The 110,824-nt window shown below is 72.8% G+C and carries 110 protein-coding genes (2 of these 110 running past the window's edge); 38 read left to right on the top strand and 72 right to left on the bottom strand.

Annotated elements, in window-relative coordinates:
- Positions 1–576, bottom strand: partial view of a Ppx/GppA phosphatase family protein gene (locus DEJ46_RS22370; protein WP_150269029.1) — the 5' portion only. Its footprint begins 357 nt before the window's first position; 576 of the gene's 933 nt are visible here — the first part of the coding sequence; it begins with the start codon at positions 574–576; its stop codon lies off the left edge, out of view.
- Positions 577–617: 41 nt separating this feature from the next.
- On the opposite strand from DEJ46_RS22370, the gene DEJ46_RS22365 reads away from it, so the two are divergent.
- On the top strand, positions 618–1,538 hold the full coding sequence (locus tag DEJ46_RS22365; protein WP_150269027.1) for a hypothetical protein: 921 nt from the start codon (positions 618–620) through the stop codon (positions 1,536–1,538).
- A 46-nt stretch (positions 1,539–1,584) separates the two neighbouring features.
- On the opposite strand, the gene DEJ46_RS22360 is transcribed toward DEJ46_RS22365, so the two are convergent.
- Complete coding sequence (locus tag DEJ46_RS22360; RefSeq protein WP_150269025.1) at positions 1,585–3,447, bottom strand: BACON domain-containing protein; 1,863 nt, start codon at positions 3,445–3,447, stop codon at positions 1,585–1,587.
- A 183-nt stretch (positions 3,448–3,630) separates the two neighbouring features.
- Here DEJ46_RS22360 and radA point away from each other — a divergent pair, with 183 nt between their 5' ends.
- Together radA and disA are read left to right on the top strand one after the other, a co-directional pair.
- Positions 3,631–5,034, top strand: coding sequence for a DNA repair protein RadA (radA, locus tag DEJ46_RS22355; RefSeq protein WP_150269023.1), 1,404 nt, complete (start codon positions 3,631–3,633; stop codon positions 5,032–5,034).
- Positions 5,035–5,341: 307 nt separating this feature from the next.
- Entirely contained in the window at positions 5,342–6,466 is a 1,125-nt protein-coding gene (gene disA, locus DEJ46_RS22350) for a DNA integrity scanning diadenylate cyclase DisA (RefSeq protein WP_055642806.1), read from the top strand.
- A 96-nt stretch (positions 6,467–6,562) separates the two neighbouring features.
- Here the strand turns inward: disA and DEJ46_RS22345 are convergent, their stop codons facing one another.
- Complete coding sequence (locus DEJ46_RS22345; protein WP_150269021.1) at positions 6,563–7,441, bottom strand: hypothetical protein; 879 nt, start codon at positions 7,439–7,441, stop codon at positions 6,563–6,565.
- 224 nt (positions 7,442–7,665) lie between these two features.
- On the opposite strand from DEJ46_RS22345, the gene DEJ46_RS22340 reads away from it, so the two are divergent.
- The 6 genes from DEJ46_RS22340 (at position 7,666) to cseC (ending at position 12,999) form a co-directional block, all read left to right on the top strand.
- Positions 7,666–8,367: a phosphatase PAP2 family protein gene (locus tag DEJ46_RS22340; protein ID WP_150269019.1), complete on the top strand. Its 702-nt coding sequence runs from the start codon at positions 7,666–7,668 to the stop codon at positions 8,365–8,367.
- 33 nt (positions 8,368–8,400) lie between these two features.
- Positions 8,401–9,327: an A/G-specific adenine glycosylase gene (locus DEJ46_RS22335; protein WP_223834956.1), complete on the top strand. Its 927-nt coding sequence runs from the start codon at positions 8,401–8,403 to the stop codon at positions 9,325–9,327.
- Between the two features lie 234 nt (positions 9,328–9,561).
- Positions 9,562–10,134 carry a SigE family RNA polymerase sigma factor gene (locus DEJ46_RS22330; RefSeq protein ID WP_055642803.1) on the top strand — a complete coding sequence of 191 codons (573 nt, stop codon included), beginning with the start codon at positions 9,562–9,564 and terminating at the stop codon, positions 10,132–10,134.
- A complete protein-coding gene (locus DEJ46_RS22325; protein WP_223834954.1) occupies positions 10,122–10,859 on the top strand; it encodes a hypothetical protein in 738 nt (245 codons plus the stop codon). Before DEJ46_RS22330 ends, DEJ46_RS22325 begins: the two co-directional genes overlap by 13 nt.
- Before the next feature lie 92 nt (positions 10,860–10,951).
- On the top strand, positions 10,952–11,656 hold the full coding sequence (gene cseB, locus DEJ46_RS22315; RefSeq protein ID WP_150269016.1) for a two-component system response regulator CseB: 705 nt from the start codon (positions 10,952–10,954) through the stop codon (positions 11,654–11,656).
- Positions 11,657–11,682: 26 nt separating this feature from the next.
- Positions 11,683–12,999 (top strand): two-component system sensor histidine kinase CseC, encoded by a 1,317-nt coding sequence (gene cseC, locus DEJ46_RS22310; RefSeq protein WP_150269014.1) that lies wholly within the window; start codon positions 11,683–11,685, stop codon positions 12,997–12,999.
- 66 nt (positions 13,000–13,065) lie between these two features.
- On the opposite strand, the gene DEJ46_RS22305 is transcribed toward cseC, so the two are convergent.
- Positions 13,066–14,649: an MDR family MFS transporter gene (locus DEJ46_RS22305; protein WP_150269012.1), complete on the bottom strand. Its 1,584-nt coding sequence runs from the start codon at positions 14,647–14,649 to the stop codon at positions 13,066–13,068.
- A gap of 97 nt (positions 14,650–14,746) precedes the next feature.
- Here DEJ46_RS22305 and DEJ46_RS22300 point away from each other — a divergent pair, with 97 nt between their 5' ends.
- Positions 14,747–15,304 carry a TetR/AcrR family transcriptional regulator gene (locus tag DEJ46_RS22300; protein WP_150269010.1) on the top strand — a complete coding sequence of 186 codons (558 nt, stop codon included), beginning with the start codon at positions 14,747–14,749 and terminating at the stop codon, positions 15,302–15,304.
- Between the two features lie 16 nt (positions 15,305–15,320).
- On the opposite strand, the gene DEJ46_RS22295 is transcribed toward DEJ46_RS22300, so the two are convergent.
- Complete coding sequence (locus tag DEJ46_RS22295; protein WP_150269006.1) at positions 15,321–16,046, bottom strand: M23 family metallopeptidase; 726 nt, start codon at positions 16,044–16,046, stop codon at positions 15,321–15,323.
- 476 nt (positions 16,047–16,522) lie between these two features.
- Between DEJ46_RS22295 and DEJ46_RS40525 the strand changes: the two genes are divergently transcribed.
- On the top strand, positions 16,523–19,540 hold the full coding sequence (locus tag DEJ46_RS40525; protein WP_150269005.1) for an NACHT domain-containing protein: 3,018 nt from the start codon (positions 16,523–16,525) through the stop codon (positions 19,538–19,540).
- 58 nt (positions 19,541–19,598) lie between these two features.
- Here DEJ46_RS40525 and DEJ46_RS22285 read toward each other — a convergent pair whose 3' ends face one another.
- Positions 19,599–22,121 carry an ATP-dependent Clp protease ATP-binding subunit gene (locus DEJ46_RS22285; protein ID WP_150269004.1) on the bottom strand — a complete coding sequence of 841 codons (2,523 nt, stop codon included), beginning with the start codon at positions 22,119–22,121 and terminating at the stop codon, positions 19,599–19,601.
- 561 nt (positions 22,122–22,682) lie between these two features.
- On the opposite strand from DEJ46_RS22285, the gene DEJ46_RS22275 reads away from it, so the two are divergent.
- Positions 22,683–23,303 carry an SCO3374 family protein gene (locus DEJ46_RS22275; RefSeq protein WP_150269001.1) on the top strand — a complete coding sequence of 207 codons (621 nt, stop codon included), beginning with the start codon at positions 22,683–22,685 and terminating at the stop codon, positions 23,301–23,303.
- Here DEJ46_RS22275 and DEJ46_RS22270 read toward each other — a convergent pair.
- The 10 genes from DEJ46_RS22270 to DEJ46_RS22225 all read right to left on the bottom strand — a co-directional run bounded on the left by DEJ46_RS22270 (position 23,282) and on the right by DEJ46_RS22225 (position 31,361).
- A complete protein-coding gene (locus tag DEJ46_RS22270; RefSeq protein ID WP_017240029.1) occupies positions 23,282–23,614 on the bottom strand; it encodes a histone-like nucleoid-structuring protein Lsr2 in 333 nt (110 codons plus the stop codon). The two genes, DEJ46_RS22275 and DEJ46_RS22270, sit on opposite strands and share 22 nt — an antisense overlap.
- A gap of 156 nt (positions 23,615–23,770) precedes the next feature.
- Positions 23,771–24,316, bottom strand: a complete 546-nt coding sequence (locus DEJ46_RS22265; RefSeq protein WP_150269000.1) for an amino-acid N-acetyltransferase — start codon at positions 24,314–24,316, stop codon at positions 23,771–23,773.
- 9 nt (positions 24,317–24,325) lie between these two features.
- Positions 24,326–24,751: a BlaI/MecI/CopY family transcriptional regulator gene (locus DEJ46_RS22260; RefSeq protein WP_150268998.1), complete on the bottom strand. Its 426-nt coding sequence runs from the start codon at positions 24,749–24,751 to the stop codon at positions 24,326–24,328.
- Between the two features lie 146 nt (positions 24,752–24,897).
- Positions 24,898–25,077, bottom strand: coding sequence for a hypothetical protein (locus DEJ46_RS22255; protein ID WP_150268996.1), 180 nt, complete (start codon positions 25,075–25,077; stop codon positions 24,898–24,900).
- Positions 25,078–25,091: 14 nt separating this feature from the next.
- Positions 25,092–25,691: a hypothetical protein gene (locus DEJ46_RS22250; protein ID WP_190622816.1), complete on the bottom strand. Its 600-nt coding sequence runs from the start codon at positions 25,689–25,691 to the stop codon at positions 25,092–25,094.
- 112 nt (positions 25,692–25,803) lie between these two features.
- Positions 25,804–26,610, bottom strand: coding sequence for a type III pantothenate kinase (locus DEJ46_RS22245; protein WP_150268992.1), 807 nt, complete (start codon positions 26,608–26,610; stop codon positions 25,804–25,806).
- Complete coding sequence (gene nadC / locus DEJ46_RS22240; RefSeq protein ID WP_150268990.1) at positions 26,610–27,644, bottom strand: carboxylating nicotinate-nucleotide diphosphorylase; 1,035 nt, start codon at positions 27,642–27,644, stop codon at positions 26,610–26,612. The genes DEJ46_RS22245 and nadC overlap by 1 nt, the downstream gene beginning before the upstream one ends.
- Positions 27,641–29,338, bottom strand: a complete 1,698-nt coding sequence (locus DEJ46_RS22235) for an L-aspartate oxidase (protein ID WP_150268988.1) — start codon at positions 29,336–29,338, stop codon at positions 27,641–27,643. Before DEJ46_RS22235 ends, nadC begins: the two co-directional genes overlap by 4 nt.
- A complete protein-coding gene (panC, locus tag DEJ46_RS22230) occupies positions 29,335–30,405 on the bottom strand; it encodes a pantoate--beta-alanine ligase (protein WP_150268986.1) in 1,071 nt (356 codons plus the stop codon). Before panC ends, DEJ46_RS22235 begins: the two co-directional genes overlap by 4 nt.
- Complete coding sequence (locus DEJ46_RS22225; RefSeq protein WP_150268984.1) at positions 30,402–31,361, bottom strand: Rossmann-like and DUF2520 domain-containing protein; 960 nt, start codon at positions 31,359–31,361, stop codon at positions 30,402–30,404. Before DEJ46_RS22225 ends, panC begins: the two co-directional genes overlap by 4 nt.
- 195 nt (positions 31,362–31,556) lie before the next feature.
- Here DEJ46_RS22225 and DEJ46_RS22220 point away from each other — a divergent pair, with 195 nt between their 5' ends.
- A complete protein-coding gene (locus DEJ46_RS22220) occupies positions 31,557–32,708 on the top strand; it encodes a threonine aldolase family protein (RefSeq protein WP_223834952.1) in 1,152 nt (383 codons plus the stop codon).
- Positions 32,709–32,742: 34 nt separating this feature from the next.
- On the opposite strand, the gene DEJ46_RS22215 is transcribed toward DEJ46_RS22220, so the two are convergent.
- The gene (locus tag DEJ46_RS22215; RefSeq protein WP_150268981.1) at positions 32,743–32,961 is read right to left on the bottom strand and encodes a hypothetical protein; all 219 of its coding nucleotides are present in this window, start codon (positions 32,959–32,961) and stop codon (positions 32,743–32,745) included.
- Positions 32,962–33,067: 106 nt separating this feature from the next.
- Between DEJ46_RS22215 and DEJ46_RS22210 the strand changes: the two genes are divergently transcribed.
- Positions 33,068–34,150: a DUF5937 family protein gene (locus tag DEJ46_RS22210; protein ID WP_223835488.1), complete on the top strand. Its 1,083-nt coding sequence runs from the start codon at positions 33,068–33,070 to the stop codon at positions 34,148–34,150.
- Positions 34,151–34,154: 4 nt separating this feature from the next.
- Here DEJ46_RS22210 and DEJ46_RS22205 read toward each other — a convergent pair whose 3' ends face one another.
- Both DEJ46_RS22205 and DEJ46_RS22200 read right to left on the bottom strand, forming a co-directional pair.
- Positions 34,155–34,832: a response regulator gene (locus DEJ46_RS22205; protein ID WP_150268977.1), complete on the bottom strand. Its 678-nt coding sequence runs from the start codon at positions 34,830–34,832 to the stop codon at positions 34,155–34,157.
- 17 nt (positions 34,833–34,849) lie between these two features.
- On the bottom strand, positions 34,850–36,052 hold the full coding sequence (locus tag DEJ46_RS22200) for a sensor histidine kinase (protein WP_150268975.1): 1,203 nt from the start codon (positions 36,050–36,052) through the stop codon (positions 34,850–34,852).
- Positions 36,053–36,149: 97 nt separating this feature from the next.
- On the opposite strand from DEJ46_RS22200, the gene DEJ46_RS22195 reads away from it, so the two are divergent.
- Positions 36,150–37,148: an SAM-dependent methyltransferase gene (locus tag DEJ46_RS22195; protein WP_223834950.1), complete on the top strand. Its 999-nt coding sequence runs from the start codon at positions 36,150–36,152 to the stop codon at positions 37,146–37,148.
- A gap of 40 nt (positions 37,149–37,188) precedes the next feature.
- A complete protein-coding gene (locus DEJ46_RS22190; RefSeq protein ID WP_150268973.1) occupies positions 37,189–38,331 on the top strand; it encodes an NADH-quinone oxidoreductase subunit D in 1,143 nt (380 codons plus the stop codon).
- Between the two features lie 12 nt (positions 38,332–38,343).
- Here the strand turns inward: DEJ46_RS22190 and DEJ46_RS22185 are convergent, their stop codons facing one another.
- The 5 genes from DEJ46_RS22185 to DEJ46_RS22165 form a co-directional block, all read right to left on the bottom strand.
- On the bottom strand, positions 38,344–38,847 hold the full coding sequence (locus DEJ46_RS22185) for a GNAT family N-acetyltransferase (protein ID WP_150268971.1): 504 nt from the start codon (positions 38,845–38,847) through the stop codon (positions 38,344–38,346).
- Positions 38,844–40,028: a hypothetical protein gene (locus DEJ46_RS22180; RefSeq protein ID WP_150268969.1), complete on the bottom strand. Its 1,185-nt coding sequence runs from the start codon at positions 40,026–40,028 to the stop codon at positions 38,844–38,846. The genes DEJ46_RS22185 and DEJ46_RS22180 overlap by 4 nt, the downstream gene beginning before the upstream one ends.
- A 130-nt stretch (positions 40,029–40,158) precedes the next feature.
- Positions 40,159–41,157: an ABC transporter substrate-binding protein gene (locus DEJ46_RS22175; RefSeq protein ID WP_190623249.1), complete on the bottom strand. Its 999-nt coding sequence runs from the start codon at positions 41,155–41,157 to the stop codon at positions 40,159–40,161.
- A 34-nt stretch (positions 41,158–41,191) separates the two neighbouring features.
- Complete coding sequence (locus DEJ46_RS22170) at positions 41,192–41,860, bottom strand: ABC transporter permease (protein ID WP_150268967.1); 669 nt, start codon at positions 41,858–41,860, stop codon at positions 41,192–41,194.
- 1 nt (position 41,861) lies between these two features.
- Positions 41,862–42,548: an ABC transporter permease gene (locus DEJ46_RS22165; protein WP_150268965.1), complete on the bottom strand. Its 687-nt coding sequence runs from the start codon at positions 42,546–42,548 to the stop codon at positions 41,862–41,864.
- Positions 42,549–42,693: 145 nt separating this feature from the next.
- Here DEJ46_RS22165 and DEJ46_RS22160 point away from each other — a divergent pair, with 145 nt between their 5' ends.
- Entirely contained in the window at positions 42,694–43,680 is a 987-nt protein-coding gene (locus DEJ46_RS22160) for an ABC transporter ATP-binding protein (RefSeq protein ID WP_150268963.1), read from the top strand.
- Between the two features lie 3 nt (positions 43,681–43,683).
- On the opposite strand, the gene DEJ46_RS22155 is transcribed toward DEJ46_RS22160, so the two are convergent.
- Entirely contained in the window at positions 43,684–44,796 is a 1,113-nt protein-coding gene (locus DEJ46_RS22155; RefSeq protein ID WP_150268961.1) for an alpha/beta hydrolase, read from the bottom strand.
- Between the two features lie 165 nt (positions 44,797–44,961).
- On the opposite strand from DEJ46_RS22155, the gene DEJ46_RS22150 reads away from it, so the two are divergent.
- The 6 genes from DEJ46_RS22150 (at position 44,962) to DEJ46_RS22125 (ending at position 49,819) form a co-directional block, all read left to right on the top strand.
- Entirely contained in the window at positions 44,962–46,830 is a 1,869-nt protein-coding gene (locus tag DEJ46_RS22150) for a phosphatidylglycerol lysyltransferase domain-containing protein (protein WP_190622813.1), read from the top strand.
- A gap of 37 nt (positions 46,831–46,867) precedes the next feature.
- On the top strand, positions 46,868–47,728 hold the full coding sequence (gene folP, locus DEJ46_RS22145) for a dihydropteroate synthase (protein WP_150268957.1): 861 nt from the start codon (positions 46,868–46,870) through the stop codon (positions 47,726–47,728).
- Complete coding sequence (locus DEJ46_RS22140; protein ID WP_150268955.1) at positions 47,725–48,213, top strand: nuclear transport factor 2 family protein; 489 nt, start codon at positions 47,725–47,727, stop codon at positions 48,211–48,213. Before folP ends, DEJ46_RS22140 begins: the two co-directional genes overlap by 4 nt.
- Positions 48,214–48,334: 121 nt before the next feature.
- Complete coding sequence (folB, locus tag DEJ46_RS22135) at positions 48,335–48,694, top strand: dihydroneopterin aldolase (RefSeq protein WP_150268953.1); 360 nt, start codon at positions 48,335–48,337, stop codon at positions 48,692–48,694.
- Positions 48,691–49,290, top strand: a complete 600-nt coding sequence (gene folK, locus DEJ46_RS22130; RefSeq protein ID WP_150268951.1) for a 2-amino-4-hydroxy-6-hydroxymethyldihydropteridine diphosphokinase — start codon at positions 48,691–48,693, stop codon at positions 49,288–49,290. Before folB ends, folK begins: the two co-directional genes overlap by 4 nt.
- A gap of 49 nt (positions 49,291–49,339) precedes the next feature.
- Positions 49,340–49,819, top strand: a complete 480-nt coding sequence (locus tag DEJ46_RS22125; protein WP_150268949.1) for a DUF3180 domain-containing protein — start codon at positions 49,340–49,342, stop codon at positions 49,817–49,819.
- Here DEJ46_RS22125 and DEJ46_RS40030 read toward each other — a convergent pair.
- The 8 genes from DEJ46_RS40030 to dacB form a co-directional block, all read right to left on the bottom strand.
- Complete coding sequence (locus DEJ46_RS40030; protein WP_223834948.1) at positions 49,816–50,361, bottom strand: hypothetical protein; 546 nt, start codon at positions 50,359–50,361, stop codon at positions 49,816–49,818. The two genes, DEJ46_RS22125 and DEJ46_RS40030, sit on opposite strands and share 4 nt — an antisense overlap.
- Positions 50,362–50,405: 44 nt before the next feature.
- Positions 50,406–50,708 (bottom strand): hypothetical protein, encoded by a 303-nt coding sequence (locus tag DEJ46_RS40025; RefSeq protein WP_223834946.1) that lies wholly within the window; start codon positions 50,706–50,708, stop codon positions 50,406–50,408.
- Positions 50,709–50,776: 68 nt separating this feature from the next.
- Positions 50,777–51,385 carry a GTP cyclohydrolase I FolE gene (gene folE / locus DEJ46_RS22115; protein ID WP_150268947.1) on the bottom strand — a complete coding sequence of 203 codons (609 nt, stop codon included), beginning with the start codon at positions 51,383–51,385 and terminating at the stop codon, positions 50,777–50,779.
- A gap of 100 nt (positions 51,386–51,485) precedes the next feature.
- A complete protein-coding gene (ftsH, locus tag DEJ46_RS22110) occupies positions 51,486–53,504 on the bottom strand; it encodes an ATP-dependent zinc metalloprotease FtsH (RefSeq protein ID WP_150268945.1) in 2,019 nt (672 codons plus the stop codon).
- A 182-nt stretch (positions 53,505–53,686) separates the two neighbouring features.
- Positions 53,687–54,226: a hypoxanthine phosphoribosyltransferase gene (gene hpt / locus DEJ46_RS22105; RefSeq protein ID WP_030219931.1), complete on the bottom strand. Its 540-nt coding sequence runs from the start codon at positions 54,224–54,226 to the stop codon at positions 53,687–53,689.
- 41 nt (positions 54,227–54,267) lie between these two features.
- Positions 54,268–55,278 carry a tRNA lysidine(34) synthetase TilS gene (gene tilS, locus DEJ46_RS22100; protein WP_150268943.1) on the bottom strand — a complete coding sequence of 337 codons (1,011 nt, stop codon included), beginning with the start codon at positions 55,276–55,278 and terminating at the stop codon, positions 54,268–54,270.
- 207 nt (positions 55,279–55,485) lie between these two features.
- Positions 55,486–56,625: a zinc-dependent metalloprotease gene (locus DEJ46_RS22095; protein ID WP_150268941.1), complete on the bottom strand. Its 1,140-nt coding sequence runs from the start codon at positions 56,623–56,625 to the stop codon at positions 55,486–55,488.
- Positions 56,626–56,707: 82 nt separating this feature from the next.
- Positions 56,708–58,222 (bottom strand): D-alanyl-D-alanine carboxypeptidase/D-alanyl-D-alanine-endopeptidase, encoded by a 1,515-nt coding sequence (gene dacB / locus DEJ46_RS22090; protein ID WP_150268939.1) that lies wholly within the window; start codon positions 58,220–58,222, stop codon positions 56,708–56,710.
- A 102-nt stretch (positions 58,223–58,324) separates the two neighbouring features.
- Between dacB and DEJ46_RS22085 the strand changes: the two genes are divergently transcribed.
- Both DEJ46_RS22085 and DEJ46_RS22080 read left to right on the top strand, forming a co-directional pair.
- On the top strand, positions 58,325–58,816 hold the full coding sequence (locus DEJ46_RS22085; RefSeq protein WP_024758444.1) for an inorganic diphosphatase: 492 nt from the start codon (positions 58,325–58,327) through the stop codon (positions 58,814–58,816).
- A 156-nt stretch (positions 58,817–58,972) separates the two neighbouring features.
- Positions 58,973–60,631 (top strand): threonine/serine exporter ThrE family protein, encoded by a 1,659-nt coding sequence (locus DEJ46_RS22080; protein WP_150268937.1) that lies wholly within the window; start codon positions 58,973–58,975, stop codon positions 60,629–60,631.
- Positions 60,632–60,640: 9 nt separating this feature from the next.
- Here the strand turns inward: DEJ46_RS22080 and DEJ46_RS22075 are convergent, their stop codons facing one another.
- Entirely contained in the window at positions 60,641–61,387 is a 747-nt protein-coding gene (locus DEJ46_RS22075) for a DedA family protein (protein ID WP_190622811.1), read from the bottom strand.
- 151 nt (positions 61,388–61,538) lie between these two features.
- Between DEJ46_RS22075 and DEJ46_RS22070 the strand changes: the two genes are divergently transcribed.
- The 3 genes from DEJ46_RS22070 to DEJ46_RS22060 all read left to right on the top strand — a co-directional run bounded on the left by DEJ46_RS22070 (position 61,539) and on the right by DEJ46_RS22060 (position 64,762).
- Complete coding sequence (locus tag DEJ46_RS22070) at positions 61,539–61,907, top strand: YbjQ family protein (protein WP_150268935.1); 369 nt, start codon at positions 61,539–61,541, stop codon at positions 61,905–61,907.
- 96 nt (positions 61,908–62,003) lie between these two features.
- On the top strand, positions 62,004–63,296 hold the full coding sequence (locus DEJ46_RS22065) for an ion channel protein (protein WP_150268933.1): 1,293 nt from the start codon (positions 62,004–62,006) through the stop codon (positions 63,294–63,296).
- Positions 63,297–63,343: 47 nt separating this feature from the next.
- The gene (locus tag DEJ46_RS22060) at positions 63,344–64,762 is read left to right on the top strand and encodes a glutamate decarboxylase (protein ID WP_150268931.1); all 1,419 of its coding nucleotides are present in this window, start codon (positions 63,344–63,346) and stop codon (positions 64,760–64,762) included.
- A gap of 21 nt (positions 64,763–64,783) precedes the next feature.
- Here the strand turns inward: DEJ46_RS22060 and DEJ46_RS22055 are convergent, their stop codons facing one another.
- From DEJ46_RS22055 to DEJ46_RS22025, 7 genes are all read right to left on the bottom strand, one after another.
- Positions 64,784–65,890 carry a WD40/YVTN/BNR-like repeat-containing protein gene (locus tag DEJ46_RS22055; protein ID WP_223834944.1) on the bottom strand — a complete coding sequence of 369 codons (1,107 nt, stop codon included), beginning with the start codon at positions 65,888–65,890 and terminating at the stop codon, positions 64,784–64,786.
- A 250-nt stretch (positions 65,891–66,140) separates the two neighbouring features.
- Complete coding sequence (locus DEJ46_RS22050) at positions 66,141–66,905, bottom strand: ABC transporter permease (protein WP_150268927.1); 765 nt, start codon at positions 66,903–66,905, stop codon at positions 66,141–66,143.
- A complete protein-coding gene (locus DEJ46_RS22045) occupies positions 66,902–67,876 on the bottom strand; it encodes an ATP-binding cassette domain-containing protein (RefSeq protein WP_150268926.1) in 975 nt (324 codons plus the stop codon). Before DEJ46_RS22045 ends, DEJ46_RS22050 begins: the two co-directional genes overlap by 4 nt.
- A 92-nt stretch (positions 67,877–67,968) precedes the next feature.
- On the bottom strand, positions 67,969–68,610 hold the full coding sequence (locus DEJ46_RS22040) for a PadR family transcriptional regulator (protein WP_150268924.1): 642 nt from the start codon (positions 68,608–68,610) through the stop codon (positions 67,969–67,971).
- A gap of 57 nt (positions 68,611–68,667) precedes the next feature.
- The gene (locus DEJ46_RS22035) at positions 68,668–69,207 is read right to left on the bottom strand and encodes a DinB family protein (protein ID WP_150268922.1); all 540 of its coding nucleotides are present in this window, start codon (positions 69,205–69,207) and stop codon (positions 68,668–68,670) included.
- Positions 69,208–69,298: 91 nt separating this feature from the next.
- Positions 69,299–70,756 carry an aldehyde dehydrogenase family protein gene (locus tag DEJ46_RS22030; RefSeq protein ID WP_150268920.1) on the bottom strand — a complete coding sequence of 486 codons (1,458 nt, stop codon included), beginning with the start codon at positions 70,754–70,756 and terminating at the stop codon, positions 69,299–69,301.
- A 62-nt stretch (positions 70,757–70,818) separates the two neighbouring features.
- On the bottom strand, positions 70,819–71,691 hold the full coding sequence (locus DEJ46_RS22025; protein ID WP_150268918.1) for a helix-turn-helix domain-containing protein: 873 nt from the start codon (positions 71,689–71,691) through the stop codon (positions 70,819–70,821).
- A gap of 341 nt (positions 71,692–72,032) precedes the next feature.
- On the opposite strand from DEJ46_RS22025, the gene DEJ46_RS22020 reads away from it, so the two are divergent.
- On the top strand, positions 72,033–72,539 hold the full coding sequence (locus DEJ46_RS22020) for an ATP-binding protein (RefSeq protein WP_150268916.1): 507 nt from the start codon (positions 72,033–72,035) through the stop codon (positions 72,537–72,539).
- A gap of 161 nt (positions 72,540–72,700) precedes the next feature.
- Here the strand turns inward: DEJ46_RS22020 and DEJ46_RS22015 are convergent, their stop codons facing one another.
- From DEJ46_RS22015 to rpmG, 4 genes are all read right to left on the bottom strand, one after another.
- Entirely contained in the window at positions 72,701–72,913 is a 213-nt protein-coding gene (locus tag DEJ46_RS22015; protein WP_030219358.1) for a DUF397 domain-containing protein, read from the bottom strand.
- Positions 72,914–73,144: 231 nt separating this feature from the next.
- On the bottom strand, positions 73,145–74,278 hold the full coding sequence (locus DEJ46_RS22010) for a CobW family GTP-binding protein (RefSeq protein ID WP_150268914.1): 1,134 nt from the start codon (positions 74,276–74,278) through the stop codon (positions 73,145–73,147).
- Positions 74,278–74,547, bottom strand: coding sequence for a type B 50S ribosomal protein L31 (locus DEJ46_RS22005; RefSeq protein ID WP_150268912.1), 270 nt, complete (start codon positions 74,545–74,547; stop codon positions 74,278–74,280). The genes DEJ46_RS22010 and DEJ46_RS22005 overlap by 1 nt, the downstream gene beginning before the upstream one ends.
- 8 nt (positions 74,548–74,555) lie before the next feature.
- Complete coding sequence (rpmG, locus tag DEJ46_RS22000) at positions 74,556–74,720, bottom strand: 50S ribosomal protein L33 (RefSeq protein ID WP_141300493.1); 165 nt, start codon at positions 74,718–74,720, stop codon at positions 74,556–74,558.
- Between the two features lie 63 nt (positions 74,721–74,783).
- Between rpmG and rpmB the strand changes: the two genes are divergently transcribed.
- Positions 74,784–75,020 (top strand): 50S ribosomal protein L28, encoded by a 237-nt coding sequence (gene rpmB / locus DEJ46_RS21995; RefSeq protein ID WP_150268910.1) that lies wholly within the window; start codon positions 74,784–74,786, stop codon positions 75,018–75,020.
- Positions 75,020–75,325, top strand: a complete 306-nt coding sequence (rpsN, locus tag DEJ46_RS21990) for a 30S ribosomal protein S14 (protein ID WP_150268908.1) — start codon at positions 75,020–75,022, stop codon at positions 75,323–75,325. Before rpmB ends, rpsN begins: the two co-directional genes overlap by 1 nt.
- Positions 75,326–75,338: 13 nt before the next feature.
- Here the strand turns inward: rpsN and DEJ46_RS21985 are convergent, their stop codons facing one another.
- From DEJ46_RS21985 to DEJ46_RS21960, 6 genes are all read right to left on the bottom strand, one after another.
- Entirely contained in the window at positions 75,339–76,136 is a 798-nt protein-coding gene (locus DEJ46_RS21985; protein ID WP_223834927.1) for a hypothetical protein, read from the bottom strand.
- Complete coding sequence (locus DEJ46_RS21980; RefSeq protein ID WP_411757831.1) at positions 76,133–76,615, bottom strand: SigE family RNA polymerase sigma factor; 483 nt, start codon at positions 76,613–76,615, stop codon at positions 76,133–76,135. The genes DEJ46_RS21985 and DEJ46_RS21980 overlap by 4 nt, the downstream gene beginning before the upstream one ends.
- Before the next feature lie 224 nt (positions 76,616–76,839).
- Entirely contained in the window at positions 76,840–77,421 is a 582-nt protein-coding gene (locus tag DEJ46_RS21975) for a hypothetical protein (RefSeq protein WP_150268904.1), read from the bottom strand.
- A 30-nt stretch (positions 77,422–77,451) separates the two neighbouring features.
- Positions 77,452–79,542 carry an FUSC family protein gene (locus DEJ46_RS21970; protein ID WP_150268902.1) on the bottom strand — a complete coding sequence of 697 codons (2,091 nt, stop codon included), beginning with the start codon at positions 79,540–79,542 and terminating at the stop codon, positions 77,452–77,454.
- A gap of 549 nt (positions 79,543–80,091) precedes the next feature.
- On the bottom strand, positions 80,092–81,234 hold the full coding sequence (locus DEJ46_RS21965; protein WP_150268900.1) for a DUF2786 domain-containing protein: 1,143 nt from the start codon (positions 81,232–81,234) through the stop codon (positions 80,092–80,094).
- Positions 81,213–81,602, bottom strand: coding sequence for a winged helix-turn-helix transcriptional regulator (locus DEJ46_RS21960; protein ID WP_150268898.1), 390 nt, complete (start codon positions 81,600–81,602; stop codon positions 81,213–81,215). Before DEJ46_RS21960 ends, DEJ46_RS21965 begins: the two co-directional genes overlap by 22 nt.
- Before the next feature lie 72 nt (positions 81,603–81,674).
- On the opposite strand from DEJ46_RS21960, the gene DEJ46_RS21955 reads away from it, so the two are divergent.
- From DEJ46_RS21955 to DEJ46_RS21945, 3 genes are all read left to right on the top strand, one after another.
- Positions 81,675–82,511 (top strand): NAD(P)H-binding protein, encoded by an 837-nt coding sequence (locus DEJ46_RS21955; RefSeq protein WP_150268896.1) that lies wholly within the window; start codon positions 81,675–81,677, stop codon positions 82,509–82,511.
- A 70-nt stretch (positions 82,512–82,581) separates the two neighbouring features.
- Positions 82,582–83,352, top strand: coding sequence for an ABC transporter ATP-binding protein (locus DEJ46_RS21950; protein ID WP_150268894.1), 771 nt, complete (start codon positions 82,582–82,584; stop codon positions 83,350–83,352).
- Positions 83,346–85,466 carry an FtsX-like permease family protein gene (locus DEJ46_RS21945; RefSeq protein ID WP_150268892.1) on the top strand — a complete coding sequence of 707 codons (2,121 nt, stop codon included), beginning with the start codon at positions 83,346–83,348 and terminating at the stop codon, positions 85,464–85,466. Before DEJ46_RS21950 ends, DEJ46_RS21945 begins: the two co-directional genes overlap by 7 nt.
- 197 nt (positions 85,467–85,663) lie before the next feature.
- Here the strand turns inward: DEJ46_RS21945 and DEJ46_RS21940 are convergent, their stop codons facing one another.
- Complete coding sequence (locus DEJ46_RS21940) at positions 85,664–86,236, bottom strand: GNAT family N-acetyltransferase (RefSeq protein WP_150268890.1); 573 nt, start codon at positions 86,234–86,236, stop codon at positions 85,664–85,666.
- Between the two features lie 82 nt (positions 86,237–86,318).
- Positions 86,319–87,248, bottom strand: a complete 930-nt coding sequence (locus tag DEJ46_RS21935) for an NADP-dependent oxidoreductase (RefSeq protein ID WP_150268888.1) — start codon at positions 87,246–87,248, stop codon at positions 86,319–86,321.
- Positions 87,249–87,412: 164 nt separating this feature from the next.
- Between DEJ46_RS21935 and DEJ46_RS21930 the strand changes: the two genes are divergently transcribed.
- On the top strand, positions 87,413–88,657 hold the full coding sequence (locus tag DEJ46_RS21930) for a response regulator transcription factor family protein (RefSeq protein WP_150268887.1): 1,245 nt from the start codon (positions 87,413–87,415) through the stop codon (positions 88,655–88,657).
- A gap of 56 nt (positions 88,658–88,713) precedes the next feature.
- Complete coding sequence (locus DEJ46_RS21925) at positions 88,714–90,405, top strand: bifunctional 3'-5' exonuclease/DNA polymerase (protein WP_150268886.1); 1,692 nt, start codon at positions 88,714–88,716, stop codon at positions 90,403–90,405.
- Positions 90,406–90,478: 73 nt separating this feature from the next.
- Here DEJ46_RS21925 and DEJ46_RS21920 read toward each other — a convergent pair whose 3' ends face one another.
- Positions 90,479–91,798, bottom strand: a complete 1,320-nt coding sequence (locus tag DEJ46_RS21920; RefSeq protein WP_150268884.1) for a hypothetical protein — start codon at positions 91,796–91,798, stop codon at positions 90,479–90,481.
- A 67-nt stretch (positions 91,799–91,865) separates the two neighbouring features.
- Positions 91,866–92,375, bottom strand: a complete 510-nt coding sequence (locus tag DEJ46_RS21915) for a SigE family RNA polymerase sigma factor (RefSeq protein ID WP_150268882.1) — start codon at positions 92,373–92,375, stop codon at positions 91,866–91,868.
- A 143-nt stretch (positions 92,376–92,518) separates the two neighbouring features.
- Here DEJ46_RS21915 and DEJ46_RS21910 point away from each other — a divergent pair, with 143 nt between their 5' ends.
- Positions 92,519–92,905 (top strand): DUF6479 family protein, encoded by a 387-nt coding sequence (locus tag DEJ46_RS21910; protein ID WP_150268881.1) that lies wholly within the window; start codon positions 92,519–92,521, stop codon positions 92,903–92,905.
- Positions 92,906–92,935: 30 nt separating this feature from the next.
- On the top strand, positions 92,936–93,781 hold the full coding sequence (locus DEJ46_RS21905; protein WP_223834925.1) for a sigma factor-like helix-turn-helix DNA-binding protein: 846 nt from the start codon (positions 92,936–92,938) through the stop codon (positions 93,779–93,781).
- An 18-nt stretch (positions 93,782–93,799) separates the two neighbouring features.
- Here DEJ46_RS21905 and DEJ46_RS21900 read toward each other — a convergent pair whose 3' ends face one another.
- The 17 genes from DEJ46_RS21900 to DEJ46_RS21820 form a co-directional block, all read right to left on the bottom strand.
- A complete protein-coding gene (locus tag DEJ46_RS21900) occupies positions 93,800–94,516 on the bottom strand; it encodes a pyridoxamine 5'-phosphate oxidase family protein (RefSeq protein WP_150268879.1) in 717 nt (238 codons plus the stop codon).
- A 47-nt stretch (positions 94,517–94,563) separates the two neighbouring features.
- Entirely contained in the window at positions 94,564–95,202 is a 639-nt protein-coding gene (locus DEJ46_RS21895; protein ID WP_150268877.1) for a 4'-phosphopantetheinyl transferase family protein, read from the bottom strand.
- 212 nt (positions 95,203–95,414) lie between these two features.
- Complete coding sequence (locus tag DEJ46_RS21890) at positions 95,415–96,731, bottom strand: MFS transporter (protein ID WP_150268875.1); 1,317 nt, start codon at positions 96,729–96,731, stop codon at positions 95,415–95,417.
- 6 nt (positions 96,732–96,737) lie between these two features.
- Entirely contained in the window at positions 96,738–97,790 is a 1,053-nt protein-coding gene (locus tag DEJ46_RS21885; protein ID WP_150268873.1) for a polysaccharide deacetylase family protein, read from the bottom strand.
- Entirely contained in the window at positions 97,790–99,160 is a 1,371-nt protein-coding gene (locus DEJ46_RS21880; protein ID WP_150268871.1) for a condensation domain-containing protein, read from the bottom strand. The genes DEJ46_RS21885 and DEJ46_RS21880 overlap by 1 nt, the downstream gene beginning before the upstream one ends.
- A 162-nt stretch (positions 99,161–99,322) precedes the next feature.
- Positions 99,323–100,210 carry a hypothetical protein gene (locus DEJ46_RS21875; RefSeq protein WP_223834923.1) on the bottom strand — a complete coding sequence of 296 codons (888 nt, stop codon included), beginning with the start codon at positions 100,208–100,210 and terminating at the stop codon, positions 99,323–99,325.
- Positions 100,207–100,473 (bottom strand): acyl carrier protein, encoded by a 267-nt coding sequence (locus DEJ46_RS21870; RefSeq protein WP_150268869.1) that lies wholly within the window; start codon positions 100,471–100,473, stop codon positions 100,207–100,209. The genes DEJ46_RS21875 and DEJ46_RS21870 overlap by 4 nt, the downstream gene beginning before the upstream one ends.
- The gene (locus DEJ46_RS21865) at positions 100,473–101,453 is read right to left on the bottom strand and encodes a 3-oxoacyl-[acyl-carrier-protein] synthase III C-terminal domain-containing protein (protein ID WP_150268867.1); all 981 of its coding nucleotides are present in this window, start codon (positions 101,451–101,453) and stop codon (positions 100,473–100,475) included. Before DEJ46_RS21865 ends, DEJ46_RS21870 begins: the two co-directional genes overlap by 1 nt.
- On the bottom strand, positions 101,453–102,277 hold the full coding sequence (locus DEJ46_RS21860) for a class I SAM-dependent methyltransferase (RefSeq protein WP_150268865.1): 825 nt from the start codon (positions 102,275–102,277) through the stop codon (positions 101,453–101,455). Before DEJ46_RS21860 ends, DEJ46_RS21865 begins: the two co-directional genes overlap by 1 nt.
- A 21-nt stretch (positions 102,278–102,298) precedes the next feature.
- Positions 102,299–102,532 carry a phosphopantetheine-binding protein gene (locus DEJ46_RS21855; protein ID WP_024755837.1) on the bottom strand — a complete coding sequence of 78 codons (234 nt, stop codon included), beginning with the start codon at positions 102,530–102,532 and terminating at the stop codon, positions 102,299–102,301.
- Positions 102,529–102,981 carry a holo-ACP synthase gene (locus tag DEJ46_RS21850; protein WP_150268863.1) on the bottom strand — a complete coding sequence of 151 codons (453 nt, stop codon included), beginning with the start codon at positions 102,979–102,981 and terminating at the stop codon, positions 102,529–102,531. Before DEJ46_RS21850 ends, DEJ46_RS21855 begins: the two co-directional genes overlap by 4 nt.
- Positions 102,978–103,847 carry a hypothetical protein gene (locus DEJ46_RS21845; RefSeq protein ID WP_150268861.1) on the bottom strand — a complete coding sequence of 290 codons (870 nt, stop codon included), beginning with the start codon at positions 103,845–103,847 and terminating at the stop codon, positions 102,978–102,980. The genes DEJ46_RS21850 and DEJ46_RS21845 overlap by 4 nt, the downstream gene beginning before the upstream one ends.
- Entirely contained in the window at positions 103,844–104,716 is an 873-nt protein-coding gene (locus DEJ46_RS21840) for a diiron oxygenase (protein ID WP_150268859.1), read from the bottom strand. Before DEJ46_RS21840 ends, DEJ46_RS21845 begins: the two co-directional genes overlap by 4 nt.
- Positions 104,717–104,881: 165 nt before the next feature.
- On the bottom strand, positions 104,882–105,547 hold the full coding sequence (locus DEJ46_RS21835) for a pyridoxamine 5'-phosphate oxidase family protein (RefSeq protein ID WP_150268858.1): 666 nt from the start codon (positions 105,545–105,547) through the stop codon (positions 104,882–104,884).
- The gene (locus tag DEJ46_RS21830; RefSeq protein ID WP_150268857.1) at positions 105,544–106,572 is read right to left on the bottom strand and encodes a LuxR C-terminal-related transcriptional regulator; all 1,029 of its coding nucleotides are present in this window, start codon (positions 106,570–106,572) and stop codon (positions 105,544–105,546) included. Before DEJ46_RS21830 ends, DEJ46_RS21835 begins: the two co-directional genes overlap by 4 nt.
- A gap of 397 nt (positions 106,573–106,969) precedes the next feature.
- Positions 106,970–109,828 carry a BTAD domain-containing putative transcriptional regulator gene (locus DEJ46_RS21825; RefSeq protein WP_150268855.1) on the bottom strand — a complete coding sequence of 953 codons (2,859 nt, stop codon included), beginning with the start codon at positions 109,826–109,828 and terminating at the stop codon, positions 106,970–106,972.
- 567 nt (positions 109,829–110,395) lie between these two features.
- Positions 110,396–110,824, bottom strand: the 3' portion of a protein-coding gene (locus tag DEJ46_RS21820; protein ID WP_190622809.1) for a DEAD/DEAH box helicase. Its footprint extends 3,132 nt past the window's final position; only the last 429 of its 3,561 coding nucleotides appear in the window; its start codon lies off the right edge, out of view; the stop codon is at positions 110,396–110,398.

The following is a 110,824-nucleotide window of genomic DNA, read 5'->3' as shown; positions in this document are numbered from 1 at the left end:
ACGGGCGATCTGCGCCCGGACGTGCCGGCGCAGCGCCTTCACGTCGTCGGTGTTCGCCGGGTCGCCGGGCAGCCAGCCCGAGGTGAGGCGGCCTGCGCCGAGCGGCAGGGAGACCGCGGTGTCCGGGTCCTCGTCGATGCCGTACGCGACTTCGAGGGAGCCGCCCCCGATGTCGAGGAGGAGCAGCTTGCCCGCGGACCAGCCGAACCAGCGGCGGGCGGCGAGGAAGGTGAGCCGGGCCTCCTCCTCGCCGGTGAGGACCTGGAGGTCGACCCCCGTCTCGTCCTTGACCCGGGCGAGGACGGCGTCGGCGTTGGTGGCCTCGCGGACGGCCGAGGTCGCGAACGGCAGCACTTCCTCGCAGCCCTTGTCCTCTGCCGCGTGGAGGGCCTCCCGGACGGTCCCGATGAGCCGCTCGACGCCGTCGGGCGCGATGGCGCCCCGCTCGTCGAGGAGCTCGGCGAGCCGCAGCTCCGCCTTGTGGGAGTGGGCGGGCAGCGGACGGGCGCCGGGGTGGGCATCCACCACGAGCAGGTGCACTGTGTTCGAACCGACGTCGAGGACTCCGAGTCTCATGGGCGGAACGCTACTGCGCCGACCCGCATACGCTTGGTGTTGTGCCAAAGACGAAGCAGGCGAAGCCGGACAAGGACAGCAGCGGCGAGGCCGGTGTGAAGGCCGGCAAGGCGAGCAGGGCCGGGAGGACCGGCAAGGCCGCCAAGGCCGATCGAGCGGAGAAGGCCGTGAAGGCCGAGAAGGTCGCCAAGAAGCGGGGCAAGGGCGTGGAGCCGGACGAGAAGACGCTGGACTTCGCGCGGGCGTGGGTCGAGTTTCCCGATCCGGCCGACGCCGAGCAGGTGTTCCGCTGCGACCTGACCTGGCTGACCTCGCGCTGGACGTGCATCTTCGGCAGCGGCTGCCAGGGCATCCAGGCGGGCCGGGCCGACGACGGCTGCTGCACGCTGGGCGCCCACTTCTCTGACGACGACGACGAGAAGCGGGTCGCGTCGCACGTGGCCCGGCTCACGCCGGAGCTGTGGCAGTTCCACGACGTCGGTACGGAGTCGGGCTGGGTGCAGCTCGACGAGGACGGCGACCGGCAGACCCGCCGCTGGGAGGGCTCCTGCATCTTCCAGAACCGTCCCGGTTTCGCGGGCGGCGCGGGCTGCTCGCTGCACATCCTGGCCCTGAAGGAGGGCAAGGAGCCGCTGGAGACCAAGCCGGACGTGTGCTGGCAGCTGCCGGTGCGCCGGACGTACGACTGGATCGAGCGGCCCGACGACACCCGGGTCCTCCAGGTGTCGATCGGCGAGTACGACCGTCGTGGCTGGGGTCCGGGCGGCCACGACCTGCACTGGTGGTGCACCTCGGCCACCTCGGCGCACGGGGCCGGGGAGCCCGTCTACGTCACGTACCGGCCGGAACTGACGGAGATGATGGGCAAGGAGGCGTACGAGGTCCTCGTCGGGCTGTGCGAGGCCCGGCTGGCCTCGCAGCTGCCGCTGGTGGCCCCGCACCCGGCCGACCCGGTCTCCTAGGGCCTGATCCGGCGGACGCTCCTGGAGCCACCGGCCTTCCAGGAGGTCAGGGGCCGGACGGCGGCGGGTCGTCCGTCGTCGGCGGGGGCGTGCCCGGGTCCGTCGTGCCCGGGTCCGTCGTCGGCGGGGGCGTGGTCGGCTCCGTCGTCGGGTCGGTCGTCGGCGGGGGTGTCGTCGGGTCCGTGGTCGGCGGGGGTGTCGTCGGGTCCGTCGTCGGCGGAGGCGTCGTCGGGTCCGTCGTCGGCGGTGTGGTCGGGGGTGTCGTCGGGCCGGTGGTCGGCGGGCTCGTCGGCGGCGATGTCGGCGGGCTCGTCGGGGGGCTCGTCGGCGGTGTGGTCGGGTCGGTCGTCGTCGGCGGCTGCGGCGGGGTACCCGGGCGGGTGACCTGCGGCGGGGCGGTCTGCCCCTGGCCGTTGATCCTGACGACCGCGCCCGAGGGGTTCACGCCGACGCGGGCGCTCCACGCGCCCGCGGGTTCGCGCCCGTGGTCGACCCGTACGACGACCGTGATCGTCTCGCCGGGGCGGAGCGTGCCGGACGCCCGGCTCACGTACAGCCAGGGGGCGTCCGTCCACAGCGACCAGGTGACGGGCGAGCCGCCGTCGGCGGTGAGCGTGAGCATCGTCAGGTCGCCGGAGCAGCGCGCGCCGACCGTGAGGTGGCCGGGGGCGGGATCGCCGGGCCTGGAAGGGCCCGCGGGGCCTGTGGGGCCGCCGGGGCTGAGGATCTCGACCGAGACGTCGGGGGCGCGGCTGCCCCGGGTGAAGCGGGGCTCGGGGGTGGTGCGGGCGTTGCCCGCGTTCTCGTAGTGGTCGTACCCGCTGCCGTCCTGGCCCACCGGTTCGTCCGCCTCGCGTGCGCTGATCCTGGTGCCGCCCGGGACCCCCTCGTCGGCGACCGGGGTCCCGCGGTACGAGGTCCACAGCGCGAGGACCGGGGCGGCCACGACGGCCGCGACGACGGTGGTCGTCACCGCGCGGGCCCGGAGCCGGTCGCGGCGGGCCGAATGGTCCTTGGGGTCCATCGGGAAACCGGTCGGGGCGAAGCGCGGGGCACCGGCACGCGCGCGCGGGACGTGCAGCATCGCCATGTACGCGGCGGCCCTGGGCGCGTCGACGAGCGGCAGCCGGTCCGGCGGGAGGGGGGCGGCTCCGGGCCAGGGGCCGGTGGCGCCCACCCGCTCGGCGGCCCGGCGGCAGCGGGGGCAGTCGTCGACGTGCCGGACGAGCTCGGCGCGCAGGGCGGCGGAGAGCAGCACCCGGTGGTCGCCGGTGAGCCGGGCGACGGTGGAACAGCTGCCGGTCTCGACGACGGCGAGGGCGGCGCGGGTCCGCTCGACCTCGCAGGCGGCGGTGGCGAGGAGCTCGCGGGCGGCGAGCGGGTCGAGGGAGAGCACGGCCGCGACCTGGCGGTGACTCAGGCCGTGCCGGACGGCGAGCTCCAGGGCCTCGCGCTGCTCGGGGGTGGTGCCGGCGGCCTCGGGCCAGGCGAGCTTCGCGAGTTCGGCGCGGCGGCGCTCGGCGGTCTCCTCGGAGACCGGGGGCGGCTCGGGCGCGGTGACGGCGGGGCGGCCGGTGTGGGCGCCCTGGCGCTTGCGGCGCTGCTCGGCGAGGGTGCGCAGGCAGGCCCAGCGGGCGAGCGCGTACAGCCAGGCCGTCCGGCCCTCCTCGTCGGAGGGGCAGCGGCCGAAGTGGCGCTCGGCGACGGCGAGGACGTCGCCGAGGACCGCCGTGGCCGTGTCGTGCTCGCAGAGCACGGAGAGGCAGTACGTGTAGAGGCCGTCGAGGGCGGCCTCGTACCGGGCGGGGGGCCGCTGGCCGAGCGTGCGCGGTCCCTGCTCCGCGGCGCCGCGGTGCGCCCGGTGTGCGCCGGTGGTGCGTGTGGGGGAATCCAGCCTGCTGCTCGTCACGGGGCGACGGTAGGCAGGGAGGGGGGTCCACTTCGTACCGGTCGACCACTTCTCATTCGTACGGGTGAAGGTATCGCTCGAAAGGGGACAGGAACCTCACATTCCGTCACTCGAACGAGGAAGGGCCCCGGCGCGGACAGGCGCCGGCCCTCGCTGTCAGTGGGGGCCGCTACGGTGTGGACCATGGCTGCCCGTACGAAAACCGCCAAGGACCGGCCGTCCTACCGCTGCACCGAGTGCGGCTGGCAGACGGCCAAGTGGCTCGGCCGCTGCCCCGAGTGCCAGGCCTGGGGGACGGTCGAGGAGTACGGCGCGCCCGCCGTCCGGACCACCGCGGCCGGCCGTGTCTCCACCGCCGCCCTCCCCATCGGACAGGTCGACGGCCGGCAGGCGACCGCCCGCTCGACCGGCGTCGACGAGCTGGACCGGGTCCTCGGCGGGGGCCTGGTGCCCGGCGCCGTCGTGCTGCTCGCGGGCGAGCCCGGCGTCGGCAAGTCCACGCTCCTGCTCGACGTGGCGGCCAAGGCGGCGAGCGACGAGCACCGCACGCTGTACGTCACGGGCGAGGAGTCCGCGAGCCAGGTCCGGCTGCGCGCCGACCGGATCGGCGCGCTCAGCGACCATCTGTACCTGGCGGCCGAGACCGATCTGTCGGCCGTCCTCGGCCACCTCGACGCCGTGAAGCCCTCCCTGCTGATCATGGACTCGGTGCAGACCGTCGCCTCCCCCGAGATCGACGGCGCCCCCGGCGGCATGGCGCAGGTCCGCGAGGTCGCGGGAGCCCTCATCCGGGCCTCCAAGGAGCGGGGCATGTCCACGCTCCTCGTCGGCCACGTCACCAAGGACGGCGCCATCGCCGGGCCCCGGCTCCTGGAGCACCTGGTCGACGTCGTCCTGAGCTTCGAGGGCGACCGGCACGCGCGCCTGCGCCTGGTCCGGGGCGTGAAGAACCGGTACGGGGCGACGGACGAGGTCGGCTGCTTCGAGCTGCACGACGAGGGCATCACGGGCCTGGCCGACCCGTCCGGGCTCTTCCTGACCCGGCGTGACGTGGCCGTTCCGGGCACCTGTCTGACGGTGACCCTGGAGGGCCGCCGCCCGCTCGTCGCCGAGGTCCAGTCGCTGACGGTGGACTCCCAGATCCCCTCCCCGCGCCGGACCGTCTCCGGTCTGGAGACCTCCCGGGTCTCGATGATGCTGGCGGTCCTGGAGCAGCGGGGCCGGATCAGCGCGCTGGGCAAGCGCGACATCTACAGCGCGACCGTGGGCGGCGTGAAGCTCTCCGAGCCCGCCGCCGACCTGGCGATCGCGCTCGCCCTCGCCTCCGCCGCGAGCGACACCCCGCTGCCGAAGAACCTGGTCGCGATCGGCGAGGTCGGGCTCGCGGGCGAGGTCCGCCGGGTGACGGGCGTCCAGCGCCGGCTCGCCGAGGCGCACCGGCTGGGCTTCACGCACGCGCTGGTCCCGCCGGACCCGGGCAGGGTGCCGGCCGGCATGAAGGTGACAGAGGTCGCGGACATGGGCGACGCCCTGCGCGTTCTCCCCCGCACCCGCCGCGCGCCGCGCTCGGAGAGCGCGGAGGGGTAGCGAAGGGACGGCGGAGCGCCGCGCCGGGCGGTCCCGGAGGCCGTACGGAGGCTGCGCAGAGGTCGCACAAGGGACGTCGGAGGTCGAACCGAAGCGCGGCGGAGGTCGTACGGACGCGTCGGCGGGGGTGGGCGAAGCGGCTTCGCGGGGGTAGTGAAGCCGCTTCGTGGGGGTAGGCGAGGGGGCACGACCGGGCACCCTCGGGCCCTTCCGCCGCACCCTTGAGCGGCGCGAGGCGGAGGGTGGCGGGGTGGTGTCGCTAGACTTTGCCCTGGTCTCGCCCATCCGTACGAGCCGGAGGAGTGCAGTGGCAGCGAAGGACGGGGCAGCAGCTCCCGGGAAGTCCGGCGCGAGCTCCGGCAACGAAGCGCTGATGCGCGCCGCCCTGAGCGCCGTCGCGCCGGGCACCGCGCTGCGTGACGGCCTGGAGCGGATCCTCCGGGGCAACACGGGCGGTCTCATCGTGCTGGGCCTGGACAAGACGGTCGACGCGATGGCCACCGGCGGCTTCGTGCTGGACGTGGAGTTCGCCGCGACGCGCCTGCGCGAGCTGTGCAAGCTCGACGGCGCGCTCGTCCTCGACAAGGACATCACCAAGATCCACCGCGCCGGTGTGCAGCTGGTCCCGGACGCCTCCATCCCCACCGAGGAGACCGGCACCCGCCACCGCACCGCGGACCGGGTCTCCAAGCAGTGCAACTTCCCGGTCGTCTCCGTCTCGCAGTCGATGCGTCTGATCGCGCTGTACGTGAACGGTGAGCGCCGGGTCCTGGAGGAGTCGGCCGCGATCCTCTCCCGCGCCAACCAGGCGCTCGCGACCCTGGAGCGGTACAAGCTCCGGCTCGACGAGGTGGCCGGCACGCTCTCCGCGCTGGAGATCGAGGACCTGGTCACCGTCCGGGACGTCACGGCCGTCGCCCAGCGCCTGGAGATGGTGCGCCGGATCGCCACCGAGATCGCCGAGTACGTGGTCGAGCTCGGCACCGACGGGCGGCTCCTGTCGCTCCAGCTCGACGAGCTGATCGCGGGCGTGGAGCCGGAGCGCGAGCTGGTCGTCCGGGACTACGTGCCCGAGCCCACCGCCAAGCGCTCGCGGACGGTCGCCGAGGCGCTCACCGAGCTGGACGCGCTCAGCCACACCGAGCTGCTCGAGCTTCCCGTCGTGGCGAGGGCCCTGGGCTACAGCGGTTCGCCCGAGACTCTCGACTCGGCCGTCTCGCCGCGCGGCTACCGGCTCCTCGCGAAGGTGCCGCGGCTGCCGGGCGCGATCATCGAGCGGCTCGTGGAGCACTTCGGCGGGCTGCAGAAGCTCCTCGCGGCGAGTGTCGACGACCTCCAGACCGTCGACGGGGTCGGCGAGGCCCGTGCCCGCAGCGTGCGTGAGGGCCTCTCGCGGCTGGCGGAGTCCTCGATCCTGGAGCGGTACGTCTAGTCCGTCCACGTCCTGTCCGGCGGATCAGGGCCGTACAGGACCGTCACGCCCCGATCCCTCGGTGGCCCGGCCGGTGAAGGCCGGGCCGCTGTCCGCTCAGTCCTTGGCCAGGGTGAAGGAGGCCGGGGCCACCTTCGCGCCCGCCAGCGTCGCCTCCACCAGGTAGGTCCCGGGGCCGGCCTGGCCCGCCGGGGCCGTCGCGCACTTCGGCGCGCTGCGCCCGCGGTCCCACTCCACGGTGTGGGTGACCGTGGTCTGCGCGGGGACGCTCAGCAGGAGCGGATCGCCGGGGTGCGGACAGTCGTCGGAGGCCCAGACCGCGTCGGCCTGCTTGTCGCTGATCGTCAGGACCGCGCTGCGCGGCCCGAAGTCGGCCTTGCAGGCGGTGTCCGAGGTGTTCTTGACGACCAGGTGGAAGCGGGGCTTCTCGCCCGCCTCGTAGGAGACCTTGGCGGTGCGCAGGCTCAACTGCAGCGCTCCGGCCGGGCAGTTCGGGAGCGGAGAATTGGCCGGAACCTGCTGCCCCGCGCCGGTGCCCGCTCCTCCGTCGCCGCCCGCGCCGTCGGTGTCGCCGTTCTTCCCGGTGCCGCCGGCGCCGGAGTCCGTACCGGCGTCGGCGCCCTCGGCGGAGCCCGAGTCCGCGTCCGTACCGGATCCGGCGGAGCCACCGTCGCCTTCGCCGCCGCCGCCCTCGCCCGACGTGTCACCGGAGCCGCCGGAGTCGCCCGACTCGTCGCGGCCGCCGGGCTGTTGGCTGATCGCCGGGCCGGTGCCCGCGGGGCCGGGGGTGATCGAAGGGGGTGTGGGCGACGAGCCGTTGGCGGCGTCGTTCGTCTTCTTCCCGCCGCCGTCACCCGAGGTGAGGGCCCACACGGCGAGCAGGGCGAGAACCGCCACCAGGCACACGGCGACCGCCCTCCGTCGCCAGTAGATGGTGGAGGGAAGCGGCCCGACCGGATTGCGCAAAGATCCCACGACCCGAACCTTACGAGAGATCCGGCCCAACTCCCGCCCCACCCGCCGCCCGAGGCATCAAGTTTTGCCGATGATCACATCCGTCCGCGCGGGGAACTTTTCCCGAACAGGCCCGAAGCGCCCCGGAATCACCGGCCTCCGGCCCGCCCCCCACTTTCGTCGGGGGTCGCTCTGGCCGTTGGCCCGGGGCGCCGAGCTCCGAATTCCGGTTAGCGTCATCCACCATGGACTCCCTCCTCGACCTCTCCGATCGGCTCTACCTCGACGTCGCCGACTTCGCCCACTCCACCCCGCACTGGTTCCAATGGCTCGCGGAGGTGTGGACCGAGGCGGGACTGCTGCTCTTCGGCGTGCTGTTCCTGGCCGGCTGGTGGCGCTCCCGTGACGGGTCGAGCCGGCTGATGGCGCTCGCGCTGCTCGCCCCGCTCGCCACCGCCTTCGGTTACGTGGTGAGCGAGGGGCTGAAGTCGCTGATCGACGAGGAGCGGCCGTGCCGGGCGGTCCTCGGGGCGCCCGCCGCGCTCGTGGAGTGCCCGCCGTACGGCGACTGGTCCTTCCCGAGCAACCACTCGGCCATCGCGGGCGCCGCCGCGATCGCGCTCGCCCTGTCCTGGCGCGGGATGGCCTGGCTGACCGTGCCGATGGCGCTGCTCATGGCCTTCTCCCGGGTCTTCGTCGGCGTGCACTACCCGCACGACGTGACCGCCGGCGTGCTGCTCGGTGCCCTGGTCGCCTTCCTCGTCATGCGGGCGGCGGAGCGGCCGGTGCGGTCGCTGGTGGAGACGGCCAGGTCGAGCCGGAGCTCGGCCGTCGTGTGGTGCGCGGGGCGCGGACCCCGGGCGCACGCCGCCCCGCACGCCTCTTCGCACGCGCACGCCTCCCCGCACGCCGACCGGCCCGAGCGCGCGCGCCACGGCGCGCGCTGATCGCGTCGCGGACGTGCCAGGATCGGAGGTGCCATGACTTCCATCGACACTCCCCCCGGCCCCTCGGCCCCCGTGGCCGCCTCCCTCCCCCCGGAACTGCACGGGCCCGTCCTCGCCTGGTTCGACCGGCACGCCCGTGACCTGCCCTGGCGCCGCCCAGAGGCCGGCGCCTGGGGGGTGATGGTCAGCGAGTTCATGCTCCAGCAGACCCCCGTCGTCCGGGTCCTTCCGGTGTACGAGCAGTGGCTCGCGCGCTGGCCGCGCCCGGCCGACCTGGCCGCCGACGCCCCCGGCGAGGCCGTCCGCGCCTGGGGCAGGCTCGGCTATCCGCGCCGGGCCCTGCGCCTGCACGCGGCGGCCACGGCGATAACGGAACGGCACCGCGGCGACGTGCCCCGCGACCACGGGCAGCTGCTCGCGCTGCCCGGGATCGGCGAGTACACGGCGGCCGCCGTGGCTTCCTTCGCGTACGGGCAGCGGCACGCGGTCCTCGATACCAACGTCCGCCGGGTCTTCGCGCGGGCGGCGACCGGCGTCCAGTACCCGCCGAACGCGACCACGGCCGCCGAGCGCCGGCTCGCCCGGGCCCTGCTCCCGGAGGACGAGGCGACGGCCTCCCGCTGGGCCGCGGCCTCGATGGAGCTGGGCGCGCTGGTCTGCACCGCGCGGAACGAGGACTGCGGGCGCTGCCCGATCGCCGAGCGCTGCGCGTGGCAGCTGGCGGGGAAGCCGGCGCACGACGGCCCGCCGCGGCGCGGCCAGACGTACGCGGGCACGGACCGGCAGGTCCGGGGCCGGCTCCTCGCGGTGCTGCGGGAGTCGACGGACCCGGTGGAGCAGGCGGCCCTGGACGCGGTCTGGGACGAACCGATGCAGCGGACCAGGGCCCTGGACGGCCTGGTCGCGGACGGTCTCGTCGAGCCGCTGGACGACGGGTTCTACCGCCTGCCGCTGTCCTGAGACGGTCCCTCCGGTGAGGTGACCTCCAGTGAGGTGGCCTTACTGACGTGGCCTTCCCGGGCGGCCGCTCTCCCGGGACTGCCGCCGCGAAACCTCCTCCGTCCCCGCTGTTACACAACCGATGGGTAGCCGTGCGTCCACCGACGGCTGCCCCGCACAGCCCCGTGACACAGCCTCCGTAGCGTCGTCCACGACACGAGGAAATGGCTGGTCACGGGGATGGAGGCGGTTCGGATGAGGCACGGAGAGGTGCTCGACTTCGAGGAGTACGTACGCACGCGGCAGGACGCGCTGCTGCGCAGTGCCCGTCGTCTCGTACCCGACCCGGTCGACGCCCAGGACCTCCTCCAGACCGCACTGGCCCGGACGTACGGCCGCTGGGACGGCATCGCCGACAAGTCCCTCGCCGACGCCTACCTGCGCCGGGTCATGATCAACACCCGGACCGAGTGGTGGCGCTCCCGCAAGCTCGAAGAGGTCCCGACCGAGCAGCTGCCCGACGCGAGCGTCGACGACCCGACCGAGCAGCACGCCGACCGGGCCCTCCTCATGGACATCCTGAAGGTGCTCGCGCCGAAGCAGCGCAGCGTCGTCGTCCTGCGCCACTGGGAGCAGATGAGCACCGAGGAGACGGCCGCCGCGCTCGGGATGTCGACGGGTACGGTGAAGTCCACGCTCCACCGCGCGCTGGCCCGGCTCCGCCAGGAGCTGGAGAGCCGCGACCTCGACGCCCGCGCCCTGGGCCGGACGGGGGAGCGGGCGGACGTACGAGGTCACGAAGGGGGGCGGGGGCGGTGCGCGGCCTAGACGCCGAAACCGACGACGGCAGAGAACACGGCGGCGACGACCGGTACGGCACCGGACGGCGCCGCCCTCGGCGTACCGTCAAGGCGGCGAGCGTCACGGCGGTGGCCGGGCTCGTCGCCGTCGGGCTGTCCGTCGCCGCCTGCTCCACCGGCGGTACGGGCTCCCGCGACGAGGGCGCGGCCCGCGTCGACGAGACCGCCGCGGCGGCGCCCAGCCCCTCCTCCCCCGCCGCGACCAGCGGGCCGCAGTCGGCCGAGCGGGTGGATCCGATCGCGCTGCTCAAGGACGACCCGAAGATCGGCGAGCGGCTCAAGGACGATCTGAAGCCCTGCGTCGCGGATGCCTACCCGGTCGACGCCTCCTACGGGAACCTCACGGGCAGCGCCGCACCCGATGTCGTCGTCAACGTGATGACCTGCGGTGATGCCGTCGGCATCGGCACGTACGTCTACCGGAAGCAGAGCGACCGGTACGAGAACGTGTTCATGGCGGAGGACGCGGCGGTCTACGGGACGATCGACCGGGGCGATCTGATCGTCACCAAGCAGGTGTACGCGAAGGGCGACCCGGTCGCGTATCCCTCGGGCGAGGACGTGATCACGTACCGCTGGTCGGGGAACAAGTTCACCCAGCACGACTGGGTGCACAACGACTACAGCCGCGCCGTCGGGGACGGCGCGGCCGCGGTGGAGCCCGCGCCGAGCGAACCCGCCGACGCGAACTGACCGTCCTCCTGGCCGCCGAGCGGCCCGCACCACCCGCACCACCCGCACCACCCGCACCACGCAGCAGCACAGACCCCCGAAGGGCACGCACGATGGCCGAAACCCATGTCCTGTTCGTCGAGGACGACGACGTCATCCGTGAGGCCACCCAGCTCGCCCTGGAGCGGGACGGCTTCCGGGTCACCGCGATGCCCGACGGGCTCTCCGGCCTGGACGCCTTCCGGGCGCAGCGGCCGGACATCGCCCTCCTCGACGTGATGCTGCCGGGCATGGACGGCGTCAGCCTCTGCCGCCGCATCCGCGACGAGTCGACCGTGCCGGTGATCATGCTGTCGGCGCGCGCCGACTCGATCGACGTCGTGCTCGGTCTGGAGGCCGGGGCCGACGACTACGTCACGAAGCCCTTCGACGGCTCCGTCCTCATGGCCCGCATCCGGGCCGTCCTGCGGCGCTTCGGGCACGCGGGCGGCTCCGGACCCGGCGAGCACGGGGACGGGTCGGCGGACGGCGGCGGGCTGCTCGCCTTCGGCGACCTGGAGGTCGACACCGAGGGCATGGAGGTCCGCAAGGACGGGGCGCCGGTGGCGCTGACCCCGACCGAGATGCGGCTGCTCCTGGAGTTCTCGTCCGCTCCGGGCACCGTGCTGTCCCGGGACAAGCTCCTGGAGCGGGTCTGGGACTACGGCTGGGGCGGCGACACCCGGGTCGTGGACGTCCATGTGCAGCGGCTGCGCGCCAAGATCGGCCAGGACCGGATCGAGACGGTCCGGGGCTTCGGCTACAAGCTCAAGGGCTAGAGGGCCAGAGGGTGTCATTCCGACCCGTGAAGCCGCCGGCCCTCCGTACCGGGGTCCGCTGGAAGATCGCCGTCGCCATCGCGGCGGTCGGGGCGCTGATCGCGGTCACGCTGAGCGTGGTCGTGCACAACGCCGCCCGCATCTCGATGCTCGACAACGCGCGCGAGGTGCAGATGGAGCGGCTGCTCTTCGCCCAGCGGATGTACGAGACGTCGAAGCCCAAGGAGCCCCGCTTCGGCACGAAGATCAACGACCCGGCGCTGCCGCCCCAGCTCGACCAGCTGATGCGGGACCGGCGGCGCGGGACGTTCGTGCAGGAGCACCGGAACGGCGGGCCGCCCGACGTGTGGGCCGCGGTGCCGCTCGCCAACGGCGACGTCCTGTCGCTGCACATCCCCTTCGCCGACCGCAGCACGGCGATCATGAACGACCTGGACCGGGCGCTCGTCATCGGCTCGGTCTCGGTGGTGTTCGGCGGCTGCGCCCTCGGCGTGCTCATCGGCGGCCAGCTCTCGCGGCGGCTGCGGAAGGCCGCCGCCGCGGCCGGGCGGGTCGCCCAGGGCAACACGGACGTACGGGTACGGGACGCGATCGGCGGGGTCGTCCGGGACGAGACCGACGAGCTGGCCCGGGCCGTCGATGCCCTGACCGACGCCCTGAACGAGCGGATCGAGGCCGAGCGCCGGGTCACCGCGGACATCGCGCACGAGCTGCGCACCCCCGTGACCGGGCTGCTCACGGCGGCCGAGCTGCTGCCGCCGGGGCGGCCGACCGAGCTCGTACGGGACCGGGCGCAGGCGATGCGGACGCTGGTCGAGGACGTCCTGGAGGTGGCCCGGCTCGACAGCGCGTCGGAGCGGGCCGAGCTCCAGGAACTCGCGCTCGGCGAGTTCGTGGAGCGGCGGGTGCGGACGCTCGACCCGGACGTGGTCGTCCGGGTCGTCCACGAGTCCTGGGTGAACACCGACCCGCGCCGTCTGGAGCGCATCCTGGGCAATCTGCTCGCGAACGCCGCGAAGCACGGCAAGCCGCCGGTGGAGGTCACCGTCGAGGGCCGGGTCGTCCGGGTCCGGGACCACGGTCCGGGCTTCCCCGAGGCGCTCCTCAAGGAGGGCCCGAGCCGCTTCCGTACGGGGACGAGCGACCGCGCGGGCCAGGGCCACGGCCTGGGGCTGACCATCGCGGCCGGCCAGGCGCGGGTGCTCGGGGCCCGGCTGACCTTCCGGAACGTGGCGTCGGCGGCGGCGCCGGAGGGGGTGGGCGGCGCGATCGCGGTGCTCTGGCTGCCGGACCACGCGCCGACGAACACGGGCAGCTTCCCCATGCTGAGGCTGTCGGACTGACCGTGGAGCGGATACGGCGGTGGGGCCGGCCCCGAGAAGGGCCGGCCCCACCGCCGTACAGGAACGTCAGACCGTCTCGGCGACCTTCGGAGCGCCGTCGCCCTCGCCCGCGCCCGCCTCGGGCGCCGCCGGTCCCGCGCCGCGCAGCGCCACCTCCTTGACGAAGAAGGCGAGGGCGAAGCCGAGGACGGAGACCGCCGCGGCGACCAGGAAGGCGGAGTGGGTGCCGACGGAGACCGCGTACTGGTAGGCCTCGCGCAGCGGTTCCGGGAGCTTGGCCAGGCTCGCCGCGTCGAGCTGTGCGGTCCGCTCGGTCAGCCCGGACCCGCCGCGTGCCGCCATCTCGTCCTGGACCCGGCTCGTGAAGAGCGCGCCCATGATCGCGACGCCGAAGGAGGAGCCGAGCGTCCGGAAGAGGGTGGTGGACGAGGAGGCGACGCCCATGTCCTTCATCTCGACGCTGTTCTGCGCGACGAGCATGGTGATCTGCATCAGGAAGCCCATGCCGGCGCCGAGGACCGCCATCCAGACCCCGGAGACCAGCCGCGAGGTGCCGGTGTCCATCGTGGAGAGCAGGAAGAGGCCGGTCACCATCAGGGCGCCGCCGACGATCGGGAAGATCTTGTACTTGCCGGTGCTGGTGGTGAACCGGCCGACGAGCAGCGAGACGACCATCATCGCCATGAGCATCGGCAGGAGCAGGAGGCCGGAGTTGGTCGCCGAGGCGCCCTGGACGGACTGCTGGAAGATCGGCAGGTAGAGGACCGCGCCGAACATCACGAAGCCGGTGATGAAGCCGATCAGGGACATCAGGGTGAAGTTGCGGCTGCGGAAGATGTGCAGCGGCACGATCGGGTCCTCGGCCCTGGTCTCCACCCACAGGAAGGCGGCGAGGGCGGCGGCTCCGCCGACCGCGAGGCCGACGATGGTGGCCGAGCTCCAGGCGTACTCCGTGCCGCCCCAGGTGGTGACGAGGACGATCGCGGTGATGCCGACGGTCAGGAGCGCGGCGCCGAGGAAGTCGATCCGGGTGCCCGTGGCGCGCTGCTTCCTCGGCAGGTGCAGGACGGTGGTGACCATGGCGAGGGCGACGGCGCCGAGGGGGAGGTTGATGTAGAAGGACCAGCGCCAGCCCCAGTGGTCGGTGATGGTGCCGCCGACGAGCGGTCCGCCGATCATGGCGAGGGCCATGACGCCGGCCATCATGCCCTGGTACTTGCCGCGCTCGCGGGGCGGGATCAGATCACCGATGATCGCCATGACGCCGACCATGAGGCCGCCGGCGCCGAGGCCCTGGATCGTACGGAAGCCGATGAGCTGGCCCATGTCCTGGGCCATGCCGCTGAGAGCCGAGCCGATCAGGAAGATCACGATCGAGGTGAGGAAGACGCCCTTGCGGCCGAACATGTCGCCGAGCTTGCCCCAGAGCGGTGTGGAGGCGGCGGTGGCGAGGGTGTAGGCGGTGACGACCCAGGAGAGGTGCTCCAGGCCGCCGAGCTCGCCGACGATCGTCGGCATCGCGGTGCCGATGATCATGTTGTCCAGCATCGCGAGCAGCATCGCGATCATCAGGGCGAGGAGGACGACGCGGACGCTGCGCGCCGGCGGTGCCTTCTCCTCCACTGCTTGCACTGCCCCGTCGTTCGCCATCGCCATCCCCTTACTTGCCGCCCGGCTAGTTACTAGGATGGGGACGGTAGACCCGTAACTTGCCGGTCGTCAAGTAAGTAAAAGTGGGAGAGCAGCCATGGCCCGAGGCAACACCCGCCAGCGCATCCAGGACGTGGCCCTGGAACTCTTCGCCGCGCAGGGGTACGAGAAGACCTCGCTGCGTGAGATCGCCGAGCACCTCGACGTCACCAAGGCCGCGCTGTACTACCACTTCAAGACCAAGGAAGACATCATCATCGGCATCTTCCAGGACCTCACGCGGCCCGTGGACGAGCTGATCGACTGGGCGCGGGAGCAGCCGCGGACTCTGGAGGTGCGCGAGGAGATCCTGCGCCGCTACCAGGCGTCGCTGCTCGGCGCCTACCCGCTGTTCCGCTTCATGCAGGAGAACCAGGCGGCCGTCCGCGAGCTGAGCATCGGGCTGACCTTCAAGGAGCGGATGCTCGAACTGAGCGGGCTGATCCAGGAGGAGGACTTCGCCGTCATCGACCGGGTGCGCTGCGTGAGCGCGATCTTCACCCTGCACGCGGGGATGTTCTTCATGGACAACGTCGAGGGCGACCCCGAGGAGAAGCACGAAGCCGTCCTCGAGGTCGCCCTCGACATGCTCACCCAGGCCCATCGGGCCTCGTGAAGCGCAAGCGTCAGCGTCAGATGGAGACGCCGTGGGACCGCAGGAAGGCGGCCGGGTTCACGGAGGAACCGTAGTTCGGGGTCGTACGGATCTCGAAGTGCAGGTGCGGGCCGGAGGAGTTGCCGGTGTTGCCCGAGAGGGCGATCTGCTGACCGGCGGCGACCTTCTGGCCGACGTTGACCTTGATCTTCGACAGGTGGGCGTACTGCGAGTACTTGCCGTTGGCGTGCTTGACGACGATCGCGTTGCCGTACGCGGGGCCGTCGCCGCCGCCGTTCGGGCCGGCCTTCACGACGGTGCCCGCACCCGCGGCCTTGACCGGGGTGCCGACCGGGACGGCGAAGTCCTGGCCGGAGTGCTTGTGGGCCCACATGGCGCCGCCCTGGTTGTAGCTGGCGGTCAGCGTGTACGAGGCGACCGGCTTGACCCAGGACGGGGCCGCCTTCTTGGCGGCCACGGGGGCGGCCTTCACGGCGACGGACTTCACGGTCGCGGCCTTCTGCGCCGCGACCTTCTGTGCCGCGGCCTTGGCGGCGGCGGCCTTCACCTGGGCGGCGACGTGGGCCTGGGTCTCGGCCTGGGCGGCCACGGCGGCGGACGCGGTCGCGGCGACCGGGGCGACGGCCTTGCCCTCGGCGGCGAAGGCGGACCCTGCTCCGGCCACCAGCGACGCTCCCAGACCCGCGGCGGCGAGGGCGACGGCGGCGGTACGGGTGGCGGGGTTCATGACGCGCTTCGACATACGGGGGAAAACCTCCGGGAAGTACGGGACCCGACGCGGACGGTGCTCTGCGTCGGGCTTGCTCATCCTTGGTAACCCGGACCCCCGCCCATCCCAAAACACCCCAACTACGACATTGCGTCGTAGCGATCTCCGGGGGAGATCGACCCTTGACGGCCTTGGCTTCAACTCCTGAAACCGGACATACCCCCACAAGGGAAACGGTTTATCCGCACGTCACGAGCGGCTGGAACTGCCCGAAAGGCCGCGCACCGCCCGGTTCGGGACCCTGCGGGACCAAAGCCCCGGGGGTTGATCGCTAAACGTCCCGAATCGCCATCAAAGGTCGCCACTATTCCGGTTAGTACCCCTCGAAACGCCTGTGCGCCTTGTCACCCGGCGCCGACCGTGAAAGCGACCTGGGTCACGCAACCGGCCCGCCGGAAAGGCCGTCCCGCACTACGCTGGCGGATTCGGGGATCTTCGGGGGGACAGACATGGAACCGGCACTCATCGGCACCCGGCTCGCCTCGGCGGCGATCAGGCCAATCCTGAAGAAACTGCTGGTCAGCGACGGTCCGGGCGCCGGACTCACGGGGAACGCGCCCAAGGTGCGGCTCTCCGGCCTCGTCTCCTTCCGCGGCGAGAAGCGCACGCTGACCGAGAAGGACGTCCGCAAGCTCGCGACGACCCTGGTCGAGCGGTCCCGGGGCGAGCACGGGGAGACCCCGTTCCCCGCGGACGAGACGGAGGCCGTGGCCCACACCCTGGGGACGACCCTCCTCGCCCTCGGCGACCTCGACATGGACGACGTCCACGCCGTCCGCCTCGGCCACCGGGAGCTCGCGAGGCGGCTGCGGGCGGCGGCCCCGGCCCCGGACGGCCTCGCCGCGGACTCGGTCCTCTACCTGGAGTCGATGACCGAGTGGGCCTGCCTCCACATCCTGGAGTTCTTCACCCAGAGGTCCACGTTCATCGCCCGCAGCATGGTGGAGCAGACGCGGGGGCAGACGGAGCTGATCGCGAAGATCGACGAGCTCGTCCGCCGGACACCGCGGGCGGACGGCCGCGACGCGGAGTTCGAGCGCCGGTACCTCGCCCACCTGGCGAAGAGGCACGGCCGCCTCACCATCTACGGCATCGACCTCCACGACTCCCCGGACCGGTGGCCGCTGGACCTCGCCTACCTGTCCCTCGAAGCGACGGGCGAATCCCCCTTCGCGCTGATCGACGAGGCCGGAGACCTCGTCCCTCAGCAGTGGGAACAGGCCGTCCGCGCCGACCTCGCCCTCGCCCGGCACGACAAGGTCCTCCTGCGAGGCCTCGCCGGCTCCGGCAAGACGACCCTCGTCCAGTGGCTGACGGTCTCGACGGCGAGCGAGGGGCGGGCGGAGGGCATGGCCTACCTCCGGGACCGCATCCCGTTCGTCCTCCCCCTGCGCGCCCTCACCCGCCACGGCGAACGTCTCCCCGCCCCCGACCGTTTCCTCCCGGCCGCCGGCTGCCCGCTCACCCCGCCGGAAGGCTGGGTCGACCGCGTACTGGCCTCCGGCCGGGGAGTCGTCCTCGTCGACGGCATCGACGAGATCCCCGAGGCCGAACGCGGCCGGGCCCGCGACTGGCTCCGCGGCCTCCTCGACACGTACGAGGGAAACCGCTGGCTCGTGACCTCGCGCCCCACGGCCGTACGGGACGACTGGCTGGCTCCCGAGGGCTTCACCGAGCTGACGCTCTCCCCCATGACCGGCGCGGAGGTCACCACCTTCGTACGCCGCTGGCACCGGGCCGCCGGGCCGGAGGCGGAGCCGTACGAGCAGCCGCTCCTCGACGCCCTCCGCACCGCCGAACACGTCGCCCAGCTCGCCACGAACCCCCTGATGTGCGGTCTGATCTGCGCACTCCATCGCGATCGGCGCGGCTTCCTGCCCCGGGGACGCAAGGCGCTCTACGAGGCCGCCCTGTCGATGCTCCTCTCCCGCCGCGACCGCGAGCGGGACATGGGCGCCCCGTCCGGGCTCGTGCTCGACGAGGCCCCGCAGATCCAGCTGATCCAGCGCCTCGCGTACTGGCTGACGCTCAACGGCCGGACGACGCTCGACCGCGCCCACGCGGAGTCGATCGTCGCGGAGGCCGTCCCGGCGGTGCAGGAGGCCTCGGCCCACGCCCCGGACGCGGTCTTCACGCACCTCCTCCACCGCAGCGGCCTCCTGCGCGAGCCGACGGCCGACACGGTCGAGTTCGTCCACCGCACCTTCCAGGACTACCTGGCGGCGAAGGCCCTCGTGGACCGCTGGGACATCGGCGTCCTCGTCCAGCACGCGGCGGACGACCAATGGGAGGACGTCCTCCGCATGGCCGTGGGCCACGCCCGCCCGCGCGAGTGCGCGGAGATCCTCCGCGAGCTGCTCGCAGCGGCGGACACGGCCGAGGACCGCCGGGTCCGACTGCGGCTGGTAATCCTGGCGGCGACGGCCATGGACCACGCGACGGAGGTGCCGCCGGAGATACGGGAACAGGTGCTGGCCCGCGCGGCAGACGTCATCCCGCCCCGCACGTCGGACGAGGCCCGCGAGCTGGGCAAGGCGGGCAGACTGGTCCTCGATCTGCTGCCCGGCCCTGAAGGGCTGAGCGAGGTGGAGGCCAGGTTGGTGGTCACCGCCGGCACCCATGTCGAGGCCGACGCGGCGATCCCGTACCTGGCCCGCTTCGCCGGCCATCCGTCGCTGGAAGTCCGGTCCCAGCTGATCTGGGGGTGGGGGCGCTTCGAGGCCGCGCCCTACGCGGAGGCGATCGTGGCCCGCCTCGACCCCGACGAGCTTCGGTACTCCGTCGTCGACGACGAGCGCGCCCGCGAGCTCCTCCGCCTCCGTGTCCTGCCCGAGGCGCTCGACGTCCACGGCACAGTGTCGGACGCGCAGCTGGCCACCCTGCTCACGCACTGCGACCCTCGTGCGCTGGAACTGCGGCGGGACGACGTCCGGCCGGACCTCACAGCAGTCGCCGCACTCACTAGGCTCGAATTCCTCAATCTGCACCTTCACGACGGGGCGGACTGGCGGGTAGCCGACCTCCCCGAATACGGAGCGCTGCGCCACCTGTCCTTCAACACCTGGCCCGCCGACGGGCTGGCCTCCCTCAGCCGCTTCCCCCGGCTCGCACAGCTCGCTCTGCTGGGCACGAACCTGACCGAGCGGCGCTGGCACCAGGTGGCCGAGCTGAAGGGCCCGCTCACCGTCGTAGTGCGCGCCGCCGATCTTCTCGCCTGCCCCGACGGCATGAGGCTCCCGGGCATCGAGGGCCTCGTCGTCCAGGCCCACATGGTCAAGCGGCCCTCCCTGAGTCGCCTCGCGCGGTTCTTCCCGGCCCTGCGGAGCCTTGTCCTGTACTCCAGCGCGCAGGAGCCCCTGGACGTCTCCCGCCTCGCAGCCTTCCCCCACCTCACCAGGTTCACGGCACCCGGGCTCGCCCTCACCGGCACCGAGCACCTCTCCCCGACCATCCAGATCGGCACCTGACAAAGGGGCGGCCCCGGAACCAGATGGTTCCGGGGCCGCCCCTTTGTTCAGCTACGCCTTACGCGTCCTTCGAGAGGTTCGGGCCGGTGCCGCCCGTGGCCTCGATCGGCGGGGCGTCCGGCAGGGCCGACTTCTCCTCGCCGCGGAAGGTGAAGGTGCGCTCGTCGCCCTCGCCCTCCGTGTCCACGACCACGATGTGACCGGGGCGCAGCTCGCCGAAGAGGATCTTCTCCGACAGCGTGTCCTCGATCTCGCGCTGGATCGTCCGGCGCAGCGGCCGGGCGCCCATCACGGGGTCGTAGCCCTTCTTGGAGAGGAGCTCCTTCGCGGACTGGGAGAGCTCGATGCCCATGTCCCGGTCCTTCAGGCGCTCGTCCACCCGGCTGATCATCAGGTCGACGATCTGCAGGATGTCGTCCTGCGTCAGCTGCGGGAAGACGATGATGTCGTCCACACGGTTGAGGAACTCGGGGCGGAAGTGCTGCTTCAGCTCGTCGCTGACCTTCGCCTTCATCCGCTCGTAGTTGGACTTCGTGTCGCCCTGGGCTGCGAAGCCGAGGTTGAAGCCCTTCGAGATGTCCCTGGTCCCGAGGTTGGTGGTCATGATGATGACCGTGTTCTTGAAGTCCACGACCCGGCCCTGGGAGTCGGTCAGGCGACCGTCCTCCAGGATCTGGAGAAGGGAATTGAAGATATCGGGGTGGGCCTTCTCGACCTCGTCGAAGAGGACGACGGAGAACGGCTTGCGGCGCACCTTCTCGGTGAGCTGGCCGCCCTCTTCGTAGCCGACGTATCCGGGCGGCGAACCGAAGAGACGGGAAACCGTGTGCTTCTCGCTGAACTCCGACATGTCGAGGGAGATCATCGCGTCCTCGTCGCCGAAGAGGAATTCGGCGAGAGCCTTCGAAAGCTCGGTCTTACCGACACCGGACGGACCGGCGAAGATGAACGAGCCACCGGGGCGCTTCGGGTCCTTCAGGCCGGCTCGCGTACGACGGATCGCCCGCGAGAGGCCGATGACGGCGTCCTTCTGGCCGATGACGCGCTTGTGGAGCTCGTCCTCCATGCGGAGCAGACGCGAGGACTCCTCCTCGGTCAGCTTGAAGACCGGGATGCCGGTGGCGGTCGCGAGGACCTCGGCGATGAGCTCGCCGTCGACCTCGGCGACGACGTCCATGTCGCCGGCCTTCCACTCCTTCTCGCGCTTGGCCTTCGCGGCGAGGAGCTGCTTCTCCTTGTCGCGGAGAGAGGCGGCCTTCTCGAAGTCCTGCGAGTCGATCGCGGACTCCTTGTCCCGGCGGACGCCGGCGATCTTCTCGTCGAACTCGCGGAGGTCCGGCGGCGCGGTCATCCGGCGGATGCGCATCCGGGAGCCGGCCTCGTCGATCAGGTCGATCGCCTTGTCCGGGAGGAAGCGGTCCGAGATGTACCGGTCGGCCAGGGTCGCGGCCTGGACGAGGGCCTCGTCGGTGATGGAGACCCGGTGGTGGGCCTCGTACCGGTCGCGCAGACCCTTGAGGATCTCGATGGTGTGCGGCAGCGACGGCTCCGCGACCTGGATGGGCTGGAAGCGTCGCTCGAGGGCCGCGTCCTTCTCCAGGTACTTGCGGTACTCGTCCAGCGTCGTCGCACCGATGGTCTGGAGCTCGCCGCGGGCCAGCATCGGCTTGAGGATGCTGGCGGCGTCGATCGCGCCCTCGGCGGCACCCGCACCCACGAGGGTGTGGAGCTCGTCGATGAACAGGATGATGTCGCCGCGGGTGCGGATCTCCTTGAGGACCTTCTTCAGGCGCTCCTCGAAGTCACCGCGGTAGCGGGAGCCGGCGACCAGCGCGCCGAGGTCCAGGGTGTAGAGGTGCTTGTCCTTGAGGGTCTCGGGCACCTCGCCCTTGACGATGGCCTGCGCCAGGCCCTCGACGACGGCGGTCTTGCCGACGCCGGGCTCGCCGATGAGGACCGGGTTGTTCTTCGTGCGGCGGGACAGCACCTGCATGACCCGCTCGATCTCCTTCTCGCGCCCGATGACCGGGTCGAGCTTGGATTCGCGGGCCGCCTGGGTGAGGTTCCGGCCGAACTGGTCGAGGACCAGGGACGTCGAGGGGGTGCCCTCGGCAGGGCCGCCGGCCGTGGCGGCTTCCTTGCCCTGGTAGCCGGAGAGCAGCTGGATGACCTGCTGCCGCACCCGGTTGAGGTCGGCGCCCAGCTTCACGAGGACCTGGGCGGCGACGCCCTCGCCCTCGCGGATCAGGCCGAGCAGGATGTGCTCGGTGCCGATGTAGTTGTGGCCGAGCTGGAGGGCCTCGCGGAGCGAGAGCTCCAGGACCTTCTTGGCACGAGGAGTGAAGGGGATGTGCCCGGACGGGGCCTGCTGCCCCTGCCCGATGATCTCCTCCACCTGCTGGCGGACCGCCTCGAGCGAAATCCCGAGGCTCTCCAGGGCCTTAGCGGCGACACCCTCACCCTCGTGGATAAGGCCCAGAAGGATGTGCTCGGTGCCGATGTAGTTGTGGTTGAGCATCCGGGCTTCTTCCTGAGCCAGGACGACAACCCGCCGCGCGCGGTCGGTGAACCTCTCGAACATCGTTAATCGCTCCTCAGAGCGGTCAGTCAGTTAGGGGTCGATCCCCTCCCTGTCCTTCCGCAGCTTAGTCCCGCAAGCGGGGACCGCTCATTCCAACTGCCGACATCCGTCCGGATCACCCCTCTTCCGCGGGGAGACCTGCCGCCGAACAACCGACAAATGCTCCAACCCGATGGTGCGAGACGATGTTCCCGCAGGCCAAGTAGTTAGCCGCGCCTTGAGTACGCCGATGGCGAACGTGAGACGCCGAAGCCCGCGAGTCGCCCCTCGCCACTAGGAATGTCTTACCCGTAAGCACTGACACTCCATGCGGCACACCCTGGTTCCCTCCGCTACCAGCGAACAACCTTGCGCTGCCGAATGCGCCCGTACGCCTCATCACGGACACCTTGCGCATCCGGAGAGGGACCGTCTGTCACCGCGGACGGGCCACGGACGAGCCACGGACGAGCAGAGGTCGAGGCGTGGTCGAGGCGTGCCGGGTCCGGGGCGGGCCGGGGGCGCGTACCGCGGGCGTGCCGCGGGCGTAACCAAGAGGGCTTCGCGGGAGTTGCGCCGGGTATGGCCTTCATCGTCCCGTCTCCCCGCTCTCCGCTCGACAGCGACGGCGACAGCGATGGCGACGGCGACGGCGGTCTGGCGCGGTGGTACGAGCACGAGCTCGGCTGGGCCGCGGTGCCGGGCCCCCCGGTGCAGCTGGTCACGGGGCTGCGCTTCGACGTCCTGGAGCTGCCCGCCACGGCCGGTCGAGGCGTCCTGCGCCGGATGGGCGCGGGGACGGGCCCGGTGGCCCTGATGGGACGCCGGATGCGACTGCTCGTGGCCGCGGGGAGCGCCGAGGAGCTCCCGGGGCTGCTCGACTGGCTCGAGTGGGGCGGGATCTCGCTGGACCTCGCGATCCTGGGCACCGACGGCCGGATGACCGCGCCCCTTCCCCCGGGGCGGGGCGGTTCCGGCGCGCCGGGTGCCGCGGTCTGGCTGCGGGCGCCCGTGCCGGGGCGCGAGGTGGAGTCCTCGCTGCCGGCCCTGCGATCCGCACCCTGGGGCGGTGCGGACGGCCCCTGCCTGGTGCGTCTCGTGGCCGCCGCCGCCGCGGAGTGCCACCGGGTGCGGCTGCTGAGCGCCCGGACCGGTGGCCCGGCGCCTCAGCAGCTGTCGCCTCAGCGGTTCGCGTCCTCGTAGGCGGCCTTGACGGTGGCCGGGACGCGGCCGCGGTCGTTCACGTCGTAGCCGTTCTCCTTGGCCCACGCGCGAATCTTGGCCGTGTCGGGGCTGCCGGCCGCGACGCGGCCCTTGCCGCGCCCACCGGTGGTGCGGCCACCGGTACGACGACCACCCGCGGTGTACGGCTCGAGCAGGCCGCGGAGCTTTTCCGCGTTTGCGGTGGTGAGGTCGATCTCGTAGGTCTTGCCGTCCAGCGCGAACGTCACCGTCTCGTCCGCCTCGACGCCGTCGAGGTCGTCGACAAGAAGGACCTGAACCTTCTGTGCCACCGGATTTCCTTTCATCGAAAATGCAGTACGCGGAAAGGAAACCGCTTTTCCCGGAAAAACACAAACCCCTGGGAGAGGTTCAGATCCCCGACGACGCGGGAAACGTGCGCGATTCGGACATAGGGATCCGGTTCGGGTTCGCCGTGGGGTTCCGGGTCACAGGTGCAGAAGCATGCGGCTGTTGCCCAAGGTGTTCGGCTTCACTCGTTCGAGACCGAGGAACTCGGCGACGCCCTCGTCATAGGAACGGAGGAGCTCGCTGTACACATCTCCGTCGACCGGGGTCTCACCGATCTCGACGAAGCCGTGCTTCGCGAAGAAGTCGACTTCGAAGGTCAGGCAGAATACCCGCCGCACCCCGAGCCATCGGGCGGTGTGCAACAACTTGTCCAGCACCTGATGTCCGACGCCGGCGCCCTTGAACTCGGGATCGACGGCGAGAGTGCGGACTTCCGCGAGGTCTTCCCACATGACGTGCAGAGCACCGCAACCGACGACCGTGGCGTCCTCGTCGCGTTCCGCGACCCAGAACTCCTGGATGGCCTCGTAAAGGGTCACGGTCGCCTTGTCGAGAAGGATGCCGCGCTGGACGAAAGGATCGACGAGACGGCGGACCGCGGCGACATCACTGGTGCGGGCCCTGCGTACGGTGACGGCTTTGGCGGAGGCCGCGGAAGCGGCCGGAGAAGCAGACGGCGACATGGAGGGACGCTATCGCTCCCGGGCCTCGGATCCGTCGGCGCCCTTGTCGCCGCCGGCCCCTTCGGGCGGGGCGGGGATCGGGCTGACGATACGGATGGCGTCGTTCAGCGCCTCGCGCTGGTCCGGCGACATCATGCCGAAGAAGGCGACGAGGGCGGCGGCCGGGTTGTCGCTCTGCGCCCAGGCCTCGTTCATCAGGGCGGCCGAGTAAGCGGCCCGGGTGGAGACCGCCGTATATCGATAGGCGCGGCCGTCGACTTCCCGGCGCACCCAGCCCTTCTGATGGAGATTGTCCATGACGGTCATGACGGTGGTGTAGGCGATGGACCGTTCCTGCTGGAGGTCTTCCAGAACTTCCCGGACGGTCACCGGACGGTTCCATTGCCAGACGCGCGTCATGACGGCGTCCTCAAGCTCTCCCAATGGACGGGGCACAGTGCCACCATAGTTCGCAAAGAGTTGCCAAGCGGCTATTTACGTGGAGAAACGCAACAAAAAGGACGCGCGACCTCGGAAGGTCGCACGTCCTGGTGGTGCGGGGTGCCGTCGGCGCGGACGGCGGGCCTGGTGGAGGGCGGGCCTCAGGAGGAGGGCGTGCCGTCCGCCTGGCGGGTGGACTCGGCGCGGGCGAGGGCGGCGTCCACGACCGCGTCCTCCTTGGCCTTGTTCGGGCCGCCCTGGCTCTTGACGATCACGACGACGAGGGCGGTGAAGAACGCGGCCATCACGACGGGGGGCAGGAGCGCGGATACGTAGTCCATGCCGTCCAGAGTAGCTATCCGGCGACCCGCTCCTCGGGCGGGGGCGGGGGTACGGGGCGTCGGCGCGGCGGGAAGACCTCGGAAGGCTTGGGCACGGGGCGGTCACCGGGGGTGGGACCGGACGGCGGGTTCGGCTTCGGCTCGTCGGCCGCGGCGCGTCCGCCGGGGAGGGCGAGCAGCCGCGTCCTGGGCGCGAGCGCCGCACCGGCGGTGACGGGGGCGGTGGAGCCCGTCGCCTGGGAGACCCGGGCGAGCCGGGCGCGTACGGAGCGCTCGGCGAGGATCTGGCAGCGGGCGAGCAGCTCGGCGGCTGCGGGGTTGGCGCGCAGGGCCCGCAGGGCGGCGAGGTCGTCGGCCGCGGGGTCGTACCCGGCGGCCAGGGCGTCGCGGAGGAGGCTCAGATAGCCGGCGAGCGATCCGGGGAGGGCTTCTCGGTAGCGGGCCAGGTCGTCGAGGAGGAAGGCACGCAGCCGGCCGGCCTCGCGTACCGCCTCGTCCACGGATTCGGCCAGGCGCAGGCAGTCCTGGACGTCCTCGTCCTGGAGGGGGGCAGGGTGGAGGGCGATGGCAAGGGCGCCTCGGAGCACACGCAGCTCGTCCGCACTGAATGCCATGCCGCCGCGAGATCCGTATGGCGTGGGCATGGGCCGACGATACGCGCTAATCGGACAATTTTCTCTTAGCGATCATTCCGGCGCGCCGGAATGATCGCCACCGAAAGGGCCCTCACATGCGCGAGACGTTCCGCTCGTACACCAGCCGCAGGCCGATCAGGGTCAGCCAGGGCTCGTGCTCGTCGATCTCCGTCGACTCGCCGAGGACCATCGGGGCGAGACCGCCCGTGGCGATGACGGTGACGTCGGAGGGGTCGCCGTTCGGGCCGACGAGCTCGCGCTTCATGCGGGCGACGACGCCGTCGACCTGGCCCGCGTAGCCGTAGATGATGCCCGACTGCATCGCCTCGACCGTGTTCTTGCCGATCACGTTCCGCGGGCGGGCCAGCTCGATCTTGCGGAGCATGGCGCCCTTCACGCCCAGCGCCTCGACCGAGATCTCGATGCCCGGCGCGATGGCCCCGCCCGCGTACTCGCCGCGCGCGGTGACCGCGTCGTACGTCGTCGCCGTACCGAAGTCGACGACGATCGCCGGACCGCCGTACAGCTCGACCGCCGCGGCCGCGTTGATGACGCGGTCCGCGCCGACCTCCTTGGGGTTGTCGGTGATGACCGGGACGCCCGTCTTGACGCCCGGCTCCACCAGGACCGCCGGCACGTCCCCGTAGTACCGGCGGGTCACCTCGCGCAGCTCGTGCAGCACCGAGGGGACCGTCGCGCAGATGGCGATCCCCTCGATGCCGTCGCTCAGCTCGACGCCGAGCAGCGGGTGCATGCCCATGAGGCCCTGGAGCAGGACCGCCCACTCGTCGGCGGTCCTGCGCGGGTCCGTGGAGATGCGCCAGTGCTCCACGACCTCCTCGCCGTCGAAGAGGCCGAGGACGGTCTGGGTGTTGCCGACGTCGATGGTGAGCAGCATCAGACGGCCGCCTCGCGCAGGTCGAGGCCGATGTCGAGGATCGGGGAGGAGTGGGTGAGGCCGCCGACCGCCAGGTAGTCGACGCCGGTCGCCGCGTACGCCGCCGCGGTCTCCAGCGTCAGCCGGCCCGAGGACTCCAGGACGGCGCGGCCCGCGACGATCGCGACGGCCTCCTCGGTCTCCAGCGGGGTGAAGTTGTCGAGCAGGATCAGGTCGGCGCCCGCGTCCAGGACCTCGCGGACCTGGTGCATCGTGTCGACCTCGACCTCGATCGGCACCTCGGGGAACAGCTCCCGGACGGCCTTGAAGGCCTGCGCCACGCCACCGGCCGCGACCACGTGGTTGTCCTTCACGAGGGCCGCGTCGGAGAGCGACATGCGGTGGTTGACGCCGCCGCCGCAGCGCACCGCGTACTTCTCCAGGGCGCGCAGGCCCGGGGTCGTCTTGCGGGTGTCGCGGACCTTGGCCTTCGTGCCCTCCAGGGCGTCCGCCCACGCGCGCGTGGCCGTGGCGATGCCGGAGAGGCGGCAGAGGATGTTGAGCGCGCTGCGCTCGCCGGTGAGCAGGTCGCGGGTGCGGGCGGTGACGCTGAGGAGCGTCTGACCGGCCTCGACGCGCTCGCCGTCCTCGACGTGCCGCTCGACCTCGAACTCGTCCGCGCACACGATCGACAGGACGGCCTCGGCGACCCGCAGACCGGCGACGACACCGGCTTCGCGGGCGGTGAAGTCGGCGGTGGCGACGGCGTCCTCGGGGACGGTCGCCACGGTCGTGACGTCCACGCCGCCGTCGAGGTCCTCGGCGATCGCGAGGTGGGCGATGTCCTCGACCTGTACGGGGTCGAGGCCGGCGGCCGCGAGCAGTTCGGCGAGCGCGGGGTCGAGCCCGCACTCGAACTCCTCCGCACCGCCGCAGCCGCAGCCGTCGCCACAGCCGCCGGCCTCGGCGTCCGCGGTGGGGGCGGCGCTGATCTGGATCAGAGGGACGTCCACGGGCTCGGGACGGCTCTCCTCGGGCGTGCTCGGCGTGGTCACTTACGGCTCCCTGGGGCGTCGGCGGTCGGGGGGAAGTCAGCGGTGTCGGTGGTGCGGACGTCGAGGGTCCGCTCCGGGGTGAGGCGGACGACGAGGTGCCGCCGCCAGGCCGTGTCGTCCCGGTCGGGGTGGTCCTCGCGCCAGTGGCAGCCGCGGGTCTCCTCGCGGCGGCGGGCGGCGGCGACCAGGACGCGGGCGACGCACAGCAGGTTGGTGGTCTCCCAGGACTCCACGCCGGGTTCGGCCGACTTGGTGTCGTCGCTGCCGCCCGCCAGGGCGTCGCTGTGCAGGTCGTCGAGGGCCACGGCGGCCTCCCGCAGGCTGCTCGCGGAGCGGAGCACGCCCGCGCCGGCCGTCATGACCCGCTGGATACGGGTACGGGCTCCGGCGACCGGCAGGGGCAGGGTCACCGGGGCCGGGTGCGGCACGGCGGCGCCGGGCACGCGCGGTGCGGCGGCCGTGATCTCCTCGACGATCCGCTCGGCGAAGACCAGGCCCTCCAGGAGCGAGTTCGACGCGAGCCGGTTGGCGCCGTGGACGCCCGTGCAGGCGACCTCGCCGCACGCGTACAGGCCCGGGACCGTGGTCCGGCCGCGCAGGTCCGTGCGGATGCCGCCGGAGGCGTAGTGCGCCGCCGGGGCAACCGGGATCGGCTCGGTCACCGGGTCGATGCCGTGGAGGCGGCAGGCGGCCAGGATCGTGGGGAAGCGCTCCGCCCACATCTCGGCGCCGAAGTGGCGGGCGTCGAGGTACATGTGCTCGGTGCCCTGCTCCTGCATCCGCCGCATGATCGCCTTGGCGACGATGTCGCGGGGCGCGAGCTCGGCCAGCTCGTGCTGCCCGAGCATGAAGCGGACCCCGTCGGCGTCGACCAGGTGGGCGCCCTCGCCGCGGACCGCCTCGGAGACCAGCGGCTGCTGGCCCTCGGAGTCGGCGCCCAGGAAGAGCACCGTCGGGTGGAACTGGACGAACTCCAGGTCGGAGACCTCGGCCCCGGCGCGCAGCGCGAGCGCGACGCCGTCGCCGGTGGAGACCGCGGGGTTGGTGGTGGCGGAGAAGACCTGGCCCATGCCGCCGGTGGCCAGGACCACGGCGGGGGCGTGGACGGCGCCGACGCCGTCGTGCTGGCCCTCGCCCATGACGTGCAGGGTCACGCCCGCCGTCCGGCCCTCGGCGTCCGTCAGGAGGTCGAGGACGAGGGCGTGCTCGATGGTGCGGACGCCCCGGTCCCGTATCGCCTCGACGAGGGCGCGGGAGATCTCGGCGCCGGTCGCGTCGCCGCCGGCGTGCGCGATCCGGCGGCGGTGGTGGCCGCCCTCCCGGGTCAGCGCGATCTCGCCGTCGGCGGTCTTGTCGAAGTCGGCGCCGGTCGCGATGAGGCGGCGCACGGCCTCGGGGCCCTCCGTGACGAGCAGGCGTACGGCCTCCTCGTCGCAGAGCCCGGCGCCGGCGACGAGGGTGTCGTCGAGGTGCTGCTCGGGGGTGTCGCCCTCGCCGAGCGCGGCGGCGATGCCGCCCTGGGCCCAGCGGGTGGAGCCGTCGTCGAGCCGTGCCTTGGTGACGACGACGGTACGGAGCCCGGCGGCGGTGCAGCGCAGGGCGGCGGTGAGGCCCGCGACGCCCGAGCCGACCACGACGACATCGGCGTCGATGGCCCAGCCCGGCGCGGGCGCGTGCAGCCGTATTCCGGTCACTTGGTGGCTCCGAAGGTCAGGGGGATGTTGTCGATGAGCCGCGTGGTCCCCACCCGCGCGGCGACCGCGAGGACCGCCTCGCCGTCATGGTCGTCGGCGACCTCGGTGAAGTCGGCCGGGTCGACCAGGGCCAGGTAGTCCAGGGTGAGCGGCGGCTCGGCCTTCGCCGCGCCGTCGAGGACGGCCAGGGCCGCGGCCCGGACGGCTTCGGCGCCGCCGCGCTCGGCCGCCTGCGCGACCGCGTGGGCGTCGGCGGCGGCCCGGGCCTCGCCGAGCCGCGAGAGCGCCTCCGCGCGGGTCTCGCCCCGGCCCTGGGCGCCCGGCAGGGAGGCGGCACGCGCGCGCAGCGCCTCCTGGGCGGCGAGCCGGTCACGGGCGGCGAACAGCGCACCGGACAGCGCGAGGGCCGTACGGCGCTCCTCGGCCGACAGGTAGCGGTTGCGGCTGGAGAGGGCGAGGCCGTCGGTCTCGCGGACGGTCTCCACGCCGACGATCTCGACCGGGAAGTTCAGGTCGCGGGTCATGCGGCGGATCAGGGCCAGCTGCTGGGCGTCCTTCTGGCCGAAGAAGGCCAGGTCGGGCGAGGTGAGGTGGAGGAGCTTGGCGACGACGGTCAGCATGCCGTCGAAGTGGCCGGGCCGGGAGGCGCCTTCGAGGCGCTCGCCCATGGGGCCCGCGGTGATCCGGACCTGCGGCTCGCCGCCCGGGTAGACCTCGTCGGCGGAAGGCGCGAAAACGACGCTCGCCCCGGCGTCGAAGGCCAGCTCCAGGTCGGCGTCGAGGGTGCGGGGGTAGCGGTCGAGGTCCTCGCCGGCGCCGAACTGGAGCGGATTGACGAAGACGGTGACGACGACGAAGCCCTGGGCGCCGACGCGCTCGCGGGCGGCGCGGATCAGGGTGGCGTGGCCCTCGTGGAGGGCGCCCATGGTCATGACGACGGCGTTGCGGCCGGGGGCGCCGTGGTGCGCGCGGGCGTACTCCAGGTCGTCGACCGTGGGGACGAGCTCGGCGGGCTCGTGGCGGGCGGACCGGCCGCCCTCGGCGCTCTTCCGGGCGAACAGGGTCATCGGTCGTCTCCTCGCGGCCCGTCGGCGGCGGTGGTGCTGTCGGCGGCGAGCACGCCCAGCAGGTCCTCGGCGAGCTCGGGCTTGAGCAGGCCGTGCGCGAGCGCCCGGTCGGCGGTCGTGCGGGCCATCGCCAGGTAGCCGGCGACGGTGCCGGGCGCGTGCTTGCGCAGCTCGGCGACGTGGGCCGCGACCGTACCGGCGTCACCGCGCGCGACGGGTCCGGTGAGGGCCGCGTCCCCGGACCGCAGGGCATTGTCCAGGGCGGCGCCGAGGAGGGGGCCGAGCATGCGGTCGGGCGCGGCGACACCCGCCTTGCGGAGCAGCTCCATCGACTGGGCCACCAGGGTGACCAGGTGGTTCGCGCCCAGGGCCAGGGCCGCGTGGTAGAGCGGACGGGCGTCCTCGGCGATCCACTCGGGCTCGCCGCCCATCTCGATGACCAGGGCCTCGGCCGCGAGCCGCAGCTCCTCGGGCGCGGTCACCCCGAAGGAGCAGCCGGCCAGGCGCTGGACGTCGACGGCGGTGCCGGTGAAGGTCATGGCGGGGTGCAGGGCGAGCGGGAGCGCGCCGGCCCGGCGGGCGGGGTCGAGGACCCGTACGCCGTACCGCCCGGAGGTGTGGACGAGCAGCTGTCCCGGCCGTACGGCTCCGGTGTCGGCGAGGCCCTCGACGAGACCCGGCAGGGCGTCGTCGGGGACCGTCAGGAGGACGAGATCGGCGAGCGCGAGGACGCGGGCGGGCTCGACGACCGGGACGTCGGGCAGGAGCTCGGCGGCGCGGCGCCGGGAGCGGTCGGAGACCGCCGATACGGCGACGGGGCGGTGGCCCGCGAGCTGGAGCGAGGCGGCGAGGGCGGGGCCCACACGGCCCGCGCCGACCACTCCGACGGTGAGCCGGGCGGGACGGTCCTCGGGGCGGGGCTCTGGTCGCGGCTCTGGCGCTGCTGGTGCGTTCACGATGGGGACGGCCTTCCGTTCCAGTCCTCGGCGGGTACCGGACGATTTCTGGTCATGCTACGCCAGCGTTTCGCGCTCCTCCCGTGGCTGTCCACAGGCTGTGGGCGGCGGTGTGATGATCACCCCATGGACGTGAACGCAGATGTGAATGCAGACGTGGATGCAGACGTCGACCCCGTGGATTCCGTGGTTTCCGTGGATTCGGCGGACGAGGAAGCGCTCCGGCTGTACCGGGCGAAGCTCTGGGCCGGCGCCGAGCGGAGGCTGTGGCACACCTCCGTCGAAGGGACGGTCGGGCAGCGGCTGCGCGAGCTCGTCGAGTGGGCGGAGCGCGAAGGCCACGCGGACAGCCCCGTCGACATGTACGGCAACGGGCTCGTGGAGGAGGTCGAGCGGCGCGTGGCCGAGGAGCTCGGCATGCCCGCCGCCGTCTTCTTCCCGACCGGCACGATGGCCCAGCAGGTCGTCCTGCGCTGCTGGGCCGGGCGCACCGGCAGCCCCGTCGTCGCCCTCCACCCGCTCGCCCACCCCGAGGTCCACGAGGGCGGGGCGCTCGGGGCCGTCTCCGGGCTCCGCACGGTCCACCTGACCGACGCGCCGCGGCTGCCGACGGCCGAGGAGGTGCGCGACCACCCGGAGCCCTTCGGGACGCTGATGCTGGAGCTGCCGCTGCGCGACGCCGGCTTCGTCGTGCCGTCCTGGGACGAGCTGACGGAGGTGGTCGAGGCGGCCCGGGAGCGGGACGCGGTCGTCCACTTCGACGGGGCGCGCCTGTGGGAGTGCACGACGGTTTTCGGCCGTGGGCTGCCCGAGATCGCGGGGCTCGCCGACAGCGTGTACGTCTCGTTCTACAAGTCCCTCGGCGGCCTGTCCGGGGCCGCGCTCGCGGGTCCCGAGGACGTCATGGAGGAGGCGCGGGTCTGGCGGCACCGGTACGGAGGTCTGGTCGCCCAGCAGTACCCGGCGGCCCTCTCCGCGCTCCGCGGCCTCGCCGCCGAGCTGCCCCTGCTGCCCTCGTACGTGCGGCACGCGCGCGTGGTGGCCGAGGCGGTGCGGGAGGAGTTCGCGGCGGCGGGCGTGGGCTGGTCCCGGGTCCACCCGGAGGTCCCGCACACCCACCAGTTCCAGGTCTGGCTCCCCTACGACCCCGAGGTCCTGACGGCCGCGGCCGCCGCCCAGACCGAGGCCACCGGAACCGCCCTCTTCCGCCGCTGGTTCGGCCCGGGCGCGGGCGGCCCGCCGGGGGTCGCCGTGACGGAGCTGACCGTGACGCGGCCCGGTCTCGAGTGGACGGCGGAGGACGTACGGGCGGCGGTACGGGACTTCCTGTCCCGGATCGCGGCCTGACCGCCCCGGACATCCCCCCGCCCCGTCAGCCCCGTCAGCAGGAGCGGGGGCGCAGCCGGCGGCGCAGGGCCGTGCGAAGGGCCGTGCGAAGGGCCCGGTGCGCCGGGCGGCCCGCGACCACCCGCTCGAAGCGGCGGCGGTCGCGGACCGCCCGGAGGACGGTGACGTCGTGGGTGCCGGGCGCCGGTGGCAGCGGTTCGCCGAGCCGGGTGGCGCGGTAGGTGTCGAAGAGGTACTGGTGCAGCGCGTTCATGCCCTCACCGTGCGCCGCGCCGCGGCGGTCCGGCGCGCCGATTGACGGTCCTCGTCAAACGGCGCGACACCATCCCCGCCGCACCCCGCACCATGGGGGCGTGAGCGTGACGATCGACATCACCGGACTGCCGCAGGAGCTCATCCTCTTCTGCCCCTCGCCCCTGGCCGAGCTGGGTGCCGCCCTGCACGCCCTCTCCGAGCCCGCGCACCACCCGCGGCTCCATGCCTGGACGACCACGACCGCCGCCGCGCTCGAGCCCGAGCTGGCCGACCGGCTCCACGAGGCCGACTTCATGTGGAACTCCACCCGCGCGGACATCCTGCTGCCGGCGCGGCCCCGGGACACCCTCACGGAGGAGCTGGACGACCTCGACCGCCTGGACGACGAGACGTTCGTGGGCGCGGCACTGGAGATCTCCTGCAACAGCAAGTACAAGAACGGCGCGCCCTCTCCGCTCGTCGACGAGCGGATGCGCCGCCGCGCCCTCGACCTGGCCGCCGCGCGCGGGCCCCGGCAGGCGGCCTTCGTGGAGCGGATGCTCGCCGACCCGCCGGGCACGCGCGCGTGGATCCGGCGGCTCCTGGAGGACTGTGACGAGGCGTTCTTCGCCGACACCTGGCGCCGGGTCGGCGTGCAGCTCGCCGCCGACGCCCGCCACAAGACCGAGCTGATGCGCCGCAAGGGCCTCGCCGACGCCGTCTCCGCCGCCTCGTCGGCGATGACGCTGGAGGAGGACGAGCGGGGTTCCCGGATCGTCGTCGACAAGCTGGTCCAGGGGCACACGAGCGCCGAGGGCTCGGGCGTGACGTTCCTGCCGACCGCCTTCGGCTGGCCGCACCTCTTCGCCCCGTACGCACCCGGCTGGCATCCGGTGGTCCAGTACCCCGTGCCCGCCCGCGACCTCGGCGGCGCCGCCGCGACCGAGGAGGTCAAACTGCGCCTGGAGGCCATCGCCCACCCCATGCGCATGCGGCTCTGCCGCAGCCTGGCCCGCAGCTCGAACACGACGAGCGAGCTGGCCGACGCGTACAACATCACCGCCCCGGAGGTCTCCCGGCACCTCGCCGTCATGAAGAAGGCCGGGCTGATCACCACCCAGCGCCGCGGCCGGTACGTCCTCCACCAGCTCGACGTGTCCGTCGTCGCGCGGCTCGGCAGCGACTTCCTGGAGAGCGTGCTGCGCTAGAAGGTCACGCGCCGCCGCCCGCGCGGACCAGGCCCGACTCGTACGCGAGGACCACGACCTGCACCCGGTCGCGCAGGCCCAGCTTGGTGAGGATCCGGCCGACGTGGGTCTTCACCGTCGCCTCCGACAGGACGAGCCGCGCCGCGATCTCACCGTTCGACAGGCCCTGCGCGACCAGCATCATCACCTCGCGCTCCCGGTCCGTGAGCCGCGCGAGCGCACTGTCGACGGCCCGCGTCTCCTTGCCCGTCGACGGCAGCATCGGCGAGAAGCGGTCGAGCAGCCGACGGGTCGTCGAGGGCGCCACCACCGCGTCGCCGCTGTGCACCGACCGGATCGCGCCGAGCAGCTCCGCCGGCGGCACGTCCTTCAGCATGAAGCCGCTCGCGCCCGCCTTCAGCCCCGAGAACGCGTACTCGTCGAGGTCGAAGGTGGTCAGGATCAGCACCTTCGGCGCGCCCGGCTGCGAGCAGATCCGCCGGGTCGTCTCCACCCCGTCCAGCTTCGGCATGCGCACGTCCATCAGGACGACGTCGACCGCCGTGGAGCGGAGCACCTCAAGGGCCTCGACCCCGTCGCCAGCCTCCGCCACGACCTCCATGTCCGGCTGGGCGGCGAGCACCATGCGGAAACCGGTACGCAGCAGCACCTGGTCGTCGACGAGCATCACGCGGATGGACATGTCAGGAAGATCCTCTTCTAGTGAGCGGGCTTGAGGGGAAGCAGGGCGCTGATCCGGAAACCACCACCGGGGCGCGGCCCCGCGTCCAGCGTGCCGCCGACCATGCCGACCCGCTCGCGCATCCCGATCAGACCATGGCCGCGCCCGTCGGCGCCGCCGTCCTCGTACATCTCCTGCGGTGCGCCCCGGCCGTCGTCCTCGACGAGCAGCCCGAGGCCGTCGTCGAAGTAGACGAGCCGGACGCTCGCGCCGACGTCGGGACCGCCGTGCTTGCGCGTGTTGGTGAGCGCCTCCTGCACGATCCGGTACGCGGTGAGCTCGACGCCGCTGGGCAGCGGGCGCGGGCTCCCCTCGATCGCGAAGTCGACGGTGAGGCCGGCGCCCCGGACCTGCTCGACGAGGTCCTCGATCTGCCGTACGTCGGGCTGGGGCACGTACTCGCCGGCCTCCTGGTGCTCGCCGGTGCGCAGGATGCCGAGGAGGCGGCGCATCTCGGCGAGGGCCTGCCGGCCCGTGGTGGAGATCGTCTCCAGGGCCTGCTTGGCGGTCTCGGGGGACGAGTCCATGACATAGGCGGCGCCGTCGGCCTGGACGACCATCACCGACACGTTGTGCGCGACGACGTCGTGCAGCTCGCGGGCGATCCGGGCCCGCTCGGCGGCGACGGCGACCTTGGCCTGGGCCTCGCGCTCCTGCTCCAGGCGGGAGGCCCGCTCCTCCAGCTGCGCGAAGTAGGCGCGGCGGGTGCGGAGCGAGTCGCCGAGGACCCAGGCGAGGGCGAAGGGGACGGTCATGATGACGGTGAAGAAGATCGTGGCCGCGAGGGAGTCGATGCCGTCCATGGGCCATCTCAGCTGCGAGAGCGTGGCCGCGCTCAGTCCGCCGGCGAGCGCGAGGCGGGACGCCCAGCGGGGTCCGTCGTGCGCCGCGACCGTGAAGACGATCACGAGCATGGCGAAGTCGGCGACGAACGGTTCCAGGCCGAAGGCGAGCTGGCCGAGGCCGAGGGCGACCGACAGCAGCAGCATCTTCTCCGGGGCGCGTCGGCGCAGGGCCACGACCAGGGAGAAGAGCACCGCGACCACCCCGAACGCGAGGGGGTTGCCGACCGCAGGGTAGGTCGTCCCCACCCACAGCAGGGAGACCCCGAGGAGGACGACGGCCCAGAAGGTGTCGACGCCCGTCGGGTGTCTGCGGATGAAGTCGTAGAGGCGCTGCACGTCACCCAGAGTAGGGAAGGCCGATAGGTGCAGGGATCAACCGTTGGGCCGATCCTTGACGACCGGACCGTACTCCCCGAGGTGGAGACTGGGGCCCGTGACGGATGAGGTGACGGGTGAGACGTGTCAGTGGCAGGGGTGGCGCGAGGCCACGGAGCGGGCGCTGTACGGCCCGGGGGGCTTCTATCTGCGCCCCGAGGGACCCGCGGGCCATTTCCGTACGTCGGTGCACGCCTCCGCGCTCTTCGCGGGGGCCGTGGCCCGGCTGCTCGGCGAGGTCGCGGAGGAGCTGGGGACGGCCGGGGTCGATCTCGTGGACGTGGGCGCGGGCCGGGGTGAGCTGCTGACGGCGGTGCTGACGGCGACCGCGGGCACGGGTCTCCACGTCCGGGCGTACGCGGTCGAGCGCGCGGCCCGTCCGGCGGGGCTCGACGAGCGGATCGTCTGGACGGACCGGCTGCCGGAGCCGGGGAGCGTGCGCGGGCTCCTCTTCGCGAACGAGTGGCTCGACAACGTGCCGGTGGACGTGGCCGAGGCCGACGCGGCGGGCGTCGCCCGGTACGTGGAGGTCCGCGCCGACGGTACGGAGCGGCTCGCCGCGCCCGTCGCGGGCCCCGACGCGGAGTGGCTGGCCCGCTGGTGGCCGCTGCGGGAGCCCGGCGCGCGGGCCGAGATCGGGCGCCCCCGGGACGCGGCGTGGGCGGCGGCGGTGGGATCGCTCGCGGCGGGCCGCGCGGTGGCCGTCGACTACGGGCACGTACGGGACTCCCGGCCGCCCTTCGGCACCCTGACGGGCTTCCGGGCCGGCCGCGAGGTCCCGCCGGTCCCGGACGGCGGCTGCGACGTGACGGCCCACGTGGCGGTGGACGCGTGCGCGGCGGCGGGGGGCGGGGACGGGGAGCTGCTCACCCAGCGGGAGGCCCTGCACCGGCTCGGGGTGTCCGGGGGGCGCCCGCCGCTCTCCATGGCCTCGGCCGATCCCGCCGGCTACGTCCGCGCGCTCGCCTCCGCCGGCGAGGCCGCCGAGCTGACCGCCCGCGGCGGTCTGGGCGATTTCCACTGGCTGGTCCAGCGGGTCGGGCCCGCCGCCGGGTGACCCGTGGGCCGGGGGCGCGGGGCAGGGGATACTGTCCCGCATGACGGAGACGACGGTCGGAATCGGCGGCGCGGCGGAGAGCACCGACATGGTGCTGAACATCGGCCCGCAGCACCCCTCGACCCATGGCGTGCTCCGGCTCCGGCTCGTCCTCGACGGCGAGGTCGTCCAGCAGGCCGAGCCGGTGATCGGTTACATGCACCGCGGCGCCGAGAAGCTCTTCGAGGCGCGTGACTACCGGCAGATCATCATGCTGGCCAACCGTCACGACTGGCTCTCCGCCTTCTCCAACGAGCTCGGGGTCGTCATGGCCGTCGAGCGGATGCTGGGCATGGAGGTCCCCGAGCGCGCCGTGTGGACCCGTACGCTCCTCGCCGAGCTGAACCGGGTCCTCAACCACCTCATGTTCCTCGGCTCGTACCCCCTCGAACTGGGCGGGATCACCCCGGTCTTCCACGCCTTCCGGGAGCGCGAGGAGCTCCAGGCCGTGATGGAGGAGGTCTCCGGCGGCCGGATGCACTACATGTTCAACCGGGTCGGCGGCCTCAAGGAGGACCTGCCCGCCGGCTGGCTCGGGCGGGCGCGGCAGGCCGTCGCGGACGTCCGTTCGCGGATGGACGTGTACGACCGGCTGGTCCTCGGCAACGAGATCTTCCGGGGCCGTACGCGCGGCGTCGGCGTCCTGTCGCAGGCCGCGGTCCACGCGTACGGGGTGTCCGGGCCGATCGCCCGCGCCTCGGGCGTCGACTTCGACCTGCGCCGCGACGAGCCGTACCTGGCCTACGGGGAGCTCCAGGACACGCTGCGGGTCGCCGTGCGCGAGGAGGGCGACTGCCTGGCCCGCTTCGAGTGCCTGCTCGACCAGACCCACAACGCCCTGGACCTGGCGGACGCCTGCCTGGACCGGATCGCCGAGCTGCCGCAGGGGCCGATCAACCAGCGGCTGCCGAAGGTGCTGAAGGCGCCGGAGGGGCACACGTACGCCTGGACGGAGAACCCGCTCGGCGTCAACGGCTACTACCTGGTCTCCAAGGGCGAGAAGACGCCGTACCGGCTGAAGCTCCGCTCGGCGTCGTTCAACAACATCCAGGCGCTGGTCGAGCTGCTGCCGGGGACGCTCGTCGCCGACATGGTCGCGATCCTCGGCTCGCTGTTCTTCGTCGTCGGCGACATCGACAAGTAGGCAGGCCGGGGCTCAGGCCCGGCGCATCACCACGTAGTCGCGCTGCTCCTTGCCGGGGCGCCGGCGGTCCACGACCTGCCAGCCCCAGCGCGTGTACCGGTCCGTCAGTTCCGGTACGTCGAGGGTCATGAGCAGGGCCGGTCCGGGCGACCCGACCACCAGCAGCCCGTCGTGGAGGGAGCTGCCGATGCCCTGGCCCTGGTGGCCGGGGGCGACGACCAGCTCGGCGAGTTCGAAGGTGGGCTCGCCGCCGGACAGCGCGGTGTCGGTCCATCCGGCCGCGAAGCCGAGCAGGGCGGCGCCGGCATCGTCGGGTTCGTCGGCGGCGTACGCGGCGGCCGCGCAGAAGTCGCCCTTCCGCGCGGCGCTGTCGAGCAGCCGGTCCACGGTGCGTACGGCGCCGAGCGGGGGCTCGTGCCAGGGGGATCCGCCGAAGGCCTGGGCGCACAGGGCGATCAGTTCCTCGCGGCGTCGGGCCGCCTCGGCCGCCGTGAGGAGGGCGAGGCGGTACGTCACGAGTTGACCGCGCCGCGCAGTTCGGCCACGTCGAGCTGCTCGGTCTCGTCGTGCGCGGTCAGGTCGATGACCTCGCCGATCGTCCGGGGCGCCGCCGGCGCCGGCGGCGCGAGGGGAGGGAGCGGGACGAGCAACGGGGTCTCGGCGGCCAGGGCCTCTTCGAGGACCTCCTCGCCCACGACGTCGGCGAGGTCGGTGTTCTGCACGGCCTCGATGGCCGCCGCCACCTTCTGCGTACCGAAGAAGTCGAAACCGCCCTCGGGGCGGGGGACGGGCCTGCGGGCCGCGTAGGGGACGATCGCCGCGGCCCGCTGGACGGCGGGCACGCGGGGGGTCCCGGTGGGTGCGACGGGGGCGGGCTCGGCGCGCTCGGTGGCCTGATCGGCCTGGCCGGCCTCGGAGTTCGGGACCGAGTCCTCCGTCGAGGGCGCGGCGGGCAGTGCCGCCTGCCCGGGGGCGGGCCCGAGGGCGGGGGCGGCCGTACGGCTGTGCTGCTCGGTCCCGGCGGCCGCCGCGTGCTTCCCCTGCGGCTCCTCCGTCTCGCGGGCCCGCTCGGCGAGGTCCCGCGCGCGGGCCGCCTCGGCGGTGCGCCGGGCGTGCTGGGCCACGGCGTTGCGCGGGAGGTCCCGCAGGGCCTGGGCGGCCTTGCGGTACGCCTCCGGGGTGGGCGCGGACCCGGCGGCGGGCAGGGCCTTCGCCCCGGTGCCGGCCCCCTCGGCCGTGGTGGTCGCCTCCAGGGCGAGGACGCGGCGGCCCTCCAGGGCGCTCGCGCGCTCGGTCTCCGCGGTGGCGTACCGGCGGAGGAGGTCGGCGTGCTCGCCGCGCAGCGCGGCGAGCTCGACGCGCTTGGCGCGGAGCTTGGCGTCGAGCCGCGTCCGCAGGCCGCGGGACTCCTCCAGGTCGGACTCCAGCTCGGCGACCCGCTCCTCGGCCTTCCACTGGTCGGCGGTGCGGGCCCGGTTCAGCTCGGCGACGCGGGCGCCGGCGCTCCGGTCCCAACTGCGCATGAGGACGGCGCCGGTGACGGCGGCCGCGGCGGCGGCGACCGCGAGCAGCCGCACGACCAGGAGATCTCCGGGCAGCCAGACGACCGCGGCGCACACGACCGCGGCGCCTGCGACCGCGGAGGGCGGCAGCAGCTTGTGCAGAGGCGGGGAATGGCGGTGGCGTCCACGTGGCATGGCCTGAAATTTACCGTGCGTAGGCGCCATGTGGGGTGTCGGCCCGGCAATCTCTTGGCCACTTCTCGCCAGAAGAAGTGGTGATCAACCCTTCCGGTTCCGTTTCGGGCCGACTCCCCCCACCTTGGACCTACTTGTTGAGCAGCCCCTTCGCCGTCAGATAGTCCTTGGCGACGTCTTCCGGCTTCGCCCGCTCGGCATCCACCTTGCGGTTGAGTTCGGCGAGATCCGCTGTCGTCAGGACCTTGGTGATCTTGTCGAGGGCGGCCGCTATCCCGGGTGCGCCGGCGTCCTTGGCGTTGACCACGGGCAGGACGTTGTCCGCGTTCTGCAGCTTCTTGTCGTCCTCCAGGAAGACGAGCCCGAAGTTCTCGATCGTGGCGTCCGTGGTGGTCGTCAGGACCAGCTGGTCCACCCCGTCCTTGACGGCCTGCTTGGCCTGCGGTGTCCCGACCCCCTTGGGGTCGATGCCGGCCACGTCGATCCCGTACGTCTTCTTCAGACCGGGCGCGCAGAACGGCCGCACCGCGCATTCGTCACCGGCCGCGATCTTCACCTTGATCTTCGCGCGGCCGAGATCGGAAAGGGTCTTCAGCTTGTTCTTCTCGGCGAATTCCTCGGTCACCGCGAAGGCGTTCTGATCGACGGCCCCGCCGACCGCGAGCACCTTCAGACCACGCGGTTCGGCGAGCTTCCGCAGCGCCTCGACCGTCGCGTCCGCGTCACCGGAAGCGACCGGCTTGTCCTCGGGCGCCTTCGGGCCGTTCACCTTCGCGTTGAGGAATTCCGCGATCGTCGCGGCGTATTCCGGTACGACGTCGATCTCGCCGCTCTCCAGGGAGGGCTCGTACAACTCGCGATTCTTCACGGTGGTGACGGATGCGGAGTATCCGGCGTCCCGCAGCGACTGGGCGTACAGCTCGGCCAGCACCTTCGACTCGGTGAAGGCCGCCGCGCCCACGACCAGCGAGCCCTTCTCCGCCCCCGCGGAGGCGCCGCCGGTGCCGCCGGAGCTCTTCCTGCCCCCCTCCAGGCTGTCACCACCGCACGCGGCGAGCGCGACGGCCAGCGCCGTCGTCCCCAGCACCGCACCCGCGACACGCGAGACCCTGTTCACAAGACCACCCATCTCCGTCATCAACTTCAGCAGGTCGTTCGGTCGTTCATTCGCTTGTTCGCCTGTTCGTCAGGAGCCGGTCCGCTCCCGCGAGGACCGCCTCCACCAGGAGGGCGAGCAGGGCCACCAGCACCGCGCCCGCGACCACCTGTGCCGTGTCGTAGAGGGCGAAGCCGGCCGTGATGATCCGGCCGAGGCCGCCCTGGCCGACCATCGCGGCGACCGTCGCCGTGGCGACGACCTGCACCGCCGCCGAACGCACCCCGGTCATCACCACCGGCCCCGCCAGCGGCAGTTCGACGCGCCGGAACACCTGACCGCCCGTCATCCCCATGCCCCGCGCGGCCCGCACCGCGGCCCGGTCCACCTCCCGCACCCCCACGTACGCGTTGGTGAGGAGCGGCGGTATCGCGAAGAGGACGAGGGCGACGACGGTCGGCACATAGCCGGCGTTCCGCAGGGGCGAGACCATGAACAGCGCGAGGACCGCGAAGACGGGGACCGCCCGGCCCACGTTGGCCACGTTCACCGCGAGCGCCCCGCCCCGGCCGAGATGGCCGAGCCACAGCCCGAGCGGCAGCGCGACCGCCGAGGCGATCAGCAGGGCCGCCCCGCTGACGTACACGTGCTCCGCGAGCCGCTGCCCGATGCCCTCCTCGCCGGTCCAGTGCGCGCCGGTGGTGAGCCAGGCCCAGGCGCCCGTCACGATCTCCACCTCACGCACCCCCCGGCGCGGTCCGTATCCGGGTCCACGGGGTGAGGAGCCGCTGGAGCCCCAGGAGCAGCAGGTCGGCGGTGACGGCGAGCAGCACGCACAGCACGGAGGCGGCGAGCACCTGCGCCTTGAAGAAGGTCGGCAGGGCGTCCTCGATGAGATTGCCGAGCCCGCCGCGGCCGACGACCGAGCCGACCGTCGTCAGCGCGATCGTGGAGACCGTCGCCATCCGTATGCCGGCCATCAACACCGGCAGCGCCAGTGGGAGTTCGACCTGCCACAGCAGGCGCCATGAGCCGTACCCCATGCCCCGGGCGGCCTCGCGCGTCTCGGCCGGCACGGCGTCGAGCCCGGCCAGCGTGTTCCGCACGAGGATCGTCAGCGCGTACAGCACGAGGCCGGTCACGACGAGCGCCGCCGAGAGCCCGAAGACGGGCAGGAGCAGCGAGAACATCGCAAGCGACGGCACCGTGTAGAGCAGGGTCGTCAGCCCGAGGACCGGGCCCGCGAACCGCGGCCTCGCCCGCACCAGCAGCGCCAGCGGCACCGCGACGAGGAGCGCGAGGAGCACGGACACGACCGTGATTCCCACATGCTGGAGGGTCGCCTCCGTCAGGTCTTCGCTGCGCGTGCGCAGATACTCCCCGCATATCCAGTCGTTGGTGACCAGACAGTTCGGCGTGCTCATCCGCCCCTCCCCCCGGGTCGTCCGCTCGCTCCGAACGTATGTATGACGACCCTAACCCTCGCCACCGACAATCACCGGGATCCGCCACAATGCGGCAACACGCCCTTCACACACCCCCGGCGACCAGGGGCCAGAATGGGGAACCATGATCCGGTTCGAGCACGTGACCAAGCGGTACGCGGACGGCACCACGGCTGTCGACGACCTCTCCTTCGAGGTCGCCGAGGGCGAACTCGTCACCCTGGTCGGGCCGTCCGGCTGCGGCAAGACGACCACGATGATGATGGTCAACCGGCTCGTCGAACCGACCTCCGGGCGCGTCCTCGTCGACGGCCGCGACATCGCCGGCGTCGACCCGGTCGCCCTGCGCCGCAAGATCGGCTACGTCATCCAGCAGGTCGGGCTCTTCCCCCACCGCACGGTCCTCGACAACACCGCGACCGTCCCCGCCCTCCTCGGCTGGAAGAAGGCCGCCGCACGCGCGCGTGCCGCCGAACTCCTCGACCTCGTCGGCCTCGACCCGGCCGTCTACGGCTCCCGCTACCCCGCCCAGCTCTCCGGCGGACAGCGCCAGCGCGTCGGCGTCGCCCGCGCGCTCGCCGCCGACCCGCCCGTCCTCCTCATGGACGAGCCCTTCGGCGCCGTCGACCCCGTCGTCCGCGAGCGCCTCCAGAACGAGTTCCTCGCGCTCCAGGCCACCGTCCGCAAGACCGTCCTCCTCGTCACCCACGACATCGAGGAGGCCGTCCGCATGGGCGACCGCATGGCCGTCTACGGGCAGGGCCGCATCGAGCAGTTCGACACCCCCGCCACCGTGCTCGGCTCCCCCGCCACCCCGTACGTCGCGGACTTCGTCGGCAACGACCGCGGGCTCAAGCGGCTCGCCGTCACGCCCGTCACCGAGGCCGACCTCGACATCTGGAAGGGAAGCCGCGAAGGGGACGCCGGAGGGCCCGAGGAATACGAAGACGGTACCCATGTACCCCTCGGGACCTCCCTCAAGGACGCGCTCGCCGTACTCCTCCAGCACGACACCGGCCGGCTCACCGTGACCGGCGCCGACGGCCGCTCGGTCGGCGTCCTCACCCCGGAGGGGGTCCACCGCGCCCTGCGCAGGGCCACCGCCGACTGAGCGTCAGGCCGCGCTGAGCCGCCCCGCCATCCAGACCAGACCCGGCGGGATCTCGCGGTTCCACGTGTTGAAGTTGTGGCCGCCGCTCTCCAGCGTGATCGACGAGACCCGCGCCGGGCTCTTCACCTTCTTGATGAAGTCGAGCGTCCCCTTCAGATTGCCCTCGCCCTGCTTCGACGTCGTCACCAGGAACGACGACTTCCCCTGCGGCAGGTGGTCCAGGCTCCACAGCAGGTTCCCCCGCTTCCGCAGCCGGTCGTCGCCGTGGAAGAGGTCGCCCGTCGTCACGTCCTCCGCCGCCTTGTAGTACGCCGAGAAGCCCGCCCCCGCCGCGTACCGGTCCGGGTGGTGCAGCGCGATCTTCAGCGCGCAGTACCCACCGGTCGAGTTCCCCATGAAGCCCCAGTTCCGGGGCTTCGTCCCCACGCGGTACGTCTCCGAGACCGCCTTCGGCAGATCCTCGGCGAAGAAGGTCTCCGTCTGCGGGCCGCCCGGAATGTCCACGCACTCGGTGTCCCGCGGCGGCGCCACCGTCGGACGCAGCATCACCAGGATCATCGGCTGCATCTTCCCGGCCTTCGCCTGGGTGTACGCCGTCCTCGGGTACTTCAGGCCCTTGAGCAGGTTCTCCGCCGTGCCCGGGTAGCCGGTGAGCACCACCGACGCCGGGAACGTGTTCTTCGCGTACCGCTCCTGGAAGTACTCCGGCGGCAGGTAGACGTAGGCCGGCGAGGTGATCCCCGACCGCTCCCCCTTGACGACGACCTTCTGTATCTGGCCGCCGACCTCCGGCCGGGACCCGCCCGGCACCTTCAGCCCCTGCTTCTCCACCACCTGCACGTCCTTCGCGGCGGCCGAGTGGTCGACGACCACCCCCATGTCCTGCTCCTGCCCGAACAGGTCGGCCCAGGAGCCGTAGAAGAGGAAGGAACGGTTCGCCGCGAGACCGACCGCCGCGAACAGCGCCACCTGGGTCACGAGCAGCAACCCCACCCGCCCCACGACCGCACGCCAGCCGCGCCGCGCGAGCCGCGGCCAGAGCCAGACGGTGACGAGGAACAGCGCCACGGCCAGCACCACGGCCAGCACGAGGACTTTGTTGCTGATGAGCCCCATGAGACGCCCGAGCCTTCTTTCCAAGAATTTCCTGTGAACCGATGAACCCGGCTCCGCGCCACTCCGTCCTAGAGAGCGCACCAGCCGGTACGGCCCGCCGAACGCGCCGCAGGGCCCGGCCGGAGTCAGAGACCCCTCGCAGGACCACGGGAAGTACGGGAAGCCATGTCTGTCACGGTAGATGGGGACAAATCGCGATTGGTTCCGGTTCAGGTACGCCGGATTCTGCGCGGCCCCCGCCCCGAGAAGGTCCCCGCCCTCGTCGGCACGGCCTGCACCCTCATCGGCCTCATCGACATCGCCGCCGGAGTCTTCCCCCGCTTCCGCGCCAGCCGCATGCACGCGATCGCCGAAGTCCTCCCCGGCACCCTCGGCCCCCTCTCCGCCGCCCTCTCCCTCAGCGCCGGCGTCCTCCTCCTGCTCCTCGCCCACGGCCTCAAGCGCCACAAGCGCCGGGCCTGGCGCGCCGCCGTCGTCCTCCTCCCCATCGGCGCCGCCGCCCAGTTCGTCTGGCGCCACTCCGTCATCGGCGCCCTCTTCTCCCTCGCGCTCCTCGCCCTCCTGCTGCGCCACCGCGACGAGTTCGCCGCCCTCCCCGACCCGCGCAGCCGCTGGCGGGCACTCGCCAACTTCGTCGTCATGGGCGCCGGATCCATCGCCCTCGGCCTCGTCATCGTCAGCGCCCACCCCCGCCGCGTCGTCGGCGACCCCAGCCTCACCGACCGCCTCGAACACGTCCTGTACGGACTCTTCGGCGTCGAAGGCCCCGTCGCCTACACCCGCGGCGTCGACTGGACCGTCGGCTACTCCCTCGGCGCCCTCGGCATGCTCACCGCCCTCACCACCATCTACCTCGCCTTCCGCCCCGAGCACCCGGCCGCCCTCCTCACCGACGACGACGAGACCCGACTGCGCGCCCTCCTCGACCAGCACGGCGGCCGCGACTCCCTCGGCCACTTCGCCCTCCGCCACGACAAGGGCGTCGTCTTCTCCCCCAGCGGCAAGGCCGCCGTCTGCTACCGCGTCGTCTCCGGCGTGATGCTCGCCAGCGGCGACCCCATCGGCGACGTCGAGGCCTGGCCCGGCGCCATCGAACGCTTCATGGACGAGGCCAAGGCCCACTCCTGGACCCCCGCCGTCATGGGCTGCTCCGAGACCGGCGGCCAGGTCTGGACCCGCGAGACCGGCCTCGACGCCCTCGAACTGGGTGACGAGGCGATCGTCGACGTCGCCGACTTCTCCCTCTCGGGCCGCGCCATGCGCAACGTCCGCCAGATGGTCAAGCGCATCGAACGCAACGGCTACACCACCCAGGTCCGCCGCGTCCGCGACCTCGACGACGCAGAGCTGGAACGAGTCCGCCGCGCCGCCGCCGACTGGCGCGGCACCGACACCGAGCGCGGCTTCTCCATGGCCCTCGGCCGCATCGGCGCCGCCGGCGACGGAGACGCCGTCATAGCCACCGCCCACAAGGACGATCCCGACGACCCGGCCCACCCCGCCTCCCCCTACGGAGACCTGAAGGCGATCATCCACTTCGTGCCCTGGGGCCCGGACGGCATGTCGCTCGAACTCATGCGCCGCGACCGCTCCGCCGACCCCGGCATGAACGAACTCCTCATCGTCGCCGCCCTCCAGGCCTCCCCCGCCCTCGGCATCGAGCGCGTCTCCCTCAACTTCGCGATGTTCCGCGCCGCCCTCGCACGCGGCGAGAAGATCGGCGCGGGACCCGTCCTGCGCGTCTGGCGCGGACTCCTCGTCTTCCTCTCCCGCTGGTTCCAGATCGAGTCGCTCTACAAGTTCAACGCCAAGTTCCGGCCACGCTGGGAACCCCGCTTCGTCGTCTACCGCAAGAGCCGCGACCTGCCCCGCATCGGCCTCGCCGCCATGCGCGCCGAAGGATTCGTCACCGTCTCCCTCCCCCGCCTGTTCCCGCACCGCCGCCCGCCCCGCACCCCGCGCCCCTGCGCCCACATCGTCCCCACGCTCACCACGGCACCCGCCCCCGCCGAGCGCGAGGTCCAAGCCGCCTGATCCCACCCCGGCAGGCCCTGGGCCCTAGGCTGGAGACATGAGTAAGACGATCGACCGCGGCACAGCCCAGGGCCTGCCGGAGTGGGACCGCTGCGCGGTCATGGGCGTGGTCAACGTGACCCCCGACTCCTTCTCCGACGGCGGCCGCTGGTTCGACACCACGGCCGCCGTCAAACACGGCCTCGACCTCGTCGCCCAGGGCGCCGACCTCGTCGACGTCGGCGGCGAGTCCACCCGCCCCGGCGCCAGCCGCGTCGACGAGGAGGAAGAGCTCCGCCGCGTCGTCCCCGTCGTCCGCGGCCTCGCCGCCGAAGGCGTCACCGTCTCCGTCGACACCATGCGCGCCAGCGTCGCCGCCCGCGCCGTCGAAGCCGGAGCCGTACTCGTCAACGACGTCAGCGGCGGACTCGCCGACCCCGGCATGGTCCCCGCCGTCGCCGCCGCCGAGGTCCCCTTCGTCGTCATGCACTGGCGCGGCTTCAGCCAGAACATGAACGACCTCGCCGTGTACGACGACGTCGTCGCCGAGGTCGTCACCGAACTCCGCACCCGCCTGGACGCCGTCGTCGCCGGCGGCGTCGCCCCCGAGCGCATCGTCGTCGACCCCGGCCTCGGCTTCGCCAAGCTCGCCCCCCACGACCTGGCCCTCGTCGCCCACCTCCCCGAGCTCCGCGCCCTCGGCCGGCCCCTCCTCGTCGCCGCCTCCCGCAAGCGCTTCCTCGGCCACGTCCTCACCCGCGACGGCGCCACCCCGCCCCCCGCCCGCGAGCGCGACGCCGCCACCGCCGCCGTCTCCGCCATCGCCGCCCACGAAGGCGCCTGGGCCGTCCGCGTCCACGAGGTCAGGGCCACCGCAGACGCCGTACGCGTCGCACGCGCCGTCGAGGGAGCCAGGTGACCGGCAGCCATCGCCAGGACGACCGGGCGGCCGTGGAAGCCGTCAACACCGCCTTCTACGAGGCGATGGAGTCCGGCGACTTCGAAGCGGTCTCCGCCCTCTGGCTCGACGACGGGGCCACCCCCATCAGCTGCGTCCACCCCGGCTGGCCCGTCCTCACCGGCCGCGGCGAGGTGCTCCGCTCGTACGCCCTGATCATGGCCAACACCGAATACATCCAGTTCTTCCTCACCGACCTCAGGATCTCCCTGTCCGGCGGCACCGCCGTCGTCACGTGCACCGAGAACATCCTGAGCGGCGGACCGGCCGAGGACGGGGCCGAGCTCGGCCCCCTCGTCGGCCAGCTCGTCGTCGCGACCAACGTGTTCCGCGACACACCGGACGGCTGGAAGATCTGGTCCCACCACGCCTCCCCCGTCCTGACGGAGACCGAGGACACGGACACCGGGGGCCCCGGCGTGGACGGCACGGAACCCCCGGCCTGACCCACCCCTGGCCCCCCGAGGGCAAGCGCTGTCGGTCGCCGCAGGTAGATTCGAAGTGGACACCCGGCCGTCCGCACCCGGCTGCGTGGCCACCCGAACTACGACAGCAGGAGTGATTCGCGTGGATCGTGTCGCGCTGCGCGGCCTCAAGGCCCGAGGCCACCACGGCGTCTTCCCCAAGGAGCGCGAGGAGGGCCAGACCTTCATCGTGGACCTGGTCCTCGGCCTGGACACGCGCCCGGCGGCCGCCGACGACGACCTGGCGAAGACCGTGCACTACGGCGTCGTCGCCGAGGAAGTCGTCGACGTCGTCCAGGGCGAGCCCGTCGACCTCATCGAGACCCTCGCCGAGCGCATCGCTCAGCAGTGCCTCAGCCATCCCGGGGTACAAGAGGTGGAAGTCGTCGTCCACAAGCCGGACGCCCCCATCACCGTGCCCTTCGACGACGTGACCATCACGATCACCCGGAGCCGACGATGAAGCCGACACAGAGCGACCCCACCGTCCAGCCCGTACCGGCCTCCGTCGTCGCCACCGTCGACGCGGCCGACACGACCCTGTCCAACCCCCGCTGGGCCGTCCTCGCCCTCGGCGCGAACCTCGGCAACCGCCTGGAGACCCTCCAGGGCGCCGTCGACGCCCTCGGCGACACCCCCGGCCTCCGGGTCAAAGCCGTCTCCCCCGTCTACGAGACGGCCCCCTGGGGCGTCGAGCCCGGCACCCAGCCCTCCTACCTCAACGCCGTCGCCCTCGTGAAGACGACGCTGCCGCCCTCCTCACTCCTGGAGCGGGCCCACGCCGTCGAGGAGGCCTTCCACCGCGTCCGCGAGGAACGCTGGGGCGCCCGCACCATCGACGTCGACATCATCACGTACGCCGACGTGGTCTCCGAGGACCCCGTCCTCACCCTCCCGCACCCCCGCGCCCACGAGCGCGCCTTCGTCCTCGCCCCCTGGCACGACGTGGACCCCGCCGCCCAGCTCCCCGGCCGCGGCGCCGTCGCCGATCTGCTCTCCGCACTCGGCGGCGAGGGCGTCACTCCCCGTGTCGACCTGGAACTCCGTCTGCCCGAGTAGTCGTTAGGCTCGTGGCAGACCGCCCCCGCGACCACGTGAAGGACACCCGGTGAAACAACTGCGGCTGAAGGTGCTCACCGGACTGTTCCTCGTGGCGGGCATCCTCTCCTGGGGCGGCGCCCGCCTGTGGGACTCCGTCGGCACCCTCCCCAGCGTGCCGATCGCCGCACCGATCGTCCTCGCCGTGATCGCGGTCGTCCTCACGGCGACCGCCCTCTCGATCCGCATCCGCCTCAAGGCCCAGCGCGAGCGCCGCCCCGGCGCCAAGGGCGTCGAGCCCCTGATGGCGGCCCGCGCGGTGGTCTTCGGCCAGGCGAGCGCACTGGTGGCCGCCCTCGTCGCCGGCATGTACGGCGGCACGGGCGTCTTCCTCCTCGGCTCCCTCGACGTCCCGGCCCGCCGCGACCAGGCCCTCTACGCGGCCCTCGCGGTGGTCGCGGGCATCGGCGTCATCGCGGCGGCCCTCTTCCTGGAGCGCGTCTGCAAACTCCCGGAGGACGACGACGAGAACCGGTCGCCGGCAACCTAGCCCTGCGACCGGAGGGCCGGCCAGGTCTCGCGCACGAGGTGCCCATTCACCAGGAAGGTCGGGTACGGGGCGAGCCGGTAGCTGTAGAAGGTGAAGGGCTTCGCGCCGAGGGCGGGGCGGGGGCGGACTTCCTGGACCTTGATCCACGATGATTCGGGCGGGTCGAGGGGGTGCTCTTCGGGCGCGAAAATGCCCCGGCGGGCCCAGCCGTCCGTCAGGGAGAGCTGTGAACGCATTCCCCGCTTCGACGGTGTGAACCGAGCTCCGATGATCTGCGCCAGCTCCGCCAGAAACGGAACGTTCGCGCTGACGACATGGCGGCCTCCGCGGTCCTTGGCACGGCAACCGTCCTTCTCGATGTACCCGTCGAGGAAGCCGTCGAAGGTATCGATGTCCCGCAGGACCACACGCGGAAAGGCCTGCCGCATGTGGTGAGCGTCCCCACCCGCGTAGTACCGCAGCGCGTCGGAGAGATACGAGGAGACCACCCGTACACGGAAACCGGGCAGGTCCCGCTTCAGATAGCCGGACGGCCGGGTCACCGCCTCAAGGACGAAATAGCCGAACTCGTACCCGGGCCTGATCGTCAGCCGCTCGCGGCACAGCTTCCGTGCATGCGTCCAGGCGACCGTCTTCCCCCGCAGGTCGCCGCGCGCGTCCAGCCGTCCGGCGTAAGCAGCAGCAGGTCAGGGCCGGTGGTGAAGGTCATGTGGTCCGTGACCACATCGATGGCCTCCCGCCCCTTCACCGCCACCACATCCACGACCGTGGTCTGCACCGTCCGGTCGCCGTCCAGCGTCCACATCGCGCGCCCAGGAGCCACGTCCTTCGCCTGGACGCAGCCGTCCACCAGGTTCACCAGCATCTTGCTGGTCAGCCCGTACCCCATACCGATCCCCCTTGATCAGCGATCAACTCCACTGATCGGGGACGGTATGGAGCAACGCGGACAGCCCGCTACGAACGGGCCAGTATCAGGGACATTGCCTCGGATCGTGTAGTAGCGTCACGAAGTTGCCCACGCACCGCCGAGGTCGTCGTCTTCGCACCCGGCTTACGGACACCACGCAGAGCCATACACATGTGCTCCGCCTCGATGACGACGATCGCACCACGAGCGTCGAGGATCCGCATCAGCGAGTCGGCGATCTGCGTCGTCAGGCGCTCCTGGACCTGCGGACGGCGGGCGAAGACGTCGACGAGGCGAGCCAGCTTGGACAGACCGGTGATCTTGCCCGATTCAGCCGGGATGTAACCGATGTGAGCTACGCCATGAAATGGCAGCAAATGGTGCTCACATTGAGATACCAGTTCGATGTCCTTCACCAGGACCATCTCGTCGTGCCCAAGGTCGAATGTCGTCGTCAGGACATCCTCGGGCTTCTGCCACAGCCCCGCGAAAAGCTCCCTGTACGCGCGCGCCACCCGCGCCGGCGTCTCGCGCAGGCCCTCGCGGTCCGGGTCCTCGCCGACCGCGATGAGGAGCTCTCGTACGGCGTTCTCGGCGCGCTTCTCGTCGAACTCGCCGATCGTGCCCTCGCCGTCCAGCGTCACCGGGTCGGTCATCTCTGTGCCTCGTTCCGTCTGACAGGTGTGCGCGAAAAGCCGCGCCCCCACAGGCTAAAACCTGTGGGGGCGCGGCATCCATTCCGGGGTCTCCGGGTGGTCACTCCTCGGGGGTGTCCACCGGGGCGATCTCGATGCCCTTCGTGGTGTCGACCGCCGGGGTCGCCGTGCCGTTCGCGCTGTTCGTCAGTGCCAGCTCCTTGGGGGAGAGCACCGGCGGGCGCGTGGAGGGCGTGCGGCGGGAGGAGCCGGTCCAGGCCGGGCGGGCCGGGCGCTTGACGATGGGGGCGAAGATCTCGGCGATCTCCTCCTTGCCCAGCGTCTCCTTCTCGAGCAGCGCGAGGACCAGGTTGTCGAGAAGGTCACGGTTCTCGACGAGGATCTCCCAGGCCTCGTTGTGCGCGGTCTCGATGAGCTTCTTGACCTCTTCGTCGACCAGCGCCGCAACCTCTTCCGAGTAGTCGCGCTGGTGCGCCATCTCGCGGCCGAGGAACGGCTCGGTGTTGTCGCCGCCGAACTTGATGGCGCCGAGACGCTCGGTCATGCCGTACTGCGTGACCATCGCGCGGGCCGTGGCGGTGGCCTTCTCGATGTCGTTCGCCGCGCCCGTGGTCGGGTCGTGGAAGACGAGTTCCTCGGCCGCGCGCCCGCCCAGCATGTAGGCCAGCTGGTCGAGCATCTCGTTGCGCGTGGTCGAGTACTTGTCCTCTTCCGGGAGCACCATCGTGTAGCCCAGGGCACGGCCGCGGGACAGGATGGTGATCTTGTGGACCGGGTCGGAGTTCGGCGAGGCCGCCGCGACCAGGGCGTGACCGCCCTCGTGGTACGCGGTGATCTTCTTCTCCTTGTCCGACATGATCCGGGTCCGCTTCTGCGGGCCCGCGACCACTCGGTCGATCGCCTCGTCCAGTGCCTTGTTGTCGATCAGCTTCTGGTCGCTGCGGGCGGTGAGGAGCGCCGCCTCGTTGAGGACGTTGGAGAGGTCCGCGCCGGTGAAGCCGGGGGTGCGGCGGGCGACGGCGCCGAGGTCGACGTCCGGTGCGACCGGCTTGCCCTTCTGGTGGACCTTGAGGATCTCCAGTCGGCCCTGCATGTCCGGACGGTCGACGGCGATCTGCCGGTCGAAGCGGCCGGGGCGCAGGAGGGCGGGGTCGAGGATGTCGGGACGGTTCGTGGCGGCGATCAGGATGACGCCGCCCTTGACGTCGAAGCCGTCCATCTCGACGAGCAGCTGGTTGAGGGTCTGTTCGCGCTCGTCGTGACCGCCGCCGAGGCCGGCGCCGCGGTGGCGTCCGACGGCGTCGATCTCGTCGACGAAGACGATGGCGGGCGCGTTGGCCTTGGCCTGCTCGAAGAGGTCGCGGACGCGGGAGGCGCCGACGCCGACGAACATCTCGACGAAGTCGGAGCCGGAGATCGAGTAGAACGGCACGCCGGCCTCGCCGGCGACGGCGCGCGCGAGGAGCGTCTTGCCGGTTCCGGGCGGGCCGTAGAGCAGGACGCCCTTCGGGATCTTGGCGCCTACGGCCTGGAACTTCGCGGGCTCCTGGAGGAATTCCTTGATCTCGTGGAGTTCCTCGACGGCCTCGTCCGAGCCTGCGACGTCGGCGAAGGTGGTCTTGGGCGTGTCCTTGGTGATGAGCTTGGCCTTGGACTTGCCGAACTGCATGACGCGGGAGCCGCCGCCCTGCATCTGGTTCATCAGGAAGAGGAAGACGACCACGATGAGGACGAAGGGGAGGAGGGAGAGCAGGATCGAGACGAAGGGCGACTGCTTCGTCGGGGAGACGGTGTAGCCCTTCTCGATCTGCCCGGCCTCGAACTTCTCCTGCAGCTTGTCCGCGACGTCGACGCCCTGGGAGCCGATGTAGCTGGCCTGGACCTTGCTGCTGTTGTCGATCTTCTGACCGTCGACGAGCTCGATCTTGATGATCTGCTCGTCACCGGTGGTGACCTTTGCCTGCTTGACCTGGTTCTTGTCGATCGCCTGGACGACCTTGCCGGTGTCCACCGTCTTGTAGCCCTCGGACGAGCCGACGACCTGCATCAGCACGACCACGGCGAGGACGGCCAGCACGATCCACATGACCGGCCCACGGAAGTATCGCTTCACGTCCATCCATACGGAGCGAGAACGCCCCGTCCCTCCTGCCCGTAGGAAAATGCTGCTGTGAGAGCTGCATGAGTGCTGCTATGTGAAAAAGCTGTTCTTCGGACGGTACCTCAGCATCGTCGCCCGCGACCGCCTTCCCGTGGTTCAACGGAGGGAAGGCGGTGCGGGTTCCCCGTCCGGGCGGTTGTTCAGCCGCCGTAGACGTGCGGGGCGAGCGTGCCGACGAACGGAAGGTTCCGGTACTTCTCCGCGTAGTCGAGGCCGTAGCCGACGACGAACTCGTTCGGAATGTCGAAGCCGATCCACTTGACGTCGATGGCGACCTTGGCGGCCTCGGGCTTCCGCAGGAGGGTGCAGACCTCCAGGGAGGCGGGCTCTCGGGAGCCGAGGTTCGACAGCAGCCAGGACAGGGTCAGGCCGGAGTCGATGATGTCCTCGACGATGAGGACGTGCTTGCCCTTGATGTCGGTGTCGAGGTCCTTGAGGATCCTGACGACGCCGGAGGACTGGGTGCCGGCGCCGTAGGAGGAGACGGCCATCCAGTCCATGGTGACGGGGGTGGACAGGGCGCGAGCCAGGTCCGCCATCACCATCACCGCGCCCTTGAGGACACCGACGATGAGCAGGTCCTTGCCCGCGTATTCCGCGTCGATCTTCGCGGCCAGCTCTGCCAGCTTGGCGTCGATCTCTTCCTTGGTGATGAGCACCGACTGGAGGTCGGTGCCCATGTCCTTCTCGTTCACCCGGGTCACTTTCGTTGCAGCGTGCGTCAGCCTTGCCGGATGACAAGTCTGCCACCCTGGCGGCGGGCTTCGACGCGACCGGGCAGGTTGATGGCGCCTTGGCCGCGCCAGCCGGTGATGAGCCGGTCGACTTCCTCGATGTGGCGGGCGAAGAGGGAGCCGGCGGGGGCTCCCTCGGCGATGACGGCGCGGCGCAGGACGCGGCGGCGTACGGCGGGGGGCAGGCCGAAGAGCTTGGCGCACTCGAGGGCGCCCGCCTCGTCGCGTACGGCGGTCTCGGCGTCGGCGGCCCAGGTGTCGAGGGCGTCGGCGTCGTCCCGGGAGAGCTGGGCCGTCCGGGCGAGGGCTTCGACGACGCCCTTGCCGAGGGCCTTCTCGAGGGCGGGGAGGCCTTCGTGGCGGAGTCGGGAGCGGGTGTACGCGGGGTCGCTGTTGTGGGGGTCGTCCCAGACGGCGAGTTCCTGTGCGATGCAGGCCTTGCGGACGGTCTGGCGGTCGAGCTGGAGGAACGGGCGCCGGTAGCGGCCGGCGGCACCGGAGACGGCGGCCATGCCGGAGAGCGAGCGGATGCCGGAGCCGCGGGCGAGGCCGAGGAGGACGGTCTCGGCCTGGTCGTCGCGGGTGTGGCCGAGGAGGATCGCGGCGGCGCCGTGGCGCTCGGCGGCGGCGTCGAGGGCGGCGTAGCGCGCGTCGCGGGCGGCGGCCTCGGGCCCGCCTTCGCGGCCCACGGTGACGGTGATCGCCTCGACGGGGGTGAGGCCGAGGGCGGTCATGCGTCCGGCGACCTCGGCGGCCCGGGTGTCGGAGCCGTCCTGGAGGCCGTGGTCGACGGTGATGCCGCCTGCGCGTACGGGGAGCTTGCGGGTCTCGAAGGCGAGCGCGGAGGCGAGCGCCATCGAGTCGGCGCCTCCGGAGCAGGCGACGAGGACGAGCGGCTCGTCCGTGCCGGCGGGGTCGGTGGTGTGGTCGGTGAGGACGTCGTGGAGTACGCGGCGGACCGCCAGGCGTATCGCCGCGACCGCAGGATGGGGACCCATGTCCGGTGCCCTTCGTGATGGGGTGGGGTGCCTCGGTCGGAGTCTTAACGGTCGGAAAGGGGGTTTCGGTCACTCAGAGTGCGTCGATGGTGACAGAAACCCGGCCGTTACCCGAGCATTGCACGCCTCACCCCATGCCCAGGGTCCCTCGGATGGGTGATTGGCGGGTTGTTCTCCCGTGTCACTGCGCCGTCCGGCGCACCTGTCTCACGAGTCTGCCTTACGGTGCACCCTCGCGATCCAGTCGGCGGGGGCGGCGATCTCGGACTTGGTGGGGAGTGTGTTGGGTGAGGTCCACACGCGGTTGAAGCCGTCCATGCCGACCTGGTCGACGACGGCGCGAACGAATCGCTCGCCGTCGCGGTACTGGCGCAGTTTGGCGTCGAGGCCGAGGAGCTTGCGCAGGGCGAGGTCGAGGCGGGACGCGCCGCGGGCGCGGCGCTGCTGGAACTTCTCGCGGATCTCCGCGACGGAGGGGACGACCTCGGGGCCGACGCCGTCCATGACGTAGTCGGCGTGGCCTTCGAGCAGGGACATGACGGCGGTGAGGCGGCCGAGGATCTCGCGCTGCTCGGGGGTCTGGACGATCTCGACGAGGGAGGGGGCGGGTTCGCCGGCCTCGCCCTCGGGGCGGCCGCCGGCGAGGGCCTGGGCGGCTTCGCGGAGGCGTTCGACGAAGGTGCCGGGGTCGACCTCGGTGGCGGCGAGGAAGGACTGGATCTCGCCTTGGAGGTGGTCGCGGAGCCAGGGGACGGCGGTGAACTGGGTGCGGTGGGTCTCCTCGTGGAGGCAGACCCAGAGCCGGAAGTCGTGGGGCGAGACTTCGAGTTCGCGTTCGACGTGGACGATGTTGGGCGCGACGAGGAGGAGTCGTCCGCCGCCGTTGGAACCGGCGGGGAGTTCGCGGGTGGCGGGGGCGAAGGTCTCGTACTGGCCGAGGATGCGGGAGGCGAGGAAGGACAGGAGCATGCCGAGTTCGACGCCGGTGACCTTGCCGCCGACGGCGCCGAGGACGGCGTTTCCGGGGGTGTTCGAGCGGCGGTCCTGCATCTTGCCGAGGAGCGGGGTGAGGAGTTCGCGGAAGCCGGCGACGTTGGCCTTGATCCAGCCGGCGCGGTCGACGACGAGGACGGGGGTGTCGTGGACGTCGGTGCCCTCGGGGAGCATCCGGGTGTAGGCGCGGACGTGGCGCTCGGAGGCTTTGGCGTGCTTGCGGAGTTCGGCGACGACCTCGCGGGCCTCGTCGCGGCTGACTTCGGGTCCGGGCCGCACGAGGCGGGTCGCGGTCGCGACCGCGAGGTTCCAGTCGACCATCCCGGATGTACCTGCGCCACCGATGCTCGTCATGCGTCAACCGTACGGTCTCGGCGGCCGATCGGTGCGGGTTCGGGGCGGGTCGGGCGTCGGTGGGGTGCGGGTCGGCGGTCGGTCAGCGCTGGTCGGCGAGGGCGGCGGAGAGTCGGTCGAGGGCGGGCTGTGCCTCGTAGGGGGAGAGGGTGCGGCCGGCGAGGAACGCGAAGGCGAGGAGCCGTCCGTCGGGGGTGACGACCGTGCCGGCGAGGGTGTTGACGCCCGTGAGGGTGCCGGTCTTGGCGCGGACGAGTCCGGCGCCTGCGGTGGCGGGGGCGGTGTCGAAGCGGCCGGCGAGGGTGCCGGTGAAGCCGCCGACGGGCAGGCCGGTGAGGACGGGGCGGAGGGTGGGGTGTGCCGGGTCGGCCGCGCGGGTGAGGAGGGCGGTGAGGAGGGCGGCGGAGACGCGGTCGCGGCGGTCGAGTCCGCTGCCGTCGGCGAAGCGGGCGCCGGTGAGGGGGACGTCGAGGTCGGCGAGTTCGTTCCGTACGGCCTTGCCGGCGCCTTCGAAGCTCGCGGGCAGGTCGTGGGCGAGTGCGGTCTGCCGGGCGAGGGCCTCGGCGAGGTCGTTGTCGCTGAGGGTGAGGGTGCGTTCGGCGAGGTCGGTGAGGGGGGCGGAGTACGTACGGGCGAGGGGGGCGGCCTCCGGGGCGGGGGTGGTCGGCTTCGCCTTGGCCTTGGCTCCGGTCTTGGCTTCGTCCTCGGCTTCGGCCTTGGCTGTGGCTGTGGCGTCGGCTTCTGCGGGTTGTCCGGTGGCCTCGGTCGGTGTTCCGGTGACTTCGACGCCGGCCTTGGCGAGGAGGGCGGCGAAGGCGGTGGCGGTGTCGCCGGCCGGGTCGGCGGTGCGGGGCGCGGGGCCGCCGGCGCTCGCGTCGAGGCGTCCTTCGCGGGTCATGAGGGCGGTGACGGGGGCGAGGTTCTCGTTGGGTCCGATGGGGTGGATCTCGGGGCCCTCGTAGAGGCTCGTGTCGTAGGTGAGCCGTACGGGGGTGTGGCCGCGGGCCTTGAGGGCGCGGGCCGTGTCGGCGGCGAGGCGCTCCAGGCGGGCCGTGTCGAGGGTGGGGTCGCCGCCGCCCGTGAGGGTGACGGTGCGGCCGTCGGCGGAGGCGGTGACGGTGGTGGGGATGCGGTGGTCGGGGCCGAGGGCGGAGAGCGCGGCGGCGACGGTGGCGATCTTGACGGTGGAGGCGGGCGTCATGGGGGTGCCGGCGCCTTCGCCGTACAGCTGGGTCCCGGTGGCGGTGTCGACGACGGATGCCGTGCGGAGCGGGCCGAGGCCGGGGTCGGCGAGGAGCGGTACGAGGGTGGCGGCGAGGTCCGCGGGGCGGGTCGCGGGGCGGCCGGCGGCGGCCGGGGCGTGGAGTGCGGGGAGGACGCCGGGGGCGCTGGGGGCGGGCGCCGGGCGGTGGGGTGCGAGGGTCGGCGCGGGCGGGGCGTGATGTGCGCCACCCGCCATGGGGGCGGCGGCGCGGGCCCGCTCGGCCGTACGCTGGCCCGAGTCCCACGGGCCTGCTGCGGTCACCGCCACGGCGGCCAGGGCCAGTCCGAGGGCGGCGGAGCCCGCCGTGAGCTGCCACAGCCTCGGTTCGGGCATTGCTGACCAGCCCCTTTCGCGATCACGGTCGTCCGTGAGGGACACTTAATCACCGCGCGTCGTCGCGAGCATTCAGTTGTGTTGATTCAGGAGGAGCCACCCGTGGAGTTCGACGTTCTCATCGAGATCCCCAAGGGATCGAGGAACAAGTACGAGGTCGACCACGAGACCGGTCGCATCCGTCTGGACCGTCGCCTCTTCACGTCGACGGCCTACCCGACCGACTACGGCTACGTCGAGAACACCCTCGGTGAGGACGGCGACCCGCTGGACGCGCTCGTCATCCTCGACGAGCCCACGTTCCCGGGCTGCCTGATCAAGTGCCGCGCCATCGGCATGTTCCGCATGACGGACGAGGCGGGCGGCGACGACAAGCTGCTGTGCGTCCCGGCCACCGACCCGCGCATGGAGCACCTGCGGGACATCCACCACGTGGCGGAGTTCGACCGCCTGGAGATCCAGCACTTCTTCGAGGTCTACAAGGACCTGGAGCCGGGCAAGTCGGTCGAGGGCGCCGACTGGGTCGGCCGCGCCGAGGCCGAGGAAGAGATCGAGAAGTCCTACGCGCGTGCCAAGGAGCAGGGCGGCCACTGAGCCCCGCGTCCTGACGGCCCCCACGGGCTGATCTTCTGATCGTGCGAAAGGCGGTGCACCCTTCGGGGTGTACCGCCTTTCGCACGTCTGTCGCACCTTCGGACCTTCGGACCTTCATACTGGAATCCACGATTCCCTGGGGATGAGGCGGAAAGAGTGGTGGCGGAGCCGGAGGGCCCCGAAGAGGCTCCGGAGGACCGGAAGCCTCAGTCGGACGAGGCGCGGAGCGCGTTCGTCCCACCGGCCGGGGTGGAGCAGCCGGCGCCGCCCGAGGAGGAGCATCCGACCTCCGAGTTCTCCCTGCCGCCGGGGCTGACCCCGGAGCCGCCGCCCGAGCAGGAGGGTTCGGCGTTCGCGACGCCCGCCACCTACTCGGCGAAGACCTCGCCGCCGGTGTTCACCCCGGCGTACGGGGTGCCCCTGGTGCGGCTTTCGCAGGACGCGCCGTGGCAGGACCGGATGCGGACCATGCTGCGGCTGCCGGTGCACGAGCGGCCGGTGCCGGAGGCGGCCGGCAAGGGGGACGAGTCCGGCCCTTCGGTGCCGCGCGTCCTCGACCTGACCCTGCGTATCGGCGAGCTGCTGCTCGCGGGCGGGGAGGGCGCGGAGGACGTCGAGGCGGCGATGTTCGCGATCTGCCGCTCGTACGGTCTCGACCGGGTCGAGCCGACGGTCACCTTCACCCTGCTGTCCGTCACGTACCAGCCGTCGCTGGTGGACGACCCGGTCACGGCGAACCGGACGGTACGGCGGCGGGGCACGGACTACACGCGGCTCGCGGCGGTGTACACGCTGCTCGCGGACATCAACGCGCAGGCGCACGAGGTGACGCCCGAGGAGGCGTACCGCAGGCTGGCGGAGATCCGGCGGAACCGGCATCCGTATCCGGGGTGGGTCCTCACGGCGGCGGCGGGGGTGCTCGCGGGTGCGGCCTCGGTGCTGCTCGGCGGCGGGCCGACGGTCTTCTTCGTGGCGGCGCTCGGCGCGGTGCTCGGCGACCGGCTGGCCTGGCTGTGCGCGGGGCGCGGGCTGCCGGAGTTCTACCAGTTCCTGGTGGCGGCGATGCCGCCGGCGGCGATGGGTGTGCTCCTGACGCTCCTCCACGCGGACCTGCGGCCCTCGGCGGTGATCACCGGCGGTCTGTTCGCGCTGATTCCGGGGCGGGCGCTGGTGGCGGCCGTGCAGGACGGTCTGACGGGCTTCTACATCACGGCCTCGGCCCGGCTCCTGGAGGTCGCGTACTTCTTCGTCGCGATCGTGGTGGGCGTGCTGTCCGTGCTGTACGTCGCCGTGCAGTTCGACGCGCAGCTGAACCCCGAGGGGGCGCTGCGGGCGGTGGAGCGGCCGGTGACGCAGATCCTGGCGTCGATGGTGCTGTGCGCGACCTTCGCGATCCTTTTGCAGCAGTCGCGGTCGACGGTGCTCTTCGCGACGCTGAACGGCGGGGTGGCGTGGGTGATCTACGCGTCGATCGCGGTGACGGCGGAGGGGTCGACGGTGATGGCGACGGCCGTGGCGGCGGGGCTCGTGGGGCTCTTCGGGCAGTTGATCGCCCGGTACCACCACACGTCGTCGCTGCCGTACGTGACGGCGGCGATCGGTCCGCTGCTGCCCGGTTCGGCGACGTACTTCGGGGTGCTCGCGATCGCCCAGAACAACCTGGACCAGGGCTTCGCCTCGCTGGCGAAGGCGGCGGCCCTGGCCCTGGCGATCGCGATCGGGGTGAACCTGGGTAGCGAGCTGGCGCGCCTCTTCATGCAGGCCCCCGGTGCGGCGGCGGCCCGCAGGGCCGCGAAGCGCACCAGGGGCTTCTAGGGGGTGCTGCTACCGCTTGGCGTGGCGGCCGCGGGAGGCCGGGGGGTTCGGGGTGCCGGGGGCGTCGTGCCCGCCGTGGGTCCCGTGGCCGCTCTGGCCGCTCCGGTCGCCGTGCTCGTCGGCGGCCTTGGCCCTCTTGGACTGGGAGCGGGCCCGGAGGTACTCGATCACGATCGGGACGACCGAGATCAGGACGATCCCGATGAGGATCATCTCGATGTGCTTGTGCACGAAGTCGATCTTGCCGAGGGAGGCGCCGAGCAGGGTCACGCCCGCGCCCCACAGCACGCCGCCGATGATGTTGAACGTGATGAACGAGCGGTAGTTCATCCGGCTGACGCCGGCGATGATCGGCGTGAACGTCCGCACGATGGGGACGAAGCGGGCCAGGATCAGCGACTTCGGGCCGTGCTTCTCGAAGAACTCGTGCGCCTTCGCGACGTTCTCCTGCTTGAAGAGCTTGGAGTCGGGGCGCTTGAAGAGGGCCGGGCCCACCTTCCGGCCGAAGAGGTAGCCGACCTGGTCACCGATGATCGCGGCGGCCACGATCAAGGTGCACACCAGCCACAGCGGCTTGTCGAGCTTCTCGGTGGTGACGAGCAGCCCGGTGGTGAAGAGCAGCGAGTCGCCGGGCAGGAAGAACCCGATGAGGAGTCCGGACTCGGCGAAGACGATGACGAGGACACCGATCAGACCGAACTCTCCGATCAGAAAGTCCGGGTCCAGCCAGCTCGGTCCGAGGGCAAGCGTGTTCACGGGTTCCGGGCTCCTGCGGTCAGTGGGGGCATGGGGGGACGGCTCGCCCCAAGCTATCAACGTGGACGGGACGCGACCGGTTCCACCCGGCTCCCACGGGATGCGGAGCGGGGCTCCGGGCCCGAGGGTGGGGGCCAGGAGGTGTATGCCGATGGGCATCGAGGAGTACGGAGGCGGCCAGGATCCGCACCCGGACGTGCTGGTCGTGACGACGAACGACGTGCCTGGCTTTGAGGTCAGGCAGGTCATCGGTGAGGTCTTCGGGCTCACCGTGCGCTCGCGCCATCTGGGCAGCCAGATCGGGGCGGGGCTGAAGTCGATGATCGGCGGCGAGCTGAAGGGTCTGACGAAGACTCTGGTGCAGACCCGGAACCAGGCGATGGAACGGCTGGTCGAACAGGCCCAGGCGCGTGGTGCGAACGCCGTGCTGATGTTCCGCTTCGACGTGACGGAGGCGGCGGACGTGGGCACGGAGGTGTGCGCGTACGGCACGGCCGTGGTGATCGCCCCGCGCGCCTAGGCCGCGTGTGCCGACTGGGGGGCAGCACGTTCGTGCGGATCCGTTCCGCCCGGATTTCGGGATGTTGTGCGGCATTTGCTCACTTATGGTGGGGCGGTGGCCACTGATCATGCTCAGCCCGCGCCGTCGCCCTCCCCCGCGGAGACGCCCCTTCAGACGCTGTTGCCCCAGGTCCTGCCCGCGCTCGTCATCGGCGTGGCGGCGAGTCTGATGTTCCTGGGGATCAGCTTCCTCTCCGAGGAGTTCCAGGTCGTGCTCTGGGACGACCTGCCGGACGCGCTCGGCATCGGGCAGTACTCCTCCCTCTGGATGATCACCATGCTCACGGCGACCGGCATCGCCGTGGGCCTCGTCGTGTGGAAGATGCCGGGACACGCCGGACCCGACCCGGCCTCCGAGGGCCTCGGCGGCGCGCCGCTCGCCCCGCGACTGGTGCCCAGCCTGCTGCTCGCGAGCGCGCTCGGGCTGGCCGGCGGTGTCAGCCTCGGCCCCGAGAACCCGATCATCGCCGCCAACATCGCCCTCACCTACTGGATCGGCCACAGGCTCCAGCCCTCGCTGCCGGGGGCCGCCTGGGTCGCCCTGGCCTCCGCCGCCACCATCGGCGCCCTCTTCGGTACGCCGGTGGCCGCCGCCCTCGTCCTCTCCGAGGCCCTGGCGTCGCAGCAGCCGGGCCGCGGCTCCCTCTGGGACCGGATCTTCGCCCCGCTCGTCGCCGCCGGAGCCGGCGCAATGACCACCCAGCTGCTCGCCGATCCCAGCTTCGACATCGGGCTGCCACCGCTGACCGACCCCGGCTGGACCGACCTCCTCGCCGCCCTCGTCATCGCCCCCGCCGCCGCCGTCTTCGGGCTCGCCGCCTGCTACCTCTTCCCCTACGTCCACACGGCCTTCCAGAGGCTGCGGCACCCGATGCTGATGCTTCCCCTGGGCGGGCTCGCCCTCGGCCTCCTCGGGGCCCTGGGCGGGCAGCTGACCCTCTTCAAGGGCCTGGCGGAGACCAAGGAGCTCGCCGCCTCCGTCGGCAGCTGGTCCTCCGCCGAGCTCGCCAAGCTGGCCGTCGTCAAACTCCTCGCCCTCCTCGTCGCCGCCTCCTGCGGCTTCCGGGGCGGCCGCATCTTCCCCGCCGTCTTCATCGGCGCCGCCTTCGGGCTGCTCGCCCAGGCGCTGGTCCCCGAGGTCCAACCCGCCGTCGCCGTCTCCTCCGCCGTCCTCGGCGTCCTGCTCGCCACCACCCGGCAGGGCTGGATCAGCCTCTTCACCGGCGCCGCCCTCGCCGCCTCCACACCGGTCATCGCCCTCCTCTGCGTCGCCTCACTCCCGGCCTGGCTGATCGTCACCGGCCGCCCCCAGCTCGAACTCGACCACGAGGGCAAGTCCCTGCACTGACCCCGCCCCACACACCCCACGCACCACCCGGACAGAAGGAGTCCTCCATGCCGCTGCACCAGGGTCCCGACGCCTCCCCGCCCGCGCACGAGCGCCGGCTCGCGCTCAACCCCTTCTACGGGGAGGCCGACCCGATCGGCGGAATGACCGAGGCCCCACCGCGCCACGAGCTCCCCGACGGGCCGCTGCCCCCGATGAGCGCCTATCAGCTCGTCCACGACGAGCTGATGCTCGACGGCAACTCCCGGCTCAACCTCGCCACCTTCGTCACCACCTGGATGGAGCCCCAGGCCGGTGTCCTGATGAGCGAGTGCCGCGACAAGAACATGATCGACAAGGACGAGTACCCGCGCACCGCCGAACTGGAGCGCCGCTGCGTCGCCATGCTCGCCCGCCTGTGGAACGCCCCGGACCCGGCCGCGGCCGTCGGCTGCTCCACCACCGGCTCCAGCGAGGCCTGCATGCTCGCCGGCCTGGCCCTCAAGCGCCGCTGGTCCAAGCGGAACGCCGACCGCTACCCGGCGACCGCCCGCCCCAACCTGGTGATGGGCGTCAACGTCCAGGTCTGCTGGGAGAAGTTCTGCGAGTTCTGGGAGGTCGAGCCCCGGCTCGTCCCCATGGAGGGCGACCGCTTCCACCTCGACGCCGAATCCGCCGCCGCGCTCTGCGACGAGAACACCATCGGCGTCGTCGCCGTCCTCGGCTCCACCTTCGACGGCTCCTACGAACCGGTCGCCGAGATCTGCGCCGCCCTGGACGCCCTCCAGGAACGCACCGGCCTCGACATCCCCGTCCATGTCGACGGAGCCTCCGGCGCCATGGTCGCCCCCTTCCTCGACGAGGACCTGGTCTGGGACTTCCGCCTCCCCCGCGTCTCCTCGATCAACACCTCCGGTCACAAGTACGGTCTGGTCTACCCGGGCGTCGGCTGGGCCTTGTGGCGCTCGTCCGTCGAACTCCCCGAGGAGCTCGTCTTCCGGGTCAACTACCTGGGCGGCGACATGCCCACCTTCGCCCTCAACTTCTCCCGGCCGGGCGCCCAGGTCGTCGCGCAGTACTACACCTTCCTGAGGCTCGGCCGGGAGGGCTACCGGGCGGTGCAGCAGACCTCCCGGGACGTCGCCCGGGGCCTCGCCGAACGCGTCGAGGCCATGGGCGACTTCCGGCTCCTCACCTACGGCAACCAGCTGCCCGTCTTCGCCTTCACCACCGCGCCCGACGTCACCGCCTTCGACGTCTTCGACGTCTCCCGGCGGCTGCGCGAGCAGGGCTGGCTGGTCCCCGCCTACACCTTCCCCGCCAACCGCGAGGACCTGTCCGTCCTGCGCGTGGTCTGCCGCAACGGCTTCTCCGCCGACCTCGCCGGACTGCTCGTCGAGGACCTGACCCGGCTGCTGCCCGAACTGCGGCGCCAGTCGGGACCGTTCACCCACGACAAGGCCGCGGCGACCTCCTTCCACCACTGAGCGGCCCACCGGCCCTTGCCCTCAGGACTCCCCGCCCTCGCAGGCCAGCCGGAACTCCGACCACCGCACCCCGTCCGCCGTCAGCGCGTACTGACAGGGGGCCGACTCCCGCAGCAGTCCCAGCGGGGTGCGGCGGGTGAAGTGCGAGCCGCCGTCGAGCCGGACGAACGTACGCCCGCCGTCCCCGCTCCCGTACCCCGACATCTCCCCGCCGATCTCCACCCGGCCACCGGGGCCCGGGACCGGCAGCCCCAGCAGCGTCCGGGGCTCCCGCTCCGGCCCCGTCGTCCACATCCGCTGCCACGTCCGGCCGCCGTCCGCGGAACGGTGCAGCGCCCGCATCGGGTTCTTGACGGGCTCACCGCCCGTCAGCTCCCCCATCTCCGCCGCGTACACCGCGTCCTGACCGACCGCCACCGCCGTGAACCACCCCGGACCCGTGGCAGGGCTCGGCAGCCGGCTCACCGTCCAGCTCCGGCCCGCGTCCCGGGAGACGGCGACCGCCGCACGCCCCGAGAGCGGATCCGTCCCCGAGACCCACCAGGAACCGTCGGGCTCCGGCTGCTCCGCCGGTCGCGGGTGCGCGCCGAGCAGCGGCACCCGGGCCAGTGCCCTGCGCCGCCCGTCCTGCGGCGAGACCACGACGACACGCGTCCGCGCGCAGTCGTCCACCGAGGCCCCGGCCGGCGGCGGGCAGTCGGTGGTGAGCACCGCTCCCGCCGGTATCTCCGGGGTCGTGCCGACCGTGCGCCGGTCGCCCCCCCGCCAGCTCCGGCCCCCGTCCCTCGTGAACCAGGTCCGGGCGCCCGGCCCGGCGCCGCCGTCCTCGACGAGCGCCCGGCCCGGCCCGAGGACCAGCAGATTCGCCGATACCCCCGCCGACAGCGGTATCTCGGGCAGCGGCGACCGCCGCAGCACCCACTGCTTCGCCCCCGCGTCCAGCACGGCCACGTGCTGCCGGCAGAAGCCGCTCTCCGGCGCCTCCCGCTCGCCCACGCACTCGGCGAGCAGGGCGAACCCGCTGCCGTCGCGCGCGAGACCCAGACTGTGCGGCCGGCCGGGCAGCCCCGGCGACGAGGCCGGCCGGGGCGCCGCCCCGAGCACCCCCGTCGGGCGCGGGGAGGACACCCCTGAGCCCCCGGGTCCCTCGGATCGCCCGGGTCCTCCGGATCCCCCTGGCGCCCCGGCCCGGGGCGAGTCGTCGCTCCCGCCCTGGGCCGTACACCCCGTCAGTACCACCAACACCAGTGCCACGACGGTGCCGGCCGCTCCCACGAGCCTGCGCATCGCACGATCCCCCTTGCCCCTCGGGCGGTTCGCGGTGAACCGCTGCTTTCAATACACCGCTCACCGCCTCCGGGTTCCCCCTTCCGCGCGGCTACTTCCCGAGCCGCCCGAACCTCCGTACCGCCAGCGGGAAGAAGACCGCGAGCAGCACCAGCGGCCACACCACCGCAGCCATGACGTGCCCCGGTTCGCCGCCCGGATTGCCGAAGAGCTCACGCACCGCCGTCGCGGTCGCCGACATCGGGTTCCACTCCACGACCGTGCCGAGCCAGCCCGGCATCGAGTCCGGCGAGGCGAAGGCGTTGGAGAGGAAGCCGACGGGCCAGACCAGGATCTGGACCGCCTGCACCAGCTCCGCCCGGCCCGCGACCAGGGCGAGGAAGATCCCGATCCACAGCATCGCGAATCGCAGCAGGAGCAGCAGCCCCAGCGCCCCCAGGAAGCTCCCGGCTCCGCCGCCCGCCCGCCAGCCGATCGCGTACCCCACGCCCACCATCACGAGCAGCCCGGCCGCCGACTGGAGCATGTCGGCGGCGGCCCGCCCGACCAGGACGGCCCCGTCGGTCATCGGCATCGCCCGGAAGCGGTCGATCACGCCCTTGTTCAGGTCCTGCGTCACCGCCGTCATGGTGCCTTCGAGCCCGAAGACCATGGTCAGCGTGAGCATCCCGGGTACCAGGAAGTCGACGTAGTCGCCGTCGACGGCCCGTCCGCCGCCCACGAGGTAGCCGAACATCAGCAGCATCATCACCGGGAACACGAGCCCGACGAGGACCTGCACGGGCTGCCGCGCCCAGTGGGCCAGCTCGCGGCGGGTCATCGTCCAGCAGTCGCTCACCACGTACGCGACGCTCATGCCGCGACCTCCTTCTCCCGCCCGGGCCCGCGCCCGGGCTCTCGCTCCGTCAGCCGCAGGAAGGCCTCGTCCAGCGTCGGCCTCCGCAGCGCGATGTCCTCCGCCTCGATCCCCGCCTCCCCGAGCACCCGGACGGTCTCCGTGAGCGAGGCCATCCGGTCCGCCACCGGCGCGCTGAGGAGCCGCCGGTCGGCGTCCACGCTCACCTCCGCCCGCGCCGCCGGCAGCAGCCCGGCCGCCTCGTCGAGCCGCGCCGCGTCCCGTACGACGACGTCGATGCGGTCGGCCCCGACCCTCGCCTTGAGCTCGTCCGCCGTTCCGTCGGCGACGACCCGACCGCGGTCCACGACCGAGATCCGGTCGGCGAGCCGGTCGGCCTCCTCCAGGTACTGCGTCGTCAGCAGGACCGTCGTGCCCCCGCCGACCAGGGAGCGCACCGACTCCCACACCTCGCCGCGGCCGCGCGGGTCGAGCCCGGTCGTCGGCTCGTCGAGGAAGAGCACCTCGGGTTCGGTGATCAGCGAGGCGGCCAGGTCGAGCCGCCGCCGCATGCCGCCGCTGTACTGCTTGACGGGCTTGCGGCCGGTGTCCGTGAGGCCGAAGCGCTCCAGGAGTTCGTCGGCACGCGCCCCGGCGCCCCGCGCGCCCAGGTGGTGGAGCCTGCCGAACATCTCCAGGTTCTGCCGGCCGCCCAGCTCCTCGTCGAGGGCGGCGTGCTGCCCGAGCAGCCCGATCCGCCGGCGCACCTCCCGCGCCTCGGTCCGCACGTCGTGCCCCGCGACCCGCACCAGGCCCTCGTCGTGGCGCAGGAGCGTGGCCAGGATCCGTACGGTCGTCGTCTTCCCCGCGCCGTTGGGGCCCAGCAGGCCGTGGACGGTGCCGCGGCCGACGGTCAGGTCGAGCCCGGCGAGGGCGTCCTTCTCCCCGTACCGCTTCCGTGCGCCCTCGACGAGGATCGCTTCCCTGTCCATTCCGATTCCTCCCGAAAAACCCTTAGTCAAATTTGACCACTTGCCACCGACCGAGGAAGGTACGCCCCCGCAGGGCACCTAGTCAACCTTGATTAGTCGGTGGATCCCGAGGGGGCGCGGCCCGTCGCGAACGGGTTCTCCTCGCCCTCGGCGAGCACACCCACGAAGGGGTCGCCCTCCCCCGCGAACACGTACGCCCCGCCCTCGATCCGCTCGATCAGGCCGAGCGTCCACTCCTTGCCGGCGTCCGCCGAGTGGACCCACATGTGCATGATCTCGCCGATGTGCCCGAGCTGCCCCGGGCCGCCCTCCGGCGTGTAGTACTCGGTGACCTCGTCCCGCCACTCGTCGAGCGCCCGCACCCGCCGCCGCAGCAGCTCCGCCGCCTCCTCCCTGGGGAGGTCCACGATGAAGCCGATGCCGGCCGACAGGACGTCCATCTTCTGGTCGTACGTGGTCAGGGCCTCGCGGAGCAGAGCGAAGTACTCCTCCGTGCCCTGCTCCGTCAGCTCGTACTCGACGCGCGGCGGCCCGCCGACCGTGCTCGGCGCGATCTCGTAGGCGTGCAGCAGTCCCTGCTTCGCCATCTGCTTGAGCGCGTGATAGATCGAGCCGGGCTTGGCGTTGGACCATTCGTGCGCGCCCCAGAACTCCAGGTCGTTGCGCACCTGGTAGCCGTGGGCGCGGCCGTGCATCCTCACCGCGCCCAGGACGAGCAGCCGGATCGCCGACATCGCCGTACCTCCTGGTCATGCCCCCTGGTCAATTTTGACCAGGGTACGCGCGCGGGGTCACCGCCCCTGCTCCTGCGCGATCAGTTCGAAGGAGCCCTTGCCGTCCAGGGACTCGCGGATGACGTCCGCGTGCCCGGCGTGCCGCCCCGCCTCCTGGACGAGGTGGAGCAGCATCCAGCGGACCGACACCCGGCCGTCCTTCGGGAACCAGGGCGCCTCCGGCAGCGGGAAGGTGTCGTCCAGGCTCGGCACCGAGCGGGCGAAGTCCTCGGTCTCCTTCGCCACGCCCGCCCAGAACTCCATGATCTCCGGGACCGTCTCGTCCCCGACGAGCCGGAAGCCCTCGCCCCAGGTCTCCTGGGTGCGCTGCCTCTCGTTCGGCTTCTGCTGCGCGAGGCGGAGCCAGTTCAGCTCCACCTCCGCGACGTGCTTGAGCAGGCCGGAAAGGCTCAGCTCGCTGACGCTGGGACGGCTCGCCGCCTGCTCCTCGGTGAGTCCGAGGAGGGAGCGGCGGATCGCGGCGCGCTGGGCCTCGATGAAGTTGAGGAGCGCGCCGCGCTCGTCGCCGTGGGCCTCGGTGGGAACGAGAGCAACCATGCTGTCCGCCTTCCGTAGTGAGTGTTTCCGACATCTCTCAAGCTACGGACCCTTGCGGACAGCTTCTGTCCTAGAGGGGCATCGGAAGGCTTCAGAAGGGGAACCGGCTCCGGCCGTGCTGGATGGAGATCCACTTCTGGGTGGTGAAGGCGTCCACCATCGCGTCGCCGTTGAGCCGCCCGATGCCGGAGTGCTTCTCGCCGCCGAAGGGCACGATCGGCTCGTCGTGGACGGTGCCGTCGTTGATGTGGATCATGCCGGTGTGGATGCGCTGGGCGACCCGTACGCCCCGCTCGACGTCCCCGGTGTGGACGGCGCCGCTCAGCCCGTACGGGGAGTCGTTGGCGATCCGTACGGCCTCCTCCTCGCCGTCGAAGGGGACGATGAGCGCGACCGGGCCGAAGATCTCCTGGCTCAGCACGGGCGAGTCGGCCGGGATGCCGGCCAGGACGGACGGGGAGACGACGTTCCCGTCGGCCGAGCCGTGCAGCAGTGCCGTCGCGCCGGCCGCGACCGTCTGGTCGACCAGCGAGGAGACGGCCTCCGCCTGCTGGGAGTTGATCAGCGGGCCGATGTGGGTGGCGGGGTCGGCGGGGTCGCCGACGCGCAGCGTCTTCACCTTCGCCACGAACTTCTCGGTGAACTCCTCCTCCACCGTCCGGTCCACCAGGATGCGGTTGGCGGCCATGCAGACCTGGCCCTGGTGCACGAAGCGGCTGAAGACGGCCGCGTCCACGGCGTAGTCGACGTCGGCGTCGTCGAGGACGATCAGCGCGCTGTTGCCGCCGAGTTCGAGGACGGCGTGCTTGAAGTTCTGCGCGCAGACCGTGGCGACGTGCCGGCCGACCTTGTCGGAGCCGGTGAAGGAGATCACCTTGGGGACGGGGTGGGTGAGCAGCGCGTCGCCGATCTCGGCGATGTCGGTGACGACGACGTTCAGCAGACCGGCCGGGAGGCCGGCCTCCTCCAGGACCTTGGCGACGAGGGTGCCGCCGCAGATCGGGGTGTTCTGGTGGGGCTTGAGGACGACCGCGTTGCCGAGGGCGAGGGCGGGGGCCACCGACTTGATCGAGAGGAGGAAGGGGAAGTTGAACGGGGAGATGACGCCGACGACACCGACCGGGAGGCGGTAGACGCGGTTCTCCTTGCCGTCGACCGGGGACGGCAGGATGCGGCCCTCGGGGCGCAGCGCCAGCTGCACGGCCTCGCGCAGGAACTCCTTGGCGAGGTGCAGCTCGAAGGCCGCCTTGAGGCGGGTGCCGCCGAGCTCGGCGACGATCGTCTCGGCGATCTCCGCCTCGCGGTCCTCGACGATCCGCAGCGCACGCTCGAAGACGAGCCGGCGCGCGTACGGGTTGGTCGCGGCCCACTCGACCTGCGCGCGCTCGGCCGCCCGGTAGGCGTGGTCGACCTCGTCGGCGGTCGCGACGGTGATCGACGCGAGCTTCTCCCCGGTGTACGGATTGAAGTCGATGATGTCCCACGAGCCGCTGCCCGGCTTCCACTCGCCGTCGATGTACTGGTGGGCCAGGTCGGTGAAGTGCGACATGGTGGAGACCCCTCTAACCGCTACCCGTGATCAGACTGATGTGGCGTCATCGTACTGATGTGTCACGAGAGTTGAAGAAGTCCGCGGAGAAGGTCCCGGCTTTCGGCCGGATCCGGACTGTCCTTCTGGAGGCGCTCCATCACGCGCTGGTACTGGGCGACCTCCTCGCGCTTGTCGACGTAGAGGGCGCTGGTCAGCTGCTCCAGGTAGACGATGTCGGAGAGGTCGGACTCGGGGAAGCTCAGCATCGTGAAGGCGCCGCTCTCGCCGGCGTGGCCGCCGAAGCTGAAGGGCATGACCTGGAGGGTGACCCCGGGGTGCTCGGAGATCTCGATCAGATGCTTCAACTGCCCCCGCATGACGGCACGGTCGCCGTAGGGGCGGCGCAGCGCGGCCTCGTCGAGGACGGCGTGGAAGTGCGGGGCCCGCTCGGAGACGAGGACCTTCTGGCGCTCCAGGCGCAGGGCGACCCGGCGGTCGATCTCGGCACTCGGTGCCTCGGGCATGCCGCGGGTGACGACCGCCTGGGCGTAGGCCTCGGTCTGCAACAGGCCGTGCACGAACTGGACTTCGTAGACGCGGATGAGGGAGGCCGCGCCCTCCAGGCCGATGTAGGTGGGGAACCACCCGGGCAGGACGTCGCCGAAGCTGTGCCACCAGCCGGTGACGTTGGCCTCGCGGGCGAGACCGAGGAGCGCGCCGCGCTCCGTCTCGTCGCCGACCCCGTAGAGCGTCAGCAGATCCTCGATGTCCCTGGCCTTGAAGCTCACCCGTCCCAACTCCATGCGGCTGATCTTGGATTCGGACGCGCGGATCGAGTAGCCGGCCGCCTCGCGGGTGATACCGCGCGACTCGCGCAACCTCCTCAGTTGGGAGCCCAGCAGGATGCGCCGGACCACACTCCCGCTCGCGCCACCGGATTCGCCTGCGGTCACGGCTCTCAGCCTCCCCTTTACGGTGTCGAGCCCCCGTCGAGCCCCGGATTCTGCCACCAAACGCTTCAGCGCGTACACATTCGATTACGGAAAGAGGGCGACTTCCGGGCATCTGCTCGACGAACGGGGGCGCACGAGGGGGCGTATGCACGCCGATTCCTCTGTCAACCCGTAGAAGATATGCACAGATTCGCCACAGGGACGGACAGGTCCGGCGCGTGCACGTGCATCTGCCCTTGCATCCAGTCGGCGCATTCGGAACCATGGACCCCGCGCAGCCGCGTACTCGTTCGTGTTGTCGTGTTGTCGCACCACAGTCGCGATTCCCGGGAGTGCCTCGCATGGGGACCAATGGATCGACCGTGCTCGAGCCGTTACGGCAGGGCCTTCCGCCGATCGATCCCGGCGCCGTCTCCACCTCCGCCTCCTGCGCCCTGCCCGCCCGGTACGAAGCCGTGCGCGGGGCCCGGAAGTTCACCAGCGCGACGCTCGACCGCTGGGACATGGCGGACCGCTTCGACGACGTGGCCCTGGTCGTCTCCGAGCTCGTCACCAACGCGCTGCGGCACGCGGTGCCGGCCGACGCGCCCCAGGAAGACGGCCAGAACCCGCCCGTGAGGCTGCACCTCATGCGCTGGGCCTCGCGCCTCGTGTGCGCCGTGCGCGACCCGAGCGGGGAGAGCCCGGAGGCACGCCGCGGCGAGGAGGACTTCGCCGCCGAGTCGGGGCGCGGGCTGTTCCTGGTCGAGGCGTTCAGCGACAGCTGGGGCTGGCACCCGCTCGCCGGGACGCTCCGGGGCAAGGTCGTGTGGGCGCTGTTCCGGGTCGGTCCGGAGCAGCAGCAGTAGCGGGGCAGGCCCCCGTACGGACGGAGGAAGGGCCTCGGCGGTCACCGCCGGGGCCCTTCCTCATTTCCTCACGCGGTTCTCGCGCCGCTCTCGCGTCGTCGTCGTGCCGCTCTCGCGCCGCCCTGACGGAACGTCCTGACACCACGGTCCGCACCCGCGGCTCACACCAGGTGGTCGAATTCCCCGTCCTTGACGCCGAGCAGGAGCGCCTCTATCTCCGCCGGCGTGTAGACGAGCGCGGGCCCGTCGGGGTGGCGCGAATTGCGTACGGCAACGTTTCCCCCCGGAAGCTTGGCGAACTCCACGCAGGATCCCTGGGAGTTGCTGTGCCTGCTCTTCTGCCACACGACGCCTCGCAGCTCCGTGGCCGCCATGCCGTTGTACGCGCGATGCGCATGATGCACTGGTAGCTCCCCGAGTTGCTTGGTGCAGGTGTCAACTTCCTCGGATCATAGCTGTGTTCATATGCCGATGCATGAGCAGATGCACGTGCACGGGCGGTGGCGTAGCGGCTACGCGACTCAGCGTGCTACCGGCCGGTACGGCGGACGCGCCCTCCGGCCCACCCTACGGCTCCCGATCTTCCTCCGGCCGGACACGGGCCGTCAGACCTCCGGAAACGCGCCGGACGCCGAGCCGATCCGCTTCCAGGACTCGCGCCCCGCGGCGTACTCGGCGTCCGTGAGCACACACGAGCCGAGGAGCTCGGCCAGGCCCTCGCGGTCCAGGCCCGGCGAGGTGAAGACCAGGTGCTGGCAGCGGTCGCCGTGCTCCGGATGCCAGTCGAGGGCCGCGGCGGCCCGCCGCACGGGCGGGACCAGCTCCCAGGCCGCGTCGGGCAGCGAGGCAAGCCAGGGACCGGCGCTCTCCACGCTGAGCGCGCCGCCCGCCGCTTCCCACGCGAGCAGGGTGTCGGGCCGGTCGGCCAGATAGAAACGGCCGCGGCTGCGGGTGGCCGCGCAGGTCAGGCCCTCCAGGGCCGCGTAGAGCCGCTCGGGGTGGAAGGGCCGGTGGTGGCGCCAGACATAGGTGGCGACCCCGTGCTCGTCCGCCTCCTGCGGCAGCAGCGCGCAGGCCGGGTGCTGGGCCGCGGCCGCGGCCTCCACGTCGAATCCCGCGAAGACGGCCGTCGCGAGCCCGCCCCCTTCGACGGGGATCCGCCGGGCGGTGGGGTGGAGTTGGTCGAGGAGGGCACGGTCCGCGGGGTCGGCCCCGGCCTCGGGGCTTTCGACGACGGCGAGGACGGGCGCGTACTCCAGTTGGCGCGCCCAGGTGTCGGCGACGGTCCGCCGGTCGGTGGCCGCCGCGGCGAGCCCGACGTCGGCGAGGTCGTCGCCGTCGGCGAGGTACGGCAGGAGGAGCGCCGGGTCGACGGCGGTGACGACGGCGCCGATGCGGAAGCCGGCGGCGGCGACGACCTCGGCCATCGCCTTGGGCGCGACGGAGTCCCAGAGCTCGACGACCGCCAGCCGGGTGAGGCCGGAGTCGCGCAGCCGCTCCAGCTCGGGGACGAGGTCCTCGCGCAGGGCGCAGCAGGCGCAGTCGTTCACCAGTGGCGTCTCACCGGCGGACAGGACGCCCGTGGCGTCCCGGACGGTACGGGCGACGGTCCCGGTGTCCGGGGCCGCCGCGAGGTCGTGGTGGAGCGCCACGCTGCCGGGGACGTCGGCCAGGAGCCGGTCCACGGCAGCGCGGCGGGCGTCGGAGTGCAGGCCTCCGACGAGGGCGACGGTGAACATCAGCGGGCTGCCCCGGGGGCGTCGGCACGCCTTCCGTACCGCTTCTCGAAGCGCTCCACGCGGCCTGCGGTGTCCAGGACACGCGCGGTGCCGGTGTAGAAGGGGTGGCTCGCCGAGGAGATCTCGACGTCGACGACGGGGTAGGTGCGCCCGTCCTCCCATTCGACGCTCTTGTCGCTGGTGAGCGTGGAACGGGTGAGGAAGGCGAAGCCGCCCGCCTTGTCACGGAAGACGACGGGCTCGTACGGGGGGTGGATTCCGGGCTTCATGGGGTGGTTCAGCGCTCCTCTCGGAAGTCGACGTGCCGGCGGGCGACCGGGTCGAACTTGCGCAGGGTGAGGCGGTCGGGGTCGTTGCGGCGGTTCTTGCGGGTGACGTAGGTGAATCCGGTGCCGGCGGTGGACCGGAGCTTGACGACGGGGCGGAGTTCGTTGCGGGCCATGGTGTGTAGAGTAAATGAAAATGGTTCCCATTTCCAATGTCTCTCCGGAGAGGTAGGTCACCCTTGTCCGCCCACTGCCAGCTGACCGGCGCACGGCCCGGATTCGGCAACCGGATCTCGCACTCCCACCGGCGCACCTCACGCCGCTTCGACCCCAACATCCAGCGCAAGCGGTACTGGCTCGCGGGCGAGGGCCGGTACGTCCGGCTCACCCTCAGCGCCCGCGCGATCAAGACCGTCGACGTGATCGGCGTCGAGGCCGCCGTGGCCCGCATCCGGGCCCGCGGGGAGAAGGTCTGATGGCCAAGCGCAGCAAGATCGCACGCAACGAGCGGCGGAAGGCGGTCGTCGCGCGGTACGCCGAGCGGCGGGCCGAGCTGAAGGAGATCGTCCGGCGCCCCTCCACCCCGGCCGCCGGCCGCGAGGCGGCGGTACGGGAGCTGGGCCGCCAGCCCCGGGACGCGAGCGCGACCCGGGTGCGGAACCGGGACGCGGTGGACGGCAGGCCCCGGGGGCACCTGCGGAGGTTCGGGCTGTCCCGGGTGCGGATGCGGGCGCAGGCCCACGCGGGCTTCCTGCCGGGGGTGCGGAAGGCGTCGTGGTGACGGCGCCGGGCGGTCAGCCCGGGAGGGCGGAGAGGAGCTTGCCCGCGCGGTCGTACATCGATACGGCGAGATCCCCGCTGGTCGGCCCGGTGTGCGCGTACCAGACGCCCCAGCCGGGGCGGCCCGGCAGTTCGAGCAGGGTCGCGACGGTCCTTTCGCCCCCGGGGCCCGTGAGCTCGACGCCGCCCACCGCACGGGTCCCGTAGTACAGGCCCGAATGGAAGGTGCCCGCCGGGGATCCCGAGCTCTGATGGCTCACGCCGGGCACGGCCGTGTCGATGTTGCCGTCGGTGACGCTGCGGGAGTTCTCGAACCCGTCCGGACCCGCCCAGTGCTTGCCCCCGGCCGTCAGCCAGACCTTCCAGCCCTTCCCCGCGTCGACGCGCTCGCCCGAGGCCACGACCCGGACCTGCGTCGGCGTCCGCGGCGGGGTGGAGGTGGGTTCGGGCGAGGACGTGGGCGACGGGACCCGGGGGGTGACGGTGGCCGGCGGCGCGGCCACCGGGGCGGGGGCCGACGGGGACGAGCCCGTGTACGCCACGCCGGCCACCACCGCCGCCGCGACCGTCGCGGCGCCCAGGACCGACAGCGCCGACAAGGCCGCCGTACGACGGCGCCGGAACGACCGGCCCGCGCGGCGGACCGCCGCCAGCGGCACCGGACTCGGGGTGACGCCGGAGGCCTCTCGCGCGAACGCCTCACGGATCCGGTCGACTTCGGCGCGGATCGCGGAGTCGTCGGGACCGGGGGTGGCCGCGGGGGCGGATCCGGGTCCCGCGTCGGGATCAGGGGTGGTTCCGGGGGTGGTCATCGGCGGGCTCCGGACGGGGCGGGGGCGTACGGGACGGGGGCGGCGGCGAGCCGGGGATGGGTGCGCAGCGCCGTCAGGCCGCGTCTGGCGTGCGTCTTGACCGTGCCGATCGAGCAGTTGAGCACGCTCGCTATCTCCTGCTCGGTCAGGTCCTCCCAGTAACGGAGCACCATCACCGCGCGCTGGCGGCCGGTGAGGTCGGCTAAGGCCTCCTGGAGCGCGGTGCGCTGTTCGACGGCCTCCGCGTGTCCCGCGTACGTGTGCCGGAGCGACTCGGGGAGTACGGGTGTGAGGAGCAGCGCGACCCGCTTGCGGCGGAGGCGGCTGAGGTTGTTGTTGACGAGGGCCCGGCGCACGTAGAGCTCGATCTCGCTCCGGGGGACGCGCCGCCAGCGCCCGTACACCTTGGCGAGCGTCGTCTGGACCAGGTCCTCCGCCTCGTGGAAGTCGCCGGTCAGGAGCTGGGCCGTGCGTACCAGCCGGGGCCAGGCGGCGACGGCGAAGGCGGCGAAGCCGTCGTCGCCGTCGGAGGCGTCGGACTCGGCGGAGGCGTCGGACTCGGCGGCCGGCTTCGCGGCGGGCTCGGCAGCCGGCTCGGCGGCGGGCTCGTGCGGCACGGTGGCGGACCTCGCGATCGTTCGGTGGTGGAGAGGGGCGGGGCCAGCCCCGTGCCGGGCCCCGCCACATTCGTGGGTGCGGCCGGTCAGAAGTCCCAGGCCGGCAGGTCTGCCAGGAGCTTGCCGGAGCGGTCGTACAGCGCGACGGCCGGGCTGCCGCCCTGGGGCGGTGCCGTGTGGACGTACCAGACGCCCCAGTCGGGGCGGCCGGGCAGCGCGACGAGGGTGGCGAGGGTCTTGCGGCCGTCCGCGTCGGTCAGTTCGACGCGGCCCGCGGCGCGGGTGCCGTAGTAGAGGCCGGAGTGGAAGACGCCGTTCTCGCCGCCGTGGCTCTGGTGGCTCACCCCCGGCTGGGACCGGTCGATGTTGCCGTCGACCACGCTGCGGAAGTTCTCGTAACCGTCCGGCCCCGACCAGTACTTGCCCTGCTTCGTCAGCCAGACCGTCCAGCCCTGCCCGGCGTCGACGCGCTCACCGGGGCGGACGGTGCGGACGGGGGTGTTCTGCGCGGGGGCCTTGGAGGGGGTGGTCTTCGTCTCCGGGACCGTGGCGGTCGTGGCCGTCACCGTCCCGGCCGTCACCGGCTCAGCGGTCGCCGACGCCGGGGCGGCGAGGGTCGCGGCGGCCATCACGGCGACCACGGCCGACAGGTACTTCTTCTTCATCATGCGGCTGCTCCTTCGAGGTCTTCACTCCTCTCAACTCCCTTCGGGCCTCCGCTGGATGACACGGTCCCGGAAATCGGGCGCCAGAGCCTCCGCGAGCTCGTCCAGGGCTTCGAGGAGCAGCCGGCCGCCCTTGTCGAGGAGGAAGTGGCCCGGCGGGTCCGCCGACCAGCCGGCGACGGTCTCCCGGAGGTCGTCCCAGTGCGGCTCCCTGCGCTCGCGTACGTCCTTCGCGCCCCGTTCCGTCGAGCGGCGCAGGGCTTCCGCGAGGGCCGCGGCGGCGGGCAGCGGCGCGGCGCCGCGGTCCGGCAGGTGCGCCTCAAGGAGCATCGCCGCCCGGCCGAACTCCGCGACGGCGTACCCGGCCTCCTCCGCCGTCGCGTGCGAGAGCCCCCGGTGGCGTACCGGCTCGTGGGTCGCCCGGTCCACCGCCTCCTGCCAGGCCACGCGGGCGGCCCGGGCGGCGAGGAGTGCCTCCCGGACGTCGGGGCAGGAGTGGCCGGCCGGGTCGGCGTACCGGGCGGCGACGGCGGCGGCGTACCGGCCGGACGCCACCAGCCAGTCCGCGAGGCGGCCGCGCAGCCGGGGCGTCTCCCAGGCCGGGTAGACGGCGTAGCCCAGCATGGCGAGCACTCCGCCGAGGAGGGTCAGCAGGACGCGCTCGCGGACCGTCTGGGTGAGGCCGGCGCCGTCCATGCCGAGGAGGAAGACGACGTACGCGGCGACGCAGACCTGGCTGACGGCGTACCCCGTGCGCATCAGCAGGTACATGCCGAAGGCGCACAGCACGGCGAGGGCGGCGGACAGGTACATGCCCGGGTGGGCCGTCCGGACGACTGCCGTCGCGAGCGCCACGCCGACGAGCGTGCCGCCGAAGCGGGCCACGGAGCGGGCGTACGTCTGCGTGAAGTCCGGCCGCATCACCATGACGGAGGCCATCGGCGCCCAGTAGCCGTGGCCGAAGGGGAGCGCCGTGCCGAGGAGGTAGCCGGCGGCCGTGACCACCGAGACGCGGACGGCGTGGCGCAGGATCGGGGAGTCCGGGCGCAGCTCGGCGCGCATCTTCGTGAGGACGATCGGCCCGAGCCGGACCATCGTGGGGCGGGTGCGGGCCTCGCCCGAGCTCGTCTCGGTACGGGGCTCCGCCGTCTCGACGACATCGCCGAGCAGGGCGGCGAGGCGGAGGGCGGCGCGGCGGGGCGGGCCGGAGAGGATCGCGCCGGTGTCCGGGGTGCGCAGGACGGCGACGGCGGGTGGCGGGAGCGTGACCGGCTCGCCGTGCCGGATCGCGTGCGCGGCGGCGTCGAGGACGGCGCCCGCGGCGGCGAGCAGCTCGCGCACGCGGTCCCGCTGCGGCCCCTCCTCCGGCACGCCGACGGCCGGGTCCGCGAGCGAGGCGAGGACCGGGCGGATCCGCTCGGCGAGGCCGCGCGCGCCGTGCAGCTCCGCCGGGCGGCGGCGGGCCTGGCGGGGGGTGACGGCAGCGGCGCTGCGGGCCGTCATGAGCGGGACGGGGTCGAAGGGGGCGACCGGGTCGTGACGGAGGCGGCGGGCGTAGTCCGCCTCGGCGGCGAGCGCGTCGGCGAGGGCGTCGCGCTGGGCGCCCCAGCGGCGGACGGGGAGGAGGACGACGAGGGCGGCCTGGACGACGCCGCCGGCGAAGATCATGGCGGCGTGGCCGGCGGCGGTGGCGACGGAGGTGGGGAGGGTGACCGTCACCAGCATCATCGCCACGTTGGAGGAGGCGATGATGCCGGCGGTGGGGCCGGCGGCCCAGGCGAGGCCCGAGAGGAACGTCCAGAGGAGCAGCAGGGCGAGGAAGAGGACCGGGTGGGAGCCGGCGCCGGTGACGTAGCCGAGGAAGGTCGACACGGCGAGGCTGGCGCCGGAGGCGAGGGCGAGGGTGGGGCGGGGGCGCCAGGAGCGCTGGAAGGTGGCGATGGCCGCCTGGAAGGCGCCGAAGGCGGAGGAGGCGGCGACGGCGGGGCCGAAGAGGGCGAGGGAGAGGCCGACGACGAGGGCGAGACCGAGGGCGCCTCGGGCGGCGACGGCGGGTTCGAGCTGCCGACGCTCGACGGTGAGCCCCGAGCGGGCGGTCTCCTTCAGGGCCCGGAGCCAACTCATGGACCTGAGCGTATCCGCGAACGCGAACGAAACGGGCATTTCTCCCCCACCCCGCCCCTTCCCGAAACCCTGCCGGGGGCGGGTGGTGGGTTGCTGCTCCGGGGGACTGCGTCCCCCGGACCCCCACCGGGAGACACGGCGGCTGCGCGCCGTGGGCCCGGGGCCCGGGGCCCGGGGCCGGGGACCGGGGTCGGGGCCAGGGCCCGGGGCCTGGGTCGGGCCGGGGCCCGGGGTCGGGGCCGGGGCCCGGGGTCGGGGCCGGGGCCAGGGTCGGGGCCGGGGCCAGGGTCGGGGCCGGGGCCAGGGTCGGGGCCCGGGGCGGGGCCGGGGCCCGACCCTGGCCCGGGGCGGGGCCTGGGGCGGGGCCGGGGCCCGACCCTGGCCCGGGGGCGGGGCCTGGGGCCTGGGGTCGGGGCCCGGGGGGCCCAGGGGCCGGTGGGGGGACTGGTCCGGGGCTGTCGTGGGGAGTCGGGCCTGGTGGGGGGGCTGTCGCGGGGAGTCGGGCCTGGTGGGGGGGCTGTCGCGGGGAGTCGGGCGGGCCCCTTGGGGTTACGGCAGGTGGGGGCGATTGGGGTGGAGGGTGGAGTTGTCGGCGGCTGTGGTGCCGCGGGTCCAGCCTTCCTCGTCCCAGGCCGCTCTCACCCTCGTCGACCGGGTCTCCGGGAAGAGTTCGTCCGTGCGGGTCGTGACCGCCGCCTCGCGGCTCGCCAGGGCCGGGAGGCGCGTCGGGGCCTCCGCGGCGACCCGGCGGGACGTCGCCGACAGGCGGGCGCCCAGGCGGTTGGCGTAGGCGAGGAGGAAGGACTGGCGGAACGACTTCGTGCGCTTCCGGCCGCCCGCCCGCTGCTCCGCCTCCGCCCGTGTCATCGCCGCCGTGCCCTGGACCAGGAGCGAGGTGTACAGCAGCTCCACCGGATCCAGGTCCGCCTCGAAGCCGACCACCGTCGAGAAGCCGTACGCCTCGTTCCACACCGCCCGGCAGTGGTTCGCCGTCGCCACCGCGTCCAGCAGGATCGCCTTCGCCTGTTCGTACGGCGGCTCCACCCCGATCCGGATCGCGCCCGGCGTCTCCGGCGACGGCGCGCCCGCCGCGAGCGTCGCCTCGTCCAGGCTGTGCCGCGCCATCAGCTCCTGGGCCTTCGCCGTGAGGGCCTCCGCCTCCTCCGGGTAGCCCGTCGCCTCCGCCTTCGCGAGGAGTGCGCGGATCCGGGTGAGCATGCGGGGCTCCCCGACCGCCGCCGATGGCAGCTTCTCGCCCGGCACCGGGCCGACCGCGTCGAGCCTCGGCAGCCGTACCAGGATCCGGTACAGCTCCAGGACGGTCGTCGCGTACGAGAAGCGGTCCGTCGGGCGTGAGGTGCCCGCGTCCAGGTCGTCGAGCTGTGCCTGCCAGCGGTGCGGCAGGCGCTCGTAGCCCGCCGTCTCCGCCCTGATCAGGGCGGAGAGGAGGCGGACGTGTTCGTCGGAGAGCTCGCGGCGGACCGTGCGGGCCAGGTCCGCCGGCTGCCAGCCGCGTGCCCACAGGGTGCGGACGAACTCCTCGCCGCGCCGGGCCAGTTCCGCGTCGGCGGCCCGGTCCGCGGCGGCGAGGAGCGAGGCCGCCGTGTCCAGCGACACGTCGTCGCTCGCGTACAGCGCCTCGAAGGCCTTGTCGATGATGCCGGTGCCGCTCACGCCGTCCTCGCGTCCCATTCCTCGCGCGACCGGGCGATCACCGCACGGTGGTCGAGCGACCAGTCGATCAGCCGGCCGATGAGGTCGGTCATGCTCCGGCCCGTCTCGGTCAGCGCGTACTCCACCTGCGGCGGGGTCGTCGGGTACACCGTCCGCGAGACCAGTCCGTCGCGTTCGAGGCGGCGCAGGGTGAGCGTCAGCATCCGCTGCGAGATGCCGGTGGCCAGCCGCTGGAGCTCACGGAACCGCCGTGGCCCCGGCGCGAGTTCGACGACGACGCGCACCGTCCACTTGTCCCCGAGACGGTCCTGCACGTCCCGTATCCCGCACTCGTCGGCGCAGCTCACCGGCGCGCCGGTGGTTACCTCCGTGTGCCCTTCCGACATCGAAGTGCCTCCTTCCGCGATCTTCCCCGTCCCCCCACGATGGTCTCAGCCGTCACACCCCAGGGGGAATCCATGCTGCTCGTCACCGGCGTCTCCGGCGCCCTCGGCTCTCTCGTCGCCGCCCGTCTCGCCGGCCGCGCCGACGTCGTTCTCGGCACCCGGGCCGGACTCCCCGGCACCGGCACCGGCCCCGACACCCGCCGCGTCGACTTCGACGCGCCCGAGACGCTCCCGGAGGCCTTCGCCGGGGTGGACACCCTGCTCCTCGTCTCCGCCGGGTACGGCGAGGACGACACGGTCGTCGCCCGCCACGAGGCCGCGATCTCCGCCGCCGAGCGGGCCGGCGTCCGGCACCTCGTCTACACGAGCCTCTCCGGCGACGGCGACCACCTCGCGTACTCCCTCGCCCACCGCTGGACCGAGCGCCGGCTCCGGCGGTCGGCCACGCTCGACTGGACGATCCTCCGCAACGGCCTCTACGCCGAGCTCCTCGCCCGGATCGCCGCCCCCGACGCCGAGAACCGCATCACCGGGCCCCTCGGCGAGGGCCGGCTCGCCGCCGTCGCCCGCGAGGACCTCGCCGACGTCGCCGTCGCCGTCGCCACGGCCCCCGCCGCCCACCGCGGCCGCGTCTACGAGCTCGTCGGCGAGCGCCCCCTCGGCGGCGCCGACCTCGCGGCGGCGCTCGGTGCCACCTACGCCCCGGGCACGCTCGCGGACGCCCGCGCCGCCGTCGCCGCCTCCGGAGCCGTCCCCTTCCAGGTGCCGATGATGGCGAGCACGTACTCGGCGATCGCGCACGGCTTCCTCGACGGGACGGGCGTCGAGAGCGACCTCCGCGCACTGCTCGGCGGGCGCGAACCCCTCGACGCGCTGGACGTGTTCGTGAAGGCCGTACGCGAGGGGTAGGGCCAGGCATACCCCCCGGACGCCCGGCAGTGGTCGTGATCGGCGGCGGCGGAAACGGTTCGCTTGAGCCATGACGAAGACCACCACGACCACCGCCGTACGGCTCCGGGGACTCACCCGCCACCACCGCGACGTCCGCGCCCTCGACGGCGTCGACCTCGACTTCGCCGCCGGGACCTTCACCGCCGTCATGGGCCCCTCGGGCTCCGGCAAGTCCACGCTGCTCCAGTGCGCGGCCGGGCTCGACCGGCCCACCGCCGGGAGCGTGGAGGTCGGCGGGACGGCCCTGGAGGGGCTGAGCGAGCGGCGCCTGACTCTGCTGCGGCGGGACCGGATCGGCTTCGTCTTCCAGTCGTTCAACCTGCTGCCCAGCCTGACGGCCGCGCAGAACGTCGCCCTGCCGCTCCGTCTCGCCGGCCGCCGGCCCTCCCGTACGGAGGTGCGGGAGGCCCTCGCCCGCGTCGGCCTCGCCGGGCGGGAGCGGCACCGGCCCGGGGAGCTCTCCGGCGGGCAGCAGCAACGGGTCGCGATCGCCCGGGCGTTGATCACCGGGCCCGCCGTCCTCTTCGGGGACGAGCCGACGGGCGCGCTCGACTCGACGACGAGCCGCGAGGTCCTGGCCATGCTGCGGCGGCTCGTCGACGAGGACGGCCGGACGATCGTCATGGTCACCCACGACCCGGTGGCGGCGGCCCGCGCGGACCGGGTGGTGTTCCTGGTCGACGGGCGCCTGGCGGGTGAACTGGCGGCGCCCACGGTGGAGTCGGTCGCCGCCCGGACGGCGGGGCTCGAAACCCTCCAGGCCCGTTCCGGCAACCCGGCGGGGAGCCTGGCATGCTGAGCGTCGTCCTCTCCGGTCTCCGTGCCCGCTGGGCCTCCTTCCTCGGCGGATTCCTCGCCCTCGCCCTCGGCGTCGGGCTGCTCGCCATGATGGGTCTCGGCCTCTCCGCCACTTTCCACGCGCCCGAGCGTTCTCCCCAGCGGTTCGCCTCCTCGCCCGTCGTCGTCCAGGGCCAGGACCGGCTGACGCTCGACGTGCGGCGCGGTCCTGACACCGTCCCCGTGCCGCAGCGGCTCGACCGTCCACAGCCTGTGGACAAGGAACTCCTGCGCGAGCTCCGCACCCGCTGGCCCCTCACCACCTCCGGCGGCCCCGACGCCGTCGGTCTCGACGCCCCCGCGGCCGAGGTCCTGGCCCTGGTCGGCGACCGCGCCCAGGTCCTCACCGGCGACGCGCGGCGGAACGCCGACCCCGACCCCGAGCGGGACGCCCGGGCCCTCGTCGGACTCAACGCCCTCCTCGGCACCACCGGCGGCGTCACCGCCTTCGTCTCCGTCTTCGTCGTCGCCTCCACCTTCGCCTTCGCCGTCGCCCTGCGCCGGCGCGAGTTCGGCCTGCTCCGCACCGCCGGAGCCACCCCCGGCCAGGTCCGCCGGATGCTCCTCGCCGAGGCCACGGCGCTCGGCGTGCTCGCCTCGGCCACCGGCTGCGCGCTCGGCGCCGCCGGCGCTCCCCTGCTGGCCCGGGCGCTGGTCGACGGCGGGCTCGCACCCGCGTGGTTCGCGGTCGGCGGCGCCGTCTGGCCCTTCCACCTCGCCTTCTGGACCGGCCTGACCGTCGCCCTCGCCGGGGCCGTCGCCGCGTCCCGCCGGGCCGGGAAGGTCGGCCCGACGGCCGCGCTGCGCGAGGCGGACGTCGACACCGACGTCCTGCCGCTCGGCCGGGCCCTCCTCGGCGCGGGGCTGCTCCTCACAGGGCTCGGACTGCTCGTGTGGACGTACGTCACCGAACCTTCGGAACTGCTCAAGCGGAAGACGTACACGACCCTTCCGATGCTCCTCGTCGGCGGCGTCGCCCTCCTCTCCCCACTCCTGGTGCGGCCCGTCGCGCGGCTGCTGCGGCTGCCCGGGGCCGTGGGGACGCTCGTACGGGAGAACAGCGCCGCCTCCGTGCGCCGTACCGCCGCCGTCGCCGCGCCCGTCCTCGTCACCGTCGCGCTCGCCGGGACGCTCTTCGGCTCGGCGGCGAGTGTCACCCGGACGCGGGGCGTCGAGGCACGGGAGCAGACGGCCGCTCAGTACGTGGTGAGCGGCGAGGAGTTGAAGGCGGTCGCGACGGCCGCCCTCCCGGACGGGGCCGTCGTCTCCCCCACCGCGTCGACCTCCCTCTTCGTACGGGACGGGGCCGAGGCCGTCGTCAAGTACGGGGCGCGTGCGGTGGCCGACCCGACGGCGTTCGCGGAGCTGGCCGGGCTGCCCGTCGTCGCGGGGGACCTGCGGGACCTCGACGACCGGTCGATCGTCGTCAACGAGGAGTTCGAGCGGCACCGGGTCGGCGAGACCGTCGAGATCTGGCGCGCCGACGGGAGCGGTCCCGTACGGCTCCGGGTCGCGGCCGTCCTCGCGCTCGGGACCGGTGACAACGGCCCGTACGTCACCCGGGCGAACGCGCCGGGCGCGCCTCTCGACCGGATCGAGGCGAGCGGCGGCGGCGCGGCCACGGCGCGGGCCCTGGAGGCGAGCGGCGGGACCGTCAGGACCGCCGACGCGTGGGCCGCGGCGGGCCATCCGGAGAGCAGCCCGGAGGCCCGGCTCGGCATGATCCTGGTCCTCGGCATCGCCCTCGTCTACACGGTGATCGGGCTCGCCAACACGCTCCTCATGGCGACGTCCGTACGCGGCGGGGAGCTGGCCTCCCTCCGGCTGGCCGGCGCCACCCGGGTCCAGATCCTGCGGGTGGTCACGGGCGAGGCGGTGCTCGCCACCGTGATCGGGGCGCTGCTCGGTCTCGCGGTGACGGCGGCCGTCCTCGGCACCCTGGGCGCGGGCCTCGCCTCGCTCTCGGCCCCGGTCGTCCTGGTCCTCCCGTGGGCCGCGGTCGGCGCCGCCGCGGCGGTCTGCGCGGCGGTCGCGGTCGCTGCGTCGGCCCTCCCCGCGTGGCGCCTCACACGCTGAGAGGCGATGGTGGGACAACGGGGCGGTGACAAGGGTCGGAGCCGGGTCACCGCCCCTCCACGCACGCGCGTGGCGGGTCGACAGCTCTCCACGCACGCGCGTGGCGGGGAGAAGGCCCTCCACGCGCGCGTGACCGGACCAGGGCCTGACCCCCGAGCAGGCCCTGGTCCGCTCCACGCGCGCGTGGAGCTACGGCGTCACTCCGGCTCCGTCTGCTTCTTCGCCTCCCGCCACTCCCGCGCGAGGACCGACCAGACCTCCTCGTCGTGCAGCTCGCCCCGGTAGGCGTAGCTCTCCCGCAGGACGCCGTCCCGGGTCATGCCGAGGCGCCGGGCCACGGCGATGCTCGGCCCGTTGCCGGAGGCGACCACCCACTCCATCCGGCGGATGCCCCGCACCTCGATCGCCCAGTCGATCAGCGCCCGCGCGGCCCGGGTCACCAGGCCCTTGCCGGCCGCCGCGGGCTCCAGCCAGCAGCCCGCCTCGGCCCTGCCGGACTTCGTGTCGAGCGTCCGGAGGATCACGGCGCCGACGAGCGTGCCGTCGGCCAGCCAGATGCCGTGGATGCGGCCCGTGTCGGCCGCCGCCTTCTCCGCGTACAGGCGGAGGAAGGCCCGGCTCGACTCCAGGTCGGTCACGACGTCGGGGAGGCCGTTGCGGGCTCCGATGAACTCCCGTCCCCGGTCCATGTGCGCCAGGAACTCGTCGGCCTGCCACGGTTCGAGCGGCCGCAGCTCCGCGCCGTCGTCGCCCAGGGACATCGCGTACATCGTCGTCGCCTTCCACTTCCGCGGTCGCCGTATCCGGCCTCACTGGGGAGGGATCCTCTCACCCTCCCCCCGGCCGCGGGACCTACGGGAGCAGGACCAACTTCCCCCGGACATGGCCCGATTCGCTCAGCTCCTGCGCGCGGGCCGCCTCCTTCAGGGGGAGCGTGTCGGCGATCCGGACCGCGAGGGTGCCCTCCACCGCCTGCCGGGCCTGGGCCGTGAGCGCGGCGCGTACGGCGTCGGGGTCGCCCACGACGCCCGAGAAGGCGATCCCGTGCTCGGCCGCGTCCGTGGCCGCGATCGTCGCGATCCGCCGCTTGTCCGCGGTCCCCTCCCCGCCCAGGAGCTCGATCGCGACCGGCAGCACGCCGTGGCCGGCCGCGTCGAAGACCGCGTGGACGCCGTCCGGTGCGGCAGCCCTGACCCGCTCGGCCAGACCGTCCCCGTACGCCACCGGGATCGCGCCGAGCTCCCGCAGGTAGGCGTGGTTGGACTTGGAGGCGCTGCCGACGACCGTGATCCCGGCAGCGACGGCGAGCTGGACGGCCACCGAGCCGACGACGCCCGCCGCTCCGTGCAGGAAGAGCGTCTCGCCCTCCCGCACGCCGATCAGGTCCAGGACCCGCCGGGCGGTCTCCCCGGCCACCGGCAGGCTCGCGGCGGCCTCCCAGGAGAGCCCGGCCGGCTTGGGCGCGATGATGCCGGCGATGGCGTACTCGGCGTAGGCGCCGGTCTTCGTCCAGCCGAGGACCTCGTCGCCGACGGCGAGACCGGTGACGTCCTCGCCGAGCGCGTCGACGGTGCCGGCGAACTCCAGCCCCGGGACGGCGGGGAAGGTCGTCGGGTAGAACTCCTCGACCCAGCCGTAACGCCGCTTCCAGTCCACCGGGTTGACGCCCACGGCCGCCACCCTGACCCGGACCTCGCCGGGGCCGGGCTCCGGTACGGCGACGCCCGTCGTGTGGCGCAGCACCTCGGGACCGCCGAACTCCTCGTACACGATCGCTTCCATCTCAGCCTCCAGCGCTGCCCGTTCACACCCTGCGGTGCTCGATGCGTTCCTCGATGTGCTCCAGCCTGCGCCCCGCCCCCTCCTCTCCCCGCCCTCCCAACGGCCAGTCCCACCTGTCCGAAAGACCGGCCGGACCTGTCCCCTCCCGCCGTACGCTGAACCGCATGGACGCGCTCACCCTGACCACCGCGTACGAGATCCTCCGGCAGCCCCTCGGCGGGATCCTCCCCAAGGTCTCGGCCGCCCTCGCCCCCCTGATCCCGCACGTGGACGCCGCCGAACTCTCCACGCACTGCGCCCACTCCCCCTTCAAGGCCCTGGGCGGCACGGAGCTGCTGACCTCCGCCGAACTGACGCCGCTGCTCCTGGCGGGCGTCCCCGGGGAGCCCTGGCAGGGCGTCGCGACGATCGGCGGCCGGGCGCGGGAGGTCGTCGCCGTGAAGAGCGACGCGACCCGGCGCGGAGCGGTCCTCGTGCTCGTACGGGAGGACGGCGCCGCCCCGGCCGGAGCGGCCGAGCTGGCCGTGGCGCAGGCCTTGTGGAACCTGGTGACCAGCCACTTCGACCGGTTCGCCACGGAGGCGATGCCGGGGGCCCTGGCCCGTTCGCGCGCGGCCGCCGACACCCGGGCCCGGGTCATCGCCGAGCTGTCGACCGCACACGCGGCCGCGCTCTCCGGGGTCCTCGGGGTGCTGCGCAGCCGCGCCCTCGACGACACGACGGCCCGGGCGACCGCGACCGACCTGGCCGCCACGGCGCTGATCGAGATGCGGGCCGAACAGCGGCGGGACCGGGCGCTCGCGGAGGAGCCCGCGGGGGACGCCTTCGAGCGGCTCGCCGGCGAGCTGCGCCCGATGCTGCGGCACACCGCGGTCCGGCTCGACCTGGGCGCGCCGGACTCGGACCGCTCGCTCGCCGCGGACGTGGCGCACAGCGCGCGGGCCATCGTCCGCGCCCTGCTCCTGATCGTCCTGGAGCAGGACTCCGTGCGCCGGGTCCACGTCGGCTGGCAGCTGACCGAGCACGAGCTGAGGGCCTCGGTGCGGGACGACGGGGCGGGCGCCCTGGCCCCCTGCGACCTGGGGGCGGGCAGCATCCGGGACCGGCTCGACGTGCTCGGCGGGCGGCTCGACATGGAGGCGGTGCCGGGCTGGGGCACGACGATCACGGCGGTGGTCCCGCTCGCGACCCCGGAGACGCCCGTCGAGGCGGCGCACCCGCTGACCGGGCTCGGCGAGCGGGAGGTGGAGGTGCTGCGGCACCTGGCGCTCGGCCACCGGAACCGGCGGATCGCGGAGGAGCTCCACATCAGCGAGTCGACGGTGAAGTTCCACGTGGCGAACATCCTGAACAAACTGGGCGTCGACTCGCGCGGCGAGGCCGCCGCGCTCTTCCACGCGGCGGCGTAGCGATCGGTCGATGTCGTGACCCGGCACTGTCAGTGGCGGGTGCCAGACTCGCACCCATGAGCGAGAGGTGGGCGCTGGCGGCCGAGGCCGAGGGGGACGGGGCGCTGCTCGTGCCCCTCGGCCAGGACGGGCTGCCCGCCGGGGAGGTGCGGCGCGAGCCGGACCTGGCGGCCGCCGTGCGCGCCCGCCCCGAGGTGGCCCGCTGGGTCTGGCGGTCGACCGCCGAGGTGTATCCCCGGCTGCTCGCCGCCGGGGTGCGGGTCGAGCGGTGCTACGACGTGGAGGACGCCGAGCTGCTCCTCCTCGGGCACGAGGGGCGACTCGGCGAGCCCCGTTCCGCGGCGGCGGCCTGGGCGCGCCTGCGGAACGCTCCGGTGCCGCCCGACCCGCCGCAGCGCAGCGCCGAGCCCGGCTCGCAGGACTCGCTCTTCGAGCCGCGGCCCGTCGTCTCCGTGCCCTTCGAGGGCCTCCTCGCGGTCTACGCGGAGCAGCTGCGCCGCCACGACCGGGCCGAGCACCCGGGCAGGATGCGGCTGCTCACGGCCGCCGAGTCGGCGGGAATGCTGGTCGCCGCCGAGATGCACCGGGCCGGACTGCCGTGGCGGGCGGACGTGCACCGGGACCTGCTGCACGAGCTGCTCGGCGAGCGGTACGCGGGCGGGGGCGAGCCGCGCCGCCTCGCCGAGCTCGCGGACGAGGTGTCCGCGGCCTTCGGGCGCCGGGTCCGGCCGGACCTGCCCGCCGACGTGGTGAAGGCCTTCCAGCAGGCCGGCATCCGGCTGAAGTCGACCCGCCGCTGGGAGCTGGAGGAGGTCGACCACCCGGCGGTGGAGCCCCTGATCGCGTACAAGAAGCTGTACCGGATCTGGACGGCGCACGGCTGGTCGTGGCTGGCCGACTGGGTGCGGGACGGCCGCTTCCGGCCGGAGTACCTGCCGGGCGGCACGGTCAGCGGACGCTGGACGACCAACGGTGGCGGGGCGCTGCAGATCCCGAAGGTGATCCGGCGGGCCGTCGTCGCCGACGAGGGCTGGCGGCTCGTCGTCGCGGACGCCGACCAGATGGAGCCGCGCGTCCTCGCCGCGATCTCCCGGGACCCGGGCCTGATGGAGGTCGCGGGGCACCCCGACGACCTGTACACGCGCCTGTCGGACCGGGCCTTCTCCGGCGACCGCGACCACGCCAAGCTCGCGCTGCTCGGCGCGATCTACGGGCAGACGAGCGGCGACGGCCTGAAGAACCTGGCGGCGCTGCGGCGCCGCTTCCCGCGCGCGGTGGCCTATGTGGACGACGCGGCGAAGGCGGGCGAGGAGGGGCGTCTCGTCCGGACGTGGCTCGGCAGGACCAGCCCGAAGGCGGTCGGCGCGGGCGACGACGAGGAGGCCGGGCTGCCGCAGGAGGGCGGCGAACCGGCGGCGCCGGAGGGCGAGTTCGTCCCGGGGTACGCCTCCGGTAACGCCCGGGCGCGGGGCCGGTTCACCCGTAACTTCGTCGTGCAGGGAAGCGCCGCCGACTGGGCGCTGCTGATGCTGGCGGCGCTGCGGCGCGCCCTCGGGGGGATGCGGGCGGAGCTGGTCTTCTTCCAGCACGACGAGGTGATCGTGCACTGCCCCGCGGAAGAGGCGGAGGCGGTCACGGCCGCGATCAGGGCGGCCGGGGACGAGGCGGGGCGGATCGCGTTCGGGGAGACGCCGGTGCGGTTCCCGTTCACGACGGCGACGGTGGAGCGGTACGCGGACGCGAAGTAGACGTGAGGGAGGGGTGGCGGGCCGCCGCCCACCACCCCTCCCTCCCCCGTTCACTCCCCCGCTCGTCCAGGTGTTACTTGGCGGACGTCTTCTGCCACTTCGGGCTCAGCGCGATCGTCTTCAGCTGCTCCACCGTCAGCGCGGGCTCGGGGCGCGTGGCGTCCTGACGGTGCCCACCCGCGTTCATGCTGGAGACGACGACCCGGAAGCCCTCGGGGGTCATGGTGTCGACGCCCCACGAGACGACACCGGAGCCGCCCTTCTCCGCGGTCCCCTGGGTGACCTTCACCTTGCGGCCGTCGGGCAGGGTGGTGACCTCGCCGCTGCCGAAGAGGTCGCCGGCCGCGCCCCCCATGTTCGGCTGGACGTTGATCTCGAAGAGGCTCTTGCCCTTGCCGTCGTCGACGACAAGGAAGCCGTAGCCGTAATCCCCGCCCTTGTCCGTCACACGAAGGCCCTTGGGCAGCAGCGAGCGCACGGTGGACTGGATCTCGGGGCCACTGGCCTCCCCGGGCATCCCCGACCCCGTGTCGACGTCCGTCTTCGGGAGCTCGGGCAGCTGGTCGAGCACCGGGCGCCAGTCGTCCGCCGTGACGAGGGCCTTCATCTGGGCGGCGGTGAAGGGCGGGTTCTCGCGGCTGACCGCGGCGCCCTTCTGGGCGGGGGCGTTCCACTCGCTCGCGTCGACCAGGAAGCCGTCCTTGGTGAGCAGGACCGCGCGCCAGTTCTTGGTGTCCTCGCGCCGGTCGGGGTACTCGTACCCCTGGATGACCATCAGCCGGTCGCCGCCCGGCAGCCGGTCGGTCGTGCACTTGTCGAAGTCGACGTGGACCTTGCTCGGGCACTCGACCTGACCCGCGCCGGCCTCGCCGGCGCCGCCGCCCGCGCGGTAGAGGCCGACGGAGACGGCGGCCTTGCCGCCACCGTCGTCGTAGACGCCGAGGGCCGACTGGCCCTTGCCGTCGAGGTTCTCGAACTGCCACTGGCCGGCGGGGGTGTTGGCCTGGATGGCGGCCGCGATGTCCTTGACCGGGATCTGCGCCTGCTCCATCGCCTGGCGTCGCTTGTCCGCCAGGCTCGGCTCCGTGGCCTCGGCGGTGGTCGGCTTGGGAGCCGCGCCCACGCCGGCGGCCTTCGACGGCCCGCCGGTGCCGAGCAGCGAGCCGCCGTACACGCCGCCGATGCCGACGGCGGCGAGCGCGAGGGCGCCGCCGGTCACCGCGAGGCGGCGGCGCACCAGGCGGCGCCGCCCGCGGGTGAGTCCGCCCGCGACGAGCTCGCTCCGGCCCTCGGTGGAGAAGCCTTCGCCCGTGCTGCGCAGGACCGCGCCGAGCTCTTCCTCGAAGCCCTCGTGCGGGGCGTCGTCGTGCTGGGAACCTTCGTTCAGAGGCATGCCGAGATCACCGTCTCCGGTCCGTGGGTGAAAAGAAGTCTGGTGGATGGGGCCTGCGGGGTGCAGGTCAGCGGGCGGCGAACTCGGCGATGCTGCCGCCGAGCCGTTGCCGCAGCTTGGCCAGTGCCCGTACGGAGCGGGTGCGGACGGCCGCCGAGCTGACGTGCAGGGCGTCGGCGGTCTCCTCGATGCTGCGGTCCTCCCAGTACCGCAGCACCACGACCGCCCGGTCCTTGGGCGCGAGTCCGGCCAGCGCGTCGAGCAGCGCGATCCGGAGTGCCGGGTCCTCGCCGTTCTCGGGTGCGCGGTCGGGGAGCTCGCCGAGGGGGCGCTCGGTGGCGGAGCGGCGCCTCTGGTGGCTGAGGAACGTGCGGACGAGCACGGTCTGGGCGTACGCGGCGGGGTTGCCGATCCGTGCCATGCGGCCCCACATCGCGTACATCCGGCCGAGCGTCTCCTGTGTGAGGTCCTCGGCGAGGTGGGTGTCGCCGCTGGTCAGCAGGCATGCGGACCGGAACAGGTGCCCCGTGCGTGCGGAGGCGAACTCCAGGAACTCGTCCGCGCGGGACTTTCTCATGCCCCTCCTTTCCCTTCGCGGTCACGTGGCGTGGTCGCCGTACACCTCATTGACGCGACGGGGGCGCGGGAATGTTTCAGAAATCTTCGAAGGGGTTCCCCGCCCGACGGGTCCGAAGAAGCGGAATCGGGTAATCCTGGAGTATGAACACTCTCAGCGCAGCAGAGGTCCTGGCCGCTGGGGTTTGGCAGTCAGGCCTCGGACAGGTCATCGGCGGGCTCGTTCTCGTCGCCGTACTCATCGGCGCCTTCTGGCTCGGTTACCGGATACGCGACCGCGAGTCCGACACACCCAAGCCGGAGGAGCAGCCGCACAGGCCGGAGACCGACGCACTGCCCGGCGAGATGTCCGAGTACCGCAGGCCCGAGGAGATGCCGCAGACCGACGGTGAGCACCGCCTCATGCCATACCAGCTCAAGAAGTCCGGCGGCACCGAGACGTCACCGGACCCGCCGAGCGAGGAGAAGCGCAAGTGGGGCGGCATCTCCAGCGGAGGCTTCGGCAGCGGAGGCACCGGCCACGGCGACTGAGGCCGCCCGCCCTCACGGAGGTCACGACCCGTGGATGACGACGACGTCCTCGCCGGCCGCTCCCGCCTGGAGGCCGTGGCGTACCGGATGCTCGGCACGCCCGACGAGGCCGGGGAGGCGGTGGAAGAGGCGCTACGGGAGGCGGCGCGCCGCCCCACAGCCGGCGAACGGCCGCTCGACACGCTGGCCCGGATCTGCCTGGCGCGGCTCCGGGCCCGCGAGACGCACCGGACGGCCCGCTGGGATCCCTGGGACCCGTGGGACACCCCGGCGGTCCGGCCCGGTCCTGGCGCCGGTCCGGCCGGCCCGCCGGACCCCGCCCTCCTGACGGCCCTGGACACGCTCACCCCGCCCGAGCGGATCGCCTTCGTCCTCCACGACCTGTTCGACGTGCCGCACGAGGAGGTCGCCCCGGTCCTGGACCGCACCCCGGCCGCCGCCCGGCAGCTGGCCGCCCGGGCCCGGCACCGGGTGCGGGGCACGGAGGAGATGCCGGAACCCGACCCGGCGCGCCAGCGGGAGACCGTCGCCGCGTTCCTCGCGGCCTCGCGGGGCGGGGACTCCGAGGCGCTGCTCGCGCTCCTCGACCCGGACGTGGCGCTGCGGGCCGACCCCACCGCCGTACGGGCCGGGATGCGGACCGCGCACGGGGCGGGGGCGGTGGCCCTGGCCCTCGCCGGCCGGTTCCGGGAGGCCCGTCAGGCGCTGGTGGACGGGGCGGCGGGCCTGGTCCTGACCCGCGACGGGCGGCCGGACACCGTCTTCGCCTTCACCGTGCTGGACGGCCGGATCACCTCGGTGGACGTCCTCGCGGACGAAGGCCACCTCGGCCGCCTCACGGTGCGGCCCCTGACGGAGAACACGGCCGGCCCCTGAGCCCGGCCGGGCCCCCGTTCACTCCCCCGGAATCTCCCCGAGCACCTGCCCCGCGCGCGAGGCGACATGCGCCGGCGGGGCGAGGTCCGTGGGCAGGACCGGGTCGGTGACCGGCTCGCCGAAAGTGGTCACGACGGGCAGGACACCCGCCCACAGGCCGAGCGCCGCGTCCTCGGAGTCGCCGTCGTCCGGCGGGCCGCTGCGGGTCTTCACCGAGGCCTCGGTGAGGTCGAGCGCGAGGACGGAGGTCGCGGCGAGCTCCTTGCGGCTGGGCTGCCGCACGTACTCCCACTGACCCGGCGAGCTCTGCTCGGTGAGCGCCCGCAGCCCGCGCAGCTTCTCCTCCGGGTCCGTCACGATCCGCGGTATGCCATAGACCATCGCGCAGCGGTAGTTGACGCCGTGCTCGAAGACGGAGCGGGCGAGGACGAGACCGTCGACATGGGTGACCGTGACGCAGACGGTGGTGTCGGGGGCCTGGACCAGACTGCGGCTGGCGACCGAGCCGTGGAGGTAGAGGTGGTCGCCGTCCACGCCGTACGCGGTGGGCACGACCATCGTCGTCCCGTCGACGGGGACCCCGAGGTGGCACAGGAAGCCCGCCGCGAGCACCGCGTCCAGATCGGCCCGCAGGTGACTCCCCTTCTCCCGCATGCGCCGCAGCCGGGTCCGCTCGGTGACGGCCAGGTCGCCGCCGCCCGTCGGGCCGGCGATGGCTTCTGTGGTGGCGCTCATGATGCCCTCTCGTTCCGCGTACCGGTTGCTGCTGGTGTTCTACGGGCTCACAGCCCGTCACCGCCAGCGGCGCCCACCTGTCGGAACGCCCCGCCCGGTCCGCGCCGTTCGGTCCAGGCGCAGCAGGCCGGCACCGGTTGCGCTGCGCGCGGGGCGTGCCAACTGACCTGTCCCCAGGTGCCCGTTCGCTGCCCGAGCGTCACCGGGACGGTCCAGGGGCGGCCCGCGAAGCCCCTGCCCGTCGCCTTCACGCAGGCCTCCTGGACGGTGAAGATCCAGGCGAACTCCCTTCTGCGACCGGCCTCGGGCAGGGCGGAGAGCGCCTCGGCGTCGCCGGGCGCGCAGCACAGCCGCAGGAGGCGGTCGCCGACGGCGCGCGGGGACTGGACGTCGACGCCGACGTCACGGTCCCTGGCGACGGCCGCGGCGACCCAGCCCGAGGAGTGCGAGAGGCTCACGCCCAGGTCGGGGCGGCCGGGGAGGTACGGCCGGCCGCCCGGGCGGGCGGCGACCGGGCCGCCCCCGAGGTCCTCGCCGATCTCCCGCAGCAGCGCCCTCAGCAGGGTGCGCGAGGCGGTGTGCTCCAGGGCGCGCCACGGCGGGAGCCCCGCCGCGGTCGCCCGGTCCGGCGCGGCGACAGGCAGCTCGTCGAGGACCTCCTCGCCGCGGCGGACCAGGTAGTGCACGCCCTCCGCGGGAGTGCACGGGCTCCGCGGGCACGCGCGGCGACCGGACGTCCCGTGAGGACCGCGCGGATCGCACGGATCGCACGGACCGTGCGGTGACGTCCGACGCGGATCGCACGGACCGCGCGGACCGTGCGGTGACGTCCGACGCGGATCGCGCGGACCGTATGGTGACGTCCCGTACGGATCGTCCGGTGCGCCGCCGGGGCCGCTCAGACGCGGTCCGGGACGCGTTCGAGGGTCCGTATCGGACGGGCGGCCAGGAGGGCGGCGGCGGTGAGGAAGGAGACCACCACGCCCACCAGGAGCACGGTGTCCGTGCCGAACGCGCCGACGGCCGGCCCGGCCAGCGCGCTGCCGATCGGGTACATGCCGACGGAGCCCGCGACCTCGTAGGCGTGGACGCGGTTCAGCACCTCGCCCGGCACCTGGGTCTGCACGCTGGTGGCCCACATGACGCCCCAGACGCCGATCCCGGCGCCGACGAGGACCTGGGCGACGGCGAGGAGCCAGACCGGCCAGCCGAGGACGATGCCGAGCGGGTAGATCGGGTACGCCATCATCGCCACGGCCCCTGCGGCGAGCGGCCGTTGGGGCTTGTAGCGGATCGCGAGGAGACCGCCGGCGACGGTGCCGGCGCCCAGCGCGGCGTTGATGAGACCGAAGGCGGACGCGCCGTGCTCGGGCACGATGACGCCGGCGGCCACCGACAGCTGCGGCCCCCAGGAGAGCACCGCGTAGAACATCCAGATCAGGATGACTCCCCACAGCCAGCTGCGGGAGGTGAACTCCTGCCAGCCGACGGCCAGGTTGCGCCACAGGCTCTGCCCGGCCGGCGGCGCGGGCACCACGCCGAGCCGGAGCACGAACAGGCAGATCGCGCTGGTCCCGTAGGCGACGGCGGAGATCACCATCACCCAGCCGGTGGACCCGAAGCCGACCAGCGCACCGGCCAGGGCCGGACCGCCGAGACCGGTGATCGCCTCGGAGGTGCGCAGCACGCCGTTGGCGCCCTGCACGTCCCGTGAGACCAGCGGGACGGTCGAGGAGGCGCCCGGCTGGAACAGCGCGTTGGCCGTACCGGCCACCACAAGAAGTCCGTACAGCTGCCAGAGATGGTCGATGCCGTGGATGAAGAGGAGGGCCAGCAGGACGTGGGCGGTGAGGTTGGCCAGATCCGCGATGATCATCATCCGGCGGGCCGTGAACCGGTCGGCGAGGACCCCGCCGAACAGCACCAGACCGGCGAACGGAGCGACCAGGAAGGCCATCGAGTACCCGGCGGTGTCCAGGCCGTACCCGCCGCTGAGCAGACCGGCCGAGACCGCGACCGGCAGCATGGCCCAGCTGAGCAGGCCGGCGCTGCGGGCCGTGAAGTAGTACCGGAAGTTACGGGACCAGATCGCCGGCTCTCCGGAGGACGGCGAGCCGGACGGCGGCCCCGGCGGCGCTGCCCCGTCGGGCCCGGGCCCGTCCTTCGTCGGCGGGGGCGCATCCGCCGCGGTGTGCTCGGCGAGACGTTCTTCCATGACTGTTCAACCCTTCGGTCGGTGATCGTCGTCTTCGAGTTCCGCCACGGTGACCAGTTCCAGGCCGCGTTCGAGCAGGCCCTCGACGATCGACGGGAGGGCCGCCACGGTCTGGGAGCGGTCGCCGGCGCCCTCGTGCATCAGCACCACCGAGCCCGGCCCCGCGGACTCCAGGACGGTCGCGGCGATCCGCTCCGGCCCAGGCCTCGCCCAGTCGCGGGTGTCCACGTCCCACATCGTCAGCCGGGTCGGACATCCCTCCAGGGCGGCCAGCACCTCGGGGCTCAGCGCCCCGTACGGCGGCCGGAACCGGGTCGGGGCCTCCTCGCCCGTCACCTTGGCCACGGTCTCCGCCGTCCGGTCGAGCTGCTCGCGCAGCTGCTCCGGGGTGAGGTCGGGCAGGTAGGGGTGCGACCAGGAGTGGTTGCCCAGTTCGTGGCCGGCGGCGGCGGTCCGGCGCACGAGATCGGGCAGCGCGGCGACGTGGTGCCCGACGCAGAAGAACGTCGCCCGGGCTCCGTAGCGGTCCAGGATGTCCAGGACCTGACGGGTGAAGACCGGGTCGGGCCCGTCGTCGAAGGTGAGCGCGACCCTGGGGTCGTCCCGGCGGCCGTGCGCGAAGCAGCGTCCTCTCGCCGTCAGTTCCGCCACGATCGGCTCGCCGCGCTTCACCCCGGCGAAGTACTCCTCGGCGCGGCCGGTCAGTGTGCCGCCCTCGGCGGTGACCCGGGCCAGCTCGCCGGGAGCGGTCCTGGCCCGCTCCGCCAGCAGCCCGGCCGGGACGGAGCCGAAGTCCGGCCGCGGCGGCAGCAGCCAGGGATCCGCGCGGTAGACCTCGAGGCCGGCCGCCGTCATCGGGCCGTCGAGCAGGCCGTTGGTGCTCTCCAGCACCACGGCCGGAGCCCGCCCGCCGTCGAAGTCCCGGAGCCAGGCGATGAGTTCGGCGGCCTGGGCGCCGCTCCAGCGGCCCGGCTCCACGACCCTGCGCCCGGCACCGTCCAGGACCTCGACCTGGTAGCCCTCGTCCGTCCAGGCGATTCCCGCGTACGTCTCCGTCATCAGTCCCCCAGCGCTATCGCCTCGGCGACGATCAGCCGCTCGACCCCGCGCAGGAACCGCTCCATGCCGGCGCGGTCGAGGACGGCCGGGTCGGCGGTCATGGCGAGGTCCAGGGCGCCCGGGGCGGTCAGCACGTCCACGGCCATCGAGACGTTCTTGCGGGGCAGGAACTCCGTCGGCCAGCCGAGCTCGGTCCGGCCGATCAGCTCGCTCAGCGGGGTCTTCGGTCGCTCGCCGCCGTCGAAGGGCCCGACGCCCGGGTCGCGGGTGTCGTTCCACCAGTACGAGTGGTCGGCGGCCTCGCCCTTCTCGACCAGCGGCGCCACCTCCCTGTCCAGCGCCCACTTGTCGTACGCGGCGTGGCGGAAGGCGCTGAAGGCGACGGACCGCGTCCGCCGCACCGCGTCCTCGAAGTCCCGGTCCGCGTCCGTGAGACGGAAGAGGGCCTCCTGCGCGACCGTGCTGACCGCCGCGGCGGCGGCCGGCTGGAAGCGGTTGCCCACGACCACCTGGAACAGCACGTCGCTGCTCCCCGACATCCTGGCGAGCTGGTGGGCGGCCGCGCCGAGCAGCACCGCGGCGTCGCTCACCTCCAGCTCCGCCGCCACCCGCCCGACGGCGACCGCCAGCGCGGGCGAGCGCAGCAGCGCGTTCGGGAACATCCGGTGCGGATCGTCCGCGAGCTCCGGTGCCGCGGGCTCCCGGAAGATCTGCCGGGGTCCCGCGGTCAGCTGCTCGCACCAGTAGCGGCGGGCCGCCTCGTCCCGGCGGCGGCCGAGCGGCGAGGCCTGGACCTCCGCGGCGTCCAGCGGCTGGAGCGCCGGGCGCGCCCTGCGCAGCGAGGCGGCGGTCTCCCCCGATTGGACCGACTCCAGGTCGCGGAGCAGCCGGCCGAGGCCCCAGTAGTCCATCCCGGTGTGCGCGCCGACCAGCACCAGCCGGTGGACCAGGCCCTCGCACTCCACCAGGCCGACCCGCAGGGGCCATTCCCGCGTGTGGTCGAAGGAGCGTCCGGCGAGCTCCGCCCGCAGGGCGGCGCCGGTCCCGGCGGCCCGGTCGGCGGAGCACGTACGGATCTCGACCGGGAGCTCGCCGCTGCCGTCCACGACCTGCCGCAGGCCGTCCTCGCCGTCCGGCAGGAAACGGGTGTGCAGGCTGTCGTGGAGCAGGAGCAGCTCCGTCACGTCCGCGAGGACGCGGGAGGCGGGGCGGGGCGGGGTGACGGGGAGGTCGACCGGCACGTTGTAGCGGGGCGCGTCGTCGCCGAGCCGGGTGACGACACCCCAGATCGCCCGCTGCCCCCAGGTCGCCGGGCCGGTGCCGGCCCTCGCGGAGTCCAGCCTGATGGTCCGCGTCTCAGCCGTGGTCATCGTGTGTCCGACCTTCCCTTCGGTTCGGTTCGGTTGCCTTGTCCGATGTCTGTCGAAGCCGTGCCGTACGTGCCCCGCCGCCCGTACGGGGGCGACCGGGGCGAGCCCGTCCACCACGGCGGGGGCGTGGTGGACGGGCTCGTCCCCGGGGCCGCGCGGGAGCTATCCCTCGCCGCGGGCGAAGAGCGCCACGTGGCTGCGGCCGGTGCGGGGGTCCGTGTCGCACAGGACGATCCGCCGGTGGTTCTCCCGCCACTCCTGCCAGTGGTCGGCCAGCTCCAGCCAGAGGCTGGTGCAGTAGCTGCCCGGTGCCACCCGGTGCGTGGCGGAGCGCTCCGGGAGGTCCTCGGTGACCCAGGGCCCGAGGACGAGGAGGGTGCCGTCCTCCCCGAGGTCCCGGCCCAGGGCGTCCGGGCCGAGCGCCTCCGCCGCCGAGGCGGCCGAGTACGCCCGTACGAACCGCAGACCGTCCTCGGCCCCGGCACCGTCACCGGCTCCCTCTCCACCCCCGGCCCCGGCCCCGGCCCCGAGGACCAGCGCCGCCGCCGAGTCGATCAGCGGGGTCTGCTGGACCAGCGGGAAGGGCGTCGGCAGCGTGGTCTGTTCGAGCACCGCGATCACCACCTCCGCGGCCCGCCCCGAACGGTGGTACGCCGAGGCGATCCGCAGCGCGGTGAAGGGCGCGGCCAGGCCCTGCTGGCCGATCGCGAAGTTGGCCGCCCGGCCGCCGAGGCGGTCGGTCATGTGCGGCGCGACGGCGGTGAAGGGCACCACGTCCGGCAGGGCGTGGGTGACGACCAGCAGCTCGGGCCGGCTCCGGCCGACGCCCTCGTCGGCGACGAGCAGGTCCGCGAGGTCCCGGTGGTGGACGTGCGCGCCACGGCTCAGCAGCTCCTCGTCCGGCTTCTCCCCGAAGGGAGTGAGCAGGTCGCGGAAGTAGTCGAGCGCGGCCGGGCGGTCCTCCGGCGCCCGGCCCTCCGGCGAGCGCACCGCCGCGGCGGCCCGGAGGGCGAGTCCGGGCACGGCCCCGCCCTTGGCGTCCCCGCTCATGACGTCCCCTCTGCTTCGCGGAGTGCGGCCTCGACGTAGTCGGCGAAGGACCGCATGGTCCGCAGGTGGTCGATGTCGAGCTCGTCCGGGTCGACCGCGATGCCGGTCGCCTCCTCGACGGTCATGAGGAGACCCAGCACGGCGATGGATTCGAGCTGCAGCTCGTCGAAGAGCGCGGTCTCCTCGGTGAGCCCGTCGACCGGACGCTCCAGGACCTCGCTGAGCGCCTTCTCGATGACGAGCAGAATTTCCTGACGCTCCATCACTCCTCGCCCCCCGCACGGTGGGTGATCACCATCGCGCCGAAGGTGGCGCCCAGGCCGACGGAGACCAGCAGGTAGTGCGCGCCGTCCACGAGGCGGCCCGCGTCCCGCAGGGTCGTGTAGTTGACGAAGACGTCCGAGGCGAAGGTGTGGCTGTAGCGCGGGACGTTGTCCAGGAAGACCTTCTCCGGCGCCACCTCCAGCTCCTTGATGGTCTGCCGCCAGGCCAGCTTGTTGACGTTGTGCGGGATCACCAGGTCGACGTCGTCGAGCGTCAGCCCCGCCTCCGCCACGGCCTGGTGGATGACCTCGGCGATCCTGCTGCCGTACTGCTCCCCGAACTGCGTGTTCTGCTCGGCGGTCAGCTCCAGCCACTGGGCGTACTCGCCCAGGGTCCGGGTGGCGAAGGAGCGGACGACATCGCCCTCGCCGCCCAGCGTGATCAGGCAGGAGGCGGCGGCGTCGGCCATGATCGAGGTGTTGGGGACGTGCTGGACGATCGGCGAGTACGCCTGCTCGCCGGTGACCATCAGGGCGTACGCGCCCTCGGCGCTCTCGGCCCGCAGCAGTTCGCCGAGGACCTCGATGGCGCCCAGGCTGCTGACACAGGCCTGGTGGCTGAGGCCGAAGGCCTCGGTACCGGTGGCGGTGAGCCCGAGGTCCTTGCCGACCTCCTGGGCGATGTCCACGTCGGCCGGGGCCACGGCCTGGGTGACGTGGGCGTACGCCAGGTAGTCCACCCGGCCGCCCGCGGGGAGGGCGGCCAGGGCGCCGCGCGCGGCGGGCCGCAGCAGGTCGAGCAGCGGCAGCTCGGGGTCGAAGCGGAGCGTGTCCAGGCCGTAGAACTTCCGGAACACCCCGAGTTCCGCCCGGCGCAGACCGAGCCGCTCGCCCAGCTCCTCGATCCGTACGCTGCGCTCCGGCAGGTACGACTCGATCCGCTCCAGGGTGATCCGGCGGTCCGTGGTCGGCTGGCCCATCAGCCCGTCGCTATCTCGGCGCGGATCAGCCACAGCCGGTTGGCGCCCCGGCGGTCCCTCGGCTGGACCTCGTACGGCCAGCGGCCCTCGCCGGCGCCGGGCTGGCCCGGCTCGCGCAGGTCGGTGGTCTTCCAGCCGTTCGCCGTCAGGAACTCCTCGGGCTCGTCCGTGCCGAAGATCCACGGCGTGCCGTCGGCGGCGAGGGTGTCCAGCCAGCGCTTCGAGAACGGGCTGCGCAGCAGGGCGCGGCCGAGGATGTCGAAGGCCAGGTGGCTGCCGGGCGCCGAGGCGGAGGCGAGCAGCTGGAGCAGTCCGGCGGCCTGCTCCTCGGTGAGGAAGAAGGTCAGCGCCTCCGCGACCCACAGGGTCGGGCGGGTGCGGTCGAAGCCGGCGGCCTCCAGGTCGGGCATCCACTCCTGGGTGAGGTCGGCGGAGACCTCGCGCCGGTCGACGCGCGGCTCGGCCCCGAGGGCGTCGAGGCGGCGGCGCTTCTCGGCGATCAGGAGGGCGTGGTCGACCTCGAAGACCCGGGTGCCCTCCGGCCAGTCGAGGCGGAACGCCCGGGTGTCCATGCCCGCCGCGATCAGCACGACCTGCTGGATCCCGCCCTCGGCGAGGACGTCCTTGATGGCGTCGTCCAGGAACCGGGTCCGGATGGAGATGAAGGGCAGCAGGCCTCCGCCGGCGTAGCGCTCGATCAGCTCGAAGCCCCTGGGCGCGGCGAGGTCCTTGGCGAGCGGGTCGACGAAGAGCGCGTCCTCCCGCTCGGACTCCTGCGAGCGGGCCGCGGCCATCCACTGTGCGGTGTACGAGACAGCATCCATGGTGAAGATCCCTCCTCGGGATCAGGCGAAGAACGCCTTCTCGATGGTCGCGAGGGTCTGGAAGTCCTCGATGTCGATGTTGTCGAAGTCGATCTCGACGCCCGCGGCGTCCTCGATCGTGTAGACGAGCTCGACGAAGGCGAGCGAGTCGACGAGACGGCTCTCGATGAGGTCGACGTCGGCGGCGAGCTCGGTGCGCTCGGGGTGACGGCCGAGGATCCAGTCCCGGACCTTGTCGATACCTGCGGAACTCATGGCATTCCCTTCGGAGTCGCTGACTTCTGAGCGTGGGAGGTGGAGGGGGAGGGAGGTTGATCAGGGGAGACGGAGGAGGCCGCGACGGCGATCGCGAAGCCGGCGTCGTGGCTGATGCTGACGTCGATCGGGCCGAGCCGGGCGTCGCGGGCCAGCTCGGCGGCCCTGCCGGAGAGCCGGATCCCGGGCCGCCCGCCGGGGCCGCGCAGGACCTCGATGCCCTGCCAGGGGACGGGCCTTCCGACGGCGCCGAGGAGCTTGAAGACGGCCTCCTTGGCGGCCAGCCGGCCGGCGATCCTGGCCTGGTCGGGTGCGCCGTCCGGGGTCCGGGAGACGGTCAGTTCCTCGACGGAGAGGTACTTCCTGAGCAGCGGCCCGATGCCGGGATCGAGGAGTTCGTCGACCCGGGAGAGCGGCACGAGGTCGACGCCGATCAGGGGCCGGCTCACGACGGGGCGGCTGCGGGAGTGGCTCCACCAGGGGCTGCTTCTGCGGCAGCGCGTACGGCGGTCAGCGCGGCGTCGAGGTCCTCGCGGAAGTGCTCGGTCAGGACGGCGATCCAGCGTTCGAGCCCGAAGGCCACGCAGGAGGTGTAGGCGTGCTCGCCGGACTCCAGCCGGATGCCGCAGCGCTCGCCGAAGAAGTTGCGGTGGGTGTTGACGGAGGCGATGGCCAGGTCGCCGTACTGGAACTCGTACTTGACCGGGCTCAGCTTCTGGAGCAGCGCGCGGCCGTTGTCGTTCCTGAAGAACGGGTCGCCGGCCGGCACCTTGCCCAGGTCGATCCCGAGCGCGCCGGCGAAGGACCGGATCCGCTCGGTGAAGCGGGCCAGCACCTGCTGGGTGTGCTCGAAGCTGCCGATGGCGACGATCTCGCGCATCTGGAAACTGGCGAGGCGGCGCAGCCCGCCGTAGTGGTCCTCGTTGCGGAAGCAGCGGTTGACCAGGGTCACCAGGGTGTCGTCGGCGACCTGGTTCCCCTCGTGGAAGAGGTAGGCGCCGTAGCAGGTGGCGTGCGGCAGCCCGTACCGCGCCTCGGTCACCGCGCCGGGCCCGAACCGCCCGTCCACCGGCTTGAACTGATCGCCGGTCAGGTCGAGAGAGCCCGCCACCCAGGCGAGCTGGGGGAAGTTGGTGTAGACGTCGAACTTCTCCAGGTCGGTCACCGGGAAGAGCGGCGGGGCGCTGATCTCCTGGGCGCCGTCCTCGGTGCCCCAGCCGGTGAAGACCCGGTCCAGCTCCTTGACGAGCCGGGTGGCCGGCGGCCCGAGGATGGCGAGTGCGGGCGCACCGTCGCTCCCGGTCAGGCGGTTCATCGGATGAGTCCCGTCTTCTCGAGGTACTTGGCGGTCTTGCGGAAGGTGCGCAGCTCGGCCTCGGCCCGAGCCGGGGACTCCATGAGGGACCGGCGCAGCTCGTGCGGGTTCTCCAGGCCGGCGTCGCGGTAGACCTGCGGGTGGTAGAGCGAGTCGAAGCTGTGCTTCAGGTAGCGGCGAAGGTAGGCGGAGATCTCGTCCAGTTCCTGCTCGGTGGCCGTCTCCTTGAGGTCCTGGTGGAGCAGGCCGACCAGTTCGCGGCCGAAGGCGATGTGCCGGGACTCGTCCTGGTGGTGGATCCGGTTGATGCCGCGGATGGTCTCGTGCAGCCGCTCGTCCTCGGCCATCAGCGAGTTGAAGTGGTCGACCAGCTCCTCGAAGATCAGGATGCGGGTGAACACCAGCAGGCTCTGGACCTTGGCCGAGGAGCCGGCCACCTCGGCGCCGCCGGCCGGCTGCTTGTAGATCTTCTTGCCGTAGCGCAGGCAGAATTCGGCGAAGAACCACATGTGCTCGTTCTCCTCACCGATGAAATGGTGGAAGAACTCCGAGGGCGTTTCAAAACCGGCGGTGTGAATCCGGGCGACCACCTCGATGAGCAGTTCCCGGATACCGTGCACATTGAGGCTGTAGAAATTGATGCTCTCGTGCTTGGAAAGCGTGTGGAGCTGCTGCGGAGTGAGCTTCTCGGCCCATTCCGTCCCGTACGTGGTGGTAAGCTCGGGGCTCATCCACCACATGTCCTCGGGCAGTCGGTCCGGCCACTCGAACAGCCGGTACGGGTTGTAGTAGTCGTCGATCGACTTCGTGGCGAGCCGGTCCAGGATTCCCCGGAACCGGTCGTTTCGGTCGATCACTTCGCTGACCATCGCGCGATGTCTCCGTTCGCTTCGAGGGCTCTTCGCTGAATCCAGAATGGATTCCGACTCGAGGTTCCCTCAAGGACCGGAACCGGCTGCCGAATTCGGTCAGTGGGTGGGTGGTCGGTCGACGGGTGGGTGGTCGGCGGGTGGGTCGGCCGGCGGGTGGGTCGGTCAGCCGGCGGGGCGGTCGCCGGGCCGGGCGGACAGTTCCGCGCGCAGGTCGGCGTTCTCCTGCTCGAGGCGGGCGAGGCGGTCCAGGGCCGGCGCCATGGCGTCGGAGACCTCGCCCCGGGTGAAACGGGGGGTGATGTGGTTGGGGCAGTTCCAGGCGAAGGCCTCGACCCGGATGGTGACGAGCTGCTCGACCGTGCCCTCGGTACGGTGCGCGTCCAGGCGCTCGACGAGCTCGGCGGCCGCGCCGGCCTGTCCGGCCGCCTCCTCGACCGACACGGCGGTGGCGTGGCCGAAGATCTTGAGGCGGGTCCGGCGGGCGTGGTCGATGAAGAAGAGCGCGACCCGGTCGTTGCCGCGGACGTTGCCGGTGGTGATGTACTGCCGGTTTCCCCGGACGTCCAGATAGCCGAGGGTGCGCTCGTCCAGGACGTGGACGAAGCCCGGCGGGCCGCCCCGGAACTGGATGTACGGCCATCCGGTCTCGCCCACGCTCGCGAACAGGAAGCCGTCCAGACCCTGGACGAAGGACGCCTCCGTGGCGGTGAGCGGCTCGGCCTCCTCGACCGGCTCCCGCAGCCGGCGGTCGGTCGCCGTGGCGCTGCCCATCTCCTCCTGGACCCTGCGCACGGACGAGGTGTACGCGAGGCGGTCGTAGCGGCTCATGCGGCACCGCTCAGGGCCGTGTCGACCAGACCGGTCCGGGCGGCGAGCACACCGGCCTGGAAGCGGCTGGAGGCCGACAGGTCCTGCATGATCGTGGCCACATGGCGGCGGAGGGTCCGCTCGGACATGCCCACGCGGCGCGCGATCACCTCGTCCTTGGCGCCGGAGGCCAGCAGGTCGAGCAGGGTCGCCTTCAGGTCCCCCATCGTGCCCGCGTAGCCGGCCGCGCCGGAGTCGAAGTCGAACGCGGACTCCCAGACCCGGGCGTGCAGTCCGGCCAGGAAGGCCGCGACCGCGCCGTCGTAGACGACGGCGATCGCGTCGCCCTCGCCGGCCGGGATGAAGGCCGTCTTCCGGTCGAAGACCAGGAAGCGGTCGCGTACCTCGTTGGTGGTGCGCACCTGCCCGCCCGCGGGGAGGAGCTCGCCGAGATGCGCGCGGGTGTCGGAGTCGCCGCGGGCGGTGTGGGGGTAGAGGATCCGGCCCTGCGCACCGCGCCGTACCGCTTCCAGGACGAGCGGGCGGGCCAGCCGCAGTTCGCTGGTCTCACGGGCCACGCAGGGCTGCATCACGAGGACCTCGCCCGTGCAGCCCTGGGCCGCCTCCAGGAGGCGCAGCTCGATCTCCTCGCGGTCCTCGGTGATCACCACCGTCTCGGCGCGGGTTCTGGACTGCTTCTCGAAGGCCGTCACGAAGGAGCTCAACTGCCCCTTGAATCCTTCGAGTCGGTGCCGGCTGTCGAGGATCTCCCGCTCCAGGGGGACCAGCAGCTCCATCTGGGCGGCCTCGGGGCTGACCGCGACGAAGCGGTCCGCGCCGCCCTCCGCCGGCTTGACCAGACGCAGCTCACGCAGCAGGCCGACCGCCTGCTCGGCGCGCTGCCGGGGGACGCCCAGCTCCTCGGCGATCCCGGACGGGCTGAAGTCGGCACGTGCGAGGGTGCGTTCGTAGAACGCGACCACGAACTCGTTCACCTCGGCTGCGCGCCGGGCTTCCTGACGTGAGGTCTGTGCCGGGGATTCCATCGTCACCTTTCTGATCGCGCGACGGTGCGGGTCTGTGGGCATGACCGAAGGGGCGGGTCCCGGAACGCGCTCGGCACGGGGTGGCCGCGAAGGCCAACGTGAGCTGCGGCAACGTGTCACCTCATGTATCGGCACGGGGAACGGCCTTCCGGTGCGGCCACCGTACGATTCCGGCCTGGGCGGGCACCTACAGCGGGGCCAGAGGACCGGAAGCCCCCGGAACGCCGCCCGCACCGCCCCTGACCTACGGTTCTGCCGGTCGCCGCAGAACGGCCCGCGGGGACCGGCAGAACCGGGGCAACTGCCGGAGTAATGGTCCTGCCGCCGGTGGCACTGCCGGACGGACGAAGCGGCCCGGGCGAACGGCCTCCCGGGCCTCAAGGGGTGGCAGCACCCCTCAGCAGGTCAGCCCCACGTTGCGCACGCCACTCACGCCATTCATATCGCTCACACCACTCACGTCGCTCACACCACTGAGGTCGGTGACGTCGCCGGCGGCCTCCGCCCCGCTCCCGCGCCGGGTGAGCCCCCGCGCCTGGGAGAGGTGGTCGCAGGCCGGCCGCATGCCGCCGTCCTCCTGGTGCGCGGCGCGGATGCGGCGCAGCGCCAGGGCCTGGCCCTCGCCCCAGTCGGCCAGCCGCGCGAGCTCCAGGGCGCTGCCGAAGAGCTCCAGGGCCTGCGCGGTGTTGGCCAGGACCCAGTGGCATTCGGCGCGCCGCAGCTGTGCGGCGGCCTGGGCGCGCAGCTCTCCGTCGGCGACGGCGGCGAACAGGCTGGCGGTCGCGACCTTGAGGCAGTCGCCGGTGTACATCCCCACCGAGAGGTAGTCGTGCAGGCTCTCCGCCAGCCGCCAGGCGAGGGCGGTGAAGCCGGCGCCGGACGCCTGCAGGACGGCGCCGGCCAGGTTCTCCCGCTCGCTGTCCAGCCACTCCGAGGCCTCGCGCCGCCCGGCGAAGACCGGCGAGGAAGCGGGGGCGGACGCGCGGGCGGACCAGGGAGCGGACGAGGGAGCCGCCCCGCCGGCCGGGTCGGCCCCTGCCGCCGGATAGAGCAGCCGGGCGGCCGCGTCGGTGTGGCGGAGGTACCAGTCGAAGAGCCGCTGCCGGGCGGCGTGCGCCTCCTCGCGGCTGACGAGCTCGCGGCCGTACGAGCGGAGCAGGTCGTGCATGCCGAAGCGGCCGGCGGCCCGTTCGCGTACGAGATGGGCGTTCGTCAGGCTCACGAGGAGGCAGGCCGCTTGGGCCGGGCCGGAGTCCGCCAGTGCCGCGGCGCCGGCGACGGTGACGTCGGGGCCGGGGATGAGGCTGAGGAGCCGGAACATGCGCTGGGCCGCGGCCGGGAGCGCGCGGTAGGAGAGGTCGAAGGCGGCGCGCACGGTGGAGCGCCGGTCCCCTTCGATGCGCAGCCGGCTGAGCATGTCGTCGCCGGCCAACTCGGCGCAGTAGTCGGCGATGCCGGCGTCGCGGGCGAGGAGATTGGCACCGGCGATCCGGATGGCGAGCGGCAGGCCTCCGCAGACCCGCACGAGTCTGCGGGCCGCCTCCTCCTCGGCCGCGACCCGTCTCTCGCCGATGGTGCTGCCGAGGAGCTGGCGGGCCTCGTCCGGATCGAGCACGTCCAGGACGAGCTGGCGGGCGCCGTCGCTCGCGACGAGCCCCGCGAGCCGGCTGCGGCTGGTGATCACCACGGCGCAGCCCTGGGCGCCGGGGATGAGGGGCCTGACCTGTTCGGCGTCGCGGGCGTTGTCCAGGACGATCAGCATCTGCTTGTCGGCGAGCAGCGTGCGGTACAGCGCGGCGGCCTCGTCCTCGTCCGCGGGCAGCTGGTCGGGCGGGGCGCCGAGGGCGCGGAGGAACTGCGCGAGGACGTCGGCGGGGCGGAGGGTCGGGAGCGGGGAGTGGCCGCGCAGGTCGACGAAGAGCTGCCCGTCCGCGAAGTGCTCGCGCCGGGCGTGGGCCCAGTGCTTGGCGAGGGCGGTCTTGCCGACGCCGGGGGCGCCGACCACGGCGACGAGGTGCGAGCGCCGCGCGGGGTCGGGCGAGACGAGGGCGTCGAGCTCCCCCATCTGCCGTCGCCGTCCGACGTACGAGCCTGCGCTGGCGGGCAGTTGGGCGGGGAGCGGTCCGCTGGACGCCGCACGGCCTGCGGGCCCGGCGGGCACCGCGCGCTCGGGGGAGGCGGGCGGCTCGGCCCGGCGCTGCGCGAGGGGGAGTTGCTGGCGCAGCACCCGCAGATGGGCGTCGCGGACCTCCGCGCTGGGTGCGATGCCGAGCTCCTCGTCGAGGCGGTCGCGGAGCCGGTTGTAGACGTTGAGCGCGGCGGCCTGTTCCCCGCAGCTGCCGAGGGCGAGGACCAGCCGGGCGTGCAGGCCCTCGTGGAGCGGCTCGGTGTTCACCATGTCCCACAGCACGGGGACGGCCTCCTCGGACCGGCCGAGCAGCAGCGCCGTGTCGGCGTGCAACAGCACGGCCTTGACCCGCCGTTCGTTGGCGACCACGGCGGCCGGATGCTGGCGCAGCACCGGGTCGCCGTCCGCGAGCACGGGGCCCCGCCACCACTGGAGGGCCCGCGTCAGGGCCTCGTACGCGGCGCGCGGGTCCGGCGCGCGGTGCAGGCGCTCCGCCTCGGCGAGGAGGTCGTCGAAGTGCCCGAGGTCGATCTGGTTGCGGGGGGCCTCCAGCAGGTAGCCGGTGGGCGTCCGGACGACGGTCGGGGGCGGGACGGTCCGCAGGGCGCCCTGTTCGAGGAGCCGGCGGACCTGGCTGACGTAGGTGTGGACGAGGCTCTGGTGGGAGCTGGGCGGTCCGGACGGCCAGAGGGTGTCGGTGATCTCCTGCTGCGTGGCGGGCTCGGGGTGCTTGAGCGCGAGAAGTCCGAGCAGCCGGCGCAGCATCGGGCTGGTGACGGGGACGGGCGTCCGGCCGCTCTGGAGGGAGAGCGGGCCGAGGATCAGCAGGCGCGGCCGGCCGGCGTCGCGCGGGGGCGGGGTGCCGGCGGTGGCCAGCAGGTCGGCCAGCTCGCCGTTGGTCAGCCCCAGCGCCTGGGCGAGCCGCTGGAGGGTGCGCGACTGGGGCCGCCGGACCCGGCCGCGCTCGATGTCCCGCAGTGCCCTGGTACTGATCCCGGCCCGGGCCGCCGCCACCTCCTGGCTCAGCCCTGCCCGCCCGCGTAACTCCTGGAGCCGTGGACCGAACGACCCGGCCTCGCCCGCCGGGCCTCCCCGGGGAAGCCCCGTGTCCGCCGTCCTCTCTGACATGGCATCCCCCTCATCCGATGACCGCGACGTGTCGATCAAGACCGGCGGTGGCATTGCGGGCTGTGCATGGCCGACTCCGCGGAGGCTTCGTCAATCGATCAGTTTGGACTAGACCAATGAGCCAAGCAAGGGGCCCCGACACCGCTCCGGGGGCCGCAGCCGCACCCGGGCATGAAAAAACCCCAGGTCACGGCGAGTGAGTCCTGGGGTAATTCCGAGCCGCCTTCGGGATTCGAACCCGAGACCTACGCATTACGAGGGCCCGCAAGATCATCCCGGGTGGTGCTGGGCGGTGCCGCTCAATCCCGTTTCCCCAGATCAGAGGCGTCTGACCTTGATCACCATGACGCCGTGTCCACCCTAGTGCCACCCAGTCCGCTCACGCAGCGCTCACGCTTCGGTATCAGGGCACGATCTCCCCCCAGCCCACTGTCTACCGAACCGTCGCGAGCAGCCTGCCTTCCTTATGTCGGCGTCTACCCAACAGAGGTCCCGCGAGCTGGGGTCGACTGGCCAGGCGATCAGCGCGCGCCCACCGCCCACAGCAATGCCCTGCCACGCCTTCCCTTACAACCCAAGGAATGTGGCCCGCATCAAGGTCATCAACCCACCCAGCTCAAGCCCGAGCTTGCGACGCAGTTCGTCCCAAGCCTCTGTCGAGATCGGTTCCCTCTGACTGCCTAGACGGGCGGGAATCAGTCGGGCAAGCGGCACGTTCAACTTGGCACGCATCGCTTCCGCGTAACCCCACATCGACGTTCTGTCCGTGTTCAGGGCATGCCAGACGGTCAGCGGGTCAACACTGGCACCACTCTCGTATCGCGCTGCCGCACAACCAGCTGCCAGCGCCTCGTGAACAAGGACGATGAACTTCGCGCGGATGCCTTCCAACGCCTGTTGCCGACGAGTGTCGGTGAGGGCATTTTCGTACGACTGTTGCCTTCCAATGGCTTCGAGCCGAATGGTGTTAGCTGTCTCTTCAGCCTCACCACGTGC

It is taken from the genome of Streptomyces venezuelae, from assembly GCF_008642375.1.
Classification (GTDB): domain Bacteria; phylum Actinomycetota; class Actinomycetes; order Streptomycetales; family Streptomycetaceae; genus Streptomyces; species Streptomyces venezuelae_G.
This window is presented reverse-complemented; position numbering and strand designations above follow the sequence as displayed.

What these genes read in the sequence shown, in the direction of transcription:
- radA (WP_150269023.1), top strand. Translation starts at nt 3,631, where the DNA reads ATGGCTGCCCGTACGAAAACCGCCAAGGACCGGCCGTCCTACCGCTGC.
- DEJ46_RS22340 (WP_150269019.1), top strand. Translation starts at nt 7,666, where the DNA reads ATGGACTCCCTCCTCGACCTCTCCGATCGGCTCTACCTCGACGTCGCC.
- DEJ46_RS22335 (WP_223834956.1), top strand. Translation starts at nt 8,401, where the DNA reads ATGACTTCCATCGACACTCCCCCCGGCCCCTCGGCCCCCGTGGCCGCC.
- DEJ46_RS22330 (WP_055642803.1), top strand. Translation starts at nt 9,562, where the DNA reads ATGAGGCACGGAGAGGTGCTCGACTTCGAGGAGTACGTACGCACGCGG.
- cseB (WP_150269016.1), top strand. Translation starts at nt 10,952, where the DNA reads ATGGCCGAAACCCATGTCCTGTTCGTCGAGGACGACGACGTCATCCGT.
- DEJ46_RS22305 (WP_150269012.1), bottom strand. Translation starts at nt 14,649, where the DNA reads ATGGCGAACGACGGGGCAGTGCAAGCAGTGGAGGAGAAGGCACCGCCG.
- DEJ46_RS22300 (WP_150269010.1), top strand. Translation starts at nt 14,747, where the DNA reads ATGGCCCGAGGCAACACCCGCCAGCGCATCCAGGACGTGGCCCTGGAA.
- DEJ46_RS22295 (WP_150269006.1), bottom strand. Translation starts at nt 16,046, where the DNA reads ATGTCGAAGCGCGTCATGAACCCCGCCACCCGTACCGCCGCCGTCGCC.
- DEJ46_RS40525 (WP_150269005.1), top strand. Translation starts at nt 16,523, where the DNA reads ATGGAACCGGCACTCATCGGCACCCGGCTCGCCTCGGCGGCGATCAGG.
- DEJ46_RS22285 (WP_150269004.1), bottom strand. Translation starts at nt 22,121, where the DNA reads ATGTTCGAGAGGTTCACCGACCGCGCGCGGCGGGTTGTCGTCCTGGCT.
- DEJ46_RS22275 (WP_150269001.1), top strand. Translation starts at nt 22,683, where the DNA reads ATGGCCTTCATCGTCCCGTCTCCCCGCTCTCCGCTCGACAGCGACGGC.
- DEJ46_RS22265 (WP_150269000.1), bottom strand. Translation starts at nt 24,316, where the DNA reads ATGTCGCCGTCTGCTTCTCCGGCCGCTTCCGCGGCCTCCGCCAAAGCC.
- DEJ46_RS22255 (WP_150268996.1), bottom strand. Translation starts at nt 25,077, where the DNA reads ATGGACTACGTATCCGCGCTCCTGCCCCCCGTCGTGATGGCCGCGTTC.
- DEJ46_RS22250 (WP_190622816.1), bottom strand. Translation starts at nt 25,691, where the DNA reads ATGGCATTCAGTGCGGACGAGCTGCGTGTGCTCCGAGGCGCCCTTGCC.
- DEJ46_RS22245 (WP_150268992.1), bottom strand. Translation starts at nt 26,610, where the DNA reads ATGCTGCTCACCATCGACGTCGGCAACACCCAGACCGTCCTCGGCCTC.
- panC (WP_150268986.1), bottom strand. Translation starts at nt 30,405, where the DNA reads ATGACCCTGTTCGCCCGGAAGAGCGCCGAGGGCGGCCGGTCCGCCCGC.
- DEJ46_RS22215 (WP_150268981.1), bottom strand. Translation starts at nt 32,961, where the DNA reads ATGAACGCGCTGCACCAGTACCTCTTCGACACCTACCGCGCCACCCGG.
- DEJ46_RS22205 (WP_150268977.1), bottom strand. Translation starts at nt 34,832, where the DNA reads ATGTCCATCCGCGTGATGCTCGTCGACGACCAGGTGCTGCTGCGTACC.
- DEJ46_RS22190 (WP_150268973.1), top strand. Translation starts at nt 37,189, where the DNA reads ATGACGGAGACGACGGTCGGAATCGGCGGCGCGGCGGAGAGCACCGAC.
- DEJ46_RS22180 (WP_150268969.1), bottom strand. Translation starts at nt 40,028, where the DNA reads ATGCCACGTGGACGCCACCGCCATTCCCCGCCTCTGCACAAGCTGCTG.
- DEJ46_RS22175 (WP_190623249.1), bottom strand. Translation starts at nt 41,157, where the DNA reads ATGGGTGGTCTTGTGAACAGGGTCTCGCGTGTCGCGGGTGCGGTGCTG.
- DEJ46_RS22165 (WP_150268965.1), bottom strand. Translation starts at nt 42,548, where the DNA reads ATGAGCACGCCGAACTGTCTGGTCACCAACGACTGGATATGCGGGGAG.
- DEJ46_RS22160 (WP_150268963.1), top strand. Translation starts at nt 42,694, where the DNA reads ATGATCCGGTTCGAGCACGTGACCAAGCGGTACGCGGACGGCACCACG.
- DEJ46_RS22155 (WP_150268961.1), bottom strand. Translation starts at nt 44,796, where the DNA reads ATGGGGCTCATCAGCAACAAAGTCCTCGTGCTGGCCGTGGTGCTGGCC.
- DEJ46_RS22150 (WP_190622813.1), top strand. Translation starts at nt 44,962, where the DNA reads ATGTCTGTCACGGTAGATGGGGACAAATCGCGATTGGTTCCGGTTCAG.
- folP (WP_150268957.1), top strand. Translation starts at nt 46,868, where the DNA reads ATGAGTAAGACGATCGACCGCGGCACAGCCCAGGGCCTGCCGGAGTGG.
- folK (WP_150268951.1), top strand. Translation starts at nt 48,691, where the DNA reads ATGAAGCCGACACAGAGCGACCCCACCGTCCAGCCCGTACCGGCCTCC.
- DEJ46_RS40025 (WP_223834946.1), bottom strand. Translation starts at nt 50,708, where the DNA reads ATGGGGTACGGGCTGACCAGCAAGATGCTGGTGAACCTGGTGGACGGC.
- folE (WP_150268947.1), bottom strand. Translation starts at nt 51,385, where the DNA reads ATGACCGACCCGGTGACGCTGGACGGCGAGGGCACGATCGGCGAGTTC.
- ftsH (WP_150268945.1), bottom strand. Translation starts at nt 53,504, where the DNA reads ATGGACGTGAAGCGATACTTCCGTGGGCCGGTCATGTGGATCGTGCTG.
- hpt (WP_030219931.1), bottom strand. Translation starts at nt 54,226, where the DNA reads ATGGGCACCGACCTCCAGTCGGTGCTCATCACCAAGGAAGAGATCGAC.
- tilS (WP_150268943.1), bottom strand. Translation starts at nt 55,278, where the DNA reads ATGGGTCCCCATCCTGCGGTCGCGGCGATACGCCTGGCGGTCCGCCGC.
- DEJ46_RS22095 (WP_150268941.1), bottom strand. Translation starts at nt 56,625, where the DNA reads ATGACGAGCATCGGTGGCGCAGGTACATCCGGGATGGTCGACTGGAAC.
- dacB (WP_150268939.1), bottom strand. Translation starts at nt 58,222, where the DNA reads ATGCCCGAACCGAGGCTGTGGCAGCTCACGGCGGGCTCCGCCGCCCTC.
- DEJ46_RS22070 (WP_150268935.1), top strand. Translation starts at nt 61,539, where the DNA reads ATGGGCATCGAGGAGTACGGAGGCGGCCAGGATCCGCACCCGGACGTG.
- DEJ46_RS22060 (WP_150268931.1), top strand. Translation starts at nt 63,344, where the DNA reads ATGCCGCTGCACCAGGGTCCCGACGCCTCCCCGCCCGCGCACGAGCGC.
- DEJ46_RS22050 (WP_150268927.1), bottom strand. Translation starts at nt 66,905, where the DNA reads ATGAGCGTCGCGTACGTGGTGAGCGACTGCTGGACGATGACCCGCCGC.
- DEJ46_RS22045 (WP_150268926.1), bottom strand. Translation starts at nt 67,876, where the DNA reads ATGGACAGGGAAGCGATCCTCGTCGAGGGCGCACGGAAGCGGTACGGG.
- DEJ46_RS22040 (WP_150268924.1), bottom strand. Translation starts at nt 68,610, where the DNA reads ATGTCGGCGATCCGGCTGCTCGTCCTGGGCGCGGTGAGGATGCACGGC.
- DEJ46_RS22035 (WP_150268922.1), bottom strand. Translation starts at nt 69,207, where the DNA reads ATGGTTGCTCTCGTTCCCACCGAGGCCCACGGCGACGAGCGCGGCGCG.
- DEJ46_RS22030 (WP_150268920.1), bottom strand. Translation starts at nt 70,756, where the DNA reads ATGTCGCACTTCACCGACCTGGCCCACCAGTACATCGACGGCGAGTGG.
- DEJ46_RS22020 (WP_150268916.1), top strand. Translation starts at nt 72,033, where the DNA reads ATGGGGACCAATGGATCGACCGTGCTCGAGCCGTTACGGCAGGGCCTT.
- DEJ46_RS22015 (WP_030219358.1), bottom strand. Translation starts at nt 72,913, where the DNA reads ATGGCGGCCACGGAGCTGCGAGGCGTCGTGTGGCAGAAGAGCAGGCAC.
- DEJ46_RS22010 (WP_150268914.1), bottom strand. Translation starts at nt 74,278, where the DNA reads ATGTTCACCGTCGCCCTCGTCGGAGGCCTGCACTCCGACGCCCGCCGC.
- DEJ46_RS22005 (WP_150268912.1), bottom strand. Translation starts at nt 74,547, where the DNA reads ATGAAGCCCGGAATCCACCCCCCGTACGAGCCCGTCGTCTTCCGTGAC.
- rpmG (WP_141300493.1), bottom strand. Translation starts at nt 74,720, where the DNA reads ATGGCCCGCAACGAACTCCGCCCCGTCGTCAAGCTCCGGTCCACCGCC.
- rpsN (WP_150268908.1), top strand. Translation starts at nt 75,020, where the DNA reads ATGGCCAAGCGCAGCAAGATCGCACGCAACGAGCGGCGGAAGGCGGTC.
- DEJ46_RS21985 (WP_223834927.1), bottom strand. Translation starts at nt 76,136, where the DNA reads ATGACCACCCCCGGAACCACCCCTGATCCCGACGCGGGACCCGGATCC.
- DEJ46_RS21975 (WP_150268904.1), bottom strand. Translation starts at nt 77,421, where the DNA reads ATGATGAAGAAGAAGTACCTGTCGGCCGTGGTCGCCGTGATGGCCGCC.
- DEJ46_RS21970 (WP_150268902.1), bottom strand. Translation starts at nt 79,542, where the DNA reads ATGAGTTGGCTCCGGGCCCTGAAGGAGACCGCCCGCTCGGGGCTCACC.
- DEJ46_RS21965 (WP_150268900.1), bottom strand. Translation starts at nt 81,234, where the DNA reads ATGGGACGCGAGGACGGCGTGAGCGGCACCGGCATCATCGACAAGGCC.
- DEJ46_RS21960 (WP_150268898.1), bottom strand. Translation starts at nt 81,602, where the DNA reads ATGTCGGAAGGGCACACGGAGGTAACCACCGGCGCGCCGGTGAGCTGC.
- DEJ46_RS21955 (WP_150268896.1), top strand. Translation starts at nt 81,675, where the DNA reads ATGCTGCTCGTCACCGGCGTCTCCGGCGCCCTCGGCTCTCTCGTCGCC.
- DEJ46_RS21950 (WP_150268894.1), top strand. Translation starts at nt 82,582, where the DNA reads ATGACGAAGACCACCACGACCACCGCCGTACGGCTCCGGGGACTCACC.
- DEJ46_RS21945 (WP_150268892.1), top strand. Translation starts at nt 83,346, where the DNA reads ATGCTGAGCGTCGTCCTCTCCGGTCTCCGTGCCCGCTGGGCCTCCTTC.
- DEJ46_RS21940 (WP_150268890.1), bottom strand. Translation starts at nt 86,236, where the DNA reads ATGTACGCGATGTCCCTGGGCGACGACGGCGCGGAGCTGCGGCCGCTC.
- DEJ46_RS21935 (WP_150268888.1), bottom strand. Translation starts at nt 87,248, where the DNA reads ATGGAAGCGATCGTGTACGAGGAGTTCGGCGGTCCCGAGGTGCTGCGC.
- DEJ46_RS21930 (WP_150268887.1), top strand. Translation starts at nt 87,413, where the DNA reads ATGGACGCGCTCACCCTGACCACCGCGTACGAGATCCTCCGGCAGCCC.
- DEJ46_RS21925 (WP_150268886.1), top strand. Translation starts at nt 88,714, where the DNA reads ATGAGCGAGAGGTGGGCGCTGGCGGCCGAGGCCGAGGGGGACGGGGCG.
- DEJ46_RS21920 (WP_150268884.1), bottom strand. Translation starts at nt 91,798, where the DNA reads ATGCCTCTGAACGAAGGTTCCCAGCACGACGACGCCCCGCACGAGGGC.
- DEJ46_RS21915 (WP_150268882.1), bottom strand. Translation starts at nt 92,375, where the DNA reads ATGAGAAAGTCCCGCGCGGACGAGTTCCTGGAGTTCGCCTCCGCACGC.
- DEJ46_RS21910 (WP_150268881.1), top strand. Translation starts at nt 92,519, where the DNA reads ATGAACACTCTCAGCGCAGCAGAGGTCCTGGCCGCTGGGGTTTGGCAG.
- DEJ46_RS21900 (WP_150268879.1), bottom strand. Translation starts at nt 94,516, where the DNA reads ATGAGCGCCACCACAGAAGCCATCGCCGGCCCGACGGGCGGCGGCGAC.
- DEJ46_RS21890 (WP_150268875.1), bottom strand. Translation starts at nt 96,731, where the DNA reads ATGGAAGAACGTCTCGCCGAGCACACCGCGGCGGATGCGCCCCCGCCG.
- DEJ46_RS21885 (WP_150268873.1), bottom strand. Translation starts at nt 97,790, where the DNA reads ATGACGGAGACGTACGCGGGAATCGCCTGGACGGACGAGGGCTACCAG.
- DEJ46_RS21880 (WP_150268871.1), bottom strand. Translation starts at nt 99,160, where the DNA reads ATGACCACGGCTGAGACGCGGACCATCAGGCTGGACTCCGCGAGGGCC.
- DEJ46_RS21875 (WP_223834923.1), bottom strand. Translation starts at nt 100,210, where the DNA reads ATGAGCGGGGACGCCAAGGGCGGGGCCGTGCCCGGACTCGCCCTCCGG.
- DEJ46_RS21870 (WP_150268869.1), bottom strand. Translation starts at nt 100,473, where the DNA reads ATGGAGCGTCAGGAAATTCTGCTCGTCATCGAGAAGGCGCTCAGCGAG.
- DEJ46_RS21865 (WP_150268867.1), bottom strand. Translation starts at nt 101,453, where the DNA reads ATGGGCCAGCCGACCACGGACCGCCGGATCACCCTGGAGCGGATCGAG.
- DEJ46_RS21860 (WP_150268865.1), bottom strand. Translation starts at nt 102,277, where the DNA reads ATGGATGCTGTCTCGTACACCGCACAGTGGATGGCCGCGGCCCGCTCG.
- DEJ46_RS21855 (WP_024755837.1), bottom strand. Translation starts at nt 102,532, where the DNA reads ATGAGTTCCGCAGGTATCGACAAGGTCCGGGACTGGATCCTCGGCCGT.
- DEJ46_RS21845 (WP_150268861.1), bottom strand. Translation starts at nt 103,847, where the DNA reads ATGAACCGCCTGACCGGGAGCGACGGTGCGCCCGCACTCGCCATCCTC.
- DEJ46_RS21840 (WP_150268859.1), bottom strand. Translation starts at nt 104,716, where the DNA reads ATGGTCAGCGAAGTGATCGACCGAAACGACCGGTTCCGGGGAATCCTG.
- DEJ46_RS21835 (WP_150268858.1), bottom strand. Translation starts at nt 105,547, where the DNA reads ATGAGCCGCTACGACCGCCTCGCGTACACCTCGTCCGTGCGCAGGGTC.
- DEJ46_RS21830 (WP_150268857.1), bottom strand. Translation starts at nt 106,572, where the DNA reads ATGGAATCCCCGGCACAGACCTCACGTCAGGAAGCCCGGCGCGCAGCC.
- DEJ46_RS21825 (WP_150268855.1), bottom strand. Translation starts at nt 109,828, where the DNA reads ATGTCAGAGAGGACGGCGGACACGGGGCTTCCCCGGGGAGGCCCGGCG.